The 112,819-nt window shown below is 68.6% G+C and carries 109 protein-coding genes and 2 pseudogenes (1 of these 111 only partly in view); 70 read left to right on the top strand and 41 right to left on the bottom strand.

All coding sequences use genetic code 11. From position 1 onward, the window contains the following. The 9 genes from ACFXHE_RS30600 to ACFXHE_RS30560 form a co-directional block, all read left to right on the top strand. On the top strand, positions 1–323 hold the 3' portion of the coding sequence (locus ACFXHE_RS30600) for a DUF2017 domain-containing protein (RefSeq protein ID WP_379387911.1). Its footprint begins 247 nt before the window's first position; only the last 323 of its 570 coding nucleotides appear in the window; its start codon lies beyond the left edge, outside the window; the stop codon is at positions 321–323. A 32-nt stretch (positions 324–355) separates the two neighbouring features. Then, a complete protein-coding gene (locus tag ACFXHE_RS30595; RefSeq protein WP_379387881.1) occupies positions 356–1,423 on the top strand; it encodes a P1 family peptidase in 1,068 nt (355 codons plus the stop codon). A gap of 114 nt (positions 1,424–1,537) precedes the next feature. Further along, entirely contained in the window at positions 1,538–1,969 is a 432-nt protein-coding gene (locus ACFXHE_RS30590) for a M67 family metallopeptidase (RefSeq protein ID WP_354850204.1), read from the top strand. Between the two features lie 50 nt (positions 1,970–2,019). Then, positions 2,020–2,298: a MoaD/ThiS family protein gene (locus ACFXHE_RS30585; RefSeq protein WP_354850207.1), complete on the top strand. Its 279-nt coding sequence runs from the start codon at positions 2,020–2,022 to the stop codon at positions 2,296–2,298. Between the two features lie 2 nt (positions 2,299–2,300). Beyond that, on the top strand, positions 2,301–3,263 hold the full coding sequence (locus tag ACFXHE_RS30580) for a PLP-dependent cysteine synthase family protein (protein ID WP_379387880.1): 963 nt from the start codon (positions 2,301–2,303) through the stop codon (positions 3,261–3,263). 88 nt (positions 3,264–3,351) lie between these two features. Then, positions 3,352–4,056, top strand: a complete 705-nt coding sequence (locus tag ACFXHE_RS30575) for a rhomboid family intramembrane serine protease (RefSeq protein ID WP_379387879.1) — start codon at positions 3,352–3,354, stop codon at positions 4,054–4,056. Positions 4,057–4,124: 68 nt separating this feature from the next. Then, on the top strand, positions 4,125–4,889 hold the full coding sequence (locus ACFXHE_RS30570) for a cyclic nucleotide-degrading phosphodiesterase (RefSeq protein ID WP_379387910.1): 765 nt from the start codon (positions 4,125–4,127) through the stop codon (positions 4,887–4,889). 72 nt (positions 4,890–4,961) lie between these two features. Then, positions 4,962–5,732, top strand: a complete 771-nt coding sequence (rph, locus tag ACFXHE_RS30565) for a ribonuclease PH (RefSeq protein WP_379387878.1) — start codon at positions 4,962–4,964, stop codon at positions 5,730–5,732. After that, positions 5,729–6,337 (top strand): non-canonical purine NTP pyrophosphatase, encoded by a 609-nt coding sequence (locus ACFXHE_RS30560; protein WP_379387877.1) that lies wholly within the window; start codon positions 5,729–5,731, stop codon positions 6,335–6,337. Before rph ends, ACFXHE_RS30560 begins: the two co-directional genes overlap by 4 nt. Before the next feature lie 213 nt (positions 6,338–6,550). Here ACFXHE_RS30560 and ACFXHE_RS30555 read toward each other — a convergent pair whose 3' ends face one another. The 3 genes from ACFXHE_RS30555 to ACFXHE_RS30545 all read right to left on the bottom strand — a co-directional run bounded on the left by ACFXHE_RS30555 (position 6,551) and on the right by ACFXHE_RS30545 (position 8,406). Next, the gene (locus ACFXHE_RS30555) at positions 6,551–6,916 is read right to left on the bottom strand and encodes a DUF3817 domain-containing protein (protein WP_379387909.1); all 366 of its coding nucleotides are present in this window, start codon (positions 6,914–6,916) and stop codon (positions 6,551–6,553) included. Positions 6,917–6,963: 47 nt separating this feature from the next. After that, positions 6,964–7,431: a transcriptional regulator gene (locus ACFXHE_RS30550; RefSeq protein WP_379387876.1), complete on the bottom strand. Its 468-nt coding sequence runs from the start codon at positions 7,429–7,431 to the stop codon at positions 6,964–6,966. A gap of 99 nt (positions 7,432–7,530) precedes the next feature. Beyond that, entirely contained in the window at positions 7,531–8,406 is an 876-nt protein-coding gene (locus tag ACFXHE_RS30545) for an oxidoreductase (protein ID WP_379387875.1), read from the bottom strand. A gap of 121 nt (positions 8,407–8,527) precedes the next feature. Here ACFXHE_RS30545 and ACFXHE_RS30540 point away from each other — a divergent pair, with 121 nt between their 5' ends. Both ACFXHE_RS30540 and ACFXHE_RS30535 read left to right on the top strand, forming a co-directional pair. After that, positions 8,528–9,184 (top strand): TetR/AcrR family transcriptional regulator, encoded by a 657-nt coding sequence (locus tag ACFXHE_RS30540; protein ID WP_379387874.1) that lies wholly within the window; start codon positions 8,528–8,530, stop codon positions 9,182–9,184. Positions 9,185–9,258: 74 nt separating this feature from the next. Beyond that, entirely contained in the window at positions 9,259–10,779 is a 1,521-nt protein-coding gene (locus tag ACFXHE_RS30535; RefSeq protein ID WP_379387873.1) for an MFS transporter, read from the top strand. On the opposite strand, the gene ACFXHE_RS30530 is transcribed toward ACFXHE_RS30535, so the two are convergent. The 3 genes from ACFXHE_RS30530 to ACFXHE_RS30520 form a co-directional block, all read right to left on the bottom strand. After that, entirely contained in the window at positions 10,685–11,884 is a 1,200-nt protein-coding gene (locus ACFXHE_RS30530) for an FAD-dependent oxidoreductase (protein ID WP_379387872.1), read from the bottom strand. The genes ACFXHE_RS30535 and ACFXHE_RS30530 overlap by 95 nt on opposite strands. Before the next feature lie 190 nt (positions 11,885–12,074). Further along, a complete protein-coding gene (locus ACFXHE_RS30525) occupies positions 12,075–12,737 on the bottom strand; it encodes a PadR family transcriptional regulator (RefSeq protein WP_379387871.1) in 663 nt (220 codons plus the stop codon). Positions 12,738–12,822: 85 nt separating this feature from the next. Beyond that, positions 12,823–13,620 (bottom strand): helix-turn-helix domain-containing protein, encoded by a 798-nt coding sequence (locus tag ACFXHE_RS30520; RefSeq protein ID WP_379387870.1) that lies wholly within the window; start codon positions 13,618–13,620, stop codon positions 12,823–12,825. A gap of 132 nt (positions 13,621–13,752) precedes the next feature. Here ACFXHE_RS30520 and ACFXHE_RS30515 point away from each other — a divergent pair, with 132 nt between their 5' ends. From ACFXHE_RS30515 to ACFXHE_RS30505, 3 genes are all read left to right on the top strand, one after another. Next, entirely contained in the window at positions 13,753–14,796 is a 1,044-nt protein-coding gene (locus tag ACFXHE_RS30515) for an NAD(P)-dependent alcohol dehydrogenase (RefSeq protein ID WP_379387869.1), read from the top strand. 157 nt (positions 14,797–14,953) lie between these two features. Then, positions 14,954–15,511: a hypothetical protein gene (locus ACFXHE_RS30510; protein WP_379387868.1), complete on the top strand. Its 558-nt coding sequence runs from the start codon at positions 14,954–14,956 to the stop codon at positions 15,509–15,511. A gap of 33 nt (positions 15,512–15,544) precedes the next feature. Further along, entirely contained in the window at positions 15,545–15,961 is a 417-nt protein-coding gene (locus ACFXHE_RS30505) for a hypothetical protein (protein ID WP_379387867.1), read from the top strand. Here the strand turns inward: ACFXHE_RS30505 and ACFXHE_RS30500 are convergent. Continuing rightward, complete coding sequence (locus ACFXHE_RS30500; protein ID WP_379387866.1) at positions 15,958–16,692, bottom strand: VIT family protein; 735 nt, start codon at positions 16,690–16,692, stop codon at positions 15,958–15,960. The two genes, ACFXHE_RS30505 and ACFXHE_RS30500, sit on opposite strands and share 4 nt — an antisense overlap. 104 nt (positions 16,693–16,796) lie before the next feature. Between ACFXHE_RS30500 and ACFXHE_RS30495 the strand changes: the two genes are divergently transcribed. After that, positions 16,797–17,882, top strand: a complete 1,086-nt coding sequence (locus ACFXHE_RS30495; RefSeq protein ID WP_379387865.1) for a calcium:proton antiporter — start codon at positions 16,797–16,799, stop codon at positions 17,880–17,882. Here ACFXHE_RS30495 and ACFXHE_RS30490 read toward each other — a convergent pair whose 3' ends face one another. Beyond that, positions 17,883–18,113, bottom strand: coding sequence for a nuclear transport factor 2 family protein (locus tag ACFXHE_RS30490; protein ID WP_354850256.1), 231 nt, complete (start codon positions 18,111–18,113; stop codon positions 17,883–17,885). 384 nt (positions 18,114–18,497) lie between these two features. Here ACFXHE_RS30490 and ACFXHE_RS30485 point away from each other — a divergent pair, with 384 nt between their 5' ends. From ACFXHE_RS30485 to ACFXHE_RS30445, 9 genes are read left to right on the top strand one after another with little or no spacing between them, the layout of a single operon-like run. Further along, positions 18,498–19,334, top strand: coding sequence for an ABC transporter permease (locus ACFXHE_RS30485; protein WP_354850259.1), 837 nt, complete (start codon positions 18,498–18,500; stop codon positions 19,332–19,334). Then, positions 19,334–20,197, top strand: a complete 864-nt coding sequence (locus ACFXHE_RS30480; protein WP_379387864.1) for an ABC transporter permease — start codon at positions 19,334–19,336, stop codon at positions 20,195–20,197. The genes ACFXHE_RS30485 and ACFXHE_RS30480 overlap by 1 nt, the downstream gene beginning before the upstream one ends. A 3-nt stretch (positions 20,198–20,200) precedes the next feature. After that, a complete protein-coding gene (locus ACFXHE_RS30475; protein WP_379387863.1) occupies positions 20,201–21,229 on the top strand; it encodes an MlaD family protein in 1,029 nt (342 codons plus the stop codon). Further along, the gene (locus ACFXHE_RS30470) at positions 21,226–22,278 is read left to right on the top strand and encodes an MlaD family protein (protein WP_379387862.1); all 1,053 of its coding nucleotides are present in this window, start codon (positions 21,226–21,228) and stop codon (positions 22,276–22,278) included. The genes ACFXHE_RS30475 and ACFXHE_RS30470 overlap by 4 nt, the downstream gene beginning before the upstream one ends. Next, entirely contained in the window at positions 22,266–23,342 is a 1,077-nt protein-coding gene (locus ACFXHE_RS30465) for an MlaD family protein (protein WP_379387861.1), read from the top strand. The genes ACFXHE_RS30470 and ACFXHE_RS30465 overlap by 13 nt, the downstream gene beginning before the upstream one ends. Continuing rightward, positions 23,342–24,424, top strand: coding sequence for an MlaD family protein (locus ACFXHE_RS30460; RefSeq protein WP_379387860.1), 1,083 nt, complete (start codon positions 23,342–23,344; stop codon positions 24,422–24,424). The genes ACFXHE_RS30465 and ACFXHE_RS30460 overlap by 1 nt, the downstream gene beginning before the upstream one ends. Then, positions 24,421–25,590, top strand: a complete 1,170-nt coding sequence (locus ACFXHE_RS30455; protein ID WP_379387859.1) for an MlaD family protein — start codon at positions 24,421–24,423, stop codon at positions 25,588–25,590. The genes ACFXHE_RS30460 and ACFXHE_RS30455 overlap by 4 nt, the downstream gene beginning before the upstream one ends. After that, positions 25,587–26,543, top strand: a complete 957-nt coding sequence (locus tag ACFXHE_RS30450; RefSeq protein ID WP_379387858.1) for an MlaD family protein — start codon at positions 25,587–25,589, stop codon at positions 26,541–26,543. Before ACFXHE_RS30455 ends, ACFXHE_RS30450 begins: the two co-directional genes overlap by 4 nt. 22 nt (positions 26,544–26,565) lie before the next feature. After that, the gene (locus ACFXHE_RS30445; RefSeq protein WP_379387857.1) at positions 26,566–27,147 is read left to right on the top strand and encodes a hypothetical protein; all 582 of its coding nucleotides are present in this window, start codon (positions 26,566–26,568) and stop codon (positions 27,145–27,147) included. A 64-nt stretch (positions 27,148–27,211) separates the two neighbouring features. Here ACFXHE_RS30445 and ACFXHE_RS30440 read toward each other — a convergent pair whose 3' ends face one another. Together ACFXHE_RS30440 and ACFXHE_RS30435 are read right to left on the bottom strand one after the other, a co-directional pair. Beyond that, positions 27,212–28,807 carry a GMC oxidoreductase gene (locus tag ACFXHE_RS30440; RefSeq protein ID WP_379387856.1) on the bottom strand — a complete coding sequence of 532 codons (1,596 nt, stop codon included), beginning with the start codon at positions 28,805–28,807 and terminating at the stop codon, positions 27,212–27,214. Between the two features lie 105 nt (positions 28,808–28,912). After that, complete coding sequence (locus tag ACFXHE_RS30435) at positions 28,913–29,458, bottom strand: YdcF family protein (RefSeq protein ID WP_379387855.1); 546 nt, start codon at positions 29,456–29,458, stop codon at positions 28,913–28,915. Positions 29,459–29,583: 125 nt separating this feature from the next. On the opposite strand from ACFXHE_RS30435, the gene ACFXHE_RS30430 reads away from it, so the two are divergent. Beyond that, positions 29,584–30,450, top strand: coding sequence for an LLM class F420-dependent oxidoreductase (locus ACFXHE_RS30430; RefSeq protein WP_379387854.1), 867 nt, complete (start codon positions 29,584–29,586; stop codon positions 30,448–30,450). Between the two features lie 57 nt (positions 30,451–30,507). Next, a complete protein-coding gene (locus ACFXHE_RS30425; protein ID WP_379387853.1) occupies positions 30,508–31,314 on the top strand; it encodes a nuclear transport factor 2 family protein in 807 nt (268 codons plus the stop codon). Here the strand turns inward: ACFXHE_RS30425 and ACFXHE_RS30420 are convergent. Both ACFXHE_RS30420 and ACFXHE_RS30415 read right to left on the bottom strand, forming a co-directional pair. Beyond that, the gene (locus tag ACFXHE_RS30420; RefSeq protein WP_379387908.1) at positions 31,311–31,538 is read right to left on the bottom strand and encodes a hypothetical protein; all 228 of its coding nucleotides are present in this window, start codon (positions 31,536–31,538) and stop codon (positions 31,311–31,313) included. The genes ACFXHE_RS30425 and ACFXHE_RS30420 overlap by 4 nt on opposite strands. Positions 31,539–31,650: 112 nt before the next feature. Continuing rightward, the gene (locus ACFXHE_RS30415) at positions 31,651–32,661 is read right to left on the bottom strand and encodes an AraC family transcriptional regulator (protein WP_379387852.1); all 1,011 of its coding nucleotides are present in this window, start codon (positions 32,659–32,661) and stop codon (positions 31,651–31,653) included. Between the two features lie 70 nt (positions 32,662–32,731). On the opposite strand from ACFXHE_RS30415, the gene ACFXHE_RS30410 reads away from it, so the two are divergent. From ACFXHE_RS30410 to ACFXHE_RS30395, 4 genes are all read left to right on the top strand, one after another. Then, positions 32,732–34,228, top strand: coding sequence for a flavin-containing monooxygenase (locus tag ACFXHE_RS30410; protein ID WP_379387851.1), 1,497 nt, complete (start codon positions 32,732–32,734; stop codon positions 34,226–34,228). Positions 34,229–34,285: 57 nt separating this feature from the next. Then, positions 34,286–34,624, top strand: a complete 339-nt coding sequence (locus ACFXHE_RS30405; RefSeq protein WP_379387850.1) for a hypothetical protein — start codon at positions 34,286–34,288, stop codon at positions 34,622–34,624. Positions 34,625–35,028: 404 nt separating this feature from the next. Next, positions 35,029–35,376, top strand: a complete 348-nt coding sequence (locus ACFXHE_RS30400) for an Rv3235 family protein (RefSeq protein WP_379387849.1) — start codon at positions 35,029–35,031, stop codon at positions 35,374–35,376. Between the two features lie 135 nt (positions 35,377–35,511). Continuing rightward, positions 35,512–35,859: an Lsr2 family protein gene (locus ACFXHE_RS30395; protein WP_040860441.1), complete on the top strand. Its 348-nt coding sequence runs from the start codon at positions 35,512–35,514 to the stop codon at positions 35,857–35,859. 113 nt (positions 35,860–35,972) lie between these two features. On the opposite strand, the gene ACFXHE_RS30390 is transcribed toward ACFXHE_RS30395, so the two are convergent. Next, positions 35,973–39,587, bottom strand: coding sequence for a BTAD domain-containing putative transcriptional regulator (locus tag ACFXHE_RS30390; RefSeq protein WP_379387848.1), 3,615 nt, complete (start codon positions 39,585–39,587; stop codon positions 35,973–35,975). A 270-nt stretch (positions 39,588–39,857) separates the two neighbouring features. Between ACFXHE_RS30390 and ACFXHE_RS30385 the strand changes: the two genes are divergently transcribed. Next, positions 39,858–40,085: a hypothetical protein gene (locus ACFXHE_RS30385; RefSeq protein ID WP_379387847.1), complete on the top strand. Its 228-nt coding sequence runs from the start codon at positions 39,858–39,860 to the stop codon at positions 40,083–40,085. Positions 40,086–40,136: 51 nt separating this feature from the next. On the opposite strand, the gene ACFXHE_RS30380 is transcribed toward ACFXHE_RS30385, so the two are convergent. Continuing rightward, positions 40,137–41,417: an amidohydrolase gene (locus ACFXHE_RS30380; protein WP_379387846.1), complete on the bottom strand. Its 1,281-nt coding sequence runs from the start codon at positions 41,415–41,417 to the stop codon at positions 40,137–40,139. A gap of 196 nt (positions 41,418–41,613) precedes the next feature. Between ACFXHE_RS30380 and ACFXHE_RS30375 the strand changes: the two genes are divergently transcribed. Next, positions 41,614–44,223 carry an ATP-dependent Clp protease ATP-binding subunit gene (locus ACFXHE_RS30375; protein ID WP_379387845.1) on the top strand — a complete coding sequence of 870 codons (2,610 nt, stop codon included), beginning with the start codon at positions 41,614–41,616 and terminating at the stop codon, positions 44,221–44,223. A gap of 128 nt (positions 44,224–44,351) precedes the next feature. Further along, positions 44,352–44,855 carry a PaaI family thioesterase gene (locus tag ACFXHE_RS30370; RefSeq protein WP_379387844.1) on the top strand — a complete coding sequence of 168 codons (504 nt, stop codon included), beginning with the start codon at positions 44,352–44,354 and terminating at the stop codon, positions 44,853–44,855. Positions 44,856–45,069: 214 nt separating this feature from the next. Here the strand turns inward: ACFXHE_RS30370 and glpD are convergent, their stop codons facing one another. Together glpD and glpK (ACFXHE_RS30360) are read right to left on the bottom strand one after the other, a co-directional pair. Continuing rightward, on the bottom strand, positions 45,070–46,746 hold the full coding sequence (glpD, locus tag ACFXHE_RS30365) for a glycerol-3-phosphate dehydrogenase (RefSeq protein ID WP_379387843.1): 1,677 nt from the start codon (positions 46,744–46,746) through the stop codon (positions 45,070–45,072). 45 nt (positions 46,747–46,791) lie between these two features. Continuing rightward, positions 46,792–48,318: a glycerol kinase GlpK gene (gene glpK / locus ACFXHE_RS30360; RefSeq protein WP_379387842.1), complete on the bottom strand. Its 1,527-nt coding sequence runs from the start codon at positions 48,316–48,318 to the stop codon at positions 46,792–46,794. A 148-nt stretch (positions 48,319–48,466) separates the two neighbouring features. Between glpK (ACFXHE_RS30360) and ACFXHE_RS30355 the strand changes: the two genes are divergently transcribed. From ACFXHE_RS30355 to ACFXHE_RS30335, 5 genes are all read left to right on the top strand, one after another. Next, entirely contained in the window at positions 48,467–49,231 is a 765-nt protein-coding gene (locus ACFXHE_RS30355) for an IclR family transcriptional regulator (protein WP_379387841.1), read from the top strand. 25 nt (positions 49,232–49,256) lie between these two features. Then, positions 49,257–50,771: a glycerol kinase GlpK gene (gene glpK / locus ACFXHE_RS30350; protein WP_379387840.1), complete on the top strand. Its 1,515-nt coding sequence runs from the start codon at positions 49,257–49,259 to the stop codon at positions 50,769–50,771. Between the two features lie 33 nt (positions 50,772–50,804). Continuing rightward, positions 50,805–51,638, top strand: coding sequence for a DUF72 domain-containing protein (locus ACFXHE_RS30345; protein WP_379387839.1), 834 nt, complete (start codon positions 50,805–50,807; stop codon positions 51,636–51,638). Between the two features lie 56 nt (positions 51,639–51,694). After that, positions 51,695–52,465: an ArsR/SmtB family transcription factor gene (locus tag ACFXHE_RS30340; protein ID WP_379387838.1), complete on the top strand. Its 771-nt coding sequence runs from the start codon at positions 51,695–51,697 to the stop codon at positions 52,463–52,465. A gap of 114 nt (positions 52,466–52,579) precedes the next feature. Further along, a complete protein-coding gene (locus ACFXHE_RS30335) occupies positions 52,580–53,941 on the top strand; it encodes an MFS transporter (protein ID WP_379387837.1) in 1,362 nt (453 codons plus the stop codon). An 81-nt stretch (positions 53,942–54,022) separates the two neighbouring features. On the opposite strand, the gene ACFXHE_RS30330 is transcribed toward ACFXHE_RS30335, so the two are convergent. Further along, a complete protein-coding gene (locus ACFXHE_RS30330; RefSeq protein WP_379387836.1) occupies positions 54,023–55,021 on the bottom strand; it encodes an acyl-ACP desaturase in 999 nt (332 codons plus the stop codon). Positions 55,022–55,322: 301 nt separating this feature from the next. Here ACFXHE_RS30330 and ACFXHE_RS30325 point away from each other — a divergent pair, with 301 nt between their 5' ends. Continuing rightward, on the top strand, positions 55,323–56,567 hold the full coding sequence (locus ACFXHE_RS30325) for a KasA/KasB family beta-ketoacyl-ACP synthase (RefSeq protein WP_379387835.1): 1,245 nt from the start codon (positions 55,323–55,325) through the stop codon (positions 56,565–56,567). Between the two features lie 167 nt (positions 56,568–56,734). Next, the gene (gene fadD32, locus ACFXHE_RS30320) at positions 56,735–58,612 is read left to right on the top strand and encodes a long-chain-fatty-acid--AMP ligase FadD32 (RefSeq protein ID WP_379387907.1); all 1,878 of its coding nucleotides are present in this window, start codon (positions 56,735–56,737) and stop codon (positions 58,610–58,612) included. 79 nt (positions 58,613–58,691) lie between these two features. Here the strand turns inward: fadD32 and ACFXHE_RS30315 are convergent, their stop codons facing one another. Beyond that, on the bottom strand, positions 58,692–59,261 hold the full coding sequence (locus ACFXHE_RS30315) for an NADPH-dependent FMN reductase (RefSeq protein ID WP_379387834.1): 570 nt from the start codon (positions 59,259–59,261) through the stop codon (positions 58,692–58,694). Between the two features lie 228 nt (positions 59,262–59,489). Here ACFXHE_RS30315 and ACFXHE_RS30310 point away from each other — a divergent pair, with 228 nt between their 5' ends. Next, positions 59,490–60,647: a lipase family protein gene (locus tag ACFXHE_RS30310; RefSeq protein ID WP_379387833.1), complete on the top strand. Its 1,158-nt coding sequence runs from the start codon at positions 59,490–59,492 to the stop codon at positions 60,645–60,647. Positions 60,648–60,701: 54 nt separating this feature from the next. Here ACFXHE_RS30310 and ACFXHE_RS30305 read toward each other — a convergent pair whose 3' ends face one another. From ACFXHE_RS30305 to ACFXHE_RS30295, 3 genes are all read right to left on the bottom strand, one after another. Next, positions 60,702–61,853 carry a YeiH family protein gene (locus ACFXHE_RS30305; protein ID WP_379387832.1) on the bottom strand — a complete coding sequence of 384 codons (1,152 nt, stop codon included), beginning with the start codon at positions 61,851–61,853 and terminating at the stop codon, positions 60,702–60,704. A 4-nt stretch (positions 61,854–61,857) separates the two neighbouring features. Then, positions 61,858–62,034, bottom strand: coding sequence for a hypothetical protein (locus ACFXHE_RS30300; protein WP_379387831.1), 177 nt, complete (start codon positions 62,032–62,034; stop codon positions 61,858–61,860). Positions 62,035–62,148: 114 nt separating this feature from the next. Further along, positions 62,149–62,526, bottom strand: a complete 378-nt coding sequence (locus tag ACFXHE_RS30295; protein ID WP_379387830.1) for a helix-turn-helix domain-containing protein — start codon at positions 62,524–62,526, stop codon at positions 62,149–62,151. 316 nt (positions 62,527–62,842) lie between these two features. Here ACFXHE_RS30295 and ACFXHE_RS30290 point away from each other — a divergent pair, with 316 nt between their 5' ends. Then, entirely contained in the window at positions 62,843–62,998 is a 156-nt protein-coding gene (locus ACFXHE_RS30290; protein WP_379387829.1) for a hypothetical protein, read from the top strand. A gap of 2 nt (positions 62,999–63,000) precedes the next feature. After that, positions 63,001–64,727: pseudogene (locus ACFXHE_RS30285) on the top strand (GMC oxidoreductase). 94 nt (positions 64,728–64,821) lie between these two features. On the opposite strand, the gene ACFXHE_RS30280 reads toward ACFXHE_RS30285, so the two are convergent. Both ACFXHE_RS30280 and ACFXHE_RS30275 read right to left on the bottom strand, forming a co-directional pair. Then, positions 64,822–65,799, bottom strand: coding sequence for an NAD(P)H-dependent flavin oxidoreductase (locus ACFXHE_RS30280; RefSeq protein ID WP_379387828.1), 978 nt, complete (start codon positions 65,797–65,799; stop codon positions 64,822–64,824). A 55-nt stretch (positions 65,800–65,854) separates the two neighbouring features. Next, positions 65,855–67,105 carry an oxygenase MpaB family protein gene (locus tag ACFXHE_RS30275; protein ID WP_379387827.1) on the bottom strand — a complete coding sequence of 417 codons (1,251 nt, stop codon included), beginning with the start codon at positions 67,103–67,105 and terminating at the stop codon, positions 65,855–65,857. A gap of 104 nt (positions 67,106–67,209) precedes the next feature. On the opposite strand from ACFXHE_RS30275, the gene ACFXHE_RS30270 reads away from it, so the two are divergent. Further along, positions 67,210–67,857, top strand: coding sequence for a TetR/AcrR family transcriptional regulator (locus ACFXHE_RS30270; protein ID WP_379387826.1), 648 nt, complete (start codon positions 67,210–67,212; stop codon positions 67,855–67,857). Between the two features lie 129 nt (positions 67,858–67,986). Here the strand turns inward: ACFXHE_RS30270 and ACFXHE_RS30265 are convergent, their stop codons facing one another. Continuing rightward, positions 67,987–69,786, bottom strand: coding sequence for an alkyl/aryl-sulfatase (locus ACFXHE_RS30265; protein WP_379387825.1), 1,800 nt, complete (start codon positions 69,784–69,786; stop codon positions 67,987–67,989). 247 nt (positions 69,787–70,033) lie between these two features. On the opposite strand from ACFXHE_RS30265, the gene ACFXHE_RS30260 reads away from it, so the two are divergent. Next, a complete protein-coding gene (locus ACFXHE_RS30260; RefSeq protein WP_379387824.1) occupies positions 70,034–70,576 on the top strand; it encodes a TetR/AcrR family transcriptional regulator in 543 nt (180 codons plus the stop codon). Here ACFXHE_RS30260 and ACFXHE_RS30255 read toward each other — a convergent pair. Next, on the bottom strand, positions 70,566–71,267 hold the full coding sequence (locus ACFXHE_RS30255; protein WP_379387823.1) for a TetR/AcrR family transcriptional regulator: 702 nt from the start codon (positions 71,265–71,267) through the stop codon (positions 70,566–70,568). The genes ACFXHE_RS30260 and ACFXHE_RS30255 overlap by 11 nt on opposite strands. A gap of 115 nt (positions 71,268–71,382) precedes the next feature. Here ACFXHE_RS30255 and ACFXHE_RS30250 point away from each other — a divergent pair, with 115 nt between their 5' ends. From ACFXHE_RS30250 to ACFXHE_RS30225, 6 genes and pseudogenes are all read left to right on the top strand, one after another. Continuing rightward, on the top strand, positions 71,383–72,252 hold the full coding sequence (locus ACFXHE_RS30250; RefSeq protein WP_379387822.1) for a metal-dependent hydrolase: 870 nt from the start codon (positions 71,383–71,385) through the stop codon (positions 72,250–72,252). 31 nt (positions 72,253–72,283) lie between these two features. Next, on the top strand, positions 72,284–73,165 hold the full coding sequence (locus ACFXHE_RS30245) for a metal-dependent hydrolase (protein WP_379387821.1): 882 nt from the start codon (positions 72,284–72,286) through the stop codon (positions 73,163–73,165). 9 nt (positions 73,166–73,174) lie between these two features. Further along, the gene (locus ACFXHE_RS30240) at positions 73,175–73,393 is read left to right on the top strand and encodes a hypothetical protein (protein WP_379387914.1); all 219 of its coding nucleotides are present in this window, start codon (positions 73,175–73,177) and stop codon (positions 73,391–73,393) included. After that, positions 73,390–74,283 (top strand): SDR family NAD(P)-dependent oxidoreductase, encoded by an 894-nt coding sequence (locus ACFXHE_RS30235; protein ID WP_379387820.1) that lies wholly within the window; start codon positions 73,390–73,392, stop codon positions 74,281–74,283. The genes ACFXHE_RS30240 and ACFXHE_RS30235 overlap by 4 nt, the downstream gene beginning before the upstream one ends. Further along, positions 74,280–75,347, top strand: coding sequence for a 2Fe-2S iron-sulfur cluster-binding protein (locus ACFXHE_RS30230; RefSeq protein ID WP_379387819.1), 1,068 nt, complete (start codon positions 74,280–74,282; stop codon positions 75,345–75,347). Before ACFXHE_RS30235 ends, ACFXHE_RS30230 begins: the two co-directional genes overlap by 4 nt. 69 nt (positions 75,348–75,416) lie before the next feature. Continuing rightward, a pseudogene (locus tag ACFXHE_RS30225) lies at positions 75,417–75,836 on the top strand (GtrA family protein); the annotation flags it as partial. 161 nt (positions 75,837–75,997) lie between these two features. Here ACFXHE_RS30225 and ACFXHE_RS30220 read toward each other — a convergent pair. Then, positions 75,998–77,200 carry an amidohydrolase gene (locus ACFXHE_RS30220; RefSeq protein WP_379387818.1) on the bottom strand — a complete coding sequence of 401 codons (1,203 nt, stop codon included), beginning with the start codon at positions 77,198–77,200 and terminating at the stop codon, positions 75,998–76,000. Beyond that, a complete protein-coding gene (locus ACFXHE_RS30215) occupies positions 77,197–78,435 on the bottom strand; it encodes an MFS transporter (protein WP_379387817.1) in 1,239 nt (412 codons plus the stop codon). Before ACFXHE_RS30215 ends, ACFXHE_RS30220 begins: the two co-directional genes overlap by 4 nt. 231 nt (positions 78,436–78,666) lie before the next feature. On the opposite strand from ACFXHE_RS30215, the gene ACFXHE_RS30210 reads away from it, so the two are divergent. The 6 genes from ACFXHE_RS30210 (at position 78,667) to ACFXHE_RS30185 (ending at position 85,058) form a co-directional block, all read left to right on the top strand. After that, entirely contained in the window at positions 78,667–79,878 is a 1,212-nt protein-coding gene (locus tag ACFXHE_RS30210; protein ID WP_379387816.1) for a serine hydrolase domain-containing protein, read from the top strand. Positions 79,879–80,110: 232 nt separating this feature from the next. Continuing rightward, positions 80,111–81,859: a thiamine pyrophosphate-binding protein gene (locus tag ACFXHE_RS30205; protein WP_379387815.1), complete on the top strand. Its 1,749-nt coding sequence runs from the start codon at positions 80,111–80,113 to the stop codon at positions 81,857–81,859. Further along, on the top strand, positions 81,856–82,515 hold the full coding sequence (locus ACFXHE_RS30200) for an SRPBCC family protein (protein WP_379387814.1): 660 nt from the start codon (positions 81,856–81,858) through the stop codon (positions 82,513–82,515). The genes ACFXHE_RS30205 and ACFXHE_RS30200 overlap by 4 nt, the downstream gene beginning before the upstream one ends. A 2-nt stretch (positions 82,516–82,517) precedes the next feature. Further along, positions 82,518–83,528: a 3-oxoacyl-ACP synthase III family protein gene (locus ACFXHE_RS30195; protein ID WP_379387813.1), complete on the top strand. Its 1,011-nt coding sequence runs from the start codon at positions 82,518–82,520 to the stop codon at positions 83,526–83,528. Positions 83,529–83,541: 13 nt separating this feature from the next. Continuing rightward, positions 83,542–84,546, top strand: a complete 1,005-nt coding sequence (locus ACFXHE_RS30190) for a pyridoxal phosphate-dependent aminotransferase (RefSeq protein WP_379387812.1) — start codon at positions 83,542–83,544, stop codon at positions 84,544–84,546. 122 nt (positions 84,547–84,668) lie between these two features. Continuing rightward, positions 84,669–85,058 carry a MarR family winged helix-turn-helix transcriptional regulator gene (locus tag ACFXHE_RS30185; RefSeq protein ID WP_379387906.1) on the top strand — a complete coding sequence of 130 codons (390 nt, stop codon included), beginning with the start codon at positions 84,669–84,671 and terminating at the stop codon, positions 85,056–85,058. Positions 85,059–85,136: 78 nt separating this feature from the next. On the opposite strand, the gene ACFXHE_RS30180 is transcribed toward ACFXHE_RS30185, so the two are convergent. Further along, positions 85,137–85,847: a Mut7-C RNAse domain-containing protein gene (locus ACFXHE_RS30180; RefSeq protein ID WP_379387811.1), complete on the bottom strand. Its 711-nt coding sequence runs from the start codon at positions 85,845–85,847 to the stop codon at positions 85,137–85,139. On the opposite strand from ACFXHE_RS30180, the gene ACFXHE_RS30175 reads away from it, so the two are divergent. From ACFXHE_RS30175 to ACFXHE_RS30160, 4 genes are all read left to right on the top strand, one after another. Beyond that, positions 85,828–86,631: a hypothetical protein gene (locus tag ACFXHE_RS30175; RefSeq protein ID WP_379387810.1), complete on the top strand. Its 804-nt coding sequence runs from the start codon at positions 85,828–85,830 to the stop codon at positions 86,629–86,631. The genes ACFXHE_RS30180 and ACFXHE_RS30175 overlap by 20 nt on opposite strands. Before the next feature lie 222 nt (positions 86,632–86,853). Further along, entirely contained in the window at positions 86,854–87,864 is a 1,011-nt protein-coding gene (locus ACFXHE_RS30170; protein ID WP_379387809.1) for a diiron oxygenase, read from the top strand. Between the two features lie 132 nt (positions 87,865–87,996). Beyond that, a complete protein-coding gene (locus tag ACFXHE_RS30165; RefSeq protein WP_379387808.1) occupies positions 87,997–89,499 on the top strand; it encodes a flavin-containing monooxygenase in 1,503 nt (500 codons plus the stop codon). An 89-nt stretch (positions 89,500–89,588) separates the two neighbouring features. Beyond that, positions 89,589–90,641, top strand: a complete 1,053-nt coding sequence (locus ACFXHE_RS30160) for an aminotransferase class V-fold PLP-dependent enzyme (RefSeq protein ID WP_379387807.1) — start codon at positions 89,589–89,591, stop codon at positions 90,639–90,641. 8 nt (positions 90,642–90,649) lie between these two features. On the opposite strand, the gene ACFXHE_RS30155 is transcribed toward ACFXHE_RS30160, so the two are convergent. Continuing rightward, positions 90,650–91,348 carry a hypothetical protein gene (locus tag ACFXHE_RS30155; RefSeq protein ID WP_379387806.1) on the bottom strand — a complete coding sequence of 233 codons (699 nt, stop codon included), beginning with the start codon at positions 91,346–91,348 and terminating at the stop codon, positions 90,650–90,652. Positions 91,349–91,412: 64 nt separating this feature from the next. Beyond that, entirely contained in the window at positions 91,413–92,972 is a 1,560-nt protein-coding gene (locus ACFXHE_RS30150; RefSeq protein WP_379387805.1) for a carboxylesterase/lipase family protein, read from the bottom strand. A 67-nt stretch (positions 92,973–93,039) separates the two neighbouring features. Between ACFXHE_RS30150 and ACFXHE_RS30145 the strand changes: the two genes are divergently transcribed. Further along, entirely contained in the window at positions 93,040–94,317 is a 1,278-nt protein-coding gene (locus tag ACFXHE_RS30145; RefSeq protein ID WP_379387804.1) for an ROK family protein, read from the top strand. On the opposite strand, the gene ACFXHE_RS30140 is transcribed toward ACFXHE_RS30145, so the two are convergent. Both ACFXHE_RS30140 and ACFXHE_RS30135 read right to left on the bottom strand, forming a co-directional pair. Beyond that, positions 94,318–94,959, bottom strand: a complete 642-nt coding sequence (locus ACFXHE_RS30140; RefSeq protein ID WP_379387803.1) for a hypothetical protein — start codon at positions 94,957–94,959, stop codon at positions 94,318–94,320. Between the two features lie 54 nt (positions 94,960–95,013). Further along, a complete protein-coding gene (locus ACFXHE_RS30135) occupies positions 95,014–95,391 on the bottom strand; it encodes a hypothetical protein (RefSeq protein WP_379387802.1) in 378 nt (125 codons plus the stop codon). A 343-nt stretch (positions 95,392–95,734) separates the two neighbouring features. Between ACFXHE_RS30135 and ACFXHE_RS30130 the strand changes: the two genes are divergently transcribed. Genes ACFXHE_RS30130 through ACFXHE_RS30120 form a run of 3 tightly spaced genes read left to right on the top strand, consistent with a single transcriptional unit; the run spans position 95,735 to position 99,504 of the window. Then, complete coding sequence (locus tag ACFXHE_RS30130; RefSeq protein WP_379387801.1) at positions 95,735–96,754, top strand: helix-turn-helix domain-containing protein; 1,020 nt, start codon at positions 95,735–95,737, stop codon at positions 96,752–96,754. Next, positions 96,751–99,240, top strand: coding sequence for an aminotransferase class I/II-fold pyridoxal phosphate-dependent enzyme (locus ACFXHE_RS30125; protein ID WP_379387800.1), 2,490 nt, complete (start codon positions 96,751–96,753; stop codon positions 99,238–99,240). Before ACFXHE_RS30130 ends, ACFXHE_RS30125 begins: the two co-directional genes overlap by 4 nt. 51 nt (positions 99,241–99,291) lie before the next feature. Beyond that, entirely contained in the window at positions 99,292–99,504 is a 213-nt protein-coding gene (locus tag ACFXHE_RS30120) for a hypothetical protein (RefSeq protein WP_379387799.1), read from the top strand. Positions 99,505–99,519: 15 nt separating this feature from the next. Here ACFXHE_RS30120 and ACFXHE_RS30115 read toward each other — a convergent pair whose 3' ends face one another. Further along, entirely contained in the window at positions 99,520–100,101 is a 582-nt protein-coding gene (locus ACFXHE_RS30115; protein WP_379387798.1) for a TetR/AcrR family transcriptional regulator, read from the bottom strand. A gap of 67 nt (positions 100,102–100,168) precedes the next feature. On the opposite strand from ACFXHE_RS30115, the gene ACFXHE_RS30110 reads away from it, so the two are divergent. After that, positions 100,169–101,485 (top strand): family 1 glycosylhydrolase, encoded by a 1,317-nt coding sequence (locus ACFXHE_RS30110; RefSeq protein ID WP_379387797.1) that lies wholly within the window; start codon positions 100,169–100,171, stop codon positions 101,483–101,485. Positions 101,486–101,647: 162 nt separating this feature from the next. On the opposite strand, the gene ACFXHE_RS30105 is transcribed toward ACFXHE_RS30110, so the two are convergent. The 3 genes from ACFXHE_RS30105 to ACFXHE_RS30095 all read right to left on the bottom strand — a co-directional run bounded on the left by ACFXHE_RS30105 (position 101,648) and on the right by ACFXHE_RS30095 (position 103,434). Next, on the bottom strand, positions 101,648–102,640 hold the full coding sequence (locus ACFXHE_RS30105; protein WP_379387796.1) for an LLM class F420-dependent oxidoreductase: 993 nt from the start codon (positions 102,638–102,640) through the stop codon (positions 101,648–101,650). Positions 102,641–102,868: 228 nt separating this feature from the next. Continuing rightward, the gene (locus ACFXHE_RS30100) at positions 102,869–103,135 is read right to left on the bottom strand and encodes a Txe/YoeB family addiction module toxin (RefSeq protein ID WP_379387795.1); all 267 of its coding nucleotides are present in this window, start codon (positions 103,133–103,135) and stop codon (positions 102,869–102,871) included. Beyond that, on the bottom strand, positions 103,132–103,434 hold the full coding sequence (locus ACFXHE_RS30095; protein ID WP_379387794.1) for a type II toxin-antitoxin system Phd/YefM family antitoxin: 303 nt from the start codon (positions 103,432–103,434) through the stop codon (positions 103,132–103,134). The genes ACFXHE_RS30100 and ACFXHE_RS30095 overlap by 4 nt, the downstream gene beginning before the upstream one ends. A 104-nt stretch (positions 103,435–103,538) precedes the next feature. Here ACFXHE_RS30095 and ACFXHE_RS30090 point away from each other — a divergent pair, with 104 nt between their 5' ends. After that, entirely contained in the window at positions 103,539–104,228 is a 690-nt protein-coding gene (locus ACFXHE_RS30090; RefSeq protein ID WP_379387793.1) for a dienelactone hydrolase family protein, read from the top strand. Positions 104,229–104,250: 22 nt separating this feature from the next. Here the strand turns inward: ACFXHE_RS30090 and ACFXHE_RS30085 are convergent, their stop codons facing one another. Beyond that, positions 104,251–104,835 (bottom strand): TetR/AcrR family transcriptional regulator, encoded by a 585-nt coding sequence (locus ACFXHE_RS30085; protein ID WP_379387792.1) that lies wholly within the window; start codon positions 104,833–104,835, stop codon positions 104,251–104,253. A 345-nt stretch (positions 104,836–105,180) separates the two neighbouring features. Between ACFXHE_RS30085 and ACFXHE_RS30080 the strand changes: the two genes are divergently transcribed. Next, positions 105,181–106,341, top strand: a complete 1,161-nt coding sequence (locus ACFXHE_RS30080) for an acyl-CoA dehydrogenase family protein (RefSeq protein WP_354841522.1) — start codon at positions 105,181–105,183, stop codon at positions 106,339–106,341. 78 nt (positions 106,342–106,419) lie between these two features. Here the strand turns inward: ACFXHE_RS30080 and ACFXHE_RS30075 are convergent, their stop codons facing one another. Together ACFXHE_RS30075 and ACFXHE_RS30070 are read right to left on the bottom strand one after the other, a co-directional pair. Next, on the bottom strand, positions 106,420–107,646 hold the full coding sequence (locus tag ACFXHE_RS30075) for an MFS transporter (RefSeq protein WP_379387791.1): 1,227 nt from the start codon (positions 107,644–107,646) through the stop codon (positions 106,420–106,422). Then, the gene (locus ACFXHE_RS30070) at positions 107,646–108,296 is read right to left on the bottom strand and encodes a GntR family transcriptional regulator (RefSeq protein ID WP_379387790.1); all 651 of its coding nucleotides are present in this window, start codon (positions 108,294–108,296) and stop codon (positions 107,646–107,648) included. Before ACFXHE_RS30070 ends, ACFXHE_RS30075 begins: the two co-directional genes overlap by 1 nt. A 149-nt stretch (positions 108,297–108,445) precedes the next feature. Here ACFXHE_RS30070 and ACFXHE_RS30065 point away from each other — a divergent pair, with 149 nt between their 5' ends. After that, complete coding sequence (locus tag ACFXHE_RS30065; RefSeq protein ID WP_379387789.1) at positions 108,446–108,907, top strand: YiiD C-terminal domain-containing protein; 462 nt, start codon at positions 108,446–108,448, stop codon at positions 108,905–108,907. Positions 108,908–108,967: 60 nt separating this feature from the next. Here the strand turns inward: ACFXHE_RS30065 and ACFXHE_RS30060 are convergent, their stop codons facing one another. Together ACFXHE_RS30060 and ACFXHE_RS30055 are read right to left on the bottom strand one after the other, a co-directional pair. Further along, a complete protein-coding gene (locus ACFXHE_RS30060) occupies positions 108,968–109,351 on the bottom strand; it encodes a hypothetical protein (RefSeq protein ID WP_379387788.1) in 384 nt (127 codons plus the stop codon). A gap of 112 nt (positions 109,352–109,463) precedes the next feature. Continuing rightward, entirely contained in the window at positions 109,464–110,684 is a 1,221-nt protein-coding gene (locus ACFXHE_RS30055) for a cytochrome P450 (RefSeq protein WP_379387787.1), read from the bottom strand. Positions 110,685–110,867: 183 nt separating this feature from the next. Here ACFXHE_RS30055 and ACFXHE_RS30050 point away from each other — a divergent pair, with 183 nt between their 5' ends. Further along, positions 110,868–112,460 (top strand): carboxylesterase/lipase family protein, encoded by a 1,593-nt coding sequence (locus ACFXHE_RS30050; RefSeq protein ID WP_379387786.1) that lies wholly within the window; start codon positions 110,868–110,870, stop codon positions 112,458–112,460. The last annotated feature ends 359 nt before the right edge of the window (positions 112,461–112,819 follow it).

Below are 112,819 nucleotides of genomic sequence, written 5' to 3'. Positions count from 1 at the left end.
CCCCCGACGCCGAGCGCGCCGGCCTCAACAGCGCCCTGCGCAGCCTGCACGAGCCGGAGATCATCGAGTCCAAGGTGGCCGCCGGGCTGGTCATCCTGGAAACGCTGCCGCCGCAGGGCGGCAAGATCATCATCAGCCAGGAACAGGCGCACGCCTGGCTCACCGCGCTCAACGACGTGCGGCTGGCCCTCGGCACGGCCCTGGACATCACCACCGACACGCCCGACCATTTCCCGGACGACGATCCGCGCGGGCCGAGCCTCGAGGTCTACCACTGGCTCACCTGGATGCAGGACTCACTGATCCAGGCGCTCGCGCCCTAGGACAGCGGACGTGGCACCGAGGAGGAACTGCCGTGAACAGTGGTGCGGGACCACGTAATTCGATCACCGACGTCGACGGCGTCCTGGTCGGCCAGTACCACGCGCTGGATGCGAACGCCACCCTCGGGTCGGGCGCGGCCACCGGCTGCACGGTGGTGCGGGTGCCGGACGGGGCCGTGGCCGCGGTGGACGTGCGAGGCGGCGGTCCGGGCACCCGCGAGACCGACCTGCTGGACCCGGGAAACACTGTGCGGCAGGTGAATGCGATCCTGCTCACCGGCGGCAGCGCCTACGGGCTGGCCGCGGCCGACGGCGTCATGCGCTGGCTGGAGGAGCACCGGGAGGGGATCCCGATGGATCCCGCCGACCCGTCCCGCGTGGTGCCGATCGTGCCCGCGGCGGTCATCTTCGATCTTCCGGTGGGGGCGTGGAACATTCGGCCCGACGCCGATTTCGGTTTCCTGGCGGCGGAGGCCGCGGACCCGGCGTTCGAGCGCGGGTCGGTCGGTGCGGGCGTGGGCGCGCGGGCGGGGTCGATCAAGGGCGGGATCGGCACGGCCAGTGTGCGTTTCACCGACGGCCCGGCGGCGGGCATCACCGTCGGCGCGGTGATCGTGGCCAATCCGGTCGGCTCGGTCTTCGACCCGCGCACCGGATTGCCGTGGGGCGCGGGCACCGACGGCCCCGAGCATTTCGGATTGCGCCCGGCCACCGCCGAACAGCTGGCGGCCGCGAATGCCCTCGCGGTGAAGGGAACCGTGCTCAACACCACCATCGGCGTGGTCGCGACCGACGCGGCGCTGGATCCCGCGGCCTGCAAGCGGCTGGCCGCGACCGCGCACGACGGGCTGGCCCGGGCCGTCCGGCCCGCGCATTCGCCGCTGGACGGCGACACCCTGTTCGCGCTGTCCACCGGCACCGCCGAGCAGCCGCCGGCGCTTCCGATGCCGCCGGCCTTCCCCGCTGATCTGCTGATCCTGGACCAGCTGTGCACGGCCGCGGCGGTCTGCGTGGAGCGCGCGATCGTGGACGCGATCCTGTCGGCGACCTCGGTGGCGGGCATCCCCGCCTACCGTGACCTGTTCGGGTCGCAGCCGTGACGGGTGCGGGGCACCGGGGTGTGACCGGGTTCATCGGGAATAGCCGCCTAGTCTCACCTGTTGACGACAGCGTTTCGGCCGTTCGGCCGGGGCGTCGAGCGGAAGGATGCGACTGTGCTGGTGATCAGGGCCGACCTCGTGGAGGCGATGGTCGCGCACGCGCGCGCCGACCACCCCGACGAGGCGTGCGGTGTCATCGCCGGTCCCGAGGGCTCCGATCGGCCCGAGCGGTTCATCCCCATGATCAATGCCGCGCGCTCGCCCACCTTCTACGAGTTCGACTCGGGTGAGCAGCTGCGGCTGTGGCGGGAGATGGATGCCGCCGACGAGGAGCCGGTGGTCATCTACCACTCGCACACCGCCACCGAGGCGTACCCGAGCCGCACCGACATCGCCTTCGCGTCCGAGCCCAATGCCCACTACGTGCTGATCTCCACCCGCGATCCGGAGCGGCACGACCTGCGCAGCTATCGGATCCTCGAGGGCGAGGTCACCGAGGAGCCCGTCGAGATCGTTGCCGCCTACAGCGAATCCGCAGACGCCTGAACGACTTTCACCGCACCCCGCCCGCCGGAACAACACAAGGAGTCCCCCTCATGCCGGTCACCGTGTCCATCCCGACCATCATGCGCCCGATCACCAAGGGCGAGAAGCGGGTTCAGGCCCAGGGCGCGACCCTGGCCGCCCTCATCGCCGACCTGGAGGCCAACTACCCGGGCCTGGAGGCGAAGCTGCTCAAGGACGGCAAGCTCAACCGCTACGTCAACATCTACGTCGACGACGAGGATGTCCGCTTCAGCGGCGGGCTCGAGGCCGAGGTACCCGAGAACGGTACCGTCACCATCCTCCCGGCGGTCGCCGGCGGCGCGCGCTAATCGTGGCGCGCTACGAGTCGCTGATCGCGACACTGGGCAACACCCCGCTGGTGGGGTTGAAGAACCTGTCCCCGCAGTGGGACGGTGACGAGCACGTGCGGCTGTGGGCCAAGCTCGAGGACCGCAATCCGACCGGATCCATCAAGGACCGCCCGGCGCTGCGCATGATCGAGCAGGCCGAGGCCGACGGGCGGCTCACGCCCGGCTGCACGATTCTCGAACCCACCAGCGGCAATACCGGTATCTCGCTGGCCATGGCGGCCAAGCTCAAGGGCTATCGCCTGGTGTGCGTGATGCCGGAGAACACCTCGGTGGAGCGGCGGCAGCTGCTCACCATGTTCGGCGCCGAGATCATCGACTCCCCGGCCGAGGGCGGCTCCAATCAGGCTGTGGCGCTGGCCAAGCAGATCGCCGCGGAGAATCCGGACTGGGTGATGCTCTACCAGTACGGCAATCCGGCCAACTTGCTGGCGCACTACGAGACCACCGGCCCCGAGATCCTCGCCGACCTGCCCGAGATCACGCACTTCGTGGCGGGTCTGGGCACCACCGGCACGCTCATGGGCACCGGCCGCTTCCTGCGTGAAAAGGTCCCCGGCATCGATATCGTCGCCGCCGAGCCGCGCTACGGCGAACTGGTCTACGGCCTGCGCAATCTCGACGAGGGCTTCGTCCCCGAGCTCTACGACGAGTCCGTCCTGACCTCCCGCTTCTCGGTCGGCCCCTACGACGCCGTCCGCCGCACCCGCGAATTGATCCTCGAAGAGGGCATTTTCGCGGGCATCTCCACCGGCGCCATCCTGCACGCCGCCCTCGGCGTCGCCAAGAAGGCACAGCAGGCGGGCAAGCGCGCCGACATCGCCTTCATCGTCGCCGACGGCGGCTGGAAATACCTCTCCACCGGCGCCTACGACGGCACCCTCGAAGAGGCCGAGGAGAAGCTCGACGGCCAGCTCTGGGCCTGACTCGGCCCCGGCGCCTCGGGGATTTCCCCGAGGCGGTCCGACTCGGTGCGGCGGTAGGCTCGGGGCAGGGCGGCTAGGAGGTCTTGCTATGAGCGGCGGGAGCGGGATGGGCGCGTCGTTCGATCCGGATCGGATCGCGCGGTTGCGGGGACAGCTGGCGAAGCCGGCGGGCGGGTCGGGCGGGAATGGTGCTCTGAAGTTGCTGTGGCAGCGCGCCATTGCGCTGACCCTGGGATTCACGGCGTTGCTGTATCTCGTGGAGGGGGTCAACAGCCTCACGAACAACGAGCTGGATCAGGCGGGGGTGAAGCCGCGCAGCGAGGACGGGCTGGCCGGCATTCTGTTCGCGCCTGTGCTGCATGCCAATTGGGGGCATCTGTTCGGGAACACGCTGCCGGTGATCGTGCTCGGGCTGCTCACCCTGCTGACCGGGATCGGGCGGGGGCTGACGGCGACGGCCATCATCTGGGTGATCGCCGGGGTGGGCCAGTGGTTCACGGCGCCGCCGCACAGCGTGTCGGTCGGCGCCTCGGTGCTGGTGTTCGGCTGGCTCACATATCTGATCTGCTGGGGCTGGTTCGCGCGAAATGTGTTGCAGATCGCGGTCGGAGTGGCGGTGGCGGTGCTCTACGGTTCGATCCTGTGGGGCGTTCTGCCCGGCAACCCGGAAATCTCTTGGCAAGGACATCTTTTCGGGGCGATAGGTGGAGTGGTTGCCGGATGGGTACTCTCTGGGAATGAACGTCGTCATCGTCGTGGGGCTGACGCCGGCCGTCTCGCGTCGCAGGGGTGACGCTGGACGCGGTCGGCGATTTGGGGGATCCCTCCTTGAGTGAGAATGCAGCGTGGCAGCATGGGGGAATGCGCCTCACCGTCCTCGGGTGCTCGGGCAGTGTGTCCGGCCCGGATTCCCCGGCGTCGGGTTACCTGCTGACCGGCCCGGATATGACACCGACCGTCATCGATTTCGGCCCCGGGGTACTCGGCGCGCTGCAGCGCCACCTGGATCCGGGTGAGGTCGACATCTTCCTGACCCACCTGCACGCCGACCACTGCCTGGATTTGCCGGGCCTGCTGGTGTGGCGCCGCTACCACCCCAATCCGCCCACGGGTAAGGCCGTCGTCTACGGCCCCACCGACACCGCGCTGCGAATCGGCAACGCCTCGGCGGAGATCGGCGGCGAGACCGACGACTGGTCCGACGTGATCGACATGCGGGTCTGGCAGGCGGATGTTCCGGCGCCCTTCGGCCCCGGCCACACCGTCGAGGCCCGCCGCATGTACCACCCGCCGGAGTCCTACGGCCTGCGCATCTCCACCGCCGCCGGCCGCACCTTCGTCTACACCGGCGACACCGCCCTGTGTGACGAGGTCTTCGAGTTGGCCAGCGGCGCAGACGTTCTGCTCTCCGAGGCCTCCTGGACCCACGACCCGGCCAACCGCCCGCCGGGTATCCATCTCTCCGGCCACGAGGCGGGCCTGATCGCCGCCCAGGCCGGTGTCGGCGAGCTTCTCCTCACCCACATTCCGCCGTGGACCTCCCGCGAGGACGTCATCGCCGAAGCCAAGGCGGTTTTCAGCGGTCCCGTGCACGCGGTCTCCCCGGGCGAGGTCTTCGACATCTGATCTTCGGCACGCGCCGACGCTATTCCGCGGGGCGCGGGCGACACCGGATCGTGGGCCACTACGCTGAGGGCCGTGTCGAAACGAGCCGATGGCAGGGCGGATGACGAACTCCGCGACGTACGGATCACCCGCGGTTTCACCACGCACCCGGCGGGGTCCGTGCTGGTGGAGTTCGGGCAGACGCGGGTGATGTGCACCGCGAGCGTCACCGACGGGGTGCCGCCGTGGCGGCGCGAGTCCGGATTGGGCTGGCTGACGGCCGAATACGCCATGCTGCCCGCCGCGACGCACACCCGCTCGGGACGAGAGTCGGTGAAGGGCAAGGTCGGTGGCCGCACCCAGGAGATCTCGCGGCTGATCGGCCGTTCGCTGCGCGCCTGCATCGACCTGTCGACCATCGGCGAGAACACCATCGCGGTGGACTGTGATGTGCTGCAGGCCGACGGCGGCACCCGCACCGCCGCCATCACCGGAGCGTATGTCGCGCTCTCGGACGCCATCACCTACCTGGGCGCGGCCGGGAAACTGACCGACCCGCAACCGATCTCCTGCGCCATCGCCGCGGTGAGCGTCGGCGTGGTCGACGGCCGGGTGCGCCTCGACCTGCCGTACGAGGAGGATTCGCGCGCCGAGGTCGACATGAACGTGGTCGCCACCGACACCGGCACCCTGGTGGAGATCCAGGGCACCGGCGAGGGCGCCACCTTCCCGCGCTCCACCCTCGACAAGCTGCTCGACTCCGCACTGGCGGGCTGTGAGCGGCTGTTCGTGGTGCAGAAGGCCGCCCTCGCGCTGCCCTACCCGGGCGTGCTGCCGGAGCCCGGGGAGTCCAAGAAGCGATGACCCGCCGCGTCCTGGTCGCCAGTCGCAATGCCAAGAAGCTGAACGAGCTGCGCCGCATCCTGGATGAGGCCGGTATCGCGGGCATCGAGATCGTCGGGCTGAACGACGTGCCGCCCTACGACGAGGCCCCCGAGACCGCCGCCACCTTCGAGGGCAATGCCGTCGCCAAGGCCCGCGACGGTTTCGCCGCCACCGGATTGCCTTGCGTCGCAGACGATTCCGGTCTCGAGGTGGATGCGCTCAACGGCATGCCCGGCGTGCTGTCGGCGCGCTGGTCCGGTACCCACGGCAATGACGGGGCCAACAACACCCTGCTGCTGGCCCAGCTCGGCGACGTCCCCGACGAGCGCCGCGGCGCCCGCTTCGTCTCCGCCTGCGCCCTGGTCGCCGACGGCGTCGAGGAGGTCGTGCGCGGCGAGTGGCCGGGTGTGATCGGCCGGAAACCGGTGGGCGACGGCGGTTTCGGCTACGACCCGCTGTTCTTCCCGGACGGCGGCGACGTCTCCTCCGCCCAGCTCACCCCGGCCGAGAAGGATGCTGCCTCGCACCGCGGCCGCGCCCTGCGTCAGCTCCTCCCGGCGCTGGCGGCCCTCGCCGGAAACTGAATTCCCGTAGACGCGAAAAGGGTTCGGGGACCTGGTCCCCGAACCCTTTTCGGCCGTTCGCGTGTAGTTCGATCGAGAGAGCGGCAAGTGATCTCGTGCCGTTCGGGGTAACTCCCCGGGTACGCCCAAGATAGTTTCGGCACCCGACCGCCGGCACGGGTCCGCGACGGCCGACGGCTCCCGAGCCGCCCGCTAGCGTCCCGGAGAGGCGGTTCAGCGTCCCGGAGAGGCGGTGAGAGCCTTGACCTCGCGGGTGCGGTAGTGCTCGAAGACGAAGGACAGGAACGGGATCGTGCCCGCGATGCAGGTCAGGGCCGTGGTGGCGGGCTTCCAGCGGGCCTTGATGCCGAGGTCGATGGTGAAGACCAGGTAGATCATGTAGAAGATGCCGTGCACCTGGCCGATGTAGAACAGCCAGTGCGGGGCGGTGCTGCTGTCGTCGAGGATGAGGTACTTGTAGACCATCTCACCGCACAGCACCAGCAGCCAGACACCGGTGATGTAGGCCAGGGCGCGGTAGCGGGTCAGCGCGCCGCGGATCTTCGCGGGCGCGGCGGCGCCGAGTGGGCGGGGTGCCAGCGTGGTGTCACCGGCGACGGGGGATGGTGCGGAGTTGTCGCGGGTGCTCAACCGGCGCTCCTCTCGGTGTGGTGCAGACCGGCGTCACGGACCTTGTCGTCCATGTCACGGGCGTGCAGATCGGCCAGGTACCTGTTGTATTCGGCGAGCTCGGGATCCTCGTCCCGGGCGGCTTTCGGGCGCTCCGGCAGCAGGCCCGCCGGGATTTCGCGCGGCGCCGTGGGTTTCGGCCGGCGCGGCCGGTCGGCGGGGGCGCCGGTCGGCGTGGACGCGGCGGCCGGTTCCGACACCGGAGCGTCGTAATGCTCGGCTTCCTGCTCCAGGCGCACGAATCGGACGTAGGCCCACACCACGAATCCGGCGAACAACGGCCATTGCAGCGCGTAGCCGAGATTCTGATAGGTGCCGCCGCCGGACTCGAAACGGGTCCACTGCCAGTAGCCCAGCCCCAGGCATGCCGCGAACGCCACAACCACGAACACGATCAGGGCCGGGCGGCGATGGGGAGCGGGCACGCACTCCACGGTACCTGGGGACTACGCACTGCGTAGTAGGAGGTGGGTAACAGCAGGGCCCGCCGCACCGGATGATGCGACGGGCCCCGGGCACGGGGCTCAGAGCTTGTAGGTGACCCCGGTCAGACGCTCGGACTCGGTCCAGAGCCTGCGCAGCAGTTCCGGATCCTGCGAGATCTTGCTGGACGGCGAGGGCTCGACCGGGCCCTGGCTGCCGAACAAGCGGGTGGGACCCCAGTAGACGGTCGGGTCGGCGTCGGTATTGGTCGCGGCGAACAGCGAGGAGTAGGCCGCGTGGTATGGGGACTGGCCCACGATCCGGATGAACGGCTTCGAGATCTTGTCGAGGACGGTTTCGGTGTGGGCGAACAGGTCGGTCGCCGAGACGCCCGGGTGTACCGCGTAGGAGCGCTTGGCCGAACCGGCCTCGGTCAGCCGCCGCTGCAGTTCGCGGGCGAACATCAGGTTCGACAGCTTGGCCTGCGCGTAGGCGAGATTGCGCTGGTAGCGGCGGTGCTCGTAGTTGAGGTCGTCGATCCACAGCTTGGGTGTCTGCTTGTGGGCGATGGAGGCCAGGGTGACCACCCGGTCGCCGATCCGGTCCAGCAGCAGCCCGGTCAGGGCGAAGTGGCCGAGATGGTTGACGCCCCACTGGGTTTCGAAGCCGTCCTTGGTGCGGGAGAACGGGATGTTCATCAGGCCCGCGTTATTGATGAGCACGTCGAATTCGCCTGTGCCCTCGGCGAACTGCCGCACCGAGTCGAGGCTGGCCAGGTCCAGGCTCGCCACCCGCACGTCACCCTCGATGCGGTCGGCCACCTCCTGGGCCTTGGCGGCATTGCGGCAGGCCATGATGACGGTGGCGCCCTTGCCCGCGAGCACCGTGGTGGTCTGCTCGCCGAGCCCGCCGTTGGCGCCGGTGATCACGAAGGTGCGTCCGGTCTGGTCCGGGATTTCGCTGGGCTTCCATGCCATGGCTGCTGACCTCACAATTCGAGTCGTTGGTTCGACCTTACTTCAGAGTAAGTTCCGGCGGTAGCCCTCGCGGGCCGGGGCAAACTTGTGACAGTCATAAAATGGTGATGATAATGGTTTCATGGCATCCCCGCCCACCGCCGCGCCGCTGGGCCTGCGCGAGCGCAAAAAGCTGCAGACCAGACAGAACATCTCGAACACCGCCACCCGGCTGTTCCTGGACCGCGGCTACGACAATGTCACCATCGCCGAGATCGCCGAGGCTTCCGAGGTCGCCAAGATGACCGTGACCAACTACTTCCCGCGCAAGGAAGACCTGGTGCTGGATATTCACGACGCCTTCGTCGCGGGTCCGGCGGTCACGGTGCGCGAGCGGCGGGCCGGTGAGTCGGCGCTGGCCGCGCTGCGGCGGGTGTATCTGGCCGCGGTCGCGGACAAGGATGCCGTGCTCGCCGGATTCTCCGGGCCGGACTTCGCCGCCCTGATCACCGGCAGCCCCGCGCTGGTGGCGCGGCTGCGGGAGTTCCACGAGGACCGGGAGCGGCGGCTGGCCGAGGTGCTGGCGCGGGAAACTGGTTGCGCCGCAGATGATTTCACCGCCCGGCTGGCGGCCGCGCTGCTGGGCGGCGTGCATCGCACCCTGTTCGAGGAGGTGCTGCGGCGCACGGTCGCGGGGGAGTCGAACGACGCCATCGCCACGATGCTGGGCGAGCAGGTGGCTGCGGCCTTCGGCACCCTCGAACCCGCGCTCGGCGGGTACGCGGTGCGCGCGAACTGACCGGTGCCGCACACGAACTGATCGGTCGCTCTGTGGAATGGCCGAGTCGCCGTGTCGTTGCCACAGAGTGGCTGGTGAGCGGCTCATCGTGGCGCGCGGTGCAGGGGCTGGGGGCGGGCGGGCTCATGGTCACCTCGACGGCCCTCATCGCCGATGTCATCCCGCTGCGCGAACGCGGCAAGTACCAGGGCGCGCTGGGCGCGGTCTTCGGCATCACCACCGTCATCGGGCCGACGCTGGGCGGGTTGTTCACCGACCACCTGAGCTGGCGCTGGTGCTTCTACGTGAATGTCCCTCTGGCCATCGTCATGATCGCGCTGGCGGCCCGCACCATCCCGATGACCAGGGCGGTCGTCAAACCGATCGTGGACTACCTCGGCATCGCGCTGATCGCGGTCGGCGTCGCCTGCCTGATCCTCGGATTGGAGTGGGGCGGGCAGGAATACGCGTGGGGCTCGCCCACCATCATCGGCCTGTTCGCGGCCGCGGTGGTGCTGATGGCGACCTTCGTGGCCGCGGAGTTCCGGGCCCCCGAACCCATGCTCCCCATGCACCTGTTCCGCAGCAATGTGTTCACGGTGTGCTCGATCCTGAGCTTAATCGTCGGCTTCGCGCTGCTGGGCGCCATGACCTACCTGCCCGCGTATCTGCAATACGTGCAGGGTGTTTCGGCGACCGCGTCCGGAGTGCGCACGCTGCCGCTGGTGGTCGGGTTGTTCTTCACGTCGATCCTGTCCGGCAATATCGTCGGAAAGACGGGGCACTACAAGGCTTTCCCGATCATCGGCTGCGCGGTGATGGCGCTGGGGCTGTACCTGATGTCGACTATGGGGGCGAACACCAGCTTCTGGGTCATGTCGGTGTACATGCTGATCCTGGGCTTGGGTGTCGGTCTGGCCATGCAGGTGCTGACCATCGCCGTGCAGAACAGCGTCCCGTACTCGGATCTGGGGACCGCCACCTCCGGCGTCACCTTCTTCCGCACCATCGGCAGCGCGTTCGGTACCACCGTGTTCGGCACCCTGTACACGAACAAGCTGCGCCCGAATCTGGAGGCGGCGCTGATCGAGGCGCGGGTCCCGCCGCAGGCGGCGCAGAATCCGGCGGTGCTGCGGGATCTGCCGAAACAGCAGTCCGCACCCATCATTCACGCCTACGCGGACTCCATCGACTTCGTCTTCCGCTGGGTGGTGCCGGTGGCCCTGCTCGGTGTCGTGGTGGCGTTCTTCCTGAAGCAGGTGACACTCCGCGACAGCGCGCGGGCCGAGGCCACCGATGTGGGGGAGCAGTTCTCCGTGCCGGACTCCGCCGATCGATTGGTGCAACTCGAGCGTTGCCGATCGGGTTCTGCTGGATCAGGCGATCGACAATATCGCCACCAAGCTGCTCGACGAGGCCGACCGCCCGGACGTCCTGCCGGTGCGCTGACCGTGGCGTCCGATGCCCCGCCGCGGAATCTGCAGCGGGGCATCGGTTTTCGACGGCAGGGCCGCTCGACGATCAGACCGACACGGTGGCGGGCCGCACGGTGGCGTCCCAATCGATCCGGAAGCGCTGCTCACCGCCCAGCATCTTCTCCGGATCCATCCGCTTGAACAGCAGCGGCATCATCAGCTGCATGGCCTTGCGGGCGACGGGCCCGGCGGCCTTGGTCTGGTTCATCCGGGCGACGCGGGCCGCGACCCCCTCCACCCGCGGCCGCCGCAGCGCCTCGTAGGTGGCGAAAGCCCGTGCCGGATCGTCGATATCGCGCAGGCACCGGGCCAGCTCGATCCCGCTCTCGATGGCCAGCGAGGCCCCCTGCCCGGAGGTGTTGCTCGGCGCGTGGATGGCGTCGCCCGTGAGTGCCAGCCGGCCCCGGTACCAGTGCGGCACCGGCGGCATGATGTGCAGCGCGCCGATCACGGCCAGCTGCGCCGGGGTGGTGCGGCGGGCCAGCTGCTCGCCCGGATCCTCCCCGGCGTAGGTTTCGCGCAGCGCGCGCAGCCACTGCTCGGCGGGGACGGTCCGGGCCTCGGTCAGCGAGTAGTACTGCTCGCTGGGCAGATTCGCGCCCCACGAGACCCGCCCGTCGGGCATGGCCCAGTAGAGGTAGTAGGCGCGCCGGCCGAAGGCGAAGGTCATCATGCCCGGCTCCAGGTCGATCGGGCAGTCGGTGTACGCGCCGAAGCTGAGCATGCGCAGGTACGTCGGCCCGGGGGCCTTCGGATCGACCAGGGTGCGCACGGTGGAGCGGATTCCGTCCGCGCCGATGAGGACATCCGCGGTCGCGCTGCTGCCGTCGGCGAAGATGGCGGTCACCCCGCCCGCGTGCTCCTCCACCTCGATGAGCCGCTTGTCGTACTCGAAGCGCACCCCGGCGGCGACGGCACTGTCGTGCAGTACCCGGTGCAGGTCGGCGCGGTCGATCACCCGCAGCGGCTCGATATCGGTCATGCCGGGCAGCTCGAATCGCTTGCCGTTGACCGACATCGAGGATCGGCTGATGGGCACCGCGTGGGCGCGCACCGCGTCGCCGGCCCCGACGATGTCGAGCGCGGCCACGCCGTTGGGCGCGAGCGCCAGGTTGGAGCCGATGCCGTAGGCGGGACCCGGATAGGCCTCGTAGACGGTGACGTCGATACCGGACTTGTGGAGCGCGGTGGCGGTGACGGGGCCGGAGATGCCGCCACCGATGACGAGTGCGGAACGAATGGACATGGTTCTCTCCCGAGAAGTGTTCGCAGGGGTGTCGAAAACCCCGAACCGTCCCGCGCGTGGAGAACCCAGTTATCCTGTAGTTGCCAAACTCGGCACCGGGTTCGCCTGCACGGACGCGGTTCGAGACGGTGTGTTCCCGGGCTTCGGCGGCGGTGTTGCAGCACCCTCGCCGGGGCCCGGTCCATGTGGATCAGTCGTGCTGGGACTGCGGTGTGTCGGCTCCCCCTTCCGCCGGCTCTGCGATGTCGGCGGGCATGACGCCGTCGCGATGCCAGGCCCGCCAGCCCTCCACGTCCGGGAAGCTGCCGTCGGCGAGCGAATCGCGCAGTGCGCGTGCCCATTCGGACTCCGCTGCCAGCATGGCCAGCTCGTAGTCCTCTTCGATCAGGAACAGCCGCGGCACCGTGCCGTCCAGGGCGGCCAGTTGGGTGCGGTTTTCGGCAATGGTCCGGTCCAGCTTGGTGATTCGCTGGGTGAGCAGGTCGACGACCTCGTCGGGCGGCAGCACCGAGGCGACGGACAGCCCGGCCATGAAGCGGCGCTTCTCCGGCTCGGGGTCGGCGATGAGTTCCCTGGTCCAGTCGGTGAGTTCGGCGCGCCCGGCGTCGGTGATCCGGTAGATGGTCCGTTCCGGCCGGGCGCCGTCGCGTTCGCTGCCCGCGATCTCGAGGAAGCCGTGCTTGGCGAGGTTGTCCACGACCGTGTAGAGCGAGCCCCACTTGATGCTCATGTCGTTGTCCTTGCCCCATGCCCGCAACTGCGCGGCGATCTCGTATCGATGCATGGGTTTGGCGACGACGGCGGACAGCACCGCCAGCCCCATCAGATTGGCGACCTTGCGCTTGCGGGCCATCCGGCACCCCCTTACTCGTCTACGAATATACGTCTACGAGTATTCGGTGACAAGCATTCGGCCGGAATCGAGCTCCGATCGGCGTCTACGCGTGGGCGAAGCGGGCGCGCAGGTGGTCGGAGGTGGCCTGGTCGGCGGGCAGGAACGCCTCGAGGTGCAGCTCGGACAGGGTGATGTCGGTGGCCGTCGCGAACGAGGTGATCGTGGTGATGAGCCGCAGCTCGCCCGCCTCGGACCGCAGTCGCAGCGGAACCGCGAAACCCAGATGTCCCGGGCCCGGCTCCACCGGCGGCAGATAGCCGTCGAGTTCGGCGATGAGCGCGTCCAGCGCGGGATCCGGGCTGCGGCCCGCGCGATTGCGGAGGCTGTCGGTGACGTGCCGCCCCCACTCCGGCAGGTTCTCCACCCGCCGGGCCAGCCCGTCCGGGTGCAGGGCCAGCCGCAGCACATTGATCGGGGGCTCCAGCAGTTCCGGCGCACAGCCCTCGGTCAGCAGCTCGAATCCGGGATTGGCCGCCACCAGCACGCCGAACGGCCGGGTCACCACGGCCGGATACGGCAGATGCCCCTGCAGGATGGTGTCCAGCGCATGCCGGACCGCGTCGAGTTCCGGTGCGTCCAGCGAGGATTCGGGAAAGATCGGCGCATAGCCCGCTGCCAGCAGCATGGCGTTGCGCTCCCGCAGGGACAGTCCCAGCACCTCGGCCAGGCGGACCACCATGATCCGTCCCGGCTGCGAGCGCCCCTGCTCCAGGAAGCTCAGATACCGCTGGCTGGTCTCGGCGGCGATGGCCAGATCGAGCTGGCTCAACCGCCGCCGTGTCCGCCAGTCGCGGAGCTGCTGTGCGAACGGTGTGGTCGTGGCCGGGGCCATGGTCGTCATACCTCCACTGTGTTCGAGGGGGTGTCGCGTCGCGATTCCCTCCAGGGAATCGTCACACGGCAGGCGAGCCGCGTCTTGATCATTCCCTGCAGGGAATCGCGGTGGCGGCCGGCGCGGCACAGACTCGGAGCCATGAGCGATGGACATGATCAGAACCCGAATGGTGTTGCCTACCACCTGGATCCGCTGCGCGGCATGGCCGGATTGAGCACGGCGGTGCAGGCGGCGCCGATCCCCGGACCGCACCAGGTGCTGGTGCGGGTGCGCGCCGCCTCCCTGAACCGGCGCGACATCATGCTGATGGAGGGCACCTACCCGGTGCCGGCCCGGCCGGGCGTGGTGCCGTTGGTGGACGGCGTCGGTGAGGTGATCGGCCTGGGTGCGGGCGTGACCCGTGCGGCGCTGGGCGACCGGGTGATGGGCACCTACTTCGTCGGCTGGAACGACGGCCCGCAGACCCAGGCGCTGAGCGGTGAGCAGTACGGCGCGAACCACGACGGCTGGCTCGCGACCTATGTGCTGCTGGAAGAGGACTCGGTGGTGCAGGTGCCGCCGTATCTCACCGACGCGGAAGCCGCCGCCCTCACCTGCGCGGGTCTGGTGGCCTGGGCCGCGGTGACCAAGCCGGTGCCGGTCGGCCCGGGCGACACCGTGCTCACGGTCGGCTCGGGTCCGGTCGGCCTCTTCGCGGTGCAGCACGCGAAAATGCTGGGCGCGCAGGTCATCTCCCTGACCTCGTCGCCGGAGAAGGGTGAGCGCCTGCGCAAGCTGGGCGCGGACGAGGTGGTGGACCGGACCGCGACCCCGGACTGGGAGCGGGTGGTGCTGGAGCTCACCGACGGCCTGGGCGTAGAGCGCGTGGTGGAGGCGGTGGGCAAGCGGACGCTGGCGAAATCCCTTGCGGCCACGGCCTACAACGGCGAGGTCGTGCTGATCGGGGCCTTCTCGGCCGAGCCGGGGCAGCAGCCCGCCGATCCGCTGGGCGGCAAGTATGCCGGCCTGCGCCGCATCGCAGTGGGCAGCCGGGCGGATCTGGAGTTCATGAACCGCACCATGGCCGAGCACGGCATGCGGCCGGTGATCGATCGGGTGTATCCGTTCGAGCGGGCGGTCGAGGCGTTCGAATACTTCGAGACCGGTGACCCGTTCGGCAAGGTGGTGGTCACCCTGAATTGAGCGCAACTTACTGGCAATCGGTTTGGATAGATATCTACCTGGAACTATTTCCTTACCTTGTAGCCGGTTCAGATAGTCAGCAAATCTGTGTACCGTGCCTTGAAGGAGAAGCATTTCGGATCTACGAGCGTGTGCTTCGAGCCGAAGGAGTTCCCCGATGGCGGTGGGCGCGGTACGCGAGAGACCCGGTGCGGCGGGGGAGGAGCCCGCCGCCGCAGCGAATGACGGGACCCCCGGTCTGACCGCGGTGGGGACGATGCCCGCCAAGGTGCTCGGCGGCCTCCTGGTCCTCTCGTTCAGCGTGATCGTCGCCCTCATCGGCGGCACCATGTGGGCCGCTCTCGACAGACCCGGCGGCGCCGAAACACCGGACACCCCACCGGCTTCCACATCCACCGCCCCGGTGTCCGTCAAGGCGCAGCCCCAGGCACCCCCGTCCGCCACCTCCGCCGCTCCGTCACCGCCACCGCCCGCCCCGGCCGCAGCGCAGAATCCCACGCCCGCCCCGGCGCCCTCACCTGCCCCTGCTCCTGGCCCCGCCCCCGCCCCGCAAACCGAGCAATACGTCCCTCCGCCCGCGCCGGTCCAGGTGGCTCCCGAGCCGCCCGCACCCGCTCCGGTGGCGCCGCCTCCACCACCGGCCCCCGCACTGCCGGACATCCTGGCCCCGATCCTCCCGTTCCTGGTGCCACCCCCGCCCCCGCCCGCTCCCTAGTTGTCGCGGCCCGGAATCCGAAGGAGGACAGCCATGCTGGGCACGGCAGACGAGATCCGGCGCGACCAAGGCGATATCGACCCCCGGCGGCTGGTCCGCGTGGTCCTGGCCGCAGTCCTCATGGCGATGGCTGTCGGGGCGGGCATCTGGCTCACCTCGTCCGGTGATCGCCCGATCGCCGATACCTCGATCGTGAATGTTCCCCGCCCGCGTCACGATCATTTCGCCCCCGCTCCGCATCCGCCCAAAGTCGCGCCCGCCCCGCGCCCGCCCAATGTCCCTGCCGCCGAACAGGTTCCGTCCGGTCCGGCCCCGGATCCGGCTCCGCCAGTGGTGATTCCGGCGCCCGTCGCACCGCATCCGGTGAATATCCCGGCGCTGGTGGGCCCGGGTGGTGGGCCGGCGAAACCGCTCGCGCCGCCGGAGGATTCGGGCCGGCCTTCCGGCTAGAGTCCGGAAATCCCTGCCAGCTGGCCGATTCCGTAGGTGACGGCCATGGCCAGCGCACCGCCGATGACCACCCGGAGCACGGCGCGGCGTGGATTGCTGCCACCGAGCCGGGCGCTCACCGACCCGGTCAGGGCCAGCGCCACCAGCACGGCGGCGAAACAGACGGGGATGCGCCACTGGGTCGGGGGCAGCAGGATGGCCAGGATCGGCAGAATGGCGCCGATGGTGAAGGAGACGGCCGACGACAGCGCGGCCTGCCACGGATTGGTGAGTTCGTGTGGGTCCAAACCCAATTCGGCCTCGGCGTGGGCGGCGAAGGCGTCGTGCGCGGTGAGTTCCTGGGCCACCTGGCGGGCGGTCTCGGCGGACAGTCCCTTGGCCCGGTAGATCTGGGTCAGCTCGGCCAGTTCGTATTCCGGCTCCTCGGCCAGCTCCCGCTTCTCCTTGGACAGCAGGGCGCGCTCGGAGTCGCGCTGGGTGCTGACCGAGACGTATTCGCCGACTGCCATGGAGATGGCGCCGGCGGCCAGACCCGCGACGCCCGCGGTGAGGATGGCGCTGGAGTCGGTGGACGCGGCGGCGACACCGACCACCAGGCCGGCGGTGGAGACGATGCCGTCATTGGCGCCCAGCACGCCGGCCCGCAACCAGTTGAGGCGGGCGGCGAGGCCCTCGTCGTGCGGCTCGTGCGGGTGCGGTAGCGCTGCGTCGGCGGCTCCGGTGTCGTCCACGTGGGCAGCCTAATTCACCGGGACGCACTCATGCGGCAATGCGTTCGGGGAGGCATGGCTCCCATTTACGGGGTGTGCGGACGGTTTGCTGCAACGATGGGGTCATGGTGGGTTTCTGCAGGCGGTACTGGTCGGCCATCCTCCCGGTGCTGGGCGCCGCGGTGCTGGTGGTGGCCTGGGGCCGGCAGCTGAGCCCGGTCCCGGCGGTACTGGTGGGAGCCGTGCTGATCGGCGCGGTGCTGGCCGCGGTGCACCACGCGGAGACGGTCGCGCACCGGGTGGGCGAGCCGTTCGGATCGCTGATCCTGGCGGTGGCGGTGACCATCATCGAGGTCGGGCTGATCGTCACGCTCATGGTGTCCAGCCCGGAGAAGTCCGCCTCGCTGGCCCGCGACACCGTCTTCGCCGCCGTAATGATCACGTGCAATGGCATTTTCGGCCTTTCGCTGCTGGTGGGCGCGCTGCGGCGGCGGGTGGCTGTCTTCAATGCCGAGGGCACCGGCGCGGCGCTGGCCACTGTCGCGACACTCGCGACGCTGAGCCTGGTGCTGCCGACCTTCACCACGAGCGAACCCGGCCCGGTGTTCTCGACCTCGCAGCTGGCCTTCGCCGCCGTGGCTTCGCTGGTTCTCTACGGCGTCTTCGTCATGGTGCAGACGGTCCGGCATCCGGACGACTTCCTGCCCGTCGAGGGGATCGCGGCGGTCGACGATGAGCACGAGGAGCCGCCCACCCGCGGGCAGGCGTTGCTGAGTCTGGGTTTGCTGCTGGTTGCCCTGATCGGCGTGGTCGGGCTGGCGAAGGTGGACACACCGAATATCGAATCCGGTATCGCCGCGGCCGGGCTGCCGCAGTCCGCGGTCGGTGTGGTGATCGCGATGCTGGTGCTGCTGCCCGAAACCATTGCGGCCGTGCGTACTGCGCGCCGCGACCGGGTGCAGATCTCGCTGAATCTGGCGCTGGGTTCGGCCATGGCCAGTATCGGCCTGACCATTCCGGCCATCGCGCTCGCCTCGGTCTGGATCGAGGGCCCGCTCATGCTCGGCCTGGGCGCGACCCAGATGGTGCTGCTGGCATTGACCGTGGTGGTCGGCGCGCTCACCGTGGTGCCCGGACGGGCGACCCTGCTCCAGGGCTGTGTGCACCTGGTGTTGTTCTCGGCCTTCGTTTTTCTGGCGGTCAGTCCGTAATCAGGAGTTCCAGCGGTAGATCTGGCCGTCGCGCAGTTCGTAGGACGTCGCGGGATTGGTGGCATCGTGCCGGGACAGCAGCGCCATGACGCGGGTTCGTCCGCGGGTGGTGACGCCGTCCTCGGTCCAATGCACATAGGGGTGCACCAGTTTCGCGAATTCCGCCCAGTCGCCGGCTTCGATCGTGTGCAGGACCGCCGACACCGTGTTGTCCACAGCGACAGTGAACACGCACTGTCCGGGTTACGCGTGGGTTCGAGGTGAAATCGGAGGTTGCTGCGAGATCACTCTATTCGGCTTCAGGTATGGCTGAGGGCTGCGAAACCGCCTCGCCGGGGGTTCGCCCGGGGCGTGCTCAGCGTCATAGTTATAGCCGATCTGCTCTGATAACACGTTCTAGAACTGCAGGTCACATGGCTATTCGTCCCGCTGACCGGGATCGACTCCGGATGTACCGGTAGGTAACTTGGAGGTTCCGATCACACCTCGAGCCGATTTGTTGTAACTCCGCGTAACCATTAGCTTTGATGGCAGGCAGTGTTGCCGATCACGGAGAAGAAATTTGAAGCTCGCCACCACACGTCGGTTCCGGCGTCTCGAAGAAGCAGTCCTGCGATGACCCGGGCCGTCCATAATCGGTCCGCCGTGCGCATCGTGCGTGACAACTTCTCCAGCACCTCGGTGGCATCGCTGCGCACCTTCGGTCGCGCGGTCGGAATTGCCGAGGAAGCGGTGGTCGGCACCGTCACCGATATCGCGCGCCGCCAATTCCAATGGAAAGAAGCCATTCTCCAGGCCTGGCGGCTCATTACCGTGACCGCGATTCCGGCCGTGCTCATCGCGATTCCGTTCGGTGTCATCGTTTCGGTCCAGGTGGGCAATCTGATTCACACCCTGGGCGCGGATTCACTGCTGGGCGCGACCGGCGGCCTGGGCGTCATCAAACAGGGCGCGCCGCTGGCCACCGGCTTCCTGCTGGGCGGCGCGGGCGCCGCGGCACTGGCGGCGGATCTGGGCGCGCGCACCATTCGCGAGGAGATCGACGCGCTGAACACCATGGGCATCAGCCCGATTCACCGGCTGGTGATCCCGCGCCTGGTGGCCATGGTCTTCGTCGCGCCGCTGCTGAACGTGCTCATCATCTTCGTGGGCGTGCTGGCCGGCTACGGCGTCGCCATCGGCGGGCAGGGCGTGACGCCGGGCTCGTACTGGTCCACCTTCGGATCCTTCACCACCACCGCCGATGTGTGGGTGTCGCTGTTGAAGGCCGTGATCTTCGGGTTCCTCGTGGTGATCATCGCCTGCCAGCGCGGGCTCGAGGCGAAGGGCGGCCCGCGGGGTGTCGCCGACGCCGTGAACGCCGCGGTCGTGCTGTCGGTGGTGTCGATCGTGACCGTCAATCTGGTCGCCACCCAGATCACCGATCTCTTCCTGCCCACGAGGCTGGCCTGATGTCGGCAACCTATGTGCCCAAGGGGCTGGGCTGGGCCGCGCGCGCCTATCGCCGCCGTGGCCTGATCCTGCGCCGGGTGGAGAACCTGGGCTTCACGCTGGCCTTCGTCTGGCAGGTGCTGTCGTCGATTCCGTTGACGCTGAAGCGCTATCGCAGTGAGACCATGCGGGCCATCTCGGATATGACCTGGGGCCGCGGCTCGGTCATCGTGGGCGGCGGGACCGTGCCGATGATGATCGTGCTCGGCCTGGTCATGGGCGCGTCGGTGGCGGTGGAGTCGTTCACCACGCTGGACATGCTGGGCATGGGCCCGGTGTCCGGCCTGGTATCGGCCTACGCCACCACCCGCGAGCTGGCGCCGATCGTGGCCGCCATCGGGTTCGCCGCGCAGGCGGGCTGCCGCATGACCGCCGAGATCGGGTCCATGCGTATCTCCGAGGAGATCGACGCCATCGAATCCCTCGGTCTGCGTTCGGTTCCCTTCGTGGTGACCACCCGCGTGCTCGCGGGCGCGGTCGCCATCGTGCCGACCTTCCTGATCGCGCTGATCCTGTCCTATGCGGCCTGCCGCGGGCTGATCACGCTGGTGCACGGGGCGTCTGCCGGTGTGTACGACCATTACTTCTTCCAGTTCGTGTCCGGGTTCGACGTGATCGCCGCGGTGGTCAAGGTGGCCGTGTTCGCGGTGGTGGTCATCCTGATCCACTGCTACTTCGGCTTTTTCGCGACCGGCGGGCCGGAGGGCGTGGGTATCGCCTCGGGTAAGGCGGTGCGCGCGAGTTCGGTGGCCATCGTGGCCATGGACATGGTGCTGTCGCTGTCCCTGTGGGGCTTCAACTCGGCGATTACGTTCACGGGGTAGGGGATGCCGAATTACGGAATGCCGGGTGTGGCCGTCGATCGCAAGCGGGCGATGACGGTCGGCACCGTCGCGCTGGCGCTGGTGGTGGCCGTGGTGGCGGGCTGGGCGCTGTACCGGTCACAGAAAACCGAGGCCGGACTGCCGATTTCACTGCGCACCGAGCAGATCGGTGACGGCGTGCTGGTCGGCACCGACGTGCGGGCCAATGGCGTGGTGATCGGCAAGGTCACCGAGATCGCGCCGGATCAGCACGGGACGCAGCAGATTTCGCTGCGGCTCGACGCTGCCGAGCTGTTCGGGCTGGACGACAGCCTGCAGGTGGATTACGCGCCGGCCAACCTCTTCGGCATCAGCGAGATCGAATTGCGCAGGGGCGCGGGCGGTTCCCCGCTGCGCTCGGGCACGGTGCTGGACTTCACCGGCAGCCGCGCCGCCGCGGTCTACGACGCCACCATGGGCTCGCTGCTGCGCAGTGCCTCGCAGGTGGGCGGTTCGGTGCTGACCCCGCAGATGGCGTCGGTGATCGCACAGGCCGCGGCCGATACCCAGGCGCTCATGCCGCTGGCGCAGGCGCTGATCACCGCGCAGCGCACGATTACCGACAACCAGAAGATGCCGATGTCGGAGCTGGTCGGCAACCTCGGCCCGGCCTTCGACGGCGGCGGCCGGTTCGCGGGCGCGACCGTGCAGGTGGTGGATCTGATCCGCAGTATGCAGCGGCTGCAGACCGACCGCGCCGCCTACGACAAGGGCGTCGCGACGGTCACCGGTCAGCTGCTGCCGGCGCTGGCGACCACCTTCACCCAGGCCGGGAATCAGCTTTCCGGCACCACCGACATGCTGGTCCCGGTGCTGACCGCACTCGCGCAGATGGTGCCGCAGCCGCAGCAGTCCGCGGCCGAATTGCGCCTGCTGCTGGAGCGTTTGCGCGCGGCCATGCCGGACACCGGGCAGGGGCCGGTGCTGAATGTGGAGGTCGACCTGAAGGGTGTGCCGGCCATCGCGGTGCCGCTGCTGGGAGGGGCCAAATGAGGCGTGCATCGCGCAGCGATTCCATCAGGGGTGGCGGTCGGGCGACGGGTGGGCATGTTAAAGCCGCAGCCTGGCGGCTGGCTTTGTTCGCGGGCGTCATCGTGGCGGTGCTCATGTTGGTGCTCACCGCGATTCAGCGCCCGGTGTCGGGGAAGACCGAGACCTACGATGCGATCTTCACCGACGCCAACGGTTTGAAGGTCGGCGACGACGTGCGCATGTTCGGCGTGCAGGTCGGCAAGGTGAAGCAGATCGGTCTCGAGGGTGCGAAGGCGCGGGTGCAGTTGTCGGTCAAGACCGATGCGCTCGTCTACGACAACTCCAAGCTGGCCATCCGCTACCAGAATCTGACCGGGCAGCGGTACATCGATCTGCAGCAGCAGCCGCAGCCGGGCAATCGTATTCCGGCGGGCGCGCGCATCGGTGAGGACCACACCGTGCCGTCGTTCGATGTGACGCAGCTGTTCAACGGCCTGAAGCCGGTGCTGCAGACCATTTCCCCGGAGGCCATCAACCAGTTCAGCGCCAGCATGGTGGCCCTGATCGAGGGTGACGGCAGCGGGATCGGCCCGGCCATGGACGCGATCGGGAAACTGGCGTCGTACGTGGACAACCGGCAGCAGGTGATCTCGACGCTGATCCACAATATGTCGGATCTGTCGGACCGGCTGGGCGGGCGCGTGCACTACCTGGTGCCGCTGCTGAAGCAGCTCTCCGACATCTTCGAGGCATTGCAGCAGAACATCGGCGGCCTGGCGCAATTCGCGGTCACCGCGCCCTCGGTGCTGCGGCCCATCGACAATCTGCTGCGCTCGCTGGGGATCGACAGCGGGTCCGATGTGGACGCGCTGATCCGCAAGATCTTCCCCGACGCCAAGGAGGCGGTGGACGCCTTCGGCCGCCTGCCCGCGGTGCTCGGCGCGGCCGACGCGGCCCTGCCGACCAGCCCGAGCGGCTGGAAGCCGGTGTGCAGCAAGGGAACCGCCGATGTGCCGGCGGTGGTCAGGGTGCTCGTGTCGGGACAGCAGGTGGCGATATGCAACGGATGACATTGCCCCGCTTCTCGAGCGGGCTCGGTGTGAAACGTGACGATCGGGTGGTCGACGACGCCACCAAGCAGAAGCGGCACCTGCGCAGGGGCATCATCGGCGCGGTGCTGGTGGTGCTGGGCCTGACCGCGGCCGGTGCGCTGTACGTGATCCCGTTCGGCAAGCACACCTACACCGCGGAACTGTCCGAGGCGCAGTCGGTGAAGGCGGGCGACGACGTGCGCATCGCCGGCATCTCGGTCGGCGAGGTGAAGTCGCTGGAACTGAAGCCGGACAAGGTCGTCATGCGCTTCACGGTGAAATCCGATGTGTTCCTGGGTGATCAGACCTCCCTGGATATTCGCATGCTGACCATTGTCGGCGGCCACTATGTGGCGGTGTTCCCGGCCGGGAGCAAGCCGCTGGGGTCGGCGGCCATTCCGGCGGACCGGGTCCGCCTGCCCTACAGCCTGATCGAGGCCTTCCAGGACGCGGCCGCCCCGCTCTCCAAGATCGACGGCTCGATGCTGAACAAGAACCTTGCGGCACTGGGCAATTCGATCGACGGCTCGCCCGACACCCTGCGCACCACGCTGGCCACGGTCGACACCTATGTGGACGCGCTGGACAAACAGCGCGGCCAGGTATCCAATGCGGTGGCCGTGGCCGACGAGTACGTGCGCATGTACGACGGCGCGAAATCCGATCTGGGCCGGCTCATGGACAATGCCAACCTGCTGGTCACCGTGCTCGACGACAAGCATGCCGAGATGGCCGAGGCCATCCGGCTGCTCAGCGATGTGCTCGGCCGGATCGGCGGTGCGGAACCCACCTGGTCGGATCTGAAGCCCAAGCTGACCGACGCCATCACCCAGCTCGAACAGCTCGGCCAGAAGTTCACCCCGACCCTGACCGCCGCGCAGGACCTGCGGAAGAAGCTGTCGGACCTGGTGATTCCGGACGGCGGCGTGCAGATCGACCAGTCGCAGCAGACCGTCGCGCTGTCGGAGCAGCCAGTGGCACAGCCGCAGCAGCCCGCGGCACAGCCGCAGGTGTGCATTCCGGTGCCGGGGAAGGACTGCTGATGTTCAAGCGGATGCTCGGATCTCAGGCGTTCATGTCGGTCGCCGGTGCGGTGCTGGTGTTACTGCTGGCGGTGGTCGGGTACCTCCTGTGGTTCGACCCGATGAAGAAGACCGTGTCCTACTGCGCCGTCATGCCCGACGCGGTCGGTCTGTACGCGGGCAACAAGGTGACCATGCGCGGAATCCCGGTCGGCACCGTCGATTCCATCGATTCGGACGGCACCAAGGTCAAGGTGAAGTTCTCCGTCGACGCGAAGTACCCCGTGTACGCGGACGCCGCCGCCACCACCGTCTCGGATTCGATTGTGGCCGACCGCAATCTGGCGGTGCTCAACAGTGGCAAGGATCTGGCGCACTGGGATTCGTCGCAGTGCATCACCAAAACCCTGACGCCCAAGAGCATTACCGAGACCCTGACGGCGCTGGCCGATCTGTCCGCGCAGCTACAGCAGGCGCAGGCCCCGGATGCGCTGGCGCACGGCCTGTCCGCGCTGGACTCGGCCACCCAGGGCGCGGGCCCGCAGATCAACGAGATCGTCAAGAGGCTGGGTTCGGCGCTGGCCCAGCCGGACGCCGACATCGGGCACCTGGCGGGCATCTTCGACGCCTTCGCCGCGGTCGGTGCGAAGGTCGAGCAGCACTGGGGCGACCTGCGCTCCATGCTGCTGCGGCTGGCCCCCGCCCTGAACAATGCCAGCACCGAATTGCTCGGTCCCGGTGCTCAACTCATCGACCGGCTCGGGGAGGTGCTGCCCATGCTCAATGATCTGGTCACCATCGCGGGCGACCCGATCATGCGCGGTCTCGACGACACCCTGCCGCTGGTCCGGCTGCTGCGCGCCAACGTCGGCTCGCTCTCCGAGGTCATGCTGAAACTCCCGGTGCTGACCAATGCGGCCCAGAACGTCATGGGCAACGGCATCACCTACGGCTCCCCGCGCGCGGCCCTGCCGGCCCCGCAGGCCGAACAGGTCTGCGCCGCCGTCAATGCCGTCACCCCGGGCAGCTGCACCGACGCCGCCAACGGCATGGTGAACGTCCCGCTGGTCCCGTTGGTGCTCGGAATGGCAGGTGTGCGATGAGGTTCGGACGCTGGGAGATCGTCGTCGCCACCCGGCCCGGTTCCGGTGCGGGAGCGGGCGGCTCGGCGTGGTCGAAGCCTGCGCAGGGGGCAGGCTCCGACATGCGTCCGCGGGGACGGGCGGCCAGGCGTGCCGGAGCCGCTGTGCTGGCTGCCGGGCTGTTCGCCGGGACGGGGGCCTGTGCCTTCGATCCGTCCTCGGTGCCGGTGCCGGGCACCACGATTTCGGGGCCCACCTACCGGATTCACATCGAGTTCGGCAATGTGCTGAATCTGCCCGCGAAGGCCAAGGTCATCGCCAATGGCGCGCAGGTCGGTTCGGTCAGCGGTGTGCGCGTGGTGGATTCGGCGCACGCGGGCGGGCGCGGCGGCTATGTCGTGGTGGACGCGGACATCTCGTCCAAGGTGCAGCTGCCGGCGACCACGGTGGCCGAGCTGCGGCAGAACACGGTGCTGGGTGACATCCATCTGGCGCTGGCCACGCCGCCGGACGGGTTCGGGTCGCTGCTGACGGACGGCGGCACCATCGCCCAGGACCACACCCGGCCGCCGGTGCAGCTCGAGGACACCATGGCCGCTCTGGCCGCCTTCACCCAGGGCGGGGCCGTGAATCAGTTGCAGGACATCATCAACCACTTCAATGCGGTGCTGCCCCGCGATCCCGAGGAGACCAAGCGGATCGCGCAGAACGCGGCCGGGAACGCGGTGGATCTGGCGGCCAATCTGGGCCAGGTCGACAAGCTGCTCGACGGTCTGGGTGTGAACGCCCAGGTGCTGCACGATCGCGCGGACTTCCTGGACCACGAGCTCAGCCAGGAGTCGGTGGACGCCACGACCGGGATCACCGGCTCGATCAAGGGCGTTACCCAGATCTTCGCCGTGCTCGGCCAGCTCGGGCAGTCGCTGGTGTGGCTGGCCCCGCTGGCCACCGCGCTGGATCCGGCGACGCAATCCTTTGCACCGCTGGCCCTTTCGGGACGGCCGCTGGACCTGTCGGTGCCGTCGAACCTGTCGCTGCTGACCTCGCTGCTGCGGGACAAGCTGATTCCGTTCGTCGAGAACGGGCCCAAGGTGAACATCACCGGCGTCCAGGCGGATTCGGTCTCCCGAGACGATCAGGTCGCCAATATTCTGGCCGGGCTGCGCATGATCGGAGCGGTGCGATGAAGTGGGGTTCGCTGGCGTCGCTGGGCGGCATCGCGGCCGTCACCGTGGTGGGCGCGAGCTATCTGACCTTCGGCGTGGTGCGGGCGGATCCGTTCGCGCACCACACCGACGGGTCCATGGTGATGGCGAATTCCGGTGGGCTGAGCGTGGGTTCGCCCATCCTGCTCACCGGCATGCGGGTCGGCAGGATCACGTCGGTGGACTCCACCGCGCGCGGCGTCGAGGTGGGCTTCCGCATCGACGGGGACCGCAGGCTGCCCACCGACAGTGACGTCACCATCGAGCAGCTGTCCGCGCTGGGCGAACCGTTCGTGGAATTCCGGCCCCGCACCGCGGGCGGGCCGTACCTGAGGGACGGCCAGCGCCTGGATGCCGCCGCGGTGAAGTCGCCGCTGTCCATTCCCGAGGTGTCGCGACTGGTCAACAAGGTCATGAACCAGCTCGACCCGAAGGTCGCGGCCTCGCTGGCGAGCACGCTGGGAGCGGCCTTCCACGACACGGATTCGGCCATGCCGAACCTGACCCGTGCCGGTGACCTACTGGCCGCCGCGATTATGAGCCGCGAACCCAAGATTGCTCAGCTACTCAACAGCTTCCAGGCGGCGGCCTCGAATATCGATGGCATGGGCGAGGCCACAGCGGCCGCGGCACCGGCGTTCGTGCAGTTCGAGCAGTCGCTCGAGGAGCTCATCAATGCCGTCGGTAGACTGGTCGACCGTGCCCCCGGGCCGCAGGCATATGTCTCCGGCAACGGATTGGCGCCCTTCCTGGCCAAGCTGACCGAATGGCTGCAGCAGGCCGGACCCGAATTGAAGACCCTCGCGCCCCAGCTGCAGCCGCTCGCCGACGCGGCACGCACCGCCGGGCCTCAGCTCAATATCAGCAGCTTGATCTCGCAGGCGCTCGCGTCCACCGGTGACCGTGCCGTGCGCGTGCAGGTCGGCGTGAAGTAGCAGTATCAGCAAGGAGGAGACCATGTCTCAGGACACCGAATCGAAGCAGCCGGTCGACCCGGATCCGGCGCCGGCCCCGGGCAAGACGGTGCAGCTGAAGGTCTCGACGCTGGTGACCGCGGTCGCCGCGGTGCTGCTCGTCGGCGCGCTGGTGACGGTCACCGTGCTGTGGCAGTCCGCGCGCGGCGACCTGAAGGACGGCGACGCCCGGGCCGCGAACGACAAGCACGCCGAGCAGGTGGCCTCCGACTACGCCATGGGCGCGGCCAACCTCAACTTCTCCGACTTCAATGCCTGGACCGCTCGCCTCAAGTCCAACACCACCCCGGCGCTGGCGAGCAAGTTCGACGCCACTTCCTCGAAGCTGCAGGAGATCCTGGTTCCGCTGAAGTGGACCTCGAGCCCGACCCTGCTCAGCTCGCAGGTCACCAATCGCGACAACGGCGCCTACAAGGTGAACGTCTATCTGAACGTCAACTCCACCAATGCACAGAACCCGGACGGCGTCCTCACCACCATCTACTACACGGTGAGCGTCGACCCCAGGAGCGACTGGAAGGTCACCGACGTCGGCGGCATCGACCTCCCGCTGCCCAAGCAGTAACGGCGTTCCGGAAAACCCTGGCCCGCCGCAGCTTTCGAGCTCGGCGGGCCTTTCGGTGCACCCGTCAGGCGGCGGCGCCGCGCAGCTTGTCGGCCAGCCGCACGGCCAGCGCGACGATGGTCAGGGTGGGGTTGGCGTGGCCGTTGGTGGGGAAGACCGAGCTGCCGGCGATATAGAGGTTGCTGATGCCGTGCACACGGCAGTCGCCGTCCACGACGCCGGTGCGCGGGTCCGCCGACATGCGGGTCGCGCCGGTGGGGTGCGCCCAGTCGGTCAGCCGGACCGGGAGATCACTGGCCTCGCGGACCCATTCGTCCAGGGCGGGCGGGGGATAGCCGAGGCGGGCGAACTCGCCGGCGACCAGGGCGGCGGCACGGCGGACGGTGGCGTCCTCCTGGGCGCTGACCTGCCAGTCGATGCGCGGATGCGGCATGCCGAGGCAATCCACGGTGTCGCTCAATGTGATCCGGCTGCGCGGATCCGGGGTCTGCTCCACCATGCAGCGCAGTTCCACGTGCTCGAGCTTGCGCGGCAGGCCGGTGTGGTCGATGAGACGGCGTTTGGCCCCGGAGAGCAGCAGGCCGGGATGGCTGGCGACGGTGCGGGCGTCGTGCAGGTTCAGGTGCCCGCGCAGCAGGTTCTTCACCGACTCCCAGGGGTCGTCCTCGGCCGGCACCTCCTGAATCCACAGGGCGCAGTTGAGGAGTCCCTCGTCGGCCTGGATCTCCGGCGACAGTGCCAGCCCGTGCAGGAAGGTGTGCTTACCGCCGCGGGTTTTCACCACGTATTTGCCGAATCGGTCACGCGCGGCGGCCGAGGTGTGCGGGTCCAGCGCGCCCACCACACCGCAACGATGATCCAGCAGATACCGGCCCACCACGTCGTGACGATTACCGATACCTTCCGGCACAATGCGATTCGACGCGAGCAGCAGGCGCGCGTTTTCGATTCCTCCGGCGGCCAGCACAATTCGCGTCGCACGCACAATGCGGGTATTTCCGTCGGAATCCACCACCCGTAATGCCTCGACCCGGCTGCCGTCCGGATCGGTGTCGATATGGGAAACGGTGGCATTCAGCAGAATTCGAACATTCGCCGCGGAGATTTCCCCGGCATGGACGCCGAATCGCTTGGAGTCGAACGGATCCGCCGGGTCCTTGCTGATCTGCCAGAAGTAGGGCCGCAGCCAGCGCCGGTCCACCTCCGGATGGGCCGGTATCCGGTCGGCCAGCTCCCAGAACCGGTCGCCGGTGAACCCGGCCCCGTACCCCAGTCCCAGATGTCCCGCCGCCCGATCCAGATACGGTTGGACCTCGGCGAATCCGATCGGCCAGCCGGAGAACGGGACCCAGGCGCGGGCCGCGAAATCCAGTTCGTCCAGCGGTGCGCAGCGTCCGCTCCAAGTGTGCGAACTGCCGCCCAGAATGCGATTGCGGGCATTGCGATACGGCTGGGCCCGCGCGGCGCCGATATTCTCGATGTCATTGAGCGCATCGGTGCCGGGGGCGAGTTCGCGCCCGCCGCTCTCCAGCACCAGCACCCGTAGCGAACTTCCCGCGAGTTCGGCAGCCAGGGTCAGACCCGCCGGTCCGGACCCGATAATGCACAGGTCGGCCGTCAGCTCGCTGTCCCGCACGGCACGAAGGTCGTCGATACGCACCGGAAATCCTCCCGCACCCGCATCCACCCCCGTGACGGACGCGCTTCCCTTTGCCCGGACCTCATCGTAACCGTTCAATTGCGCGGCCGTGGCCCATCTTTCGGCTCAGCATCCGCGCTGCAGAAACGCGCGCACATAACCCGCCGACTGCCGCACATACATCCACGACCAGAACAACAGCCCCGAATCGCTGGGGCTGGCGACCATGGTGATCTGTCCGGAAAAACACTTCCTCACGATGTATCGCGCGCGCGAGACGTGCGGGGTATACGTCACCACGATGATGTGCTGCCAGTGCCCGGCCTGGGCCCGCCGGCGGATCTCCTCGGCCTCGCCCTGGGTGGTCCACGGATTCGGCACGAAGCAGGAGACCGTGAAGGCGAACCCGCCGTCGCAGTAGCGGTCCATCACCGGGTCGTTCTGGCCGGTGGATCGCGAGATCAGCAGCTCGGGCGCATAGCCCTGCTCGGCGAGCCGCAGCCCGACGTCGTAGCGCGCGTAGGCCGTCCCGCCGAGCACCACGATGGCGTCGGCCCGGCGCAGCGGATCCACCTGCGGGTGCACGAACACCGGCAGCCCCGCGAACGCGAGAGCGACGATCAGCGCCGTCACGGTGAAGACCCCTGCGATGACCCTCCGGAGAGCAGGCACGCCTCCGACGGTACCGATCCCGCCGTCGACCTTCCCGGCGTGATCGTGGGGCAGACTGTATTGCGCACGAACGCATGGCATCACGCACGAAACAAGGCATATCGTCCCCAACGGAGGAGTCCGCCATGGAGCTGGGCCTGCACTACTGGAACTACTCGCACCCCGCCGCGACCGACCGGATCGCGTCGACGCTGGCGCATACCGCCCGCATTGCCGAACAGGCCGGATTCGCGCAGTTCACGGTCATGGACCACTACTTCCAGATGGAGCTTCGCGGCACCGCCGAGGAACCCATGCTGGAGGGCTACACCACCCTCGGCTACCTGGCGGCGCTGACCGAGCGCATGCGGCTGGGACTGCTGGTGACCGGGGTGATGTACCGGTATCCCGGCCTGCTCGCCAAGATCGTCACCACCCTCGACGTGCTCTCGGGCGGCCGGGCCGAACTGGGCATCGGCGCGTCCTGGTACGAGCGGGAGCAGCGCGGGCTCGGCGTACCGGTCGTGCCGATGGCCGAGCGGTTCGAACGGCTCGAGGAGACACTGCAGATCTGCCTGCAGATGTGGGGCCCCGACAACGGGCCGTACAAGGGCGAGCACTACCAGCTGGCCGAGACACTGTGCGTCCCCGCGCCTTTGAGCCGGCCGCGACCGCCCATCCGGATCGGCGGCGGCGGTGAGCGCAAGACGCTGCTGCTGGTGGCCCGCTACGCGGACGCCTGCAACCTCTTCGCGAGCAGCCCCGAGGAGGTCGCCGCCAAGCTGGCCGTGCTGCGCGCGCACTGCGAGGCCGAGGGCCGCGACTACGACGCCATCCGCAAGACCGGCGTCTATGTGTCCGATGCCCTCGGCAATCCGGACCAGGTGCTGCGGGATGTCGAGCAGCTCGCCGCCCTGGGCATCACCGAGCTCGACTTCATGCCCGATGGCGATCCCATCTCCTTCACGACCGAATTCGCCGAACGCCTGCTCCCGCGCCTGGCGACCATCTAGTCCGGGGCCGGGGCGTTCGGTATCATCGCGCGCGCTTGCCAACATCTGGAGGACACTGTGCCCGCGAATCCCACCGCCGCCGAACTATTGGCGACCGTCGAAGCGTCACCGCGGGCGGTCGGCGCGCACGACAAGGCCGCCTGGGTGGGCCTTTTCGCCGACAACGGCAGTGTCGAGGACCCGGTCGGCTCGCGCCCGCACATCGGGCGCGCGGCCATCGAACGCTTCTACGACACCTTCATCGCGCCCAACGGCATCGTCTTCGACGTGACCGGTGATGTGGTGTGTGGCATGACGGTCTTCCGTGATCTCACCATCGCCACCACCATGTCCACCGGGGTCACCCTGCACGTGCCCATGCACCTCCGCTACGACCTGGCCGAGGTGGATGGCGGGTTGAAAATCCGTGCCCTGCGCGCACATTGGGAGCTGGCGGGCATGATCGGCCAGCTGCTGGGATCGGGCACGCAGGGCCTGCTGGCGGGCGCCAAGCTGGGCCCGCAGCTGCTCGGCAATCAGGGCATCGGCGGGGCGATGGGCTTCATGTCCGGCCTGCGCGGTGTCGGCGCGGCAGGCAAGCAGGCCGCCGGGCAGCTGCTGGATGCCGTGGCCGCCGGTGATTCGTCCAGTGCCCGTGCGGTTCTGGCCCCGGTCCCGCGCCTGGAGTGGGGTGTGGACGGCGCGATGTCGCTGGAGGACTTCACCACCCGGGTGAAGGGCCTGCGCTGGAGCAAGGCCATTGCCGCCGGGCACTCGGTGACGGTGTCGGTGGAGACCCGTGAGGGCCGCGGTATCGCCGAACTGGACTTCGCCGACCGCGGGCTGCGCATCGAGTCGGCGCGAATCTTCGTGCCGGCGAGCTAATCCCGGATCCCGGCGATCTCCGCCAGGGGATTGTTCCCGCTGAACGTGGTGCCCCCGGCCGCGCCGACCACCTTCCCGTGCACACTGATCAGCCACTGGCCGCACACGCAGCGCAGGTACTGCACCCCGCGGTGGAAGGAGACAGCCGTGGGAGAGGGCCAAGCGCAGGAAGGGCATTCGGCGATCATCAGGACATCCTGGGGGCGGGAGCGCCGATTGACCATGATCGACACGCGGCGACTCGCAAATCGAGTGCGTGTCGTGAGCGACTCGCCGTGCGTGATTTGCCAATGGGCCCATCGAAACTCGGTGGCGTCCCGTTGACATCCGCTGTGGTCAGCCTGCTTTGCCCTTGCGTACCGCGGTCGGCGTTGCACCCCACCAGCGCTGGCAACAACGTGTGAATACCGACTGTTCCGACAATCCGATGAGCGAGGCCACCTGGCTCATCGGCATATCCGTCGTGGTCAGGTAGCGTCGCGCCTCGGTGCGCCGGACCCCGTCGAGAATCGCCGCGAAGCTGGTGTCCTCGGCGGCCAGCCGTCGCTGCAGGGTGCGCGGATGGATGGTGAGCAGCCGTGCCACGGCATCGATTTCGGGGGCGGTGGTGCCCAGCAGCTTCTGCAGGGTGGTCCGCACGCGCGGCGCGATCGCCGTGGCCGCGCCGCCGGCCTGCTGGGCCAGGAAGGCCATCGCCATCCGGTGCAGGTTCTCGTCGCCGCCGGAGAGCTGCCGATTACCGAGGGTGGCCGGTATCCGCAGCAGTGCGGCCGGACGCTCGATTCGTACTGGCGCGCCGAAGAATTCCTCGTACGCCTGGATCGGCGCGGCGGGCCGGTAGGGGACCTCCACCGAGCGCAGCCCGTAGCGGTCCTCGGCCAGGCGCTGAATCGTCCTGTGCACGAAGGCCAATCCGAGATCGGTGCCCTGGACGGGGGTGGGCAGGCCGGGTGCGGTGGCGCCGTAGCGCAGGGCGATGACGCCGCGATCGCCGTACGGGTCGGGTGCCATGGTCAGGCTGAGCGAGCGGGCGTGCACGAACAGGTACCGCGAGGTGCAGTCGAGCACCGCGGCCAGGGTGGTGGCATTCCGGATGGCCAGCGCCAGCGGGCCGAGCATGTCCAGGTCCTGCCGCGACGCCATCCGCAGCCCCAGATCCGGGCAGTCGAGCCGATGGGCCGCCAGCTCCAGCACCGCCCCGACCGCATGGTCGGGGACGAGTAGATCGTCGGTGTCCAGGGCGGCGAGCGGCAGTCCGCAGGCGGCGGCCAGCTCCTCGGCGTCCCCGCCGAGCTCGGCCACGGTGGCGCGGAAACCCCGCAGTCCGGCGGATCTGATCACCGACATGTCGTCAAGGATCAAATACTTGTCGTGCAGAGTCAAGAAACCAGAGGGCGGGCGCAACAGACTGGAAGTCATGAACGCCGCGCAACCGCTCGCCGACCACCTCGACGTCGTCATCGTCGGAGCCGGGCTCTCCGGCATCGGCGCGGCGTATCGACTGCAGGCCGAGCAGCCCGGCCGCAGCTACGCCATCCTCGAGGCGCGCGATGCGCTCGGCGGCACCTGGGACCTGTTCCGTTACCCGGGCATCCGCTCCGACAGCGACATGTTCACCCTCGGCTACCCGTTCAAGCCCTGGCGTGACGCCAAGTCGATCGCCGACGGCCCGGCCATCCTGCGCTACATCACCGACACGGCCACCGAGAACGGCATCGACAAGCACATCCGGTACGGCACCAAAGTCGTTGGCGCCGAATGGGACAGCGGCGAGTCGCAGTGGACGCTCACGGTCGAGCGGCGCAGTGCCGACGGTGTCGAGCGCGGCATGCTCACCTGCGGCTTCCTCTACTCCTGCTCCGGCTATTACAACTACGACCACGGCCACGAGCCCGAGTTCCCCGGCATCGCCGACTTCGCCGGTACCGTGGTGCACCCCCAGTTCTGGCCCGAGGACTTCGACTACACCGGCAAGCGCGTGGTGGTCATCGGCAGCGGCGCGACCGCGGTCACCCTGGTCCCGGCCATGGCCGAGCAGGCCGAACTGGTGACCATGCTGCAGCGCAGCCCCACCTGGATCTCCGCCGTCCCCGGCCGCGACAAGGTGGCCGACCGGATGCGCGAACTGCTGCCGCCGAACCTGGCGCACCGGCTCATCCGCACCAAGAACACCCTGTTCAACATCGGCTTCTACCAGTACTGCCGGCGTCGGCCCGCGGCCGCCCGCAAGCTGCTCACCGGGCTCACCACCCGAATCCTGAAGGACGAGAAGCTCGTCGCCGAGCATTTCACGCCCGAATACAACCCGTGGGATCAGCGCCTGTGCGCGGTGCCCAACGCCGACTTCTTCAAGGCCATGCGCAAGGGCAAGGCCGAGGTGGTCACCGATCACATCGAAACCTTTGTGCCCGAGGGCATCCGGCTGAAGTCGGGCAAGGTGCTCGAGGCCGATGTGGTGGTCACCGCCACCGGCCTGCAGCTGCTCGCCTTCGGCGGCGTCGACCTGGTGGTCGACGGCGCACCGGTGGAGCTGTCCGAGCAGTTCGTCTGGCAGGGCACCATGCTGACCGGCGTGCCCAACTTCGCGGTGTGCATCGGCTACACCAACGCCTCCTGGACGCTGCGCGCCGACCTCACCTCGCGACTGGTCTGCAAGGTGCTGGGGTATATGGACCGCAACGGCTACCGCGCGGTGGTCCCGCAGCCGCAGCGCACCCTGCAGGAGCGGCCACTGCTGGATCTGGCCTCCGGGTACGTCCAGCGCTCCATCGGCGACTTCCCGCGCCAGGGCGATCGGCATCCGTGGCAGGTGCGGCAGAACTACCTGCTGGACACCGCCATGGTCCTGCGCACCGACCTCGGCAAGACGCTGCGGCCGGTCGCGGCGGCCGAGGTGCTCGAACCGGTCCACTGAATTCGCTTCCGCCACAGTGCCTCCGGTTCGCTCCCGCCACAGTGCCTCATCGCCCAGGTGCTCTCCTCGCGGTACGGAATGACCGATGTGGTGTCCATCGATCCGATGCGCAATGCCGACGGGACCCTGGTCTACCTGTCCACCGACGGGGTGGCTGCGCAGGTCGCCGCACTCCGGGGCGCGGCGGTCGCGAACGACGCGGCCGCGGTGGTGGCCTTCGCGGACCATCAGTGGCGGGCCACCAGGACGACCGCCGCGCACGGTTTCCGGGCCTTCGCCCCGGCCGGTGTCGCCATGCCCGATCAGTACGACCCGCAGTCCGGGCAGCTGTGGACCACCAGCCGGTTGCTCTACCTGCCCACCGACCTGCTGGGGCGGCTCGCGCTGCTGAAGTAGCCCGAGGGGTGCGAAACCCTGATTTCGGCCGTCTGCGTTCGGCTGGGCTGCCATGCTTTCGCGCCATGGGAGGAGTCGAGACGAGAGCGGTGGTCGAGTCGCGGGCAGCCGCGGACTCGGGGACAGCGGTGGACTCGAGGACAGCGCCGGGCGGATTCCTGCTGCCCGCACCACGATTCGAGCCGCCGCTGGAACAGTGCCGCGGCAAGCCGGAGCCGGTCCGCCAGGTTCCAAGGGCAGGCCGCCACGCACCGGAGATGGGCCGCCGGGTGCCGCAGCCCGATCAGTGGCCGTCCGCCACCGCGGGCCGATCGCCCGGATGCCGGAATCGAGTGGATCGCCGATCGGTGTCTGCTGCGCCCGGATCGGTCGGCCTGCAACGGCTTCTGCGTTCTTCGCATGCTGTGAAAGCCCGGGGTGGTGATGAATACAACACTGCGGCAAGGCAATTCGCCGGTGCGGCGCTGCGGCTGGCGCTCGAGGTGCTGGACGGCCGCCGTCCGGTGAGGCAACTGGGGCCGCTCGCCGAGCCCGCGGTGGTGGCCGCGGTGCGCACCCTGGCGGGGGCGGGACGGCTACCCGGGCGGGAGCTCGGCACCGCCACCCTCACCAGGGTGGATGCGATCATGGCCGGGCCGGGGCAGGCGGAAGTTTGCGCGGGTTACGATCGCGGCGGGCGGCGTTTCGCGCTCGCCGCCCGCATTGTCCACGGTCGTTCCGGGTGGCGCTTGGCCGCATTCCGGGTGTGCTGAAGACCGGACGGTCTCTGCGGTAATAGCAGAATAGTCTGGTCGCCCCTAATTCGATTCGCGCCTGGTTTGAATCCTGCATCGCGCGGCATTAACATTTCGGCGAATAGCGGCACCTCACACGTGGAAGGGCAGTCCATGGCGAAGAAAGTCACCGTAACTCTGGTTGACGACTACGACGGCGAATCGAAGGCCGACGAGACCGTCTTTTTCTCGATCGACGGCAACGACTTCGAGATCGACCTGTCGAACAAGAACGCCGGCAAGCTGCGGGAGGCCCTGGAACCGTGGACCGATAAGGCCCGCAAGGTCGGTCGTTCCAAGCGGACCGGCAAGGTGGCCGCGGGCGGCCGCACCCGTCCGGCGGTGGACCGCGAGGAGAGCACCGCGATCCGTGAATGGGCGCGTGCTCAGGGGCACCAGGTTTCCTCGCGCGGCCGTATCCCGGCCGAGATCGTCGACGCTTACCAGCGCGCCAAGAATTAACCAGCGCAAATCAAGGCGCTGGGAATTCGCTGGGAGCCGAGAGTCTGCGGGCATCGGCTCTAAGCGCGGGAGCGACATTTCAGGCCAATGGCTCGATCCGGATTTCTCGTGTGTCAGGCCGCGCGCAGTAGTGCGGCGCCGCACTCGGGAAGTTCGGCTCGAATCCTTTCCAGCAGGCGTTCGGCGCGGTCGCGGTGCGCAGCGGCCGCCTCGGCGTCGCCCTGGGCGGCGGCCAGTGCCGCCAGGATCGAGTCCATCGGGCCGAACTCGGTCATCCCGGTTTCCAGGCCGATCAGGGTGCCGCTGTGCGGTGCCAGGTATTCGTAGAGCCGCTGAATTGCTGGAGTGTCGCCGAGCTCGATGGCGGCGACCGCCCGCAATGCCGACATGAGGACCGGATAGAAGCCCGCCGCAATCGGATCCGAGTCCTCGTACACGCCGCGTGCGCGCTCGCGCTGTCCGCTCTGCAGCAGCGCGAGCGTGTAGGCCGGGGCGGCGGCCGCGGGCAGCGCCGCATAGGCGTTCGCGAGCCGATCCGTCAGGCTCCCCAGTTCACCCCGCGCCCATCCGGTCGAGAGCGCGCAGAACAACTCCGCCTCCGCGTGATTGGCGACGCCGGAAAGCCGGGTGCGGGTGGTGAACCGCTGGTACAGCTCATCGGCCGCGTCGATGTTCCCGCGCAGCAGTTCCATGGTCCCGGCGAAACAGCTGACCATATCCAGTAGCGGCTGCAACTGGCCCTCGTCGGCGAACTCCACCGCGGCCGTCGCCCGCCGCCCCGCCTCCCGCAGATCCGCCCGGGCCACCGCGGCCCGATATCCCAGATAATGCGCCAGCGCCCGGTACTCGGCCAGTCCGGCGGCGGTCGCCAGCCCCTCCAGTTCGTCGACCAGTGCCGAGAACTCCGCGTCGTACTCGAATGCGAGATAGGTCACCGCATTGATGGCGGCACACAGTAATTCGGGATCGATGGTGCGCCGAGCCGTCTCGAGGGCCAGCCGCGCCAGTCGCCGCCCGGCGGCCGACTCCACCAGTCCCGTCTCGAAGGTCGCCGCGACCAGCAGGCGCACCAGATCGGCATCTGCCACGTCGTTCGAATCATCCTGTGCTGCAACGGCATTCGATTCATCATGGGTCGGCGTCGCGGGGCCTGGGGCCTCGCTCACCAGCAGGGCCAGGGTGGACGCGCCGATGCCGTGCCGGGTCAGGGCGCGCGCCAGTGCCTGCCGCATGTGCTGATCGGGCCTGCGCCAGTTGCGAATCGCCCAGATGATCGGGGCGCGCCAGCAGGTCAGCGCCCGGACCACCAGGTCCGGATCGCCCAGCTGCTCGGCGAGGGTGAGGGCCCGGTCGCGTTCCGCGCGGGCCTCTCGATGCCGATTGTCGTAGGCCAGCGCCGTGACCAGCGCGCAGCGGGTGCGCAGCAGTGCGATGCGGTCCCCGGCGGGCGCGTGGTCGGCGTCGTGGCGCGCCAGCCGGTGCAGGTCCACCGCCGACCGCAGCAGCCGCACACCGGCACTGCGCATCCCGCGGCTGGTGCGCCGCTCGGCCGCCCGCTCCACGTATTCGATGGCGCGCGAGGCGGTTTCGGCGGTCGCGCCGGCGAGGGCGTGCCGGGCCAGCACATCCGGGTCCCGCGCCACCGCCGGATAGACGTCGGCACGCTGTTCCAGCAGCTCCAGTGCGGCCCAGTGCATCCGGCCCCGGCGCAGCGGCGGTATGCCCAGATACACGGCATCGCGAATCAGCCCGTGCTCGAACCGGATACTCCCGCCGCTCCCGGAGCCCACCAGTCCGGCCGCCTCGGCCGCCGCGACCAGATCGATCACGGTGTCCTCGGCCAGCCCCGCCGCCGCACTGAGGATCGCCAGATCGACGCTCTCACCCCAGATGGACAGTTGCCGCAGCACCTCGGCGACCCCGTCGGGCAGCTGCGCCACCCGATCCTCGATCAGCTCCCGGATCGAATCCGGCACCTCGTCCAAACTCCCCTGTGCGGCAGCCGCTTTCGCCACCTCCCGGACGAACAGCGGATTCCCGCCCGTCCGCCGGTGCAGCTGTTCCAGCGCCTCGGCCTCGATATCCGTCAGCCCGGCAGCCGCCGCGGCTCGCCGTGTCCCCTCCGCGTCCAGTCCATTGAGCTCCAGCCAGGCGCCCGTATGCTGCGCCAGCGCCGCGACCGTATTGTGGGGCCCCTGCGCCGCTTCCGATCGCCGCATGGTGACCAGCACGAATACCGGCTCGTCCCGCAGCCAGCTCACCACCTGCCGCAATACCTGCAAGGTCTCCGGATCGGCCCGCTGCACGTCCTCCAGCAGCAGCGCTACCGGTGCGGAACCGGTCGCGCGCCTGCATTTTTCCGCGATGACCCGCGCCAGCGTGAACGCGTCCTCGGCCGGCGTCCCCGCGTCGATCGCGCTCGGCCGCGGTGCGCCCGGTGAAATCGGCTGGGAGGAGACGGTATCCGGCGGTGCCGCGGCGGGAGTGCCCGGCGCGCAGGCCGCGCTCTCCGAAAGCCGTCCAGCCGCAGCCCGGTTCGGCTCGCTCACGTCGAGGGCGGTGCTGATCTCGGTCCAGGCCCAAGCTGCGGGCGCGCCGTCGATCTCCGGGCAGGTTCCCGTCACCGCGGTCCAGCCCGCGGTGGACAGCGTGGCGAGGGTGGCCTCCGCCAGCACGGTCTTGCCGATTCCCGCCTCTCCGGTAACCCAGGCGACCCGCAACTGTCCGGCCCGCGCCGCCTCGGCGGCGTTCAGCAGCTCCGACAACTCGGTGAGATAGCCGGTAGCGCAATGGAACCCGTCGGCAGCCCCGGGGGCGGCGCTGGTTTTCGCGGTCTCGATGCCCGGGCTGGAGACCGGCGCGGGAGCGGCCCTGCTCGTGGTGGTGGCAGGGGGTGCGGCGGGGCCGGTGGGGCGGCGGTCGTGAGCGGGCAGGGGCGGGGTCTGGGCGAGGCCGGCGGAGTGATTGAGAATCGCTATTTCGAGTTGGCGCAACGCGGGGGAGGGATCCACGCCGAATAGGCCGCCGAGGAATTCGCGGGAGCGCCGGATGGTGGTGAGCGCCTCGAGCTGCTGACCCAGCTGGTATTGCGCCAGGGCGAGCAGGCGGACGATTTCCTCGCGGCCGGGATTGTCCTCGAAGAGCTGGCGGAGTTCGCGGACCACTTCGCCGGAGCGGCCCAATTCCAATTCGGTGCGGGCATTGAGTTCGACAGCGGTGAGGTAGAGATCGGTGAGCCGGTCGGCCTCGGCGACGGCCCAGTCGGCCTCGGCGAAGGCCTCCAGCGCGGGGCCGTGCCAGAGCGAGAGGGCGGCCTCCAGCAAGGCATTGCGCTCGGTGGGATCGGTGTGGATCTCGGGATTGCTGACCAGTTCCTGATAGGTCCGCAGCTGCTGTTCGAAATGCCATGCGTCCACGGCGTTCTCGGGGATCTTCAGGGCATACCCGGACGACTCGGACACGATGAAGCGGGAGGGCGCACGCCGCGGGCGCTGGGGTTCGAACAGTCGCCGCAGATTGTGGATGTGCACCTGCAGTACCGCGGTGGCCTTGGGTGGCGGGTGCCCGGACCACAGGTCGTCGATCAGCCGTTCGGTGCTCACGACCTGGCCGTGCGCGACGATGAGGCGGCCCAGCACGGCGCGCTGCATGGGGGTGCCCAGGGGCGTGTCGCGACCGTCGACGGACAGCTGCAGGGGGCCGAGCACTCTCAGCTCCGCGCCTGCCATCGGTGTCCTCCTGCGACCGGAAGCGAACTGGTCATTCGCCGCAAGAAGAGCACTATCCCTCAAAAACCTGGAGATGCCAAAAGGTAGCCGAACGGTTGTCGGATAGTTATGGGCGGGTCGCGGCCATAAAGAAGACCGTGTGGTACGGAATTCCGTTTCGAATGCTAACGGTGCGAATGCGTCACACAACCCGGCCGGAAGTGGATCGCAAGAGTGGGCGGAGAGAATACTTCTGACTGGAAGCAACCTTGAAGTTGAGGGGTGGTTGGTGTGACGAAGCCAGTGGATTTCCCCAGGGGCCTGGGAGAGACCGGCATCGAGCCCGAGAGCGCCGGCATGTACGTGGACCGCGACGGCGATATCTGGGAGAAGCAGGACGATGGCTGGCGGCTGATTCTGCAGCGCGGCGTGTCCGTGGACCCGAAGTCCCTCTGGGATTGGACCGAGGGCCACGTCCGCGACTACGCGCCGTTCATGCCGGTCGTCGCCGGACCCTGACGGTTTCCGCCGCGAGGGTGATCACGGCGCGGAAATCGACTGCGGCACAAACTATTCGGGCACGAGCGCGCCGCTCAGATGGTCGTAGGCCACCTGCGCGTGCAGTCGCACGCCGGTGACGAGGGTGTCGTCGTCGGCGTAGAAGTGCGGGTTGTGGTTCATGAAGAGTCCGCGCCCGCCGGGCATCGGCGTCGGCAGACCCGCGGCGCCGAGCTGCGTGTCCTGCACGCCCAGCGTCACGTACAGCCCGCCGTACCTGTTGACGAACTCCGAGACGTCGTCGTATCCGAGCGTGGCCCCCGTCGGCACCACCCGGTCGTCCCCGGCCACCCGGCAGAAGGTGGGCAGCCCGGCATCCATCCACGCCTGCTCGTTGTGCACGGCGGGCACATCCTGCAGGAAATCCACTGCGGCCGAACAATTGTAGGCGGCCGCGGTGTTCGTGGCGAGCGTCCGCAGCCGCGTCTGCACCTCGCCCATGTCGTGCTCCACCGCGCAGCGGATGGTGCCCCACAGCGTCAAGGTCTGTCCGATGATATTGAACCGCCCGACGTCCTCGACGTGCCCGATGCTCACGGTGACCGGGTCGAAGGCGCTGACCTGCCGGTAGAGCTGCCCGATCCCGGTCAGGATCGCTCCGGCCGCCGGCATCGGGTCGATGCCCATCCACGGTGTGGACCCGTGCACCTGCAGGCCGGTGAGGGTGATCCTGGTCAGGCAGGACGCCCCGAACTGGTTCCCGACCCGATATCCGATGTAGCCCTTGGGGTATGGGGTGACGTGGAATCCGAACGCCATGGTCGGCGCGGGATCGTCGAGCGCGCCCTCGGCGAGCATCTCACGCGCACCGCCTTTTTCGTTCACCGGCGGGCCCTCCTCGGCGGGCTGGAACACGAAAAGCACGGTGCCCGGCAGCTTTTCGCGGACGTCGGCCAGAACAGTGGCCGCGCCCATGAGCATGGCGGTGTGGCAGTCATGCCCGCAGGCGTGTGACACCGGGAACGGCCCGCCTGGGTACTGCTGATCGACCACGTGGGAGGCGAAGGGCACCCCGCACAGGTCCGGCACCGGCAGTGCGTCGATGTCCCCGCGCAGCGCCATCACCCGCTCGCCGGCCTGCCCGCCGCGCAGCACACCGACCACCCCGTGCCCCGCGATGCCGGTGCGAACCTCGTCCAGGCCCAATGCTTTCAGGTGATCGCTGATCAGCGCCGCGGTGTTCACCTCGCGATTGGAGAGTTCCGGATGCTCGTGCAGATGCCGCCGCCAGCGCACCACCTGTCCGGCCACCGCAGCCGCGCGGGCATCGAGTTCGTCGTGGATCGCAGGCATCAGGACTCCGTTCGGTCGGTACTCCGACGACGGGGCGAGGGCCGAACCGATCCAAAACAAAGTCGTTACGGCCATTTGCCGTCCGCGCCGAGGCTACTACTGTGGACCCCGAGTTCGCCATCCGTTAGCTGACGCGTCGGCAGGCTCGTTGCGAACCCGAGTCCTTCCGAGCGTCACCCGAAGCCACGAGGTGACCATGACCCAGGGTTGGCCCAGTTCGATGGGTTCCTTCGACTCCTTCGACGATATCTTCAACCGATTCTTCGGATCCGGAATGTCCCGCCAGCCGCCGGTGCAGCGCATCGACCTGAGTCGTTTGCTGAGCGAGAGTGCCAAACAGGTGGTGGACTCTGCCCGGCAGGCCGCCCACGACTGGGGCAGCGCCGAGATCACCCCCGAGCACCTGCTCTACGCGGCCGCCGCCATCGAGCCGTCCCAGAGCATCATCGCCGAAATCGGCAGGGACCCCGAACAACTGCGCAAGCAGATGCGGACCGCCGCGGGCAGCGGCGTGGGCGCGCACGGCCAAGACCACGCCCTGGCCCTGAGCCCCGGCGCCAAGCTGGCCCTGCGCAATTCGCAGCGCAGCGCCGCCGAAGCGGGCAGCAGCTACATCGGGCCCGAGCACATTCTGCTCGGCATCGCGGGCGTGCACGACAGCCCCGCCGCCCAGGCCCTCTCGGGCGCGAAGATGCCCGCCGCCCAGACCGCCAAGGAGCCCTCCGACACCCCGACCCTCGACGAGTACGGCCGCGACCTCACCGCGGAGGCCCGGGCCGGCCAGGTCGATCCGGTGGTCGGCCGCGCCGAGGAGATCGAGCAGACCGTGGAGATCCTGTCGCGGCGGCGCAAGAACAATCCGGTCCTCATCGGTGATCCGGGCGTGGGCAAGACCGCGATCGTGGAGGGTCTGGCCCAGCGCATCGTCAATGGCGACGTGCCCGCCACCCTGACCGATCGCCGCGTCATCGCGCTGGACGTGAGCTCGATGGTGGCGGGCAGCAAGTATCGCGGCGAATTCGAGGAGCGGCTCACCAAGGTGCTCGACGAGGTGCGTGCGCACTCCGACGAACTGGTGATCTTCATCGACGAGCTGCACACCATCGTGGGCGCGGGCGCCGGTGGCGAGGGCTCCATGGACGCGGGCAATATGCTCAAGCCCGCCCTGGCCCGCGGCGAACTGCACGCCATCGGCGCCACCACCATCGACGAGTACCGCAAGTACATCGAGAAGGACGCGGCCCTGGAGCGCCGCTTCCAGCCGGTCATGGTGTCCGAGCCGTCGGTGGCCGACACCATCGAGATCCTGCGCGGGCTCTCCGATGTGTACGAGGAGCACCACCAGGTGCGCTACCTGGACGAGGCGCTGATCGCCGCGGCCGAGCTGTCCGACCGCTACATCACCGACCGCTTCATGCCGGACAAGGCCATCGACCTGGTGGACCAGGCGGGCGCGCGGGTTCGATTGCGTACGCGCACACCGGATCCCAAGGTGCGTGAGCTGGAAGACAAACTGGCGCACCTGAATCGGGAGAAGGACGCGGCGGTCGCCGGCGAGGACTACGAGCGGGCCAACAAGATCAAGGCCGAGATCTCGAAACTGGAGAAGAAGACCGCCGACGAGGTGGACCGCACCGAGATCCCGACGGTCGAGATCACCGATATCGCCGAGGTGGTGTCGCGGCAGACCGGCATCCCGGTCGCCGACCTCACCACCGAGGAACGCGCGAAACTGCTGAAGCTGGAACACGATCTGCACCGGCGGGTGGTCGGCCAGGACGAGGCCATCGTCGCGGTGGCCGAGGCGGTGCGCCGCGCCCGCGCCGGGCTCAAGGACCCCAACCGGCCCATCGGCTCGTTCCTGTTCCTGGGCCCCACCGGCGTCGGCAAGACCGAACTCGCGAAAGCCCTGGCGGAGGCCGTCTTCGGTGACGAGGACCGGCTCATTCGCTTCGATATGAGCGAGTTCCAGGAGAAGCACACCGTCTCGCGGCTGGTGGGCGCGCCGCCCGGATACGTGGGCTACGACGACGCCGCCCAGCTCACCGACAAGGTGCGCCGGCAGCCGTACTCGGTGATCCTGTTCGACGAGGTCGAGAAGGCGCATCCGGACGTGTTCAATGTGCTGCTGCAGCTGCTCGACGACGGCCGGGTCACCGACTCCAAGGGCCGCACGGTGGATTTCAAGAACACCATCGTGATTCTCACCAGCAATATCGGCTCCGATCTGATCCTGTCCGCGAAGGACGGCGACCTGGACTCGATCACGCCGCAGCTGGAGGAGCGGCTGCGCAGGCAGTTCCGGCCCGAGTTCCTCAACCGGCTCGACGAGCAGATCATCTTCCACCGGCTCGACAGGTCGCAGTTGCGCAATATCGTCGGCCTGGTGCTCGACGGCACCAAGCGGCGGCTGCACGCCCAGGGCATCGGCCTGGATGTCTCGGACCGGGCCATGGACTGGCTGGCGGAGAACGGATATCAGCCCGAGTTCGGCGCCCGGCCACTGCGCCGGACCGTGCAGAAGCAGCTGGACAACGCACTGTCGAAGAAGCTGCTCGAGGGCGCGCTGGCGCCCGGCGACACGGTGCGCATCGATGCCGACGGCAGCGGTCTGCAGATCGAGGCGATCCACCACACCGGTGGGAAGAAGACCGACGCGGCGATCACCGAGGAATCGGTCATGACCGTCGGCAAGGGCGGCAAGGCCAAGCCCGACAAACCGGATGCCAAGCACGCCGGCGGAAATGGCCACGGCAAGCACAGCACGAAGGCGTCGGGCGGCAAGGCGTCCCCGACCAAGCACTGAGCACTCTCGCACACGAAAAGCGCCGCTCTGGAACCGATCCGGCGCGGCGCATTCATGTCGGATATCTATAGGCTTGCCGACTTGGGGTTGGTTGCAACTCGGTTCTGAATATGCGTTAACTTCTGGACATGGACCACAATCGCGACGCCGCGCCGCTGCCCCTGGGCGACCTCGTCGCCGACGGGCCCTTCCCGCCGCATCACCCCGGCTGCTTCGGCTGTGGCCCCGCCAATCCGGCCTCCCCGCAGATCGCCTTCGGGCGACTGGGCGACACCGTGCGTGGCACCTTCACCCTGGACGAGCGGCACCAGGGCGCGCCCGGCGTGGCGCACGGCGGCATCCTCGCCGCGGCCCTGGACGACGCCTGCGGCGCGATCCTGGTCCCGCTGCGTCAGCCCGCCGTCACCGTCAAACTCGACGTCACCTTCTGCGCCCCCGCCCGCCTGCACCACGATTTCGTGGTCACCGCGGTGCTCGCCGCACGCGAGGGCCGCAAGCTCTTCATCGACACCACGCTGACCGATGGCGACACTGTGATCGCCACCGGCCGGGCGATTTTCGTCGAGGTTGCCGCGGAGCACTTCCTGAGTCTCGGCGCGACCCTCGGGGAGATGCCCACCATCGGGCTGTGACTCGGCGCAACCGCAGGCTACAGGTACACCTGGGCGACAAGGCGCCGCGAGCGCGCCGTCGACCCGGGGCCCGAGTACCGGAACCCGGGCGTGGGCCCGGTCGGCGTTGTTTCTGGTGGAAATGATTCCGGCACGGCGATATTCCGGAAATTGAATACGGTTCCGGCGCCGCACGGGAATTACTCGCGCGGCGCCGGCGCGCACGGGGTGATCGTCAGCCGACGGCGATCATGCGGGCCGCGTTGGCCGACTCGTCGTCCTTCTCCTCGTTGGCCGCCAGTTCGGCGTGCACGCGGTCGAAGTAGCGGTTGATCTCGGCATTGGTGCGCTCGTCGTCCCAGCCCAGGCGCGGGGCGATGAGGCGGGCGATCTCCGGCGCCGCCCGTAGGCCGCGGTCGGGCACCTCGATGGAGATGCGGGTGCGGCGGGTGAGCAGGTCGTCCAGGTGCAGCGCGCCCTCGTGGGTGGCGGCGTAGACGGCCTCGGCGGCCAGGTAGTCCTCGGCGCCCGGAATCGGTCGGCCCATTTCGGGAACCGCGGCGATGAGGTCGAAGATCTCCGCGGTCAGCGAGCCGTAGCGGCCCAGCAGATGCGCCACGGTCTCGACCGGCAGCCCGGTACGCGCCGCCACATCGGCGATGGAGTCGACCATGTCCTGGTAGCCGACCGCACCCAGGATGGGCAGGTTCGCGGTCACCGACGGCGCGACATCGCTGCCGAGGCGCTCGGCGGCGGCGTCCACCACATCGGCGGCCATCACCCGGTAGGTGGTGTACTTGCCGCCCGCGATGACGAACAGGCCCGGGGCCGGTTCGGCCACCGCGTGCTCGCGCGACAGCTTGGAGGTCTCCTTCGACGCGCCGGTCATGAGCGGCCGCAGCCCCGCGTAGGTGCCGACGATGTCGGCGCGCGTGAGCGGTTCGCGCAGTAGCGAATTGACGTGGTCGAGGATGTACTGCACATCCGCGGCGGTCGCGGTCGGGTGGTTCTTGTCCAGCGACCAGTCGGTGTCGGTGGTGCCGATGATCCAGTGCTCGGCCCACGGGATGACGAACAGCACGGACTTCTCGGTCTTCATGGCGATGCCGGTGTTCAGGTCCAGCTTCTCGCGCGGGACCATGATGTGCACGCCCTTGGACATGCGCACGTGGAACGGGAAGTCCACGCCGGTCATCTTGATCATGTCGTCGGTCCACACCCCGGTCGCCGAGATCACGGTCTTGGCCCGGATGCTGTGTTCCAGACCGGTTTCCAGATCCACGACCTTCGCGCCGACGACCTGCTCGCCATCGCGCAGCAGCCCGGTGACCCGGGTGCGGGTCAGTACGGTCGCGCCGTGCTGGGCCGCGGTGCGGGCGATCATCATGGTGTACCGGGCGTCGTCGACCTGCGCGTCGTAGTAGCGGATGGCGCCGGTCATGGCGTCTTCCCGGAGCGCCGGCGCCAATTCCAATGCGCCGGAACGGCTCAGGTGCCGGTGCATGGGCACCGAGCGCGCGCCGCCCATGGTGTCGTAGAGGGCGATGCCGGCGCCGATGTAGAAGCGCTCGTAGTGCTTCTGCAGCGGGAACAGGAACGACACCGGGTGCACCAGGTGCGGGGCCAGCTTGTTCAGCAGCAGGCCGCGCTCCTTCAAAGCCTCACGGACCAGCGCGAAGTCGTACTGTTCCAGGTAGCGCAGGCCGCCGTGGATGAGCTTGGAGGACCGGCTGGACGTACCGGCGGCGAAGTCGCGCGCCTCGACCAGGGTGACGGACAGGCCGCGAGAGGCGGCGTCGAGGGCGGCGCCCGCCCCGGTCACTCCACCACCGATCACGAGAACGTCGATTTCGGTGTCGCCGAGCGAATCAATCGCCCGGGCGCGGTAGGCGGGATCCAGTTGTGCGGACACGAAATACTCCTTGTTATCGGTGTTTCGAAGCTTGTGGGCCACCGGTCAGTCCTCGTCGTCGAGGTCGACCCAGTCGAGGGTGCGCGAGACGGCCTTGACCCAGCGCGCATAGCCGCGCTGCCGCTGCTCCTCGGTCATGGCGGGCTGCCAGTTCTTGTCCTCGTGCCAGTTGGCGACGAGTTCGTCTGTGCTACGCCAGAATCCGACCGCGAGACCGGCGGCGTAGGCGGCGCCGAGCGCGGTGGTCTCGGCGACCACCGGCCGGGAGACCGGCACGCCGAGGAAGTCGGCCTGGATCTGCATGGCGAGTTCATTGGTGGTGACGCCGCCGTCGACACGCAGGGTGTCGAGCCGCACCCCGGAGTCCTGCTGCATGGCCTCGACCACGTCGCGGGTCTGGTAGCAGATGGATTCCAGTGTGGCCCTGGCGATGTGGGCGTTGTTGCTGAAGCGGGACAGGCCCACGATCGCCCCGCGGGCATCCGGGCGCCAGTAGGGTGCGAACAGCCCCGAGAAGGCGGGCACGAAGTAGACGCCGCCATTGTCGGGCACCTGACGGGCAAGGGCCTCAACCCTTTCCGCGCCCGAGATGATGCCCAGCTGGTCGCGCAGCCACTGCACGGCCGAGCCGGTGACGGCGATCGAGCCCTCCAGCGCGTACACCGGCTTGTCGTCGCCGAACTGATAGGCGACCGTGGTCAGCAGGCCGTGCTCGGAGTGCACGATCTCGGTGCCGGTGTTCAGCATCAGGAAATTCCCTGTGCCGTAGGTGTTCTTGGCCTCGCCCGGCCGGAAGCAGACCTGGCCGACGGTGGCGGCCTGCTGGTCGCCGAGCACGCCCGCGATCCGCACCGCGCCCTTGAACGGGCCGTCGGGGTAGGTGGTGCCGAAGCCCGCGGGATTCGATGAGGGTGCGATGCGCGGCAGCATGGCGCGCGGCACCCCGAACACGGCGAGCAATTCGTCGTCCCAGTCCAGGGTTTCGAGGTCCATGAGCATGGTGCGCGACGCATTGGTCGGGTCGGTGACGTGCACACCGCCGTGGACGCCGCCGGTGAGGTTCCAGATGATCCAGCTGTCGGACGTGCCGAAGAGGGCGTCGCCGTTCTCCGCGTCCGCCCGCACGCCGGGGACATTGTCGAGGATCCACTTCAGCTTGCCGCCGGAGAAGTACGGCGCGGGCGGCAGTCCGGCGCGTTCGCGAATGAGATCGCGGTGGCCGGCCTTCTCCACCTCGGCCACGATGCGGTCGGTGCGGGTGTCCTGCCAGACGATGGCGTTGTAGTAGGGGCGTCCGGTGTGGCGGTTCCACACGATGGTGGTCTCGCGCTGATTGGTGACACCGACGGCGGCCAGGTCGCTCGCCGTGAGGCCGGCTCCGGCCAGGGCGCTCTTGATGACGGTACGGGTGCGCTCCCAGATCTCGTCCGGGTTGTGCTCTACCCAGCCGGCCTGCGGGAGAATCTGCTCATGTTCGAGTTGATGGCGGGCAACCACATTGCCGCCGTGGTCGAACACCATGAATCGCGTGGAGGTCGTGCCTTGATCGATGGCTCCGACGTACTGCGTCATCACGGTCCTTCCGGGAAGCTCGTCATTGAGTCCGTTTGCCCTGGTGAGACCGGTACCGGCCGCCCGGGCTCCACGTTACGAAGTGGAACGTGCTTATGGCAGAGGGCGCGTTCGACAATGCCGAACGGTTAGCTGATAGGTTACGGATATGCCGGGTCCGATTCAGTCGATCGAGCGCGCCGCGGCCATGCTGCGGCTGCTCGCGCGCGGGTCCGGGCGCATGGGAGTGGGAGAGATCGCCGCCGCGCTGGGGCTGGCCAAGCCGACCGCGCACGGCATTCTGCGGACGCTGCAAGGGGTGGGATTCGTCGATCAGGATCCCGTGACGGGTAAGTACCTGCTGAGTCCGGCTCTGCAGGATCTCGGGTCCGGGCACCTGGACGCCAATGAACTGCGCTCCCGGGCCATCAACCGCGCCGACGCGCTGGCCGCGCGCAGTGGGGAATCGGTGCGGATCGCCGCGCCGGTGGACGGGGAAGTAGTGGTGATCCACCACGTCTTCCGGCCCGACAATACCGAGCAGGAACTGGCGGTCGGAGAGGAATTGCCCCCGCACGCAACGGCTCTGGGCAAGGTATTGCTGGCCTACGACGGGGAGCTCGCCGACGCGGCGCGCGACGGCCGGCTGCCTGCGATCACGCACCGCACCCTCACCGATCCGGCGGAGCTGCGGCGGGCCATCTCCGAGGTGCGGCGCACCGGCTGGGCCGGGGATATCGGCGAATACCGTTCCGGTGAGGCGAGCGTCGCCGCGCCGATTCGCTCCCGGGGTGGTTTGGTGGTCGGTGCCATCGGCATCACCGGGCCGGTCGACCGGCTCTGCGACGGGCAGCTGCGGTTCCGGTCCGCGCCCATCGCCCAGGTGCGCGACGCCGCCGCCGCGGTGTCCCGGGATCTCGGTGGCGCGCAATGACTTTCCCGGACAGGAGCAGGCTCGGATGACGCAACGCTATGTGCTCGCCATCGACCAGGGCACCACCTCCACCCGGGCCATCCTCTTCGATCAGCGGGCGCGGCTGACGGGGGTGGCGCAGCGCGAGCACCGGCAGCACTATCCGCGGCCGGGGTGGATGGAGCAGGACGCGCTCGAGATCTGGCGCAATGTGGAGCGCATCGTGCCCGCGGCACTGCGGGATTCGGGGATCACCCTGGAGCAGGTGGCCGCGGTGGGGATCGCCAATCAGCGCGAGACCACGGTGGTGTGGGACCGGCACACCGGGACGCCGATCGGGCGGGCCATCGTGTGGCAGGACGTGCGCACCGAGGAGCTCGTCGAGCGGCTGCGGAAATCGCCCGGGGCGGAACGGATTCGGGAGCTGTGCGGGCTGCCGCTGGCCACCTATTTCGCCGCGCCGCGGCTGCGGTGGCTGCTGGATCGCACGCCGGGACTGCGGGAGCGGGCCGAACGCGGCGACGTGCTGTTCGGGACCATGGAGACCTGGCTCATCTGGAACCTCACCGGGGGAGCCGATCACGGGGTGCACGTCACCGATGTCTCCAATGCCGGTCGGACGCTGCTGATGAACCTGTCCACCCTGGAATGGGATCGAGAACTGTTGCGGTTCTTCGATATTCCCAAGGCCATGCTGCCCCGGATCCAGCCCTCGACCGGTGAATTCGGCACGGCGCGGCGGGTGCTGCCGGGAGTGCGGATCGCGGCGGCGCTGGGTGATCAGCACGCGGCGCTGTTCGGGCAGACCTGTTTCGCGCCCGGCGAGACCGAATGCACCTATGGCACCGGCGGATTCCTGCTCATGAACACCGGGCGGGAGCTGGTGCGGTCCGAGCACGGACTGCTCACCACCATCGGATACCAGGTGGGGCCGGAACCGGTGTACGCGCTGGAGGGGCCGATCGCGGTGACCGGCTCGCTGGTGCAGTGGCTGCGGGACAATATCGGGCTCATCGCCAGTGCGCCGGAGATCGAAACCCTTGCGGGCACAGTCGAAGACAATGGCGGATGCTATCTGGTGCCCGCCTTCTCGGGGCTGTACGCGCCGCACTGGCGCAGTGACGCGCGCGGGCTGCTCATCGGGCTCACCTCGTACATCACCAAGGGGCACATCGCCCGGGCTGTGCTCGAGGCCACGGCCTGGCAGACGCGCGACGTGGTGGAGGCCATGAATGCCGACTCGGGACTGCAGGCCGGGGCGCTGCGGGTGGCGGGCGGGATGACCTCGGACAACCTGCTCATGCAGATCATCGCCGATGTGCTCGACATACCGGTCATGCGTCCGATCGTGGCGGAGACGGTGTCGCTGGGCGCGGCCTACGCGGCGGGCCTGGCGGTCGGTTACTGGCCGGATCTCGAGGGCCTGCGCCACAATTGGCGCGTCGCGGCGCAGTGGCTGCCGCGCATGGACGCGGACCTGCGCGCCGAGGAGTACGACAACTGGAAGCGGGCCGTGCAGCTTACCTTCGGCTGGCTGCGGCCCAACAAGCCGGTGTCCTGACGACGCGGAAGTCGTTGACCTAACGTGGCAGGTATGCGGCTCTACGTCGGTTGCGCAATGTGGACACACCCGGACTGGCAGGAGAAGCCGCTACCCCCGGCAGAACGCCTGCGCACGTACTCCTCCTGGTGCAATGCGGTGGAGGGCAACACCACCTTCTACGCGGTCCCGCAGCGGCGCACCGTCCAATCCTGGGCCCGCCAAACCGATCCCGACTTCCGCTTCGTGATCAAACTGCCCCGCACCATCACCCACGACCGCCGCCTCACCGGCATCGACGACGAGATGGCGGCGTTCCTGGACGCCATCGAACCGCTGGGCCGCCGCCTGCACTCGCTGTGGGTGCAGCTGCCCGCGTCCTTCACCAATCTGCCCGCCCTCGCCGAGCTGCTCGACGGCCTGCCGTCGCACTACCGCTGCGCCGTCGAGGTGCGCCACCCCGCCTTCTTCGAAAACCCCCGCGCCACCGCCCAACTCGAACAGGTGCTGACGGCCGCGGGCGCGGAGTGGATCCCGTTCGACACGACCGTCCTGTTCGACGGCCCGCCCGTCAGCCCGGCCGAGTACGAGGCCCGCTCCAAGAAGCCCAACAACCCGCGCCGCACCCGCGCCCTCACCGAATACCCCATCGTGCGCTATCACGGCCGCGACGACATCGCCACCACCGTTGCCGGCTGGCAGCCCTGGATCGACACCACCGTCGCCTGGCTGCGCGAAGGCCGCTCCCCGACCGTGTTCATCCATACGCCCGACAATGCCTCGGCCCGCACCCTCGCCCGCCGCTTCCACGCCGAAGTCCGCGCCCACCTCCCCGACCTCGAACCCCTGCCGGACCCCCTCCCCACCGACCCCATGACCCTGTTCTGACCGAACCCGCGGACCGTTCGGCGCGGGCCGAAGGATGGCGGCGGGACACTGGACCCATGGAACCGATCAGAGACGGCGATGTGGACATCTCCGGAGCCGCCCGCCTCCTGGCCGACCCGGCCCGGGCCCGCATGCTCACCGTCCTGGCCGACGGCCGCGCCCAGCCGGCCGGCGAACTGGCCCGGGCGGCGGGCGTCACGGCCGCGACCGCCAGCGAGCACCTGGGCAAGCTGGTCGATCAGGGCTGGCTGGCCGTCGAGAAGGCGGGCCGCCACCGCTACTACCGCATCGCACTCCCCGAGGTGGTCCAGGTCCTGGAATCCATGGCCCTGATCTCGCCGGTCCAACCGGTTCGTTCTCTACGTGGCGCTCGCGCCAACCGCGACCTGAAGCTCGCCCGCACCTGCTACGACCATCTCGCCGGAGCCGTCGGGGTCGCGATCTTCGACGCCCTGCACGACGCCGCCCTGCTGAACGTGATCGGCGGCCACTGGACCGCCACCGACCACACCCACCCCCTCCTCGACGAATTGGCCATCACCCCAAGCGATCTCCGCCATTTCGGCCGCCGCCCACCAGTCAAGGTCTGCCTCGACTGGTCTGAACGCCGCTACCACCTGGCCGGCGGCCTCGGCGCACTGATGCTGCGCCGCATGCTCGACAAACACTGGTGCGTCCCCGGAACCACCCCCCGCGCAATGGCATTCACCCCCGCCGGCTGGGCAGCACTCGACCGCACAGCCGGCATCGACAAGACCGCCATCAGCTCCGACCTCGCCGGAACCGCCACCCCAGCCCCCGCAAAGGTCGTTCCACGCGGCGCCTGAAAGGCCGGGCCGCGCACCTTCCGCACGAACACCGGCAGGCACGCCATCTCCGGGTCGATCGACGCCGGGATGGTTCGGTCCGGGCCGAAGTTGTTGGGGGCCAGGGTGGAGGGCATGACCCGAACACTGGAAGAGGCGCGGACCGGGAGTGGTGGGCCGGCGCTGGCGGCGATTTCCGCCGGGTATTTCGTTGTCATTCTCGATGCCACGATCGTGAACATCGCGCTGGATCGGATGGCGGTCGGGCTGCATACGACGGTGACGGGGCTGGAGTGGGTGGTCGACGGGTACACCGTCACCGTCGCGGCGCTGCTCATGCTGGGTGGCGGGCTGGCGGATCGGTTCGGGGCTCGGCGGTCGTTCCAGGCAGGGCTGGGGTTCTTCGCGGTGGCCTCGGTGGGGTGTGCGGTGGCGCCGTCGGTCGGGCTGCTCGTAGCGGCCCGGGTCATGCAGGGAATCGGTGCGGCGCTGTTGATTCCAGCCTCGCTGGCATTGATCCGGTTCACGTATCCGGATGCGGCGGAGCGGGCCAGGGCCACCGGGATCTGGGGTGCGATCGGGTCGACGGCGGCCAGTTGCGGGCCGGTGCTGGGCGGCGTGCTTTCCGAAACCCTGGGCTGGCCCGCGATTTTCGCCATCAACGTGCCGGTGTGCGCGGTGACGGCGGTGCTGATCCACCGGGCGGCGCCGTCTGTACCCGGTGTGGCGCAGCCGATTCCGGTGCCGGGGCACGTCGCGGCCGTCGTCGCCATGGCGGGAGTCACTGCCTTCGTGATTCTCGGCGGTGCCCGTCCCATACGTCCGGAGCTGCTCACGGTCGCGGTTGTGGCGGCGTCGGCAGGTCTGCTGTTGGGATCTGTGGCGGCACGCTCGGGTAAAGGGCTGCTGCCCAAGGGGCTTCGTCGCGAGCGTGGTTTCACCGGCGGTGCGATGATCGGCCTGGCGCAGAACTTCGGCTTCTACGGCGAGCTCTTCGTGGTCGGCCTGTACCTGCAACGGCACCTGGGCTATTCGCCCGCGCTGGCCGGTGCGGCTCTGCTGCCCGAGATGGCCGTCGGCATTCTGGCCTCCGCCCTGGGCGGCCGGCACGCCGCCCGCCGCGGGCCCCGCATGGTCATCGTCACCGGCCTGACCATCGGCGCGACGGGGCTGATCGGCCTTGCCTGCATCAGCGCCCGGACGCCCTATCCGGTGGTCGCGATCCCCTTGCTGCTCATCGGCTTCGGTATGGCCTACACCATGCCCGCGGCCACGAATGTCACCGTTTCGGCTGCGGGCCCCGCGCACGCGGGGTTGGCCGCCGCGGCGTTCAATGCCGCCCGGCAGCTGGGTTCGGCGCTCGGTGTCGCGGTCCTGGGCGCGCTGATTCCGATCGCCCCCGATTCGCTCGCCATCCCGCTGGCGATCGCCGCCGCGGTCTACCTCGTCGCCGCCATCCTGGCCCGGTCGTTCCTCCCGGCGCGGGGTCGTCGGTGAATGCGGCAGGGTCGTGCTGACTGTGGACGCGGCACACGGCGGGGCGGGCCCGGCCCGCTCCGCGGCGTGCCCCCGGATGATTCAGCCCACGAGGACCGGAGGTTTGCTGGAGCGCTGGGCTTCGCGGGCCAGCGCGCGGTCGCGCTGCTCCTCGAAGCGGACCACGTCCCTGCGGAGCTTGTCGAGGAATTCGCCGAGCTCGTTGCGGCGCCGGTCGCCGGCAGGGCCGAAGTCGGTGCGCTCGAAGATGTTCCACTGCTTGAGGTTGGGGATCAGCACCTCGTCGAGGTGCTGGCGCAGATCGTAGATGCCGTGCTTGGCCATCAGCACGCCGTTGCGGCGGAAGTTGGGCATGCCCAGGCCGGGCATCTGAAAACTCACCACGACATTGGTGATGGCATCCATGGCCTGGTCGGGCGAGAGGTCCAGGGCCGCGGCGCACATGTTGCGGTAGAAGAGCATGTGCAGGTTCTCGTCGGCGGCGATCCGCTGCAGCATGCGGTCCGCGATGGGGTCGTCGCACACTCTGCCGGTATTGCGGTGGGACACCCGGGTCGCCAATTCCTGGAATGTCACATAAGCGACGGAATGCATAAATCCGGCATCGGCGTGAATGAACTCGGTATCCGAGTACTTCCTGATCAGATGCGCGGGGTTGTACCCGTCGGTCATGTGAATCATTCGTGCCTGCTCCAGCGCCACCGGATCCACACCCCGGGTGACGACCAGATAGTCGCGCATCACGATGCCGTGCCGGTTCTCCTCGGCCGTCCAGCGGCCCACCCAGGTACCCCAAGCCCCGTCCTGGGAGAAGTTCTCGGCGATCTCCCGGTGATAGCTAGGCAGATTGTCCTCGGTGAGAAGATTGGTCACCATGGCCGCCTTGGCGACCTCGCTGAGCTTCGACTGCTCCGGTTCCCAGTCCACACCTGCCATAGCTGCAAAGTTGCGACCGAGATCCCACGGCACGTAGTCGTGCGGGTTCCAGTCCTTGGCCATCGATAGGTGACGGTTCACGTTCTGCTCGGCAATCGGTTCCAGCTCGATGAGCAGCTCCAACTGCGTGAGACTCCTGGCCACGATCCTGTGCCCTCCCTCGAAATGGCTCGGCGCTGGGGGAATGATGTTAGGAGAGAAATGCTGGAGATCCGGCGATCGCCGTCGCGGCGAGGGGACCCGTGGAGTTGAAAAGGGATGCCCGTGTGTCGCTTATCGAGACTGATCGGCTCCGCCTCGGATAATCTAGCTCAGTTCGCCGAATATTGGCTTCATACCCCGCCGATGCGTTCGTGGCCGGGCCCGCTCGCTAGTTCCAAACCAGTCATTGACAGCCATGCGGATCGCACGCTGGTTCGCCGAAGCATTGCTACGGAGAGTGAACATGCAGACGCCCAACCGCCGGCAGTACCCCAGCGTCGTTGTCACCGCGCTCGCGGCGACCACCTCGATCGCGGGCGACATCGACTCGACGTGGAAGGGGCTACTCAACGGGGAGAGCGGGATCGACGTCCTCGAGGACAGCTTCCTCGACGATTTCGGCTTACCGGTCCGCATCGGTGGTCACCTCAAGGTCTCGCCCACCAGCCTGGTCACCAATGCCGAGGCCCGGCGCCTGTCCTACATCGAGCTGATGGCGCTGGTGCTGGGTCGTGAGGTGTGGGCCAATGCCGGCAGCCCCGAGGTGGACCATGATCGCCTCGGCGTCTCCATCGGCACCGGCCTCGGCGGCGCGGAGATGCTCATGTCCGCCCGCGACAAGCTGGTCAACGGCGGCTATCGCAAGGTGGTGCCGCACACCGTACAGGCCGTGATGCCCAATGGCGCGGCCGCCGCCGTCGGGGTCGAGCTGGGTGCGAGGGCCGGTGTGTCCACGCCCGTTTCGGCTTGTTCGTCCGGTTCCGAGGCGATCTCCAATGCCTGGCGCATGGTCGTCATGGGCGACGCCGACATGGTGGTCACCGGCGGTGTGGAGGGCTCCATTCAGGCGCTGCCCATCGCCGGGTTCTCCATGATGCGCGCCTTGAGTACCCGCAACCACGACCCCAAGGGCGCCTCACGGCCGTTCGACATGGACCGCGACGGTTTCGTTTTCGGTGAGGCGGGCGCGCTCATGGTCATCGAGACCGAGGAACACGCCAAGGCCCGCGGCGCCACCATCCACGCTCGCATCATGGGCGCGGGCGTCACCTCCGACGGCTTCCACCTGGTCGCCCCCGACCCCGAGGGCACCGGCGCGGCGCGTGCCATGTCCCGCGCCATGGAGTACGCGGGCCTGTCCAAATCCGATGTCACGCATATCAATGCGCACGCCACCGCCACGCCGATCGGCGATACCGCGGAGGCGAACGCCATCAAGCAAGCCGTTGGCAATCACGCTGCGGTGTACGCGCCGAAATCCGCTCTCGGGCATTCCATCGGCGCGGTCGGCGCGCTGGAGTCGATCATCACCGTCCTCAGCGTGCGGGACGGAATCATCCCCGCCACACTGAATTTGGAGAATCAGGACCCCGAGATCGACCTGGACGTGGTGAAAGGCCAGGCCCGGCCGGGTCGCTACGACTACGCCCTGAACAACTCCTTCGGCTTCGGCGGGCACAACGTGGCCATCGCTTTCGGCCGCTACTGATCGCCCCGGCCGTACGCGGTACTTCCATCGGCCGTAGACGATGACGCGGGATTCCGGCACCTGCTAGAGTTCCCCAGCCCCCAGCTACATTCGGGCTTTCGTGTCGATCTTTGTTCGGTGTCACTGCACAGTTCCGACGACTGTGAGTTGAAAAAGGATAGGGAATGATCGGCGAGACCATCGATGACTATCTGGACGAGCACGGCAACATCAAGATCCCTGACAACCAGACCATGGTCGACCTGCTCGACAAGCACGCCGCGGCCAACGGGGACGAGCTCGCCTACCGCTATATCGACTATTCACGCGAACGCGACGGCGAGTACCACGACATCACGTGGAATCGCTTCGGCATCCGGCTACGCGCCGTAGCCGCCCGACTGCAGCAGGTCACGCAACCGGGCGACCGGGTTGCCATCCTGGCGCCGCAGGGACTCGATTACATCGTGGCCATGTACGCCGCGGTGTACGCGGGCAATATCGCGGTACCGCTGTTCGATCCGGACGAGCAGGGTCACACCGACCGGCTGTACGCCGTGCTCGAGAACTGCATGCCCGCGGCCGTCCTGACGGTCGGTGCGGCCGCCTCCGGGGTGCGCGAGATCTTCAAACACCTACCCGCGCCGCAGCGTCCGCGCATCGTGGCGGTCGAGGCGATCCCGGACGGCGTGGGGGAGAGCTGGGTACGGCCGCACCTGCAGATGGACGATGTGGCCTACCTGCAATACACCTCCGGCTCCACCCGTACTCCGGCCGGCGTGGAGATCACGCACCGGGCCGTCGGCACCAACCTGCTGCAGATGATCGATGCCATCGGCATCACCGAGAAGGCCCGTGGCGTCACCTGGCTGCCGCTGTTCCACGACATGGGGCTGCTGACGGTCATCCTGCCCACCATCGGCGGCAAGTACATCACCATCATGTCGCCCAGCGCCTTCGTGCGCCGGCCCTACCGCTGGATCAAGGAGCTGGCTGCCCAGGAGGACGGCGCCGAGATCTTCGCCGCCGCACCGAATTTCGCCTTCGAGCACGCCGCGGCCCGCGGATTGCCCAAGGCCGGTGAGGAATTGGACCTGTCCAATGTCATCGGCCTGATCAATGGCAGCGAGCCGGTGTCGGTGACCTCGATGCAGAAGTTCAACGACGCCTTCGCCCCGTACGGCCTGCCCAAGACCGCCATCAAACCCTGCTACGGCATGGCCGAGGCCACGCTGTTCGTCTCCGCCACCAGGCGCGAGGACGAGGCCCGCACGGTCTGGGTGGACCGCACCCGGCTCAATGCCGGGCAGATGGTCGAGGTCGACGAGTACGCGGAAAACGCTGTGGCCCAGGTGTCCTGCGGCTACGTGGCGAAGTCCCAGTGGGCGGCCATCGTGGACCCGGACACCGGCGCGGAGAAGGCCGAGGGCGAGGTCGGCGAGATCTGGTTGCACGGTGGGAACATCGGCCGCGGCTACTGGGGCCGTCCGGAGGAGAGCCTTGCCACGTTCCACAACAGGCTCACCTCCCGGCAGCCCGCGAGCCGCGCGGAAGGTGCAGCGGCGGACGGGAACTGGATGCGCACCGGCGACTTCGGCGCGTACTACGACGGCGAGCTCTTCATCACCGGCCGCGTCAAGGACCTGGTGATCGTGGACGGCCGCAACCACTATCCGCAGGATCTGGAGTACTCCGCCCAGGAGTCCAGCACCGCCCTGCGCCCGGGTTTCGTGGCGGCCTTCTCGGTCGCGGGGGATCAACTCCCGGCCGAGGTCGTCGCGGTCGACACCGCCGTGCCCGCCTCCGCCTCCGAGCAACTGGTCATCGTGGCCGAACGCGGTACCGGCGCGGCCAAGCTCGATCCGGAGCCGATCATCGAGACCGTGCGGGCGGCCATCGCCAAGCGCCACGGCGTCACCGTGCGGGACCTGCTGCTGGTTCCCGCGGGCTCGATTCCGCGCACCTCCAGCGGCAAGATCGCCCGCCGCGCCTGCAAGGCGGCCTACCTGGAGGGCACCCTCCGCGGCGGCCACCGTCAGCAGGCATTCCCGGACGAGACCAACTGACCGGATTTCCTCGGCGAGTGGCACACCTTCGGGAGACCCCGAAGGTGTGCCACTCGGCGTTTCGGGTCGAGGGGATGCGTCAGCTGTCGAGCTGTACCGAGGTGAGCTGCTCGGCGGGGTGGGCAGCATGCGCGGCCAGGGCGCGGGCGGCGGCATTCAGGCGGGCGCGGGCGTCCGCATCGGCAACCAGGCCATCCGGTCCGATACCGCTCTGGAGCACGGTGATGCGGCCGCAGGCCGCCTCGACCAGCTCGGCTCCGACGTAGCCGAGCACGGTGCGCAGGGTGGCCACGGCGGCCTCACCGCGGCCCTCGTAGGCGACGTTCACGTAGGCGACCGGCTTGTCGCTGAGATCGGCATTGCCGACCGTCCACTCGAGCAGGTTCTTCAGGCTGCCGGGGATCATGCCCGCGTATTCCGGGGTGCAGAACAGCACCGCGTCGACCTCGGCGAGCTGCCGGTGCAGGGCCTCGACCACGGGCGGCTCGGGCTCGTCACCGGGGATGAAAGCGGGCAGGTCGAGCAGGCCCTGGTACCGAACGGCCTCGAAGTCGGACCCGGCGTCGGCGGCGATCGAGCGCAGCGCGGCGCTGTTCGTCGAGCCCTCACGGGTGCTGCCCGAAATCAACAGGATGCGGGGAATAGTCACAACTGCGCCAACATGGCTGGGGCCGGGAGTATTTCGAGGTCACGGGGTCGTTGACTCCTATGCGCCGTCCCACCGAATGGGAGTTGTCGTGACAAGAGGTGTCGCGATCTCTCATAGTGGGTATGGTTCCGTTCGACCGAACTGTCCGGGACAGCTGACGCCGCCCCCCTCAGGTCCGGTTGTGCGACAACTGCATAACGCGAGTGTGTGCAAGAAGGGCAGGCAACGATGACTGCGAACACCAACCGCCTCGACGAGGCGGCGGTCGGTGCTGGGTATCCCGGTGCGTTCGAACCCGGCAGGCTGCTGGCCGCCGAACCGATGACCGCACGGATGCTGCCCGGGGTTCCGCTGCCTGCTCGCGCCTGGCGCATCAAGTACACATCGACCACCGCCAGCGGGGCTCCGACGCAGGTCAGCGGCACCGTGTTGGTGCCGAACACGCCGTGGCGCGGACCCGGCTCGCGCCCGCTGGTCGGGTACGCCGTCGGCACGCAGGGCCTGGCGAGCACGGTCGCCGCGGCGTCCTGGCAGCTGCGGTTCGGGCTGGAGTACGAATCGGTCTTCCTCCACGCCGCCCTGCGCCGCGGCTGGGCGCTCGCCATCACCGACTATCCGGGCCTGGGCACTCCGGGTCTGCACCCGTACGTCATGGGCCGCGCCCTGGGTCCGGCTGTCCTGGACAGCATGCGCGCCGCGCGCCGGCTGCCCGAGGCGGACCTGGATCCCGATGGCCCGCTGGGCGTCTACGGCTACTCCGAGGGCGGCAATGCCGCGGGCTGGGCGCTGCAGTTGCAGCCCGACTATGCCCCTGACCTGCCGCTCGCCGGCGGCGTGGTCGGCTCGGCGCCGGCCGACATGGTCGACATGGTGAAGTTCCTGGACGGCACGCCCTACGCCTTCCTGCTCTTCTACGGTGTGCTCGGCATCGAGGCCGCCTATCCGGAACTGAATGTGCTGCAGCACCTCAAGCCGCAGGGCCGTGCCCTGGCCGCGCTGTTCCGCCGCACCCATGTCGCCGCCGCGGCCGTGCTCGGGATCGGTGTGGGTCTGGTCGTGCCCACGAAGGTCTCGACCTTCTGCCACCGGCCCCCGTTCGACGTGCCCGAGGTCAAGGCCCGTCTGCTGGAGAACCGGCTGGGCGGAATCGCGCCCGCCACACCGGTTCTGGTGGCCGGCGGCACCAGCGAGCAGGTCATCCCGTATCCGCAGGCTGTGCGCCTCGCGGAGGAGTGGGAGGCGCTGGGTGCGGACGTCACCATGCACACCATGCGGGGACGTGAACACATCGGCGGCGCGATGGCCTTCGCCGGACCGGCCATGCGGTTCCTCTCCGAGCGTTTCACCGAGGAGGCCGACGCTCCGGTGCTGCTCCGCGGCGCGTGATCATCGAGAAAAAGCCGGGATCCACCGACGGATCCCGGCCCTTTCTCGCGAACCTCAGCCCGCGACACCCCAATGCAGGACGCGCGAGGTGAACAGCACCAACCCGAGTGAGACCACCGCGACGGTCACCAGGCCGACCACGGCGACCACCAGCGGCCGCCAACCCGTGCGGGCCAGCTCGCGAATATTGGTATTGAGCCCGACGCCCGCGAAGGTGAGCAGGAAGGCCCAGCGGGACACATTGGCCAGGTTGGTGACCTGTTGCTTGCTCAGCCAGTGGAAGGTGGCCACCGCGGACAGGGCCAGGAAGCCCAGCACGAACTTCGGGAACTTGGACCACACGAACTCCGCCTTCGCCCGCAGCCCGGGCGCGATGGCCTCGGCCTCGCCGCGCGCGGCCCAGTAGGCCGCGAAGCCCAGCACCACGAACCCGATCAGGGCATTGCGGGTGGACTTCACCAGTACCGCGATCTTGCCCGCCTCGTCGGAGAACAGATAGCCGGTGGCGGTGGTCTCGGCGGTGTTGTCCACGGCCAGGCCCGCCCAGAGCCCGAACTCGTGATCGCTGAGCCCGATGGCGTGCCCGAGCGGCGGCAGCGCGAACAGCGCGACCGCGCCCAGCGCGAGAATGGCCGCGATGGCATAGCCGACATCGGAATTGCGGGCCCGGATCGCGCCCTTGCCCGCGATGATGGCCGACACCCCGCAGATGGCGGTGCCGATGGCCAGCAGCGATCCGAGCTTGCCGGACAGACCCAGCCAGTGCGCCACCGCCAGGATGATCGCGCCCGACACGGTCATGTCGACCAGGATCTGGATGAAACTGGTACCGCCCAGCTTCGCCACATCGCCGAGCACGAAGCGCGAGCCGAGCGCCACGATGCCGACCTTGAGCCAGAACTCGTAGGTGCCGATACCGGGCCGGAAGATCGGGTGCAGGCCAACGGTATTGGTGATGAGCAGGCCGATCAGGATGGCCCACAGCACGTATTCGATATCGGGGACGGTCCAGTGCTGATGCTTGGCGGCGGTGTTCCACCAGATCTGCGCGTACTTGCCGAGCACGCCGACCGCGATGAGCAGCAGGATGCCGGGGACGTAGCCGAGCAGGCGGCCAACGGTGAGCGGACCCGAGTGCTCGTCGAAGTCGGTTGCCCCGGAGTAGGTTTCGGCGTTCTTCCCGAAATTCACGGCGGTGTCACTCACGGCGTCACCACGGAATCTTCGGCAGCACGTCGAACACGGCGAGCACGGTCACCACGCCCGACACGATCACCGACCACCAGTCGGCACCGACCTGGATCTTGAAATCAACACGGCGCCCGAGGGCGTCGGGCCACGACGGCCGGGCGGCGGATGTCTCCGGCGCGGGATTGGGACTGTTCACCAGGGGCCTCCAGGTCGAAAAGCGCAGTACAGCAGGTCTGCACTATGGGATGCCCGGAGGATTTCGGACAGCGTTGGAATCGGCCTGATTCCAGCTCGGTCGTGCTGTTTCCGCTCAGTCGCGGCGGTGCGCGCGCCGATGGGCGGCCGGTGTGGTGCCGGTCCAGCGTTTGAACGCGTGGATGAACGGGGTGGCCTCGGCGTATCCGAGCCGAATGGCGATGTCGTCCACCGACAGTGGCGTCGCGGCCAGCATCTCCTCGGCCAGGGTGCGGCGCACCTCGTCGAGCAGCGCGCGGTAGGAGGCCAGTTCGGTCTCGGCGGGGATCTGCGTCTCGGCGTCGGTGAGCTGTCGTTCGGTGAGGCCGGTGCCCGCCAGCATCCGCGCGGCCGGGACGCCGTGCTCGCCGGCGAATTCGGTCATGACCGCGACGCTGGCCGTGCCGCGCGGGAAGTTCCAGGTCCGGACCTCCGGCTCCTCGACCGTACTCATGGACCGATTATGGCCGAAAGTGTTGATTTTGTGGCCGTCGCTCTTTCATGACGGGATATGCGCAGGTCGTAGCGTCGGACTCGAGCACATCGAGGTGAGGAGAGGGACGCATGACCACCAGCCCGTCGATCGTCGTCATCGGCACCGGCTTCGGCGGCCTCGGCATGGCACTCGAGCTGACGCGCGCCGGGATCGACGACTTCGTCCTCCTCGAACAGGCCGTCGAACTGCTGAACCGCCGACCCGGCCAGGTGCTCGACTTCCCGAGGTCGAGGCCGCCTACGACGCGGATCTCCAAGGGCGACTGGATCGTTCGGTGTGGAACTTCTGCACCAGCTGGTACCGCAATGCCGCCGGGCGCATCACCAACAACTGGCCGGGCACCGTCACCGGATACCGCCGTGCGACCCGCCGCCTGAACCCCGCCGACTACCGGCTCACCCCGGTCGCCCACGCAGAATCCCAGGAGTAGCAATGCGATTCGACTACGACGTCCTCGTCATCGGTTCCGGCTTCGGCGGCAGCGTGAGCGCCTTGCGACTGACCGAGAAGGGGTACCGCGTCGGTGTGCTGGAGGCCGGCCGCCGCTTCGAGGACCACGAGTTCGCGAAGACCTCGTGGCGGCTGCGGCAGTACCTGTGGGCCCCGGCCCTGGGCTGCTTCGGAATTCAGCGGCTGGCGCTGCTGAACGACACCTTCGTGATGGCGGGTGCGGGTGTCGGCGGCGGCTCGCTGGTCTATGCCAACACCCTCTACGAGCCGCCGGACAAGTTCTACGCGGACCGGCAGTGGGGTCACATCACGGACTGGAAGGACGAGCTCGCCCCGCACTACGACCAGGCCAAGCGCATGCTGGGCGTGACGGCCAATCCGGCGACCACCCCGGCGGATCGCGTGCTGCGAGATGTGGCCGAGGGGATGGGAATCGGTGACACCTACCAGCCCACCCCGGTCGGCGTCTTCTTCGGCGGACCCGGCCGCCGCCCCGGAGAGGACGTGCCGGACCCGTTCTTCGGCGGCGCCGGGCCGGACCGGCGCACCTGCACCCACTGCGGTGAATGCATGACGGGCTGCCGGCACAATGCCAAGAACACGCTGGTCAAGAATTACCTATACCTGGCCGAAAAGGCGGGTGCCGCAGTGCATCCGCTCACCACGGTCACCGATGTGCGACCGCTGAGCGGCGGCGGCTACGCGGTGGAGACCGTCCGTACCGGGCGCGTGGTCCGCAAGCAGCGTCGCGAATTCACGGCCGAGCACGTGATCTTCGCCGCCGCCTCGCTCGGGACCCAGCGGCTGCTGCACCGGCTGCGGGACAGGGCTCGCTCACCGGGATCTCCGACCGGCTCGGCTATCTGTCACGCACCAATTCCGAGGAATTGCTCGGCGTGCGCAGCCGTGACGCGCACGCGGATTACACCAAGGGCGTGGCGATCACGTCCTCGATCCACCCCGACCACGACACCCATGTGGAGCCGGTGCGCTATGGCAAGGGCAGCAATGCGTTCGGCGTGATGAGCACTCTGATGGTCGATGATCAGGGCGATACCCCGCGCTGGCGGCTCTGGTTGCGAGCGGCCCGCCGTCGGCCTCGCGACGCGGTTCGGGTGCACAATTCGCGGCACTGGTCCGAGCGCACCATCGGTCTGCTGGTCATGCAGTCGGTGGACAACTCCATCACCACCTACACCAAGCGTGGGTTGTTCGGCCGCCGCATGACTACCAAACAGGGTGAGGGCCAACCCAATCCGACCTGGGTCCCCGCCGGGCACGAGGTCGCCCGCCGGGTGGCGGACGCCATCGACGGCATCCCCATCGGCGCCAGCTCCAGCATTCTGAAGATCCCCATGACCGGACATTTCCTGGGCGGCTGCGCCATCGGCGACTCGCCCGCCACCGGCGTCGTCGATGCCTACCACCGGCTCTACGGTCACCCGGGCCTGCACGTCATCGACGGCTCCACCATCTCGGCCAACCTCGGCGTCAACCCGTCGCTCACCATCACCGCCCAGGCCGAACGCGCACTCTCGTTGTGGCCCAACAAGGGTGAGCCCGACCCCCGCCCCGAGGTCGGTGCGGCCTACCTCCGTATACCCCCGATTCCGCCCCGCAACCCGGTCGTCCCGCCCACCGCCCCGGCCGCCCTGCGGCTCCCACTGGTCGGCTTCAACGAGGGTTCGCAGACGCACGCGAACAACTGACCCGGCATGGCTACCCGGGAAAGTCGTTGAGCTGCAACGGGGAAAGGGCGGGCGCGGGTGCGCCCGCCCTTTCGCGGTGGAGGAGCGGGTTCGGTCAGAGCGCCAGCAGGCGAGCCTTGGCCTCGTCGTATTCGCGGATGAGGCGTTCGACCAGGTCGGCTGCCGGGCGCACGGCGTCGACCGCGCCGATGCCCTGGCCCGAGCCCCAGATGTCCTTCCAGGGCTTGGCTCCGGACGTGGTGGAGTCGGATTCGCCGGTGCCGAAATCCATGGCGGACGGGTCGGATTGGCCCAGGTTGTCGGGATCCATGCCGGCGGCGGTGATGCTGCCGCGCAGGTAGTTGCCGTGGACGCCGGTGAAGAGGTTGGAGTAGACGATGTCGCCCGCGCCGGAGTCGACGATCATCTGCTTGTAGCCGGGCACCGCATTGGCCTCGTCGGTGGCGATGAAGGCCGAGCCGATGTAGGCCAGGTCCGCGCCCGCGGCCTGCGCGGCCAGGATGGAGCGGCCGTGCGCGATGGACCCCGACAGCAGCAGCGGGCCGTCGAACCAGGACCGGATCTCCTGGGTCAGCGCGAAGGGGGACTGGGGCCCGGCGTGCCCGCCCGCGCCCGCCGCCACCGCGATCAGGCCGTCCGCGCCGCGTTCGACGGCCTTGTGCGCGAACACATTGTTGATGATGTCGTGCAGCACGATGCCGCCGTAGGAGTGCACGGCCTCATTGACATCGGGGCGCGCGCCCAGCGAGGTGATGACGATCGGCACCCGGTGCTCGACGACCGTGGCCAGGTCCTCCTCCAGCCGGTCATTGCTCTTGTGCACGATCAGGTTCACCGCGTACGGCGCCGACGGCTGCTCCGGATTGTCGGCGTCGTGCTTGGCGAGCTCCTCGTCGATCCGCACCAGCCACTCCTTGAAGAGCGACTGTGGCCGCGCGTTCAGCGACGGGAACGAACCCACGATGCCCGCCTTGGACTGGGCGATCACCAGCTCGGGCCCGGACACGATGAACATGGGAGAGGCGACCGCGGGCAGACGCAGGCGCTCGGACAGGATGGGCGGCAGGCTCATTGACCAGATTCCTTCATCAAGGGTTACCCGGCGTAGGTTACCGCCGGTAAGAAGTTCAGGCCGCGCGGGTTTCGGCCGGCCGATCGTGGCGGGCATAGCTGCGGTCCGGGTTGTTCACGAGGGCGGCCCGCCGCATCATGCGCTCGGTGGCGCGGCGGCCCAGCCGCTCGCTCAGCCGGGTCGCGCCCGGAATGATCCGGCGCGGCACCTCCAGCACGCCGTTGACGACCGCCGTGGCCAGCACCGCCGCCAGGAAGACGCGGCTGTAGGGCATCTCCAGGAAGTCGGAGTTGGTCTTGCCCAGCAGGATTCGGCTGTAGGAGGCCGAGTACATGGTGAAGGCCCAGCGCAGTGCGCGGGAACGCAGGCCGGGCCCGTCGAACCCGTAGATCGGGCCGAGCGCGGACACCAGCGCTTTGGACAGCCGCCGCGAGTCCTCGTCGGGCAGGAATTCGTAGTCGGCCTGCAGCCACAGCAGCCGCCAGGTATCGGTCTCGTCGGCCGGCAGGATCTCGGGATCGAGCCCGATCACGTGGCCGACATACCGCCACAGGTGATAGACGGCCGCCTTCTCCTTCTTCGAGAACCGCAGCCCGACGGCATTGCACCCGGCAATCGTGGCCAGCGAGAACAACATCAGCGTGCCCGCGGTCAGGGACTGGTTGAGCGGGAGGTCCCACTGTTCGTAATCCCAGTCCGGCCGCCGGTTCATGCCCGCCCGCACCTGCGCGTGCATGATGCGCACCCGCACGGTGTTCTTGAATCCCGGCGCGAACCGCTCCAGTCCGCCCGGCGCGGTCACGTCGATCCACCAGGTGGCGGTCTCGACGACCCGGCGGGGCGCCATGGTCTCGGCCGACAGGCCGCCGGTGCCGACCAGCACCTTGCCCGCCCGTGAGGCGAGGTAGCCGCCATTGAGCGAGAACATGGACAGGGCCAGGTTGGTCGCCCACGGCCCGACCCGGCCGCTGACCCGCGCGGCCCGGTCCATCTTGTCCTGGTCGAGCCAGAACGGCACCGAATCGATGTGCGCGAAAAAGGCTTTCAGCTCGGCGGGCGCGTCCGGCACCGCGTGGATGCCGCGCTCCAGGGCCGTCTCGAACATGGCCCGGCCCTGCCCGGTCGGCAGCCGCCGGAACATCTCGACCACGGCGTCGGCCAGTGGGTCCCCCATTTCGGTGAACCTGCGGTAAGCGGCCTGCTGCTCGGGGGTCGGGCGGATATCTCCGGGGGCGAGGATCTTGACCCCGATATTGAACGGGAACTCCCGGAAGATCACCGGATCGGGCAACTCGGAACGCGTCATTGCGTGCCTCCTGGGTGCGTTCAGGTTCTGGTGAAGGACATCACCAGAACTTTGGTGATAGTCTTCACCAAACCTTGCGGCATGGCAACAGACAGGGCGGAACCGTGGACATACCCCGTGGCCGATACGCCGGTCTCAGCGCTGATGAGCGCCGGAGCCAGCGGCGCGAGCGGTTGCGCGAAGTCGCGCTGGAGGTGATCGCGGAGGAGGGCATCGGCGGCTTGAAGGTGCGCGCGCTGTGCGCCCGCGCCGGGCTCAACGATCGCTACTTCTACGAGACCTACAGCCACACCGACCGGCTGCTGTACGAACTGGTCGACGAACAGCTGGCCGAGGTCGTCGCCGCGGTCATGGGCGTCATCGCCACCGCGCCCGCCGACACCCGGATCCGCCTGCGGGCCGTGATCGAGGCCGGTGTAACCGCCATCGCCGATCATCCCGCCCGCCGCCGGCTGGCCATCGACATGCAGACCACCGACGAATTGCGCCGCCGCCGTACCGAACTCATCGACGTGGTTGCCCAGGTCATGCTCGATCAGGGGCGCGAACTGCTCGGCGACGCCGCCGTCACGGGAGTGCACGCCGAGCTCGCCGCCCGCACGGTCGCCCACGGCGGCCTGGAGATCCTCATCGAATGGCTACGCGATGAGCTGGACATCGACCGTGCCCAGCTCATCGACTTCCTGGTGGCCATGATCCTGACGGCGTCCGAGATCACCACCACCGTGCAGCGCGAAATGGCTACTGGCTGAGGCCCTTTTCGGCGGCGCGGCCCCTGCGGTAGACGCGCCGTTCGTAGCGCAGCAACCGGGGGAGCAGCGGCCAGGCCGGGATCGGGACCGCCCCGGCGGGTGTCGAGGCGGTCCGGCGTTTTCCGAGCGTCAGGGCACGACGATCGTGAAATTGGGATCGGCCTTGTCGAGCAGGCCGGTGAGCCGCTTCCACACCCCGGTATCGCCCTTCGTCTGCAGGCCGTCGAACGAACCGGTCGCCATCAGCTGCAGCAGGCCGAGCTTGGTGAGCGTGATGTCGAGATCGGCATCCCGCTTGCGGGTGGCCGGATGGTGGATGAGCGCGCCATGGCTCAGCTCCATCCGGTACTCCTCGCCGCTGTCGGTGAAATGCCAAGCGATGCTGAACTTCTCGTCCCACGCCTTGGATCCGACGATGTTCAGCGACAGCGTGTCGAACAGCTGGGTGATGCTCATGGCGAGGGCTACCGCCTGGCTGGCGGCAATCGCCGTGGGGGCGACGCCCCGGCGGAGTTCCTGTGCGCCGGTGAGGAAACAGTTGCGCCAGGTCGCGTTCTCGGAACCGAGGCCGAGCTGGTCGAACACCGCCGCCAGGGTCTCCTTGGCCTCGGCGTGGGACGGGTCGGCGAAGACCGCGTGGCTGCCGAGTTCGGCCGCGAAGCGCAGATCGCCCTGGTCCACGAACTCCTTCACCTTGGCGACGGTCGCGTCCACGCCGCCGAGCAGCCGCACGTAGCGGGTGGCCTGCTCCTGCGGCGGGTGCAGCCACAGGTGGGCCGGATTGGCGTCGTACCAGCCGAGATAGCGCTGGTAGACGGCCTTCACGTCATGGCTGATGGAGCCGTAGTACCCGCGGTTGTTCCACTGTGCGGCCAGGTCCGGGGCCAGTGGGAAGTGCTCCGCGATCTCGGTTCCGATCTCGCCCTGGTTCATTCGCCGCACGGTCTGGTCGTGCAGATAGGCGTAGGTGTCGCGCTGCTGGATCAGGAACTCCACGATGTTGTCCCGGCCCCAGGTCGGCCAGTGGTGCGAGGCGAACACGACATCGGTGCGGTCGATGAACATCTCGATCGCCTCGGCGATGTACCGCGACCACATGCGGGCATCGCGGACCTGCGCGCCGCGCAGGGTCAGGATGTTGTGCAGGGTGTGGCAGGCGTTCTCGGCCATGCACAGCGCATTGCGGTCGGGCAGCAGGAAGTTCATCTCGGCCGGCGCCTCGGTGCCGGGCGTCATCTGGAAGATGATCCGCACCCCGTCGACCACTTTCTCCTGGCCGGTGGCGGTGATGTCGAGTGTCGGTGCGAGCAGCCCGAATTCACCCGCCGAGGCGACCGGGCCCAGGCCCATGCCGACCAGCCCCTTCGGGTCGCGCGTCAGATTCGCGCCGGAGTAGTACATGCCGCGGCGCAGCATGGCGGTGCCGGCGTACACGTTCTCCGAGATGGCGTGTTCCATGAAGTGCTCGGGCGCGATGATCGGCACGGTGGTGTCCTGATCGACCACACCCAGGACGCCGCCGAAGTGATCGGCGTGCGGGTGGGTGTAGATCACCGCGGTGACCGCGCGGTAGCCGCGGTTCGCGCGGTACAGCGCCAGCGCCGCGGCAGCGGTTTCCGCGCTCACGAGCGGGTCGACCACGATGACGCCGTTGTCCGACTCGATCAGCGTCATGTTCGAAATATCCAGGCCGCGAACCTGATACACGCCCTCGCACACCTCGTAGAGGCCGTGCATCGCGGTGAGCTGGGACTGCCGCCACAGGCTCGGGAGGACGGTGGCCGCGCCGTCGGCTTTCAGGAAGTCGAAGGAGTCCGCGTCGTAGGCCACGCCGCCGCTCTTCCCCGGAATCACGGCGGGCGAGAGTCGCGCGATGAAGCCGCGCTCGGCATTGTCGAAATCGGTGCGATCAACGGGTGCTGCTGTCATGTCCCACCTCACTGTTGGGTTTTCCGACTGCCACGTCTTTCGCCAGCCTCACACAGAGCGGGTGAACTTCCAGCAATTTGAGATGGGTCTGTTGCAGGTGGGTACCCAAGGTGAATTTGGTGCAATTGCGGAGATTCGGCTATCCAACGGATATCCAGCGGTCCGCCCGCGGTGGCCGTATTGACCCTGGACGAATCGTGACTCACATCTCAGGATGAGACCTGATCTTCATCGATGAGGAGTGGGCATGGTGACCGAGCAGCGCGTGGACTGGCTGACGGGTGGTGTGCGGCGGTCGGTCGCCGCGGACCGGATCGTCGGGGTCGCGTCGGAGCTGTTCCAGGCGCGCGGGTTCGACCATGTGGGGATGGACGAGGTGGCGAGCGCGGTCGGCTGCTCGCGGGCCACGCTGTATCGGCACTTTCCCGGCAAGGCCGCACTATTCGACGCGGTGATGGCCAAATCGGCGATCGCGGTGGCGGAGCGGGTGGCCGCGGCGGTGCGGCGCTACGAGGGCCCGCGCCGGATCGTGGAGGCGATCCTGGCGTCGGTGGCGGCGGTGCGCTCGGATCCGGTGCTGGCCAAGGGATTCGCGGGCACCCGGGCGGGCGGCAGCGACGGGGCCTTCGCGAGCTCCCCGGAGCTGGGACGGATCGCCACCCTGCTCACCGGGATCGCCCCGGATGACGAAGCGGCGCAATGGATTGTGCGCATGGTGCTGTCGCTGCTGACCTGGCCGCTGGCCGATGCCGCCAGTGAGCGGCGGATGGTGGAGCGCTTCATTCGCTGAGCTGGGGCAGCGGCAGCAGCGGCGCGTCCGGATCGAGGGTGAGGCCGCGGGTGGCGGCGGTGGCCGCGAGCGCGCCCCAGGCGAAGGCTGTCAGTTCCTCGGCGAGTTCCTTTGCGGTGATGGCCGGTTCGTTGAGCCAGCGCAGCACGCCCAGGCCGATCGCGCCGAGCAAGGCATCCACCGCGAACTGGGTGTGGTCGCCGTTCGCGCCGCGCAGGCGCAGCACGCCGGAGAAGAAGTCCGCGACTGTATCGGACAGTGGGCGGCCGTCCTCGATCAGGCGGGTCGCGCCGAAGGCCGCGACCACATGTGAGCTGACAATGAAGCGAAACAGGTTGGGGCGCTCGGCCACCAGATCGATGTAGGCGGTCAGGGCGGTGCGCAGACCGTCGCGCACCGGTCCGGCGGGGTTCAGGTGCGGGGTGACCCGCTCGACGATGAGCTGCTGGACGCTCCCACTCACCGCGGCCAGCAGTTCCACTTTGTCGCTGAAGAAGCGATACAGCTTGGGACGCGGTATACCAGCGGTTTTCACCACATCGTCGATGGACAGATCCGGGTCATGGGCGTCGATGGCGCGGATGGTGGCCTCGATGAGTTCGGCCCGGACCGAGGTGCGGTGCGAGTGCCAGCGGTCGTAGCGCGCATCGCCCTTCCTCTCGCCCGGGCGGTGACGCGGGTGGGAGGCCATGCGGCAGATTGTAATTCGATCCGTTACGAGACACCCCTTGTGTGCTGTCTGGGACAATTCTACACTGGGCATCACATAGAACACGCAGTACTAGGTACTTCGTGTTGCATCAAGGATGGTCCAGATGGCGAATGCCCTTCCGGCGCAGGCCTATCCCAAGGCCCGCCGCATAAGGTTCCGATTCGATCAGCGCGCTTCCAGCGACAAGTACTTCGTCGAAAACGACATGGTCTACAGCCATTTCGTGGCCGGTATGTCCGGCGGCTTTCCGGCGGGGGAGGAGTCCTTCATCCGTTCGGTGCGCCGGGTGGCCGACCGGGTCACCGATCCGATGCTCAAGAAGCGGGTGACCGGTTTCGTCGGGCAGGAGGCCATGCACGGCCAGGAGCACCGCAGACTCAATGAAAAGCTGGTCGGGCTGGGCTATCCCATCGCCTGGCTGGACTCCGAGCGGGCCAAGGAGCGCATGCTCTGGATCGAGGAGCGAGTGTCGCCCCAAGTGCACCTGGCCATGACCGCGGCGGCCGAGCACTACACCGCCGTGCTGGCGCAGCGGGTGCTGTCCAGCGACGAAATCCAGGCCATTCCCGGCGATCCGGAAGTGTGGAATCTGCTGAATTGGCATGCGCTGGAAGAACTCGAGCACAAGTCGGTGGCCTTCGACGTGTTCCGCTCGGTCGGCGGCACCGAGCGCACCCGTATCGGGGTCATGCTCGCCATGTACTCGCTGACGCTGCCGCTGACCTACGTCAGCCTGGCGCTGGCCGTCGGACGCGACCCGGCCGCGCGGCGGCAGCCGATCCGCGTGGCGCGCGAGGCATACCGGCTGTTCACCGGCCCCATCTTCCGCGGGCTCATGCCGGAGCTGGGCAGGTATCTGCGGCCCGGCTTCCACCCCGACGACATCGACACCGCCGCATTGCTGTCCCGGTGGCAGCAGGAGCTTTTCGGGGCGGACGGTCAGCTCGTCGACCACGTGAAGTAGTCACAACCCCATTGCAGGAAAGGACCGGCCAATGGCGATCGGTCGGCAGGACAGCACGTCCCTCATGCCCTATCCGAAGGTGCGGCGCATGCGATTCCGGTTCGGCGAGCCCGATCCGATGGCGCATCAGTTCGTCCAGGGCGACATTCCCCTCACCCACCTGATTGCGGTGCTCTCGGCGGCCTTTCCGCCGGGCGAGGAATCCTTCATCCGCTCGGTGCGCAAATTCTCCGGTGAGATCACCGATCCCGTGCTCAAGAAGCGGGTGGCCGGATTCATCGGCCAGGAGGCGGTGCACGGGCAGCAGCATCGGCGGTTGAACGAGCAGCTCATCGAGAACGGCTTCCCCATCGTCCGCCTGTTCACCTTCGCGCCCGGCGCGCTACGGGAGAAGGGTGTGGTCGCGATCGAGAACGCGGTGCCGCGGCAGGTGCATCTGGCGATGACCGCTGCGGCCGAGCATTACACGGCGACGCTCGCCAATCGGGTGCTGGGCACCCAGGAGATCCAGGACATACCCGGCGATCCCGAGGTCTGGAATCTGTTGAACTGGCACGCTTTCGAGGAGCTCGAGCACAAGTCGGTGGCCTTCGATGTGTTCCGGAGCGCCGGCGGGACCGAAATGGTGCGTATCGGCGTGATGGCGGGGATGTATGTCTCCACCATTCCGGTGGTCTCGCTCGGCGTGCTCGCCTCGATCCTCGGTGATCCGCGCAGCTGGCGGCCGTTGCAGGTGGTGCGGCAGTCGATTCGGCTGTACCGCGGGCCGATTGTGAAGGGGCTGCTGAAGGAGATGCGGCCCTATATGCGGCCGGGGTTCCATCCGGACGACATCGACACCAACGCGCTGCTCGAACGATGGCGGCGGGAGCTGTTCGGCACGGACGGCGAACTGCTGGACCGCATCGGCTGAGGGGGCGACATGAGAGCCGGCGACAAGGGTGCGCCGGTCGATGCCCGTCCGGAGCCCGAGGTCATCGTGGTCGGGGCCGGATTCGGGGGCATCGACAGTGGCATCGCCCCGTCAACGCACGGCGAGATGTATTGGCAGAACCGTCATTTCGATCTCGACGTGTACCGCTACACGGTGGGCGCTCCAGCAGCGTCGGAGGCGGTCGTGCTCTCCGAGGAGGTCTCGTGAAACTCAGCAGTGTCGATCCGAAGCTGGTGGTCGTCACCGGTGCGGGCAGCGGGATCGGGCGAGCCACGGCGCTGCGGTTCGCGCGCATGGGATCCCGGGTGATCGTGTCGGACATCGACAAGGACGCGGCGCTGTCGACGGTGGCCGTCATCCAGTCGCAGGGTCAGCGGGCGGTCGCCATGCGGCTCGACGTCACCGACCCGCACGCCTGGGCCGCCTTCGCCCGGGACGTGCACGCCGATCACGGGGTGCCGGATGTGCTGGTCAACAATGCCGGAATCCTGGTCAGCGGGGCGTTTCTGGATCTCGAGCCCGAGGATTGGGAGCACCAGCTCAGCGTGAACCTGCTCGGTGTCGTGTTCGGCTGCCGGGCCTTCGGGCGGCTCATGATCGACGAGGGCAAGCGCGGGCACATCGTGAACATCGCCTCGGCGGCCGCGTTCACGCCGACGCCGGTCATGTCGGCGTACTCGGTGTCCAAGGCCGGGGTGAAGATGCTCACCGAGTGCCTGCGGCTGGAGCTCGCACCCAAAGGCGTTGGGGTGAGTGCGATCTGCCCCGGCGTGATCAATACCAATATCGCGCGGCATGCGATCGCGGTGGGCGTCGATCCGCGGCTGCTGGAGCGCGGGCAGCAGCTCACCGCGCAGATTCGGGAACTGGCCGAGCGGCTGCCCTTCTCGCCGCTGAGCCCGGATCTGGTGGCGCGGGCCGTGGTGCGCGCCATTCGCTACGACCTGGCGGTGGTGCCGGTGCGCGCCGAGGCGTGGCTGGGCTACTTCATGCTGCGTATCGCTCCTGGCATCAATCGCCGGATGACGCAACCACTTTCGATGGAGCGCATTCAATCCCTGGGGGAGCTGGCGTTCGGCAGGGGAGGACCCCGTTGAACGCACGCGCCCACCAGTTGAAGGTGCGCGAAGTCATCAGCGAGACCGCCGACGCGGTCTCGCTGATCTTCGATATCCCCACCGACCTGACCCGCCGCTTCGCCTACGCGCCCGGGCAATACCTCACCCTGCGCGTTCCCAGCGAGCGCACCGGCTCGGTTGCCCGCTGCTACTCCCTGTCCAGCAGCCCGCACTGCGACGACCGGCCCAGCGTGACGGTCAAGCGGACGCGGGGCGGTTACGGCTCGAACTGGCTGTGCGACAACGTCTCCGCGGGCGACATCCTCACCGTCCTCGAACCGGCGGGCAATTTCGTGCCACGCGCGTGGGACCGGGATCTGCTGCTCTGCGCGGCGGGCAGCGGCATCACGCCCGTGATCTCCATCCTCAAATCGGCGCTCGCCATCGGGCGCGGCAATATCGCGCTGTTCTATGCCAACCGTGACCGGGAAACGATCATCTTCGCGAACCGGCTGCAGCAGCTGGCCCGCGGTTACCCGCGACGGCTGACAGTGACCCACTGGCTCGAATCCGAGCGGGGGCTGCCGTCCGCGCGTGTCTTCGCATTGTGGGCGCGTCCCTACCGGCGTCATGACGTCTACGTGTGCGGCCCGGCGGGTTTCGCGTCCTCGGTGGAGCAGGGCCTCGGTCAGCTCCGCATTCCCGGCCGGGCCATCCACCAGGAGAACTTCCGCTCGCTCACCGACAACCCGTTCGAACACCACACCCCGGTGGTGTCCGAACCCACGCAGCTCGCGGCGACCGCCCGGGGCAAGGTCGCCGCGGATGTCGCGACCGTCCGGGTCGACATCGACGGCGAAACCCACACCCTGCCGTGGCCGAGATCCGAGAAACTCCTCGATGTCCTGCTGAGCCACGGCATCGACGCCCCCTACGTGTGCCGCGAATCGGCCTGCGCCACCTGCGTCTGCAGCGTCAAGCAGGGCCGCACCCGCATGCTCATGAACGAATCCCTGATCGAAGACGAACTGGCCCAGGGCCTGACCCTCGCCTGTCAGACCCTGCCCGAATCGGACGACCTCCACATCGCCTTCGACCAGTGAGTGCCCCACGCAAGCCGCGCGTCAGGTCGACGTCAGGTCGATGTCAGTAGCACCGGCGACGGTAATCACGTGAACACCACCGCCGATCTCGGACTGCGCTACCTGCGCGGCGATACCGTCTTCGCCCAGCTGATCCGCTTCGCCCTGGTCGGCGGCGCCAGCAATATCGCCTACCTCGTACTGTTCCTGACCCTGAACAGCACCGGCCCCCTGATCGCCAATATCGCCGGCTCGATCCTCAGCACCGTGATCGCCAACGAACTCCACCGCCACCTCACCTTCCGCGCCGCCGGCCGCGTCACCTGGTTCACCGCCCAATGGGAAGGCGGTGGACTGGCCGTGATCGGCCTCCTGATCAGCACGGCCGCCCTGGCCGCCCTCGACTCCTACGCCCCCGGCCTGAGCCCCCTCGCCCGCGCGGCCGCCGTCATCGCCCTCACCGCGGCCATCGGCGCCCTCCGCTTCCTGGCCCTGCGCGGCTTCGTCTTCGGATCACCGTCCACCGAATCCCCCGCGGGGCCCGAAGAACACCATTCCACGGAATCCGGAGACGCCCTTCGGTATTCGCGTCCGGGCGACGACGTGCGGCCGGCCTTTCTGATGGGTCCGATAATGGCCTGAACCGGCCGAACCCTCCCTGTCGTCGGTTTTCAGGCGCGGGTGAGTTCGGCTCGGGTGGCGGTGAGCATGGTGGTGATGGCGGCGGGGAGGGCCTGGGCGGGGTCGGGGGCGAAGCGGGGGGAGTGGTTGGAGGGGAAGTGGGGTGGGAGGGCGCCCTCGGTGAGCATGTAGGCCTGGTCCTCCTCGGTGAAGCGGGCGGGGTCTATGCCGCCGATGTGCCAGAAGACGGAGGGGGCGTGGGCCGCGGTGCCGAAGGCGCCGAAATCCTCGCTGCCGGTGATGGGGTGGTCCATGGGCATGACGGGGAGGCCGGCGGCGGTGAGGGTGGCCAGGACCCGTTCGGTGTCGCCGGGGGTGTTCTCGGTGACCGGGAAGTGGTCGTAGAACTCGACTTTCGGTTCCTGGGGTGCGCCGGCGGCGGCCGCCTCGGCCTCGGCCATGCGCTGGATGCCCTCGACCATGTGGTTGCGCGAACTGTCGGTGAAGGTGCGCAGGCTGAGCAGGACCTCGGAGGTGTCCGCGATGATGTTGGGGCGGGTGCCCGCGTGCAGGGCGCCGGCGGTGAGGACCGGGCTGGCGGCGGTGGCGGTCTGGCGGGCGGTGAGCGACTGCAGCCGCACCACCAGGGAGGCCGCCATGAGCAGCGGGTCGATAGCCGTGTGCGGCTGAGAAGCGTGGCCGCCTTTGCCCAGGAAGGTGATCCGGACCGAGTCGGAGGCGGCCATCAGCGTGCCGGGCCGGCTCAGGATGATGCCCGCGGGCAGCGGGCTCACATGCTGGCCGAGCACGATGCGCGGATGCGGAAAGCGTTCCAGCAGACCGTCATTGATCATGCCCTGTGCGCCCGCACCGGTCTCCTCGGCGGGCTGGAACAGCGCCACCACCGTGCCGGGCAATGGATTCGCCGACAGTTCCGCGCAGGTGCCGAGCAGTGCCGTGACATGCACGTCGTGGCCGCACGCGTGCATGACGCCGGGGATCGTGGAGGCGTAGTCGAGCCCGGTCTCCTCCTGCACCGGCAGCGCGTCCATATCCGCGCGCAGCCACACCACCGGCCCGGGACCACTCCGCAGCACACCGACAACGCCGGTGCCACCGACGTTCTCGGTCACCTCCCAGCCGGGCAGGGCGCGCAGCTCATCGGCCACCAGGCGGGCGGTGGCGTGCTCCTGGCCCGACAGCTCCGGGTGGGCGTGCAGATGGCGGTAGACCTGCTGCCAGTGCTCGGTCATGTCAGACTCTCCTTCGTCGGGACGGTCGCCGAGGCGCGGCGGGCCAGCGTCGCCCGGAACGCGTCGGCGGTTTGCGGGACCACGGCCGCCGCCAGCAACGCCAGCAGCGGTCCGAGGGCCATGGCTTCGAAAGCCGTTGTGTACGAGACGTGATCGGTGATGACACCGAAGGCGAGCGGGCTCGCCACACCCGCCAGTTGCCCGCCGAAGATGATCACCCCGGTGGCCGCGCCGATATAGGCGCTCGGCAGCGACCGCAGCGGCACCGAGAACGCGGGCATGTAGGCCATTCCGGCGACCAGGCTCATCGTCGTGCCCAGCAGGACGAACAGCGGGAAGGACTCGGCGCGCGGCAGGGCGAACAGCATGGCGGCGGTGAAGGCCATGGCCGGCACCACGATCACCCGCGGCCGCCCGCCGATCCGATCGGAGAGCCGGGCGCCCAGCACCACCCCGGCCGCCGCGGCCAGCGTGGTCGGCACCGCGGCGATGGCGATGCCGCCCATGGAGATTCCGCGCTGCTCGTGCAGGAAGGTCGGCGTCCAGGCGGTGACGCCCCACACCAGCACGTCGTAGCCGAAGAAGATGACCGCGAAGCCGATCAGTGCGGGCGAGAGCAGCACGGCGCGGCGTTCGGCCTTCGTGCCGGCGTTCGCGACCGGAATCTCGTCCTGCACCAGCGGTTCCGGCATCCATCGACGCCACGCCAGGATGACCGCCACCCCCAGCACCGAGATGACCCCGAACATCACCCGCCACCCGACCGTGGGCAGCATGACCCCCGCGATCACGGCCGCCAGCAGCAGGCCGGCCGCGTTGGAGGAGTTCGTCCACCCCGCCGCGGTCGTCCGCTGCTCGGGCAGACTGCGTTCCGCCAGCGCCTTGATGGCGGCCGCCGGAAAAACACCCTGCACCAAGCCGAACAGGAACCGGATGCCCAGCAGGACCGCGAAAGACCAGGCGACCGCGGTCAATCCGGTGAAGATCGACCAGGCCGTCAGACCTGCGATGCCGACCTTCAAGGCCCCGAACCGATCCGCCAGCAAACCTCCGGGAACCTGAATGAGCGCGTACGCGATGAAGAACACCGACACCAGCAGACCCTGTTGCGTGTGGTCGAGACCCAGGTCGTCGCCGATCGAGGGCAACGCGAAATTGATCACGGTCCGATCGATGTAATCGACCACCCACGCCGCGAACAGCAGCATGATGGTTATCCGGGTGGTACGTGGCATCCAGGCCCCTTCAAAAGCGGGAGTAGTGGCTGGGTGCCACGTTCGTGCCGATGCCCGAGCATACGGCGCAATTGCCGAGAGCCGCCATGTGAGGTGGTGACGCCCTGATCGCGCGATTGGTGAATGCTCTGCAATTGGCTGGAAGGGGTTCGAGAGGCGCGAGTCACTGCCCGCACCCGTGGCGTGCGGCGTGGCGCTGGGCGTGTCGTAGTCTCGCGTCCGATGAGGGACATGACTATTCACGGGTATGCGGCCGACGGGTACGGGCGGGTTGCGGACGCCTTCCGGCGCAACTTCCAGCACGGGGAGATCGGCGCGGCCGTGACTGTGTTCGATGGGGACACGCCCGTGGTGGACCTCTGGGGCGGCTGGCGGGATGCGGTCCGGCGACTGCCGTGGGAGCGGGACACCATGGCCCCGGTGTTCTCGTCGACCAAAGGTGTTGCGGCGCTGACGCTTGCCATGCTGGTGTCGCGCGGGCAGCTGGACTACGACGAGCCGGTGGCGCGGTACTGGCCCGAATTCGCGGCGCGTGGCAAGGCCCAGGTCACCGTCCGGCAGCTGATCGATCATCAGGTGGGCCTCCACATTCTGCGCGATACCCGGATGACGCTGGCCGATCTGTTCGATCTGGATCGCGTCGCCGGCGTGCTGGCGGCGCAGCGGCCGGGGTGGACGCCGGGTACGCGGCAGGGCTATCACCCGGTCAGTATCGGGCTGTACATCAATGAGCTGGTGCGCCGCGCCGATCCGGCCGGGCGCAGCATCCGGCGGTTCATCGCCGAGGAGATCTCGGGGCCGCTGGGCGTCGATTTCACGATCGGGCTGGATGTGGATCTCGGGGGTGAGCGAATCGCCCGGCTGGTCCGCACCTCCGGGCTGGACCTGCGCCACGAACGGAATCTGCCCTGGAATCAGGCGGTTCCGGCGCTGCTGCGCCGGGGCCCGCTCTTCCGGGCGCTGACGGTTCCGGACCTGGGCATGCCCGAGGACTTCGTGCGACCCGAGATCATGTCGGTGGAGCTGCCGGGCAGCAATGGCGTCGGCTCGGCGCGCGGCCTGGCGCGGATCTATGCGGCCGGGCTGTCCGGCGAGCTGCCGATCGCGGACGATGTGCGGGCCCGCATCGCCGGCCCGGGACCGGTGCCCGCACCCGATGCCGTGCTGAAGACCACGACCCGATTCCACCTCGGATTCCGGAAGTCGTGTCCGACCTTCCCGTTCGGTTCGTCCGGTCACCGCGCCTACGGCACGCCCGGTATGGGCGGTTCGCTCGGTTTCGCCGATCCGGAATCCGGGCTCTCCTTCGCCTACGTTCCCAACCGCCTCGGGCTCACCCTCAATGGCGACCGGCGTTGCCTCCGCCTGGCCCGCGCGGCCTTCGGGAAGCCGACACGCCGATCGGGTACTCGCACTGAACCCCGGCAGGCCGCCGATCGTTGACTGGATAGACCGGCCCCACGCCGGTAGCCATCCAGATGCGGTCCGGTTCTCCCCCTGCGTCCGGACCGGGACCCCGCCGAGGCATCCCCGGCGGGGTCTTTGCGTGGCTAATTACGCTGCGCAACAGCATGTTCCGGCTCGTCTGTGACTTGGGACACGTTGATCGGGCTCGCTTCAAATGGATACCTTGTGTGCGATGTATCGCGGACAAGGCAATGTGAAACGGGGGATCGTGTTCGAGAGAAAACCCGAATTCCGAACCGTGGCCGACCTCATCGCCGAGCGGATCGCGGCACACACCGACCACGTCTTCGGCGTGGGCGGCGCCAATATCGAGGACCTCTACGACGCCCTCCACCGGCACCCCGGCCTCACCGGCATCATCGCCAAACACGAATTCGGTGCGGCCACCATGGCGGACGGCTACGCCCGCGCCACCACCCGCCTCGGCGTGGTGGCGGCCACCTCCGGCGGCGGCGCCATGAATCTCCTCGCCGCCCTCACCGAATCCTTCGACTCCCGGGTCCCGGTCCTGGCTTTGGTCGGCCAGCCCCCGACCACCCTCGAGGGTCGCGGCGCCTTCCAGGACGCCAGCGGCCACCCCGGCCGCCTCGACGCCGAGCGCATCTTCACCGCAGTCTCCCGTCACTGCGTCAAAATCACTCGGCCCCAGGACATCTCCGCCGAACTCGACCGTGCCATCGCAGCAGCACTGTCCGGTGGCCCGGCAGTACTACTGCTCCCCAAGGACATTCAAGCAACCCTGATCTCGAGCGGCTCCACCCTGTCGGCCGGCCTGCGATACGAGCCCGCTCACGTGGGCCGGGATGAACCGATTGCGAGCTCGGAGGAAACGCCGGCGGACATCGCGGCGCTGCTTGCCGATGTGCCAGCCGGAAGCCGGGTGGTCGTCATCGCCGGACCCGAGGTCGCGGCGGCCGATGCACGGGCCGAGCTGGCGGAGGTGGTGCGGGTGCTGGATGCGGCGGTGCTGGTCACCCCGGATGCCAAGGATGCCTTCTCGAATCGGGATGACCGCTTCGCCGGGGTTGTTGGGGTCATGGGGCACCCCCATGCCGCCGGGCTCGTCGCGGCGGCGGAGCTGTGCCTGCTGGTGGGGGCGCCGCTGTCGATGACCGCACGGGCCGGATTGGATGCGGCGCTGGCCGCCTGTCCGCGCGTGGTGTACCTGGGAGCGGAACAGCCGTTCGTGCCGGTCCATGCCGAGGCGCGGGGGCCGTTGGGTGCCTCCCTTGGGGAACTGCGTGCCTCCTTGGCGGAATCAGCCGTCCTGCCCGCTCTCCCGCCACTGCCAGGTGACACGGCGGCCGCCTCGGAATCGATTGGTGTGCAATCGAATCCCGGCACACCGCACGAGCTGAACGTCCCGCCCACGTCCGGGCCGGGTGTGCGATATCGCCCGGCCGTCGCGGCCATCGAGGCGGCGCTGGAGCCCGGCACCGATGTGGTCGCGGATGCCGGGAACACCGGCGCGGCGGTCGTGCACTACCTGCGGGTCCCCGAGGACGGGCGGTTCCTCATCGCACTCGGCATGGGCGGGATGGGGTACTCGTTCGGGGCGGGGATCGGGTGTGCGCTGGGGCGGGGGCGGCGGGCCGTGGTGATCGCCGGGGACGGCGCGTATTTCATGCACGGCCACGAGGTGCACACGGCTGTCGAGTACCAGGTGCCGGTGACCTTCGTGGTGTTCAACAACAATGCGCACGCCATGTGCGTGACGCGGGAGCAGGTCTTCTACTCCGGCGAGTACAGCTTCAACCGGTTCCGCGCGGCGGAGATCGGGGCCGGTGTCGCGGCCATGTTTCCCGAGCTGCCCGCCTGGACCGCGCGCACGCTGTCCGACCTCGAGAACGCACTGCACAAGACGCGGGCCACGCCGGGGCCCGCGTTCATCGAACTGCAGTGTGACCCAGACGAAATCCCACCGTTCGCCCCCTTCCTGAAGGAGTCGCTCGCATGACCGAGACCGCCACCGACGCGCCGATCGAAGTCCCGGAGCTGGATATCCCAGGCGTGTACCGCATCGAGACCATGGCCCTCAAGGAGGGTATGCCGCTGGTTCTCGACATGACCCGCGCCGTGTACCCGCACGACGAGATCTACGGGGAGTACTGCACCGTCACCGAATTCATCGCCGCCCCGCCGGACGAGGTGTACGGATACCTGGCGGACACTCGCAGTCTGTGCGAATGGACCTACAGCATGCGGGGTTTCGAGCGCACCGGCGATCCCGAGATCTGGGTGTCGGATGACCGGATCGGCTCGCACACCCGCATCTACACCCGTACCGTCGCCAACCCCGACGCCCGCACCGTGGATTACCACTGCGCCTGGGACCAGGCCGACCACCTCTGGATGATCTACCTGATGCGGGTCGTGGACGCGCAACTCGTGCTGAACAAGCCGGGATCCGTTGTCACCTGGACCAATTGCCATCACCCGTTCTACGAGGACAACGGCTATCCCGAGACCGAGCCGGAGGGCCGCCCGGTCTGGGTGGGCGACTTCTGGCACCTCTTCGCCGCCGGGCACCTGCTGGAACTGCGCAATCTCAAAGCGATCTGCGAACACCGGCACGCCGCCGGGCAGCCGATCAAGCCGGAATGGATGGCCTGACCATGAGCACTGTCAGCCTGCTCGACGTCGCCGGATACCTGCCCGAGACCATCGTCCCCGCAGACTATTTCGCGCAGTACGCGGATCCGGACGAGGTCACCTCGAACCTCATGTTCAAGGCCCCCAAGTTCCGCCACCACGTCGCGGCCGGTGAGACGCCCGCCGACATGGCCGAGCGCGCCGTGGCCCCGATCCTGGCCCGGCAGGGCCGGGATGCGTTGCGCGACATCGATGTTCTCATCGTGCACACCCAGCTGCCGGACATCGGCATCGTGGGCAGCGGTGGCGATGTGGCCGCCCGTCTGGGCATCGCGCCGGAGTGGCTGATCGACCTGCACAACGGCGGCTGCGCGTCCTTCGTCTACGGCATGAAACTGGCCCGCCAGATCCTGCTCTCCTCCGACGCCCGCTCCGCCCTGGTGGTGACCATCCAGAATGTCGCGGGCCAGGTCTTCACCCAGGAGCAGGTGCGCGGCAAGGCGCAGGCCGCGATTCCGGGCGACGGCGCGGGCGCGGGGCTGCTGGTGAAGTCCGGCGTTTCGCCGATCCTGGATATCGAGACCCGGCACCTGCCGGAGTTCGCCGGGCAGATGACCGTCATCGCCGACCCGCCGCGCCGCTACTGGGAGGCCGGATCCGGCGAGATGCACGTGGGTTTCACCGAATCCAAGATCGCCAAGGTGCTGCAGCGCGGCAACCGGCTGGTGCCCGAGGTGGCGAACGCGGTGTGCGGTCGCATCGGGGTGTCCGCGCAGGAGCTGGATCTGCTGGTCACCAATCAGCCCAACCGCGCCTTCCTGCGCAACTGGCGCGATGCCCTCCAACTGCCGCCCGAACGGCACCCGGACACCTTCGACGACTGCGGAAACCTGTTCGGCGCGGGCATTCCCGTCACCTTCGACCGGGCGGTCGACGAGGGCCGGGTGCCGGCCGGGTCGTTGGTGATGTTCGCGGGCTTCGCGCACGCGGGTGATTTCGCCGGGGCCGCCGCCGTCCGCTGGGGCGGGCGCTGAGGGGCCGACCGCGATGAGTCCGCTGATCACGGCCGGACATCGGCTGCAGCTCAACGAGATTCCCTACGGACCGCCGCCCTCGGTCCAGCAGGCGCTGAGCGCCGCCCTGGCCTCGGCCAATCGCTATCCGGAATTCCTGCCGCAGCGGCTGCCGCGGCTGATCGCCGCCCGGCTCGGCTGCGACCCCGATCGCATCGTGGTGGGCGCGGGCGCGACCGGCGTGATCATGCACATCGTCCAGGAATTCGGTTCCGGCGCGGCCGAAGTCGTCATGGCGACGCCCACCTTCGACGGGTTTCCCATCCTGACCAGCATGGCGGGCGGGCGGCCCGTCACGGTGCCGCTCACCGGCGCGGGCCGCCAGGACCTGGCGGCGCTGGCCGCGGCGGTGACCGAGCGGACCCGGCTGCTGGTGGTCTGCAGTCCGCACAATCCGACCGGAACCCTGGTGCCGGCAGGGGAATTCGAGGACTTCCTGCGCGAGATCCCGGCGGCGGTCACCGTCGTCCTGGACGAGGCCTACGTGGATTTCGTCGCCGAGGCGGACCGCATCGATGTCTTCGCCCTGCTGGACCGGTACCCGAATCTGCTCGTGCTGCGCACCTTTTCGAAGGCCTACGGCCTCGCGGCCCTGCGGGTCGGCTACGCGCTCGGTGCACCGGAGCTCATCGAGCGCATCGCCCGCTGGCAGCTGCCGTTCGGCATGACCGCGCTGGCCGAGGTGGCGGTGCGGGCCTGCTACGAGGCGGAGGACGAGATCGCGGCCCGGGTGACGGTACTGGGCGAGCATCGCGCTCATCTCACCGCCGGGTTGCGCGAGCTCGGCCTGTGCGTTCCCGACAGCTACGCCAACTTCTCGTACCTCACCCTGTCCGGCGCCGAGGCCGATCGGGTGGCAACCGCATTGGCGGGCGCGGACATCCACGTCAAGACCTATCCCACCGGTATCCGCATCACGGTGGGCGATCGCGCGGCCACCGACGCCGTGCTCGCCACGGTCCGCAGTACAGTGCAGTAATGCACGAACATCCGCCTTCCGCACCCGACGGGCAACGGGCCGGAGCGGACGAGGAGATCGACTACGCACTGCTGTCGCTCAATGCCCAGCTGTGCTTCGCGCTGTACTCCACGTCGCGATCCATGACCGCCGCCTACCGGCCGTTCCTGGACGACATGAACCTGACCTACCCGCAGTACCTGGTGCTGCTGGCGCTGTGGGAACGGCCCGGCATCACCATGAAGGACCTCGGTGAACAGGTGCATCTCGACTACGGCACGCTCTCGCCCCTGGTCCAGCGACTGCAGTCGCGGGGCCTGGTCGAGAGTGTCCGAAGCGCCACCGACGGCCGGGCGGTGGTGCTGCACGCCACCGACGCCAGCCGCGACCTCCAGCACGGCGCACAACAGATGATCCGCACCGTGGTGGACCTGGTCGGCGTCCCGATCGAGGACATCGAGACGCTGCGCGACCAGGTCAAGGCCCTGGGCGCCCGCCTCGACGCGGCCGCGGCAGCCGCCCGCGCCCGCTGATCGCGGATCCCTGGACCGCCGACCCCGCCCGGTCACCATGCCGATGATCGGCGACGGGTACGCGGGCAGTGTTCTCGGTCACGCGAATTTGGCCAGTGCGTCCGCCACGATGGCGTCCAGCCGGGCGTGGTGCGCGCCCTTCCAGTAGGTCTGGCCGCAGTCGACGCACTGGGCGAAGGAGTCGTAGGTCTGGCCCGTGCTGTCGGGCAGGTGGTCGCGGACGGTCTCGCGGTCGGCGGGGCGCAGTGTGCCGTTGCAGGAGGTGCAGCGGGTCCACGGGGCCAGGCGCGGGGCGAAGCGGGACAGCACGTCGTCCAGCTGCTCCGCCGGTTGGTGGCTGTAAACATAAGCACCGGAATAGATTTCGCGGCGGCGCAGCAGGCCGCGATCGCGGGAGAGCAGCACCCGGTGCTCGGCCGCGGAGCGCGCCGCCAGCGCGGCGTCGCCGATATCCGGATTCTCGTATGCCGCATCGATCCCCAGCAGGCGCAGCCGCCGGGCCAGGGTGCCCAGGTGGATGTCGAGCAGGAAGCGCAGCGGTTCGGGGCTGGTCTGCGGACGGGCCACCGCCGCCACCGTGACGCTCTCGCCGCCGCGTGGAATATGACCGGCCGCAACCGGTTCCCCGTTCACCAGCAGGGCGCCCACCTCGGTGAGCGGCACACCCGATGACTCCACCACATGCCCCAGCGTCGAGGTGCCGTCCACCCGGACCGGCGAGCCGTCGCGCTGACCGACGAACACGCGCAGCTCGGGCGCGAACTCGACGGTGATTTCCCCTGCGTTCACCAGCCCAGGATCCCAGAAACCGGGCACCGGCGAGCAACTCCATTTCGATCCCGGCCGGCCGGTCCCGGCCGCACCCCTGCTGCCGCTGCCGGACCGGTACTCCGCCGCCGACCTGGTCCTGGAAGTCGATGCGGCCGAATGGAATTCCGTCGCGGCCGCCCACGACGGCACCGCCAACGGACTCATGGTCGGCGTAGCGGTCGGCATCCTGGGTCCGAGCGGCCGGATCGCCGACGACTCGGTGGTCCGCGTCGACATTCCCCACTCCCGGCGCGGTATCGACGATCCGCGCGGCAATGCCACCACCGGCCTCCCGATCGCCGTGCCCTACCGCAAGGGCGAGCGCACCGACCTGCGCGGCGTGCGCGCGTTCATCAGACAGGCCGCCCGCGCCTATGCCGATCCGGCTACCACCCCGGCCCTGCAGCACCTGCAACCGGTCCAGATGATGCTGCCCAGAATCGTGCTCGCCCACTTCTCCCGCACCGCCAAGGCCCCGGAATGCCTGTGCACCAATCTGGGCGAGACCGGGCAGGGCGTCGCCACCATCGCCGGTGTCCGCGCCCGCTCGGTCCTCATGCGCCCGGTGGTCTGCACCGGCGAGACCGACCTCTTCCGCCGCCTCGAGGTCGGGCTGAATCTGTCCTGGTCGAGTGACGGCGAGACCGTCACACTCGCGATCACCGGCGCTGACCCGGACCGCTTCCCGAACCGCGCCGCGCTGCGGGATCAGGTCATCGACGAATTCGCAGCCTGGGGACTCACGCCGAGGTTCTGGCAATAAGTGTTTGTGCGCGGCCACCGCTTGCCCAGGTCGTAGCCCGGCAGCGGGCGCAGTGCCGGCAGGCCGAGGATCAGGGTGTCGAGCATGGACCCACCCTATGTGCTCGCGCACCTAGGGCCCCGAGGCGGCGGGCAGCGCGGGCGAATTCCTGTTGACGACAGGCCAATATAGGCGTAACTATGGGAAACAGATACATAGGTCACTTCCCGAGAGGCTCTGACAATGTCGTCAGCATCCATGACGGCCGACGACCCCGCGGTCGCACTCGCCCGGCAGTATGCCGAGAAGCTCATGCTGCTCTCGCAGGGCTCGGTCGACAAGAATTTCGATCCGTTCACCGATATCGACTGGGATCACCCCGATTTCGTGGTGAAGACCGACGACAAGCGGTGGATCCTGCCGGTTTCGGGTGACATGTTCGCCCGGCATCCGTGGTATCAGGCGCAGTCCGAGGCGCGCAAGATCGCCATCGGGCTGTGGCGCCAGGCCAATATCGCCAAGGTGGGGCTGCAGTTCGAGACGCTGCTCATCGGCGGCATGGTGCAGCACACCTTCAAACTGCCCAATGGCTCACCGGAGTTCCGGTACTGCACCCACGAGGTCATCGAGGAGTGCAACCACACCCTGATGTTCCAGGAGATGGTGAACCGCATCGGGATCGATGTGCCGGGCATGAATCCGATCCTCAAGCAGCTCACCCATCTGGTGCCGCCGCTCGCCTCGGTCTTCCCGAACCTGTTCTTCATGGCGGTGCTCTCCGGTGAGGAGCCGATCGACCACATCCAGAAGGCGATTCTGCGCGCGGGTGAGGATATTCATCCGATCATGCGCGGTGTCATGGCGATCCACATCGCCGAGGAGGCCCGGCACATCTCCTTCGCCCACGAGTTCCTGGAACATCATGTGCCGCAGGCCAATCCGATCGACAGATTCGTGCTGTCGCTGGCCTTCCCGATCGCCCTGTGGATCGGCGGGCGGGCCATCCTCGTCCCGCCGCGCGCGTTCTTCCGGGAATTCGGGATTCCGCGCTCGGTCCACAAGGACGTCTTCTTCGGGCTGCCCGACTCCAGGGAGGCCTTCGCGGGCTTCTTCGGTGACGTGCGGTCGCTGGCCAAGAAGATCGGGCTGATGAATCCGGTCTCCAAGCAGGTGTGGAAGGCGCTGGGCATCGACGGCGCGACCACTCGGTACCGCTCGGAACCGGATCGCCCGGGTCAGGTCCGCGCGGCCTGACGAGGGTGACGGGCGTGGACCGGGGGCTTTGGTTCCCGCCCGCCCGCGACAGTAGACGTTACCGTAAATAACATGTAATACTCGGTGCGTCCGGACGCCGATGTCCGGGCGCGACGAGAAGCGAGAACCTCAATGACGCGGCATGTCGACGTACTGATCATCGGGGCAGGTCTGTCCGGAATCGGCATGGCCTGCCATCTGACCCGCGAGCAGACCGGGCGCAGCTACCTGATCCTGGAGCGCCGGACCGCCATCGGCGGCACCTGGGACCTGTTCAAGTACCCCGGCATCCGCTCCGACTCGGACATGTACACCTTCGGCTACGGCTTCCGGCCCTGGCACGGCACCAAGGTGCTCGCCGACGGACCGCACATCCGCCAGTACATCGAGGACACCGCCGCCGAATACGGCGTCACCGACCACATTCGCTTCGGTCGCAAGGTCACCAAGACCGCCTGGTCCAGCGACGAGGGCGGGTGGACCGTCGAGGTGCTCGACGAGCGCACCGGCAAGACCGAGACCTACACCAGCAACTTCCTGGTCGGCTGCACCGGCTACTACGACTACGACAAGGGCTACCGGCCGCAGTTCCCCGGCGAGGAGGACTTCGGCGGGCAGATCGTGCACCCGCAGCACTGGCCCGAGGACCTCGACTACCGTGGTAAGCGCGTGGTCGTGATCGGCAGCGGCGCGACCGCCATCACGCTCATCCCGGCCATGAGCAATGACGCCGCGCACGTCACCATGCTGCAGCGCTCGCCCACCTACATCGCCGCGCTGCCAGCCGACGACCCGGTCGCGGTCGGCTTCAAGTTCGCGAGAGTGCCTGCCGCCATTGCCTACAAGGCGGGCCGGGCGCGCAATATCGCGTTGCAGCGGGCCAGCTACCAGCTCTCGCGCACCAACCCCAAGCTGTCGGCCAAGCTCATGCTGGCCGCGGTGCGCGCGCAGGTCGGGCCCGATATCGACATGAGGCACTTCACCCCGAGCTACAACCCGTGGGACCAGCGCCTGTGCGTGGTGCCCAACGGCGATCTGTTCCGGGTGCTGCGCAAGGGTGAGGCGTCCATCGTCACCGACACCATCGAGACCTTCACCGAGAAGGGCATCCGCCTGTCCTCGGGCGAGGAACTCGAGGCCGACATCATCGTCAGCGCAACGGGTCTCACCGTGCAGATGCTCGGCGGCGCGGAGCTGGAGGTGGACGGCGAGGCGCTCGCCACCCGGGATCTGGTGGCCTACAAGGGCGCACTGCTCGGCACCGTCCCGAACATGATGGTGATCCTCGGCTATACCAACGCCTCCTGGACCCTCAAGGCCGATCTGGCCGCCGAGTACTTCTGCCGCCTGCTGAACCACATGCGCGACAACGGATTCACCGAGGTCGTCGCCATTCCCGAGGAGGGCGACCGCTCCGAGGCGTCCCTCATGGGCGGCGCCCTGACCTCCGGCTACATCCAGCGCGGCGACGGCGTCATGCCCCGCCAGGGCACCCGCGGCCCATGGCAGGTCATCAACAACTACTTCCGCGACCGCGCCATGCTTCGCAAGGCCCCGCTGGAGGACGGCGTCCTGCGCTTCCGCCGCAGCACCCGCCAGTCCACCCCGACCCCTGCCGAATCCCGTTCCGCCTGACCCTTTCCCGCGCCGCCGGATTCACGATCAAGCCAGTGATCCGGCCGCTGGCCCTTTCGCGCACCGCCGGCGGATCGCAGGATGGTGGAATGACCACCACTCCGCCTTCGTTCCCGGCCATGGTGCGCGAGGAGTTCGCGCCCACGACGACCTACCTGAATGCGGCCAGTTACGGCCTGCTGCCGAAATCGGTTGTGGCGGAGGTGATCGCGGCCGAGGAACAGCGCATGCACGGCGAGTTCGACATCCCCGGCGTGGACGCGCACGTCGACGCGTGCCGGGCCGCGTTCGGACGGCTCACCGGGTTCGAGGCGGCCCAGGTGGCGGCCGGCGCGCAGGTCTCGCAACTGGTCGGGCTGGTGGCGCAGAGCCTCCGGCCGGGCGCGAACGTGCTGGTGCCCGAGCACGAATTCAATTCGGTGCTCTGGCCTTTCCTGGTCCGGACCGACGTGAACGTGCGGGTCGTGCCGCTGGCGGACCTGCCGGACGCGATCCGGCCCGGCGACGATGTGGTGGCCGCCGCCCTGGTGCAGTCCGCCGACGGTGCGGTGCTGGATGTGGCGGCGACCGTGGCCGCCGCCCGTGCCCACGGCACGCGGGTGCTCTTCGACGTGAGCCAGGCCGCCGGCTGGCTGCCGGTGCGCGATACCGGGGCCGATTGGATCGTGAGTGTCGGCTACAAGTGGCTGCTCGGTCCGAAGGGCACCGCGTTCCTCGCCGGAACGCCTGCGGCACTGGATGATCTGAGCCCCGTCGCCGCCGGCTGGTACGCGGGGTACAACCCCTGGGAGACCGTCTACGACGGCCCGTTGCGGCTGGCGGAGGACGCGCGCCGGTTCGATGTCGGGCCGGTGTGGCCCGCATGGATCGGGCAGCGGCGGAGCCTGGAGCTGATCGAAGGGGTCGGTATCGACGCCATTCACCGGCACGATGTGGCGCTGGCGGACCGGCTGCGCAAGGGACTCGGCCTGCCCGAGGGCAATTCGGCGATCGTGTCGATCGAGGTGCCGGAGCAGACCCTGGAGCGGGTGCGTGAGGCGCGTATCGTCGGCGCCCTGCGGGCCGGGCGACTGCGGCTGGCCTGCCACTTCTACAACACCGAAGCGGACATCGACCGGGCGCTCGACGTGCTCGCCGGATAGGCCGGAGGTCAGATCGGCTGGAAGCCGCTGCCGACGCCCTTGCCTGCGTCGACGGCCGCGCGGACGGTGTCGAAGGCTACCGCGATGACCGGTGTGTGGACCGGGTTGTCGGCGTTGGTGCAGCTGAAGTGGATGGCGCGGGTGTCGCTGATCAAGGGGGCGGAGACCATGCCGACGAGTTGGTCGCCGCGGGTGACGGGGCCGCCGGAGTCGCCGTAGCTGGAGCAGGCCTGTTCGAGGAAGCCCACGGGACTGGAGGCCAAGACGACGCCGCAGGCGTGGCCGCTGGTGCGGCCGTTCTGGCAGACGATGCTCAGCGCCGGTGGTGCGGGGGCGAGGGCGGTGATGGTGCTGCCGTTGACAGCGCGCAGCGGGGTGACCACGGACGGATCGAATTCGATGACGGCATAGTCGAGTTGCTCGTCGGCGTCCCGGACCACGCCTACCACTCCGGCATCGGGGAACTGCTCACCGCGCACTGGGGTCCCCGCCTCGGCGCAGTGGCCGGCGGTGAAGCCGACCAGTCGCCCGGCGGCGTCGTAGCCGATGGTGGTCAGGCTGCATTTGGTGGCGCGGCCCAGGACCAGACCGGACCCGCCGCCGAGCGCGGCTTGCGCGTCACCGGGATCGGCGTGGGCGGCGGGTGCGGCGGACAGCCCCAGCGTCACGCCCACCGCGACCGGTGCGATCCAGCGGTTCACCTGCATGCCTACCACCTATCCGACTCGACGCGTACGGCTTCCGGCTTTCGCTACACGGTAGCCTCCGGGGTCAGCGCAGCCAGATCGGACGCTGTGCGGCGAATGGATCGGACTGGACGTGCGGAGCATCGGACCAGATCATGGTCTCGCGCCGGTCGAGAGTGTAGCGGGGCCAGCCGCCACCCGGGTCCGCGTTGCTGACGAACGACACCCACGCCCGGTGTACGGCATCGGCCAGCGATTGCGGCGGATTATCGCCCGCCACCGCGGTCACGCCCGGCGCCCCCAGCAGGTCGAAGGCGAACGGCACGTCGAGGCAATGGAACGACATGCCCTGGTACTTGGGTGCATTCGAGGCCCAGGTGAACTCGTAGAGCCAGGTCGGCTGGTTGCGTCCGGCCCGCATCTCGGCCACCTGGTAGGACGGCATGCGGATGACGGCGTCGCTCTGCGCCTGTCCCGCAAGCTGATTCGCGTTCATCCCCGGGTAGGCGAGGCCGAACGCGGCGGTGGTGGCGGCACTGAAACCGAGCGCGCCCAGCGCCACCGGCAGCGTGGCGTCGGTGACCGGCGGCTGTTCACCGCTGAGCGAGGCGCCGTTGAACTCCTGCGCGGTGAAGCCGATCATGAGCGGAACATCCTGGTTCGCACCGGATTTCAGGACCTCGGCGCTGGTCGCGGGGATCAGCGTGCCGTCCGCCCAGGGGGCCAGGCCGAGCAGGGTGGCGGCGGTGCTGTCCGGACCGGGTGCGCGCAGCCTGTCCTCCATGTCCTGCAACTGCACCTTGCTGACGTCGCGCAGCGCGGCGGCGGTGGCGGGCATGCCGGTGCGCTTGGTGAACAGCTCGGACATGGCCAGCGCGGTGGCGCGATCATTGGGCTGCGTGACCGCGCCGGACTCCGAAATGCCCGCGCGGAACAGGCCTTTCGCGGACGGGGTGTTCATCAGCGCCCACACCGCGCCGCCGCCGGCGGACTGGCCCGCGATGGTCACCCGGGCCGGGTCGCCGCCGAACGCACCGATATTGTCGCGGACCCAGGTGAGCGCGGCGATCCAATCCAGGACCCCGCGATTGTCGGGGGCGTGGTCCAGATGCAGGAAGCCCTCGATGCCGAGCCGATAGCCGGCCGACACCAGCACCACGCCGTCGCGATTGAAGGCCGCGCCGTCGTACCACGGGCTGGCGGGGCTGCCCGCCACGAAGCCGCCGCCGTGAATCCACACCAGCACCGGCAGTTTCGCGGTCCGGTCCGGGTTCGGGGTGAAGACGTTCACGGTGAGGATGCCGTCGCCCGGGATGGAGGGCTCCGGGATGGCGGTCACCTCGGACAGCTGTTTGATCTGCGCGGTGGGACCGTACTTCGTGCAGTCGCGGGTCTCTACCCAGGGGACCGGGCTCTTCGGCGCGGCGAAGCGCAGATCGCCGATCGGCGGCTGGGCGAAGGGGATGCCGAGGAAGGCGACACCGGTGTCGCGGCGCTCGCCGCGGACGGGCCCGGAGGTGGTGGTGACGGTGTCGGCCACGCGTGCCCGGTCCGATCCGGATTTCCCGGTCGAGCAGGCCGCGGTCACGGCCAATACCCCTGCCCCGAGCAGGAGGGTCCGTCGTCCGATCTGTTCCGCGGCCATGCCAACCTCTGATCCATTATTTACGTCAACACTTGAAATAATTAACCGACACCCTAATCTCAACCCCGTGGATCCCGCACCCCCGCCCACCGATGCCGCCGCCATCCGCCGCCGCAATCTGGGCCTGGTCCTGCGTCACCTCGCCGACCACGGTCCCTGCCCCCGCACCGAGGTGGCCGCCGCCACCGGCCTCGCCCACGGTTCCGTCACCGCCCTCGTCGCCGATCTCACCGACCGCGGCCTGCTCCGCGAGGACGACGTCCTCCGCTCCGGCACCCGCGGCCGCCCCGGCCGGCCGCTTCGCCTCGAACCGCGCCGCGCCGCGGTGGCCGCGATCCAGATCACCTCCGAACATCTCCGTGTCGCCGTCTCCGATCTCGCGGGCGCCGTCGTGCACCGCGAGGTCGTGCCGCACGACCTGGCCCCCGGAACGCCCGAGGCCATGGCGGACGCCGTCGCCGCCGTCGTCGCCCGCATCGAGACGTCCTTACCCGGATTCGCCGCCGCCGAAACGGATTCGGACCCGTACCCCGCTCCGGTGCTCGCCCGGGTCGTGATCGCCATGGCCGGACCCGTGCGTGACGACGCGGCGCAAACCGTCGTGGTAGCACCGGATTTCGGATGGATGGAACCCGTGCGCCTGCGTGCTCTGGTGGCCGCCCGGCTGCCCGCGCCTGTCGTCGCGATCGACGTGGTCAATGACGCGAATGCGGCCGCCCTGGCCGAGTTCCATGCCCTGCAGCATGATTCGCGCGGACTGGTCCTGATCGAGGCCGGCACCGGGATCGGCGGCGGCGTCGTCCTCGACGGCCGCATCCACACCGGCAGCCACGGCATCGCCGGGGAACCCGGGCACATCCCGGTCGCCATGGACGGCCCCGCCTGCGTCTGCGGCGCCCGCGGCTGTCTGGTCTGCTTCGCGGGCCCGGAGGCGGTGTTCGAGGCCGCCGGACTCGGGGAACTGTTGCGTCGCAAGGGTTCGCAGCCCGCTCAGGCTGAACTGCTGGCCCTGCTGAGCCGGGCCGATACGCGCGCGGTGGCCGCGCTCGACAACGCCGCCCGGGCCCTCGGTACCGCGATCCTGTCCATCACGGCGCTCCTCGACGCCGACGAAGTGGTCCTGGGCGGCCTGCTGAGCGACTGGTTCCGCTGGCTGATCCCGGCCATCGAGTCCCGCCTGGCCGGTCGCCGGGCTCTCGCGCCCGCCCTGGCCCTGCGGGTCACCCCGGCGGCCCTCGGCGAGAACGGGATTCTCACCGGCGCCCTCGGCTTCGCCCGCCGCGCAGTCCTTTCCGACCCCGCGGTGGTGCCGCCGCTACCGGCGGCGGCCCGGGCGGGCGCCTGATCAGGCGGGAGCGGTCCCGAGCATCAGCCCGACCAGCACCACGCTGGTCGCGGCGGCGATCGAGCCGGTCGCCCAGCGGCTGAAATGCCGGTTGCCGGTGCGGATATTGGTGACGGTCAGCGCCCGGAACTCCCCGAACCGGTTCTCGTGGCCGTCGGCGAACGCGGGATCCCCCAGGCGCAGGTCGGTGCCGAACAGCGGCAGGAAATGCAGAACCCAGTGGGCCCCCGCATCATCGGTGATACCGACCCGCATCCCGAGGTACCGGCGTACCGGCGCGCAGCGCCCGGCCAGCCGGGCCAGCGGGCCGATCCGGGGCCGGGCCGCCAGGTGAACGAGCAGGGCGGTGACGGCCACCCCTCCCGCCGTCACCGCCATCGCCGCCCGCGAAAGCGGGAGCATTCCCTCGCCGAACAGCGCCACCGCGGTGCCCACGAACCACAAGGGCTGCAGCGCAGGCATTTCCATCGGTCGCGGCGGCGAGGTGATCGTGCCGATCAAACCGGACCTCCGATACCCGGCCGTCGGCAGCGGCACCGCCGCGACCTGCCCGAGCGGCCGCCTGCAGCCCCGGCAGGCGCCGGCATCGTGCGCATTGGTCCAGCCGCAGCGCGAACATCGGAGGGTGGAATCGGTGGTCATGGAGATCTCCTCCCCGGGATCTCGAAAGGTGGTGCCGGTCAGCGGATTCACCGATCAGCTGTGGACCGGGGCCACCGGGTGCGGCGGCGCCGGTGTGAATTCGGTGCGCAGGTCTCGCTGTGCGGACCGAACCCACAGCAGCACAACGACTTCGCGCAGGGTGAGGTCCAGCTCGGCGGCCAGCAGCTCGGCCACCGCCAGCGCCTGATCGGGATCGTCCGGACTCGGATCGCTCAGGATCTCGTCGAGCACCAGGCCGCGGCAGGCCGCTTCCTGGGTGAGCAATCGATCCGGGAGCCAGGTGAGCATCCAGCTGTCGGTGGAAAGGGTTGTGCGAACGGCCATCTCGGGCGTTTTGTCGCTGCGGACGGTCCAGGGTGTGAATTCGAGGGCCATGAGGTCGGGAACCTCCTCGAAGAGTGGTTGTAGCAACAAGGATACTGGAGTGCTTCGATGGCACATAGCCAGAAGAATTGCTCAAGTCCGATACCGAAAAAGCAGCTGTTGCTTAGAAATAAGCGTATAGGCGTACATGTATCTCGGATATCGTAGATATCAAGCGGTTTGGGTGCTGGGGCGCTGATCGTTGCCGCATCCGAATCACAGATTTGGGGGCCCAGCAGATATCCGCCATGGTCGTTTCGCCCGTTTAGCCTGACCTGTAAAAGAATCGGCAGACTCGTGCTAGATCTGCGATGGCGAAGATGACACATCGTGCTTAGGATGGGCTTCGCGTGACACGTCTGAGCAATGCGGATCATGATGGGAGACGAGCATGTCTGGCTCGGCCTCGGACGGCGAGCAGATCGGCGCGGCAGTCAAGCGACTCCGCCGGCAACGCAATCTCACCCAGGAGGCGCTGGCCGATCGGGTCGGCTGCTCGCGCAGTCTGATTCAACAGATCGAGAACGGCAAACGCATTCCACCCCGCCCTCAGCGCGAAAAGCTGAGTGCGGCCCTGGGCGAACGCCTGCCCGGCCTCGACGACGAGACCGAGGCCGAGCGTGTCATCAGCGACCTGCGCATCCGCTTCGAGATCCTCTCGACCGAGAAGCCCGACCTGGCCGCCCGCGTCCTGGCGCTCGCCCAGAGTCTGTCCAACCTCGATGACATGGGTGCGCAACTCGTGCCGCTCCGGGAGATCGCCGAGCGCCAGCTGGTCCGGGCCGAGGAGGTGCTGGTGCAGATTCCCTCGGGCAGTGTCGTTGTGCCGGAGTGGAATACGGTCCTGGACTGGCTGACCGTGCTGGATCGCGCGCAGCAGCGGATCTGCGCGATCCACACCGCCGAACTGGGCGCGATCGGCGGCGATGTCGGCGTCGAATATCACCGGGCGATCCTCGCCAAGGCCCGAGCCGGTGTGTCGGTGCAACGTGTCTATGTGCTGGACGACGTTGTGAACGTGACGCCCTATGAGGACAAGCTCTGGCAACAGGTCAAGGCGAACGTGGAAACCACCCTGGTGAACCGGGAGTTCGCTCCCAACGCACAGGGCATGCTCATCGTCGACGACAGTTACGTGCTCGCGGGCGACTATGATTTCCGCCGCCGCGAGCGTGACTCCAGCCGATTCTCGTCACTCTGGCACGACGTCCAGACCGCCCACCGCAAGTTCAAGCACCTCCGTGATCTCAGGGCGGACGGAATGGCGCTCGTCGTCAACGATCTCGTGGAGCGGACGGGACTGATTCGGTTCGAGCACCTGGACCAGGAGGACTGCCGCGACCGTTTCCGTGCGGCCCTGCGTCAGGCGTGGAGCGACGAGCAGCCCGGATCTGAAGGCGCGCCCAGATGAGCCGAGGGTTCGCGGTGTCGCCGCCGCTGGACCCGGTCGACGTGGCGGACCGTTCCGACCAGCGCAAGCATCTCGCGCGGAACTACCTCGACAGCGAGAGCCGGTTCGCCGGGACGAACGGCCGGATCTATCGCGGGATCATCGACGCGTATCACGGTGAAACCGGGCTGCCCATGGACCGGAACGCCACGGCGGCCCTGAATTCCGCATGGGCCGAGGTGATGGCCGGTCATGGCGCGGCGGGCGGTGGAAATCTCACCGACGGCCGGGGCGGGTCGCCTTACGCCAAGAAGCAGCCGGCGGTTCTGCGCCGGTTGGCTGCCGAGCGGCTGTTCGCCCGGATATCGCAACCGATCGACGGAATGCCGGGAGTCGATATCGATCCCGGCGAGGTGATCGTCAGCCCCTACTCGAGCACCGTTCTGCTGGAGGAGGCGATCGCCACGCTGGCTCGGCCCGGTGGCGTCCTGGTCTGCCCGGAGGGCTACTACAAGAGCGTGGCCGGGCACATCGCCAAGTTCGGCATGCGGATGGCGACCAGCTGTGTGACCGCAGGGAGCGACTTCCGGATCGACCCGGTATCGCTCGAGCGAACCCTGAAACACCATGCGGCGCAGGGAGACCTGTGCGGAGTCCTGCTGACCCTGCCCGGCAACCCGGTGGTCGCCGACTACACCGTCGAGCAGCTGGTCGAGATCGGCCGGGTGCTCGTCGCCGCTGATGTACCGGTGATCTGCGATATGTCGTTCGACCTACTGGTCGAGGGGCACATCCCGATTGCGTCGATCGTCGTCCCGACGGCCGATGGTCAGGTCCGCCTGTATGACCGGGTCCTCAGCATCACCGGTAATTCCAAGGCGTTCAACGCCTTCGGGCCGTGCAAGCTGGGTGCGGCCTGTTCGGGAGACCAGCAGTGGCTGGCCCGGGTGCGCGAGCGGCTGCGTGTCGCCTTCCAGCGTGAGACCACGCATCTGGCCCGTGCCACGATCGAGGGCACCTCGGACGGCTACCTGATCCGGAACCGCGTGCTGCTGCGGGAGCGGATGGATTCCGCGCGTCGGCTGGCGGCCGGGATCAATGCCGGATTCGGCACCGAACTGCTGCGGCCGCTGGGCAGCCGGGACGGCATGTTCCTCACCATCGAATTCGATGCCGGGGTGATGTCGGCGGCGGCGGTGCGATCCAGCGCGGACCTGGAGGACCTGCTGCTGATGGCGGCCGGTATCGACTGCGTGGCGCTGGACCGCACCGGATCGCATCGAATGGGCGTGCGGCTCAATGTGACAACGCCCCGGCGCGCCACCGGCGAGGTGGGTCCGGACCTGGTCGTCGAGTTGTTCGACCGTATCGAGCGGCTGCTCCAGCGGATCGACGCCGGCATGACGTATTCCGGCGCCCTGCTGGAACGGCGGATTCCGGCGCGGTCCCCGCGTGTCTCCACCGTCGGCGTGCTGCGCGAAACCGCCGCCCACGAATTGCGTGTCGCCTCCACGCCGGATGATGTGACGGCGCTGGTCCGCAGCGGGCTGAAGGTGGTGGTGGAGCAGGATGCCGGGCGGTGGGCCCGGTTCGACGACGCCGACTATCGGGCCGCCGGCGCCTCGGTGGTGCCGGGACCCGAGTGTGTCTTCGCCGTCGCCGACCTGGTCGCCTGGGTGAAACCGCCTGCCTACGACCTGGATACGATGCCGACCCGGACCGGGCAACTACTACTCGGATTCCAGGATCCGGTGAAACGCCGCCGGTCCATTCACCGGCTGAGCCAATACGGGGTGGAGTCGGTGGGCTTCGAGCACATGCCACCGGATCTCGAGACGGCTCACCTCGATCCGCTGACCGCCATGAGCCGGATCGCCGGTGAGGTGGCCTACCGCGAGGGGCGTGAGCGCCTACGCGAGCAGGATCCGGATTGTGTAGTGCGTGCGCTGATCATCGGTTGTGGGCAGGCCGGGCTCGCCGCCATCGACGCCGCGGTTCGCTGTGGCGACGCGTCACCGGCCGCCATCGGCCGCCGTGCCGAGCAGCGCGCCGCCGCGTCGGCTCGGGGCGCGAATCGTTTTCTCCTCGATCCCGATCCGGACCGGGTCGCGGACTACATCCGTTCGGTCCGTCCGAATCTGGTGGTGTGCGCGGCCGGACGGCGCGGGACGGCCGCGCCGGTGCTGCTGGACCGGTCGGGTCTGGCGGCGTTGCCGAACGGTGCGGTGGTGGTCGATCTGACGGCCAAGTCGGGTGGCAACTGCGTGGTGACCCGCGTGGACGGCACGGTGACGCTGGCCAACAACGTCACCGTGATACATCGCTCGAACTTCCCGTCCGTGCGTCCGGATGTCGCGAGTCGTGCGTACGGTGCGGCCGCGGCCACCGCGATCCTGGGGTACAGCGCGGCCCCCGGGCCAGATGGAAGGGATGTTGTCCCAAGCGTTTTCGAGGGCGGTGCGGAACAGGGTGCGGCAATCGCCGGTGTCGAGATGGGCGAACTGTGACAACGGCGGGGTCGCGATCAGTGCATTGATGCCGATGGCTCGGCCGCGCCGGTGCAGGGCCTCGAGCCGGTCGAAGCGATCCAGCTGAAAGTCGATGTCGGGCTGCAGAGCCGAGAACCGGGTCGCCAGGCGGCCCTCGCGGAAGTTGTCGTATTCACCGGAGACGGTGAATTTCTCGTCCACCACCAGCAGGCGTCGGTCACCGGCGTCTCGGTGGCGACGTCGGCGCTGATCTGCGCGCTGACGCTGGCGGGCAGTCATTGAGGCGGCGTTGATCGGTCAGTCGCCGGTGAACGTCATGCCGGTGAACCGGGTCCAGCACTGCCGGAGATAGAACTCCATGTCGATGGACGGGTCGATGAGCCAGCGCGATTGCAGGCCGTCGGCCAGGGCCATGAACGCGGTGGCCATCACCTCGGCGTCGACGGACTCCGGGATGCCGCCCGCCCGCTGGATGCCGCGGATGAGCTCGGCGAAGCCGGCGGTGCCGAGTTCGTAGTGCAGGCGCATGTACTCGTGGGCGGGATGGTTCGGATCGGCGGCGGCCGCCTGCATGTGGGTGAACAGCTCGATGAGGCCGGGCACCTGGGTATTACGGCGAATGAGCTGGATGAGCGCCTCGGGCGTGGGGTCGCCCATGGCGGCCACGTCGATCTCGTCGCGTTTGCGCAGGACCGCGACGAACAGCTCCTCCTTGGAGCCGAAGTAGTGCAGCAGCCCGCTCTGGCTCAGGCCGACCGCCTCGGCCAGCTCGGCCACCGAGGTGGCCAGGAATCCGCGCTCGGCAATGGTGTGCAGCGCGGCCTCCAGGATCTGCTCCCGCCGTTCGATGCCTTTCCCGTAGGGGCCTCGTTTCGCCATCGGTCGAGTTTAAGCGGACTCTGAGAGTTGCTTGTCCACCAAAACCGAGCGCTGTACGGTTTTGCCCATGCGATTCCGCCGCCGCAACCTCGCCCTGGTCGTCCTGGCCGCCTCCGCCGCCCTCACCGCGAGTGCGGCCCCGGCCTTCGCCCGGCCGGAACCGCCCGCCAGGATCGCGCCGCTCGGCCCGGACTTCCTGTGGGGCGTGGCGGCCTCGGGCTTCCAGTCCGAAGGGCATGCGCCGGACAGCAATTGGTCCCGCTACGCCGCCTCCGGGAAAACCGATGACCCGTACGGGGATTCGATCGACTTCGCCGACCGCTACGAGTCCGATATCCAGCTGGCGAGACAGCTGGGCGTGAAGGTGTACCGGATCGGCATCGAGTGGGCGCGGGTTCAGCCCCGGCCGGGCGTGTGGGACGAGGACGGACTTCGCTTCTACGACAGGGTGATCGGGGCCATCGAGGCGGCGGGCATGCGGCCCATGCTGACCCTCGACCACTGGGTGTACCCGGGCTGGGAGGCGGATCGGGGCGGCTGGAATCAGGCGGGGATGGTCGACGACTGGCTGGCCAACGCGCGCACCATCGTGGACCGCTACGCGGCGGGCAATCCGCTCTGGGTCACGTTCAACGAGCCCGCCATGTACATGATCAACGAGGTCCGGATGGGCTCGCTGCCGGTGACCGCGGTGCCGATCATGCAGGACCGGATCGCGCAGGCGCACAACGCCATCTACGACTACATCCACCAGGTGCAGCCGGACGCGCTGGTCACCAGCAATGTCGCCTACCTCCCGTCGGCGGAAGACGCGGTGAACGCCCCGCTCATCGGCAAGATCGCCGCCAAGCTGGACTACATCGGAATCGACTACTACTACGGCCTGTCCCCGGACGCTCTGCGTTCGGCGAACATCAGCCAGCTCTGGCACAACCCGCTGCAGGCCGACGGCATCTACTATGCGCTGGAACACTATTCGCACGCCTTCCCGGACAAGCCGCTCTATATCGTCGAGAACGGCATACCCACGGAGAACGGCAAGCCGCGCGACGACGGGTACACCCGGGCGGACGACCTGCGCGATACCGTCTACTGGGTGCAGCGCGCCAAGGCCGACGGCATGAACGTGATCGGCTACAACTACTGGAGCCTCACCGACAACTACGAATGGGGCTCCTACACACCGCGATTCGGCCTCTACACGGTGGACGTCCTGACCGACCCCACCCTCACCCGCCGCCCCACCGACGCGGTCCCGGCCTACACCGAGATCACCCGCGCGGGCGGCGTTCCCGCCGACTACCGCCCGACCCGCGAGCCCAAGACCTGCTCGCTGGTCGACGCCCCCGCCAGCTGCACCGATCCGGTGACGCTGCCCCGCTGACCACCCGGCGGCTCGCCGGATCGGCCGTGCGACACCGTGTCAGGTGCTTCCCCCTGACCGGCCCGACCCGCGCATCGGGTGTCGACCCATCGGTCCGATCCGGCGATGCACCGCTTGCCGCCCGCTGACCCGGACATCGGTGTCAGCGGGCGGTTTTCGGGTTCAGCGCAGTGCGGGGACGACCTCGCGCTCGAAGAGCTCCAGGCCGGCGGTGTCGTAGGCGGTCTCCGGGAAGTAGTGGATGGAGTAGCCCAGCCCGAGATCCTTGACGCGCGAGAGCCGTTCGACGATCTGCTCGGGGGTGCCGACGGCGGGGGAGTCACGGAACAGATCCTTCACGTGCTGGGCCGCGCCCTCGGCTCCGACGAAGGGGGTCAGGCGGGCCTCCAGCTGGGACAGGCGGTCCTGCACCTCGGCCTCGGTCGCGCCGACGAGGGTATTGAAGTTGGAGCTCCGGGTGATGGCGTCGAATTCCGTTCCGACCGCGGCACAGTGGGCGCGCAGCAGGTCCGACTTCTGGGTGAAGGTCTCCGGATCGCCCGCGAAATTCGTGTATTGGGCGTACTTCGCCGCGATGCGGAGCGTCACCTTCTCGCCGCCGCCCGCGATCCAGATCGGAATTCCGCCCTCCTGCAGGGGAAGCGGGCGCACGATCGCGCCGTCGACCTGGTAGTGCTTGCCGTCGAGAGTGGCCTTGCCGGTGGTCCACGCCTGCTTGAAGATCTGCACGCCCTCGTCCAGGCGGCCCAATCGCACACCGGCGGAGGGGAATCCGTAACCGTAGGCGCGCCACTCGTGCTCGTACCAGCCGCCGCCGATGCCCATTTCCACCCGGCCGCCGGAGATGAGATCCACGGTGGCGGCGACCTTGGCCAGGTAGGCGGGGTCCCGGTAGCTCATGGCGGTGCACATCTGGCCCAGCCGGATGCGCGTGGTGCTGGCCGCCAGCGCGGACATGAGCGACCACGCCTCGTGGGTGGCCTCCTCGGTGGGGACCGGCACGGTGTGGAAGTGGTCGTACACCCACAGTGACTCCCAGACGTCCCCCGAATCCGCGCGCTGCGCCAGGTCCCGCATCACTCCCCACTGTGCGGCGGGATCGATGCCGACCAGGTCGAGTCGCCAGCCCTGCGGGATGAAGATGCCGAAACGCACTAGATGTCTCCTCTGTTCGAATCCGGTGTGATCGAATCCGGTGGGATCGATTCCGGGCTTACTGTTCCCGTCCCTGGCCTGCCGGGCAACCGTTCGACCCAGCCCGCGCCCAACTCCGACGCGCCGTTCGATTCCGGCCATCTGGGCGGCCGGCCGACATGCCGGGGTCGGTTCGACCTCCGATGGAGCGGCCCACGGGCTGCGAACCGAAGTCCCGGCTCAGCCTGGTCAGTCGTCGTAGTGTCCGCGGCACGCGATCACGGTGACGGTGTCGTCGTCAGCGCGGTATACGAGCCGATGTTCTTGGTCGATGCGCCGTGACCACCATCCCGAAAGGTTCTGCCGCAAAGGCTCGGGCTTGCCGATGCCGTCAGCGTTACCGTTCCGGCAAATGTCCTCGATCAGAAGGTTTGTGCGCCGCAACATCTTTCGGTCTTGCTTCTGCCAGTGGCAATAGTCTTCCCATCCATTGCGATCGAACCGCACGAAGGTCACCGTGGAGTCTCCTCCTCCGGAACGTCGACGAGTTCGTGCATTTCGACTTCACCGGCATCGACGGCCGCGACGGATTCCATCAGTCGCCGGGCCATCTTGGGCGAGGACATCAGGTAGGCGGTTTCCTTCATGGCGTTGTACTCCGCCAGGGAGATCACAACCGCGGGCGCCTTGCCGCCACTGCGGGTGATGACAACTTCGTCGTTGTCTTCGGTGGCAGCATCTAGAACCGCGTAGAAGTTGGCCCGTGCTTCAGTGGCGTGCATGGCGCGCATAGTGGCTTCCTTTCGAGGTGTCACGTTTCTATGTTACCTATCCCGTACGGTATTACGTACGTGATTGGCGGTCCGGGACGCGCTACGATGCCCCGGTTAGTTCGATCTCCGACGGAGGGGGCTCACCGGTGAGCACGATCCAACTGACCACACCCGACGGCACCATCGACGCCTATGTCGCCACCCCGGCCGGACCCGGGCCCTGGCCCGGTGTCGTGGTGGTGCACGACATGGTGGGTGTCAACGACGACATGCGGACCATCGCCGGCCGCCTGGCCGACAACGGGTATTTCGCCATCGTCCCGAATCTTTTCGCGCGCGGCCGGGTTCGGTGCGTGCCGAGCGTGATCCGGGAACTGCTGTCCAATGGGAACGGCACCACCGTTCACGACATCCTCAGCGCCCGCGCCCATCTCATCGCCGATCCGAACTGCGCGGGCCGGGTGGCCGTGGTCGGCTTCTGCCTGGGCGGCGGGTTCGCACTCCTGGCCGCCACCAAGGGTTTCGACGCCGCGGCGCCGTTCTATCCCTCCGGTCGCGGCAACTACGAGGACATACTCCGCGGTTCCTGCCCCATCGTCGCCAGCTACGGCGCCCTCGACCCCGCCAATCCCGGCCGCGGCCCGAAACTAGAACGCGTCCTGACCGACTACGGCATCGACCACGACGTGAAGACCTACCCCGGCGTTACTCACGCCTTCGCCAACCTCACCCCCGCCGAACCGGTCATCCGGGTCGCGGGCCTCGGCTACAACGAGGAAGCCACCGAGGACGCCTGGCGGCGCATCTTCGCCTTCTTCGAGACTCACCTGCGCTGAGCCCCGGTCCGGCTCCGATTGCTCAGTCCCTGACGGTGATCGACAGGCGCGGGCGGGTGGGGTTGTCGGGGGAGACGCGTTCCCAGACGGCGTCGAGCATGGGGGCCAGCAGGAGTTCGCCGAATTGGCGGATCAGGACGGCGACTATCTGGGCGGATTCGGGCTTGTCGGTGGAGGCCAGGCCGGCCTCCCGCAGGCCGGCGACCTCGCTGCGGGTCAGGTCCACGAGGGCGTCCAGGAGGTGGATCCGGGTTTCCGAGGGTTCCAGCAGCGAGCGGCGGATGTAGTTCACGACGGCCGGGTTGTCGTGCAGCATCCGGCGGACCGCTTCGTCGCGGGCCGACGCGACTTCGACATGCGTGCCGGTGGGGGGAATCGAGGCGACAGTCTGGGCGAAGTAGTCGACGACCAGCTTGTCGACGGCGTCGCGCAGGCCGTCCTTGGTCTTGAAATGGTGCTGGACGAGCCCGAGGGTGACGCCGGCCTCGGCGGCCACCGCGCGCAGCGAGACCCGGGAGTCGCCGTACTGGGCGAACAGATCCATGGCGGCATTGCGGATACGGGCCTTGGCGGTCAGGTCGTCATTGGTGGCTCGTGGATTCAGCATCGCCCCTCAGCTCGTCGATTGCGTCCGCCGATTTTACGTCGAGTCGTAGCGGTTCCCGGTCAGGCGCTGAGCGGGCTTTATCATTGACCCACTTACGATACAACTGTATCGTTCGCTGCATGGAGGAACCAACGATGCGGCCCCTGTCCGTCGGGCTGGCGCAGCCGCAGGAACGGTTCCCGCAGCTCTCGCTGATCGAGATCATCGGCCACGCCGGGGAACCCGAGGTGCCGAGGCCTTCCGGAAGGCGTTCGCCGACAAGACCATTGCCGAGCTCGAAGTCATCGCCGCTCGGGACGACCTGCCGCTCAACGGCTTCCGACGCAACAACGGAGAGTGACACCGATGTCCGTACTGTTCCCCGACTACCGCCCCACCTGGGAGACGGACCAGCACCGCGAGCTGCGCAAGCACGCGGCGGAGTTCTTCCGCAAGGAGTCCGCGCCCAACCGCGAGCGCTGGACCAAGCAGCACATGGTCGATCGCGAGTTCTGGAACAAGGCCGGTGACGCCGGTCTGCTCGGGCTGGACCTGCCCGAGGAATTCGGCGGCGCGGGCGGCGATTTCGGCCTGCAGGCCGTGGTTCAGGAGGAGCTGGTCTACGCGCACGACAATGGCTTCGGCTTCTCGGTGCACTCGCCGATCGTGTCGCACTACGTCTATCACTACGGCAATGAGGAGCAGCGCCGGAAGTGGCTGCCGGGCATCATCAGCGGTGAGCTGGTGCTGGCCATCGCCATGACCGAGCCGGGCACCGGTTCGGACCTGCAGTCGGTGCGCACCACGGCCATCCGCGAGGGCGACCACTACGTCATCAACGGCTCGAAGACGTTCATCTCCAACGGAACTCACTGCGATCTGCTGGTGATCGTGGCCAAGACCGACCCGTCCCAGGGTGCGGCCGGCGTCTCGCTCATCGTGGCCGAGACCAAGGATCTGCCGGGCTTCGAGCGCGGCCGGGTGCTGGAGAAGATGGGCCAGCACGCCCAGGACACTCGCGAGCTGTTCTTCTCCGACATGCGCGTCCCGGTCGCCAATCTGCTCGGCGCGCAGGAGGGTCTGGGCTTCTATCAGCTGATGGAGCAGCTGGCCCGCGAGCGCCTGATCATCGCCAGCCTGTGCTCGGCCTTGGCCGAGGCGGCGGTGCTGGAGGCGCTGCGCTACTCCAAGGAGCGCGAGGCGTTCGGCCGCCCGATCGGCAAGTTCCAGCACAACGCCTTCACCCTGGCCGAGGTCAAGACCGAGGCGCTGGCCATCAAGACGCTGGTGGACTACGCGATTCAGCAGTACATCGACGGCAAGAACGATCCGTCGACCGCGTCCATGGCCAAGCTGTTCGCTGCCGAGACCGCCGACAAGGTGGTCGACAAGTGCCTGCAGCTGTTCGGCGGCTACGGCTACATGATGGAGTACCCGATCGCGAACATGTACACGGGTTCGCGCGTGAACCGCATCTACGGCGGCACCAGCGAGATCATGAAGGAGATCATCTCCCGCTCGCTGTGACGCGAAGGTGATACGACAGTAGCGGCGCCCCGAATTCAAAGCGCCGCCACTGTTTTCCGGAGTCTCGTGCCTCCCGGGTCAGCCTGCGCGGGCGCGGCTCACGATGCCGAGGCAGATCGCGCACCCGGCCGCGAGGACACCGAACATGGCCGGGTAGCCGATGCCGGTGCTGTTGTGGCAGACCGCCATGACGGCCGGGACGCCGAAGCCCAGGTAGCTGACCGCGTAGAACACCGCGGTCAGTCCCGCGAGGTCGTCGGGCCGGGCCATGCGCTCGATCTCGAGCAGGCCCGCGACCAGGCCGCTGCCGAAACCCATGCCCAATGCGATGGCGGTCAGCACGGTCAGCCACATGGTGAGGGTGGCGGAAGCCGCTGCGGCCAGCACCATTCCGGTGATCACCAGGCTCAGCGCCAGGACCGGCAGGCGCAGCGAGCCCGGCCGGTCGATGCGGCGGGCGACGGACTGGATGCCGAACCCGCAGCCCAGCGTGATGACCGTGATGAGGGCCGAGAAGGCGATGGGCGCGCCGTGCACCTTCGGCATCATGAGCGTCGGCATGATGGCGTAGGCCGCCGCGGACGAGGTGAACAGCCACAGGCACACCGGCAGCGCCACGGTGCGGAAGCGGTGGTGCGCGGCGGCGGGGACCTTCAGGTCGTCGAGCAGCCGACACGGATTCGCTTGCGGGGCAGTGGTTTCCGGGGCGCGGAACAGCAGCGCGGCCGCCAGCACGCACAGCGTCACATTGATCAGGTAGGCGAGGGTGTCCGGCCAGGGCGCCCACTGGGCCAGCACTCCGGCCACGCCCGCGCCCACGCCGAAGCCGCCGGTGAGGCTCATGGCCGAGCGCCGCGCCCCGGTGCCCGAGGCGGTCTCGGCCGTGAACGGCGGCTGCGAGAGTTCCTTGAGCCAGCTGCTGCCCACCGCCATGGCCAGGCCCAGCGCGATGCCGCACAGCACGCGTCCGGCGGAAAGCATGGGGACGGAAGCGGATCCGAAGGCCAGCAGGGTCGAGCCGGTGGCCGCGATGAAGGGCGCGGGCCGCATGAGCGGGCGGCGGCCGTAGCGGTCGGAGAGCGGGCCGCCGATGAGCAGCGCGGGGACGATGCCCAGCACGTATTCGAACAGCAGCAGATCCACGGTGGTGGCGGGCAGCCCGTCCCGCTTGTACATGACCAGCAGCGGCGTGAATTCATTGCCGCCCCAGGCGATCGCGAAGACCGCCGCGGCCACGCCGAGCCACGCCCTGGGATGGGTGCCGATACCGGTGGTGCGGGTGCCGACGGCTGTCAGCGTCGCCATCACAGTCCTCTCAGGGTCACGCCGTGCACGTCGGTGAGGTGCTCGGCGAGTGCTTCGGCGAAACCGGCGGCGTCGGCGGCTTCGATCAGATCGGCGAGCCGGGTGTGCTGCTCGATGATCCGGTGCGGATGGGTCTCGCCCCGGTGCAGCGCAACGCTGTTCATCCGGCGCTGGCGCTCGCGCAGCGAGTCGTAGAAGCCGATGAGCAGCGGATTGTCCGCGGCCACCACGTACTCGCGATGGAAATCGGCGTCCACGATGGCGAATTCGTCGAGGTCGCCCGCGTCGGCGAGTTCGCCCTGGCGGTCCAGGGATTCGCGCAGACGGGGGATCAGCCCCGCGCGGGCGATACGGGTGAGCGCGTCCACCGCGCCGGTTTCCACGATGTAGCGGGCATGGATCACATGCTCGGCCTCGCGCGAGGGCACCGGCACCACCAGCGCACCGCGCTTGGGGTAGAGCCGCATCCAGCCCTCGGTCTCGAGCCGGAGGAAGGCCTCGCGGACCGGGGTGCGGGAGGTGCCCAGCTCCCCGGCCATCTCGTTCTCGCTGACCAGCTCCCCGCCCGGCAGATCGCCGCTCAGGATGCGTTCCTTGATTTCGCGGTAGGCCCGCTCGGCGGCGGAGAAGGTCTTGGACACAACTTGCATACTAGAGATGACATGGGATGATTTGCCCGAATGTGGCGGGTTTCACCCCGGGGCTGAAAGAGTTGCGCCACAACCCTCTCACCCATAATGATTCACGTTGTTGGCAATACGTCAGTAAGTTGCCCTATTTCCGGGACGAGGAGGTCCGCATGGGGAACGATGCCCCGCCGCTGAACGAGGTCGTGAACGGTGGCCTGGAGTTTACGATTCCGATCGCGCACAAGATGGGGGTGCGGGCCGACGAGGTGCGCCCCGGTTTCGCCGCCACCACGGTGCCGCTCGAGGGCAATGGCAATCACTTCGGCGTCATGTACGCCGGCGTGCTGTTCACCGTCGCGGAGATCCTGGGCGGCGCGCTCGCCATCGCCAGCTTCGACACCGCCAAGTACTTCCCCCTGGTGAAGGATCTGCACATCTTCTTCCGCAAGCCTGCCGCCACCGATGTGCGCGCCGAGGCCACGCTGTCGGAGGAGGAGATCGCGCGCATCACCGAGGAGGCCGAGGCCAAGGGCAAGGCCGACTTCACGCTCGAGGCCGTGGTGACCGACGCCAATGGCGTGGTGGTGGCCGAGACCGAGGGTCTGTACCAGTTGCGCGCCCACGGCAAGTGAGCCGAAACGACCGAGCCACGGAGGAAGAACTTCCGGGGCTCGGTCGTTCTCGCGGGCGTGTCAGGCGATGATGATCCAGCCCTTGCAGCCGGTGCCGGCGCTGCCCGGCCACTCCGAGCCGGAGACCTCGAAGGGGATGACCCCGGGCATCGGGGTGCCCAGGTCGATCTGGGTGGTCTGGGCGCCGTAGGTGTCGGGCAGCGGGGTGCGCTGCCCGTTCATATCGATCTTGGCGTCGTCGGTGAAGTTGTTGGAGGTGGTGATCTCCAGCGTGGTCGGCGTGAACGAGTGGGCCAGCAGGGTGGTCTGGGCGCAGCGGCCCTTGGAGTAGTCGAGCGTGATCCGCTGCGGAGCCGCGTCGGCGGACGCGGGGGCGGCGAGGGCACCGGAGACGGCGCAGGCGAGCGTGGCCAGGGTGATGCGGCGGAGGTACACGGTCTTCACGAACAGAACCTCTTTCCTGTGGTCACGACGATGAATCCCCCCTCGATCGACGACGATCATGCCGTGACCGAGCCTCCGGCACGCGTCGGACGCGCGGAAGAATCCGCGCGGATCAGTGGATGCGCAGCGGCAGGCTGCGGTGACGGCGTACGAAGATGCTCGGAAACCACTGCGGCGGGGCGTCTTCGACGAGGGCGAATCCGGTGGTGCGGTCCAGCAGCGCGGTCATGGCCGCTGTGGCCTCCAGTTTGGCCAGCGCCGAGCCGATACAGAAGTGGATGCCGCGCCCGAAGGCGAGATTGTTGGCCCCGCTGCGGCGGTCCAGGTCGATGGCGTCGGGATGCTCGAAGCGGGCCGGATCCCGATTGGCCGCACCCCACAGCAGCAGCACGTGGCTGCCCGCGGGAATCTCGGTGCCGCCCAGCGCGGTATCGATGGTGACGTGCCGATGATGGCCACGGAAGGGCGATTCCAGCCGCAGCGCCTCGTCGAGGAACGCGGGAAGCAGCGCGGGTTCGCGGCGCAGCTCGTCCTGGAGTTCGGGGCGGGTGGCGAGCAGGCGCGCGGCGTTGGCGATCAGGCCGGCCGTGGATTCGCCGCCCGCGCCGACGAGTTGGACCAGGATGAGCACCGCCACCGCGTCGGTGATGTCGCCGGCCGCACAGGCGCGGGCCAGCACGCCGAGCAGGTCGTCGCCCGGATCCTGTCGGGCGGCGGCGAACCTGGTGTACAGGTGGGCGGCCAGCTCGGTGGCGGCGGTGACCAGCTGTCCGAAGCGTTCGGCCTCGACGACCCCGCCCAGCATCTCGGTGCTGTCGTAGGCCCACGTGAGCAGTTGCGGCACATCCGCATCCGGCAGCCCGATGATGTCGGCGACCAGCGCCAGCGGCAGCCGGTCGGCCACGCCGGTCGCCCAGTCGATGCGATCGCCGTGCCGCTGCTCGGCCCACAACCGGTCCACCAGCTCGGCGGCGGTGGGTCCGAGCCCGCGAATCCGCTTGGCCAGCAAGGGCTGGACCAGTTTCCGCTGTGCCTGGTGGCCGGGATCGTCCTCGGTGGCCAGCACGTGGATGGCCTGGCCGCCGCCGTCCATGTCGAAGGTGGCGGGCGGCCGACCCTCCTGCCGCAGCAGCGCGCCGGTGAGGTGCGAGGAGAACTCGGCGGGCCGATTCACCGCCTCGGTCACCAGATCCCATGAGGTCACCAGGTAGAAGTCGGTGCCCGGGATGCGGTACACCGGCGATTCCTCGCGCAGTCGCCGGTACAGCGGATAGGGATCGTCGAGGTGCGCGGGGTCGAACAGGTCGAGGGCGTCGGGTGAGGTCCGGGTCATGCGCCCACGGTTTCCGGCCCTGAACCGACTGTCAACGGCCGTCTCGCCGTGAGACGGCCGCCACGCGGTGACCCACTCGTATGCAGGGGTTTTGTGCGCATCTCGAGACTCCGGGCCTCCGTACCGGACAGCCCATTAGTATCGAACGATTACGCGATAACGCTGCTGGCCCAGGAGGCTCGGGTGATCGTGCGCGACCGGAAGTGGATGGGACGGGGAGCCGGGGCGGTGCTCTCGGTGGTCGCCCTGCTGGTGACGGTCTTCGCGGTGAACGGACCGGTGGCGCGGGCCCTGCCGGCTGCCCCCGACACCGTCGCCATCGACAGCGGCAGCCTGCACGGCGTGCTCGCCCCGGACTACCGGCTCTTCAATGGAATCCCTTACGCCGCACCGCCGGTGGGCGCGCTGCGCTGGCGGCCGCCCGCACCGGTGCCGCCGTGGCCGGGCGTCCGCGAGGCCCGCGACGCCGGGCCGAAATGCGCGCAGGCCACGGGCGTGGGCGGGCTGCGCTCGACCGATGAGGACTGCCTCTACCTGAACGTCTGGACGCCGCCCACCCTGCCCGCCGACGGCCGCGGCCTGCCGGTCATGGTGTGGATTCACGGCGGCGGCCTGCAGACGGGCACCGGAAGCATGTACGGCGCAGCGCCTCTGGTGTCGCAGCCCGACGGCGACAGCATCGTGGTCACCATCAACTACCGGCTCGGGACGCTCGGCTTCCTGGCCGCCTCCGCATTGGACGAGGGCGACGGCTCGGGGGACTACGGGCTGATGGATCAGCAGGCCGCGCTGCGCTGGGTGCAGCGCAATATCGCGGCGTTCGGCGGCGACCCGAACCGGGTGACGGTGGATGGTGAATCGGCGGGCGGGGTTTCGATCTGCGCGCAGCTGGCCACGCCCTCCTCGGCCGGGCTGTTCCAGGCGGCCATGATGCAGAGCGGCCTGTGCGCCGGGCAAGCCCTCACCGCCGCCGAGGCCGAGGGTGATGCCTGGGCGGCCGGAGCCGGATGCCCGGGAGCGGACGCGGCCTGTCTGCGCAGTCTTCCGGCGGACGTGCTCGTCGATCGCGCGCCCGAGTCGGCGAATGTGGTGTACGGCAACGACTTTCTCCCGCGCGATCCCATTGCCGTGTTGAAAGCCGGTGGGATGACCCATATTCCGACCTTCATCGGCTCCAACCATGACGAGATGGCGCTGTGGGTGTGGATGGATTACGGCATCCCGCTCGGCGCCAGGATGACCGCCGCGGACTATCCCGTCCTGCTCACCACCCGGTTGGGCGGCATGGACCGGGCGCAGGTCGATCGGATCATGGCGGAGTACCCCCTCGGCGACTACGCGCAGCCCGCGCTGGCGCTCACCCGGGCCTGGACCGACAAGTTCGTCTGCAGGATGGCCGACCAGGTCGGCGACTTCGGCCGCCAGAACCCCACCTACGTCTACGAATTCGACGACCGGACCGCCCTGGCCCCGCCCAGCACCTTCCCGATGGGCGCCTACCACGCCGCGGAACTCCCCTCCCTCTTCGACCTCGTGCAGGCCGGCCCGTTCCTGCACGTCGCCATGACCCCCGGCCAGCAGCGCCTGCAGGACGAAATGCGCCGCTACTGGACCCGCTTCATCACCGCGGGCACCGCGGATCCGCAAGGATTGCCCGCCATCCCGCAATACACCACGGCCGCGCCGTCATTCCTCTCCTTCCGCCCCGGCGGCAACCAGTTCTCCGATGCCTTCTACGCCGACCACCGCTGCGAGTTCTGGAGCACACTCGGTTGAACTGCCGTGCAGGTACATTCGAGGCGTGACGCTCGGTAAGGGGGAACCGTGGGCAGAGCTCGGGGCGGTGGGCCCCGAGTCGGCGGTGCGGCGGGCGGTACTGGCCGCACGGTTGCGGGCGGCGGTGATGGACGCGCACGCCGAGGCGGTGCGCGTGGGGGTCTCCTCGGAAGGCACAGCGGCGCCGGGGAATCGGGACCTGATCGAACTACTCGCCCTGCAACGCCGGATCGCCGTGATCGCCGAACAGCTGGACTCGGATTCGGCGACCTCGGTCTCGCACAGCGAGGTGGCCGCGGTTTCGCACAGCGAGGTGGCCGCAGTCTCGCTGCGCGAGGACGATTGGGCGTGGAGGTACC

Origin of the sequence: Nocardia sp. NPDC059229, from assembly GCF_042754165.1 — a bacterium.
Taxonomy (GTDB): domain Bacteria; phylum Actinomycetota; class Actinomycetes; order Mycobacteriales; family Mycobacteriaceae; genus Nocardia.
The sequence above is the reverse complement of the archived record's forward strand: the minus strand, read 5'-3'. Positions and strand labels throughout refer to the sequence as shown.

Coding starts and splice junctions, on each gene's coding strand:
- ACFXHE_RS30465 (WP_379387861.1), top strand. CDS start 22,266: ATGCAACGGATGACATTGCCCCGCTTCTCGAGCGGGCTCGGTGTGAAA.
- ACFXHE_RS30295 (WP_379387830.1), bottom strand. CDS start 62,526: ATGAGTACGGTCGAGGAGCCGGAGGTCCGGACCTGGAACTTCCCGCGC.
- ACFXHE_RS30200 (WP_379387814.1), top strand. CDS start 81,856: ATGACCGAGACCGCCACCGACGCGCCGATCGAAGTCCCGGAGCTGGAT.
- ACFXHE_RS30395 (WP_040860441.1), top strand. CDS start 35,512: ATGGCGAAGAAAGTCACCGTAACTCTGGTTGACGACTACGACGGCGAA.
- ACFXHE_RS30190 (WP_379387812.1), top strand. CDS start 83,542: ATGAGTCCGCTGATCACGGCCGGACATCGGCTGCAGCTCAACGAGATT.
- ACFXHE_RS30220 (WP_379387818.1), bottom strand. CDS start 77,200: ATGACCGAGCACTGGCAGCAGGTCTACCGCCATCTGCACGCCCACCCG.
- ACFXHE_RS30245 (WP_379387821.1), top strand. CDS start 72,284: ATGGCGATCGGTCGGCAGGACAGCACGTCCCTCATGCCCTATCCGAAG.
- ACFXHE_RS30510 (WP_379387868.1), top strand. CDS start 14,954: ATGGCGGTGGGCGCGGTACGCGAGAGACCCGGTGCGGCGGGGGAGGAG.
- ACFXHE_RS30345 (WP_379387839.1), top strand. CDS start 50,805: ATGCGGCTCTACGTCGGTTGCGCAATGTGGACACACCCGGACTGGCAG.
- ACFXHE_RS30055 (WP_379387787.1), bottom strand. CDS start 110,684: ATGACCCGGACCTCACCCGACGCCCTCGACCTGTTCGACCCCGCGCAC.
- ACFXHE_RS30430 (WP_379387854.1), top strand. CDS start 29,584: ATGGAGCTGGGCCTGCACTACTGGAACTACTCGCACCCCGCCGCGACC.
- ACFXHE_RS30520 (WP_379387870.1), bottom strand. CDS start 13,620: ATGACGACCATGGCCCCGGCCACGACCACACCGTTCGCACAGCAGCTC.
- ACFXHE_RS30530 (WP_379387872.1), bottom strand. CDS start 11,884: ATGTCCATTCGTTCCGCACTCGTCATCGGTGGCGGCATCTCCGGCCCC.
- ACFXHE_RS30140 (WP_379387803.1), bottom strand. CDS start 94,959: ATGACCACCGATTCCACCCTCCGATGTTCGCGCTGCGGCTGGACCAAT.
- ACFXHE_RS30375 (WP_379387845.1), top strand. CDS start 41,614: ATGACCCAGGGTTGGCCCAGTTCGATGGGTTCCTTCGACTCCTTCGAC.
- ACFXHE_RS30525 (WP_379387871.1), bottom strand. CDS start 12,737: ATGGCCCGCAAGCGCAAGGTCGCCAATCTGATGGGGCTGGCGGTGCTG.
- ACFXHE_RS30310 (WP_379387833.1), top strand. CDS start 59,490: ATGACTGCGAACACCAACCGCCTCGACGAGGCGGCGGTCGGTGCTGGG.
- ACFXHE_RS30250 (WP_379387822.1), top strand. CDS start 71,383: ATGGTCCAGATGGCGAATGCCCTTCCGGCGCAGGCCTATCCCAAGGCC.
- glpK (WP_379387840.1), top strand. CDS start 49,257: ATGACGCAACGCTATGTGCTCGCCATCGACCAGGGCACCACCTCCACC.
- ACFXHE_RS30115 (WP_379387798.1), bottom strand. CDS start 100,101: ATGGCGAAACGAGGCCCCTACGGGAAAGGCATCGAACGGCGGGAGCAG.
- ACFXHE_RS30130 (WP_379387801.1), top strand. CDS start 95,735: ATGTCTGGCTCGGCCTCGGACGGCGAGCAGATCGGCGCGGCAGTCAAG.
- ACFXHE_RS30545 (WP_379387875.1), bottom strand. CDS start 8,406: ATGGCATGGAAGCCCAGCGAAATCCCGGACCAGACCGGACGCACCTTC.
- ACFXHE_RS30255 (WP_379387823.1), bottom strand. CDS start 71,267: ATGGCCTCCCACCCGCGTCACCGCCCGGGCGAGAGGAAGGGCGATGCG.
- ACFXHE_RS30390 (WP_379387848.1), bottom strand. CDS start 39,587: ATGGCAGGCGCGGAGCTGAGAGTGCTCGGCCCCCTGCAGCTGTCCGTC.
- ACFXHE_RS30160 (WP_379387807.1), top strand. CDS start 89,589: ATGACCACCACTCCGCCTTCGTTCCCGGCCATGGTGCGCGAGGAGTTC.
- ACFXHE_RS30460 (WP_379387860.1), top strand. CDS start 23,342: ATGTTCAAGCGGATGCTCGGATCTCAGGCGTTCATGTCGGTCGCCGGT.
- ACFXHE_RS30260 (WP_379387824.1), top strand. CDS start 70,034: ATGGTGACCGAGCAGCGCGTGGACTGGCTGACGGGTGGTGTGCGGCGG.
- ACFXHE_RS30455 (WP_379387859.1), top strand. CDS start 24,421: ATGAGGTTCGGACGCTGGGAGATCGTCGTCGCCACCCGGCCCGGTTCC.
- ACFXHE_RS30165 (WP_379387808.1), top strand. CDS start 87,997: ATGACGCGGCATGTCGACGTACTGATCATCGGGGCAGGTCTGTCCGGA.
- ACFXHE_RS30265 (WP_379387825.1), bottom strand. CDS start 69,786: ATGACAGCAGCACCCGTTGATCGCACCGATTTCGACAATGCCGAGCGC.
- ACFXHE_RS30380 (WP_379387846.1), bottom strand. CDS start 41,417: ATGCCTGCGATCCACGACGAACTCGATGCCCGCGCGGCTGCGGTGGCC.
- ACFXHE_RS30470 (WP_379387862.1), top strand. CDS start 21,226: ATGAGGCGTGCATCGCGCAGCGATTCCATCAGGGGTGGCGGTCGGGCG.
- ACFXHE_RS30195 (WP_379387813.1), top strand. CDS start 82,518: ATGAGCACTGTCAGCCTGCTCGACGTCGCCGGATACCTGCCCGAGACC.
- ACFXHE_RS30480 (WP_379387864.1), top strand. CDS start 19,334: ATGTCGGCAACCTATGTGCCCAAGGGGCTGGGCTGGGCCGCGCGCGCC.
- ACFXHE_RS30155 (WP_379387806.1), bottom strand. CDS start 91,348: ATGCAGGTGAACCGCTGGATCGCACCGGTCGCGGTGGGCGTGACGCTG.
- ACFXHE_RS30150 (WP_379387805.1), bottom strand. CDS start 92,972: ATGGCCGCGGAACAGATCGGACGACGGACCCTCCTGCTCGGGGCAGGG.
- glpK (WP_379387842.1), bottom strand. CDS start 48,318: ATGACGCAGTACGTCGGAGCCATCGATCAAGGCACGACCTCCACGCGA.
- ACFXHE_RS30570 (WP_379387910.1), top strand. CDS start 4,125: ATGCGCCTCACCGTCCTCGGGTGCTCGGGCAGTGTGTCCGGCCCGGAT.
- ACFXHE_RS30515 (WP_379387869.1), top strand. CDS start 13,753: ATGAGCGATGGACATGATCAGAACCCGAATGGTGTTGCCTACCACCTG.
- ACFXHE_RS30485 (WP_354850259.1), top strand. CDS start 18,498: ATGACCCGGGCCGTCCATAATCGGTCCGCCGTGCGCATCGTGCGTGAC.
- ACFXHE_RS30070 (WP_379387790.1), bottom strand. CDS start 108,296: ATGCAAGTTGTGTCCAAGACCTTCTCCGCCGCCGAGCGGGCCTACCGC.
- ACFXHE_RS30370 (WP_379387844.1), top strand. CDS start 44,352: ATGGACCACAATCGCGACGCCGCGCCGCTGCCCCTGGGCGACCTCGTC.
- ACFXHE_RS30275 (WP_379387827.1), bottom strand. CDS start 67,105: ATGACGCGTTCCGAGTTGCCCGATCCGGTGATCTTCCGGGAGTTCCCG.
- ACFXHE_RS30450 (WP_379387858.1), top strand. CDS start 25,587: ATGAAGTGGGGTTCGCTGGCGTCGCTGGGCGGCATCGCGGCCGTCACC.
- ACFXHE_RS30210 (WP_379387816.1), top strand. CDS start 78,667: ATGACTATTCACGGGTATGCGGCCGACGGGTACGGGCGGGTTGCGGAC.
- ACFXHE_RS30420 (WP_379387908.1), bottom strand. CDS start 31,538: ATGGTCAATCGGCGCTCCCGCCCCCAGGATGTCCTGATGATCGCCGAA.
- ACFXHE_RS30475 (WP_379387863.1), top strand. CDS start 20,201: ATGCCGAATTACGGAATGCCGGGTGTGGCCGTCGATCGCAAGCGGGCG.
- ACFXHE_RS30410 (WP_379387851.1), top strand. CDS start 32,732: ATGAACGCCGCGCAACCGCTCGCCGACCACCTCGACGTCGTCATCGTC.
- ACFXHE_RS30335 (WP_379387837.1), top strand. CDS start 52,580: ATGACCCGAACACTGGAAGAGGCGCGGACCGGGAGTGGTGGGCCGGCG.
- ACFXHE_RS30415 (WP_379387852.1), bottom strand. CDS start 32,661: ATGTCGGTGATCAGATCCGCCGGACTGCGGGGTTTCCGCGCCACCGTG.
- ACFXHE_RS30170 (WP_379387809.1), top strand. CDS start 86,854: ATGTCGTCAGCATCCATGACGGCCGACGACCCCGCGGTCGCACTCGCC.
- ACFXHE_RS30215 (WP_379387817.1), bottom strand. CDS start 78,435: ATGCCACGTACCACCCGGATAACCATCATGCTGCTGTTCGCGGCGTGG.
- ACFXHE_RS30080 (WP_354841522.1), top strand. CDS start 105,181: ATGTCCGTACTGTTCCCCGACTACCGCCCCACCTGGGAGACGGACCAG.
- ACFXHE_RS30125 (WP_379387800.1), top strand. CDS start 96,751: ATGAGCCGAGGGTTCGCGGTGTCGCCGCCGCTGGACCCGGTCGACGTG.
- ACFXHE_RS30325 (WP_379387835.1), top strand. CDS start 55,323: ATGCAGACGCCCAACCGCCGGCAGTACCCCAGCGTCGTTGTCACCGCG.
- ACFXHE_RS30495 (WP_379387865.1), top strand. CDS start 16,797: ATGGTGGGTTTCTGCAGGCGGTACTGGTCGGCCATCCTCCCGGTGCTG.
- ACFXHE_RS30540 (WP_379387874.1), top strand. CDS start 8,528: ATGGCATCCCCGCCCACCGCCGCGCCGCTGGGCCTGCGCGAGCGCAAA.
- ACFXHE_RS30110 (WP_379387797.1), top strand. CDS start 100,169: ATGCGATTCCGCCGCCGCAACCTCGCCCTGGTCGTCCTGGCCGCCTCC.
- ACFXHE_RS30280 (WP_379387828.1), bottom strand. CDS start 65,799: ATGAGCCTGCCGCCCATCCTGTCCGAGCGCCTGCGTCTGCCCGCGGTC.
- ACFXHE_RS30560 (WP_379387877.1), top strand. CDS start 5,729: ATGACCCGCCGCGTCCTGGTCGCCAGTCGCAATGCCAAGAAGCTGAAC.
- ACFXHE_RS30445 (WP_379387857.1), top strand. CDS start 26,566: ATGTCTCAGGACACCGAATCGAAGCAGCCGGTCGACCCGGATCCGGCG.
- ACFXHE_RS30505 (WP_379387867.1), top strand. CDS start 15,545: ATGCTGGGCACGGCAGACGAGATCCGGCGCGACCAAGGCGATATCGAC.
- ACFXHE_RS30075 (WP_379387791.1), bottom strand. CDS start 107,646: ATGGCGACGCTGACAGCCGTCGGCACCCGCACCACCGGTATCGGCACC.
- ACFXHE_RS30185 (WP_379387906.1), top strand. CDS start 84,669: ATGACCGCCGCCTACCGGCCGTTCCTGGACGACATGAACCTGACCTAC.
- ACFXHE_RS30085 (WP_379387792.1), bottom strand. CDS start 104,835: ATGCTGAATCCACGAGCCACCAATGACGACCTGACCGCCAAGGCCCGT.
- ACFXHE_RS30065 (WP_379387789.1), top strand. CDS start 108,446: ATGGGGAACGATGCCCCGCCGCTGAACGAGGTCGTGAACGGTGGCCTG.
- ACFXHE_RS30575 (WP_379387879.1), top strand. CDS start 3,352: ATGAGCGGCGGGAGCGGGATGGGCGCGTCGTTCGATCCGGATCGGATC.
- ACFXHE_RS30585 (WP_354850207.1), top strand. CDS start 2,020: ATGCCGGTCACCGTGTCCATCCCGACCATCATGCGCCCGATCACCAAG.
- ACFXHE_RS30240 (WP_379387914.1), top strand. CDS start 73,175: ATGAGAGCCGGCGACAAGGGTGCGCCGGTCGATGCCCGTCCGGAGCCC.
- ACFXHE_RS30355 (WP_379387841.1), top strand. CDS start 48,467: ATGCCGGGTCCGATTCAGTCGATCGAGCGCGCCGCGGCCATGCTGCGG.
- ACFXHE_RS30340 (WP_379387838.1), top strand. CDS start 51,695: ATGGAACCGATCAGAGACGGCGATGTGGACATCTCCGGAGCCGCCCGC.